At 46.1% G+C, this 103,943-nt stretch carries 69 protein-coding genes; 34 read left to right on the top strand and 35 right to left on the bottom strand.

From position 1 onward, the window contains the following. The first annotated feature begins 132 nt into the window (after window positions 1–132). On the top strand, window positions 133–837 hold the full coding sequence (locus QUA90_RS12750; protein ID WP_333445822.1) for a Uma2 family endonuclease: 705 nt from the start codon (window positions 133–135) through the stop codon (window positions 835–837). Between the two features lie 38 nt (window positions 838–875). Here QUA90_RS12750 and QUA90_RS12745 read toward each other — a convergent pair whose 3' ends face one another. From QUA90_RS12745 to QUA90_RS12730, 4 genes are all read right to left on the bottom strand, one after another. After that, a complete protein-coding gene (locus QUA90_RS12745) occupies window positions 876–2,531 on the bottom strand; it encodes a family 10 glycosylhydrolase (RefSeq protein ID WP_333445820.1) in 1,656 nt (551 codons plus the stop codon). A 358-nt stretch (window positions 2,532–2,889) separates the two neighbouring features. Then, window positions 2,890–3,288 (bottom strand): photosystem II protein Psb27, encoded by a 399-nt coding sequence (gene psb27 / locus QUA90_RS12740; RefSeq protein WP_333083587.1) that lies wholly within the window; start codon window positions 3,286–3,288, stop codon window positions 2,890–2,892. A gap of 146 nt (window positions 3,289–3,434) precedes the next feature. Further along, window positions 3,435–4,688: a DNA replication/repair protein RecF gene (locus QUA90_RS12735; RefSeq protein ID WP_333445818.1), complete on the bottom strand. Its 1,254-nt coding sequence runs from the start codon at window positions 4,686–4,688 to the stop codon at window positions 3,435–3,437. A gap of 242 nt (window positions 4,689–4,930) precedes the next feature. Beyond that, window positions 4,931–7,753, bottom strand: coding sequence for a cation-transporting P-type ATPase (locus QUA90_RS12730; protein ID WP_333445816.1), 2,823 nt, complete (start codon window positions 7,751–7,753; stop codon window positions 4,931–4,933). A gap of 1,246 nt (window positions 7,754–8,999) precedes the next feature. Here QUA90_RS12730 and QUA90_RS12725 point away from each other — a divergent pair. The 6 genes from QUA90_RS12725 to QUA90_RS12700 all read left to right on the top strand — a co-directional run bounded on the left by QUA90_RS12725 (window position 9,000) and on the right by QUA90_RS12700 (window position 13,739). Continuing rightward, window positions 9,000–9,518 (top strand): phycocyanin subunit beta, encoded by a 519-nt coding sequence (locus QUA90_RS12725; RefSeq protein WP_333037001.1) that lies wholly within the window; start codon window positions 9,000–9,002, stop codon window positions 9,516–9,518. A gap of 102 nt (window positions 9,519–9,620) precedes the next feature. After that, on the top strand, window positions 9,621–10,109 hold the full coding sequence (gene cpcA / locus QUA90_RS12720; protein WP_006631256.1) for a phycocyanin subunit alpha: 489 nt from the start codon (window positions 9,621–9,623) through the stop codon (window positions 10,107–10,109). A 148-nt stretch (window positions 10,110–10,257) separates the two neighbouring features. Beyond that, entirely contained in the window at window positions 10,258–11,073 is an 816-nt protein-coding gene (locus tag QUA90_RS12715; RefSeq protein WP_333445814.1) for a phycobilisome linker polypeptide, read from the top strand. 193 nt (window positions 11,074–11,266) lie between these two features. Beyond that, complete coding sequence (locus QUA90_RS12710; RefSeq protein ID WP_333445812.1) at window positions 11,267–12,136, top strand: phycobilisome linker polypeptide; 870 nt, start codon at window positions 11,267–11,269, stop codon at window positions 12,134–12,136. A gap of 147 nt (window positions 12,137–12,283) precedes the next feature. Then, window positions 12,284–12,568 carry a phycobilisome linker polypeptide gene (locus QUA90_RS12705; RefSeq protein WP_333036998.1) on the top strand — a complete coding sequence of 95 codons (285 nt, stop codon included), beginning with the start codon at window positions 12,284–12,286 and terminating at the stop codon, window positions 12,566–12,568. Between the two features lie 331 nt (window positions 12,569–12,899). After that, a complete protein-coding gene (locus QUA90_RS12700) occupies window positions 12,900–13,739 on the top strand; it encodes a HEAT repeat domain-containing protein (RefSeq protein WP_333445810.1) in 840 nt (279 codons plus the stop codon). A gap of 31 nt (window positions 13,740–13,770) precedes the next feature. On the opposite strand, the gene QUA90_RS12695 is transcribed toward QUA90_RS12700, so the two are convergent. Continuing rightward, the gene (locus tag QUA90_RS12695; RefSeq protein WP_333445807.1) at window positions 13,771–13,926 is read right to left on the bottom strand and encodes a hypothetical protein; all 156 of its coding nucleotides are present in this window, start codon (window positions 13,924–13,926) and stop codon (window positions 13,771–13,773) included. A gap of 18 nt (window positions 13,927–13,944) precedes the next feature. On the opposite strand from QUA90_RS12695, the gene QUA90_RS12690 reads away from it, so the two are divergent. After that, complete coding sequence (locus QUA90_RS12690) at window positions 13,945–14,571, top strand: HEAT repeat domain-containing protein (protein ID WP_333445805.1); 627 nt, start codon at window positions 13,945–13,947, stop codon at window positions 14,569–14,571. Here the strand turns inward: QUA90_RS12690 and QUA90_RS12685 are convergent. Next, window positions 14,560–14,853: a DUF2103 domain-containing protein gene (locus QUA90_RS12685; protein ID WP_242717336.1), complete on the bottom strand. Its 294-nt coding sequence runs from the start codon at window positions 14,851–14,853 to the stop codon at window positions 14,560–14,562. The two genes, QUA90_RS12690 and QUA90_RS12685, sit on opposite strands and share 12 nt — an antisense overlap. A gap of 100 nt (window positions 14,854–14,953) precedes the next feature. After that, complete coding sequence (locus tag QUA90_RS12680) at window positions 14,954–15,421, bottom strand: response regulator (protein WP_333445803.1); 468 nt, start codon at window positions 15,419–15,421, stop codon at window positions 14,954–14,956. A gap of 427 nt (window positions 15,422–15,848) precedes the next feature. Here QUA90_RS12680 and QUA90_RS12675 point away from each other — a divergent pair, with 427 nt between their 5' ends. After that, entirely contained in the window at window positions 15,849–16,175 is a 327-nt protein-coding gene (locus QUA90_RS12675) for an antibiotic biosynthesis monooxygenase (protein ID WP_333055299.1), read from the top strand. Here QUA90_RS12675 and cas6 read toward each other — a convergent pair whose 3' ends face one another. Further along, window positions 16,176–17,057, bottom strand: a complete 882-nt coding sequence (gene cas6 / locus QUA90_RS12670) for a CRISPR-associated endoribonuclease Cas6 (protein ID WP_333445801.1) — start codon at window positions 17,055–17,057, stop codon at window positions 16,176–16,178. A gap of 191 nt (window positions 17,058–17,248) precedes the next feature. Continuing rightward, the gene (locus QUA90_RS12665; RefSeq protein WP_333445799.1) at window positions 17,249–18,331 is read right to left on the bottom strand and encodes a class I fructose-bisphosphate aldolase; all 1,083 of its coding nucleotides are present in this window, start codon (window positions 18,329–18,331) and stop codon (window positions 17,249–17,251) included. Between the two features lie 224 nt (window positions 18,332–18,555). Here QUA90_RS12665 and QUA90_RS12660 point away from each other — a divergent pair, with 224 nt between their 5' ends. Both QUA90_RS12660 and QUA90_RS12655 read left to right on the top strand, forming a co-directional pair. Continuing rightward, a complete protein-coding gene (locus QUA90_RS12660) occupies window positions 18,556–21,198 on the top strand; it encodes a M1 family metallopeptidase (RefSeq protein WP_333445797.1) in 2,643 nt (880 codons plus the stop codon). A gap of 287 nt (window positions 21,199–21,485) precedes the next feature. Continuing rightward, on the top strand, window positions 21,486–21,902 hold the full coding sequence (locus QUA90_RS12655; protein WP_333445795.1) for an NUDIX hydrolase: 417 nt from the start codon (window positions 21,486–21,488) through the stop codon (window positions 21,900–21,902). Between the two features lie 198 nt (window positions 21,903–22,100). On the opposite strand, the gene QUA90_RS12650 is transcribed toward QUA90_RS12655, so the two are convergent. The 6 genes from QUA90_RS12650 to petC form a co-directional block, all read right to left on the bottom strand. After that, window positions 22,101–22,583, bottom strand: coding sequence for a hypothetical protein (locus tag QUA90_RS12650; protein ID WP_333445793.1), 483 nt, complete (start codon window positions 22,581–22,583; stop codon window positions 22,101–22,103). Window positions 22,584–22,634: 51 nt separating this feature from the next. Further along, entirely contained in the window at window positions 22,635–23,687 is a 1,053-nt protein-coding gene (locus QUA90_RS12645) for an FAD-dependent oxidoreductase (protein WP_333445791.1), read from the bottom strand. 334 nt (window positions 23,688–24,021) lie between these two features. Continuing rightward, on the bottom strand, window positions 24,022–24,465 hold the full coding sequence (psbQ, locus tag QUA90_RS12640; protein WP_333327352.1) for a photosystem II protein PsbQ: 444 nt from the start codon (window positions 24,463–24,465) through the stop codon (window positions 24,022–24,024). A gap of 111 nt (window positions 24,466–24,576) precedes the next feature. Further along, window positions 24,577–25,428 carry an alpha/beta fold hydrolase gene (locus QUA90_RS12635; protein ID WP_333445789.1) on the bottom strand — a complete coding sequence of 284 codons (852 nt, stop codon included), beginning with the start codon at window positions 25,426–25,428 and terminating at the stop codon, window positions 24,577–24,579. A gap of 105 nt (window positions 25,429–25,533) precedes the next feature. Beyond that, window positions 25,534–26,523 (bottom strand): cytochrome f, encoded by a 990-nt coding sequence (petA, locus tag QUA90_RS12630; RefSeq protein WP_333327347.1) that lies wholly within the window; start codon window positions 26,521–26,523, stop codon window positions 25,534–25,536. Between the two features lie 165 nt (window positions 26,524–26,688). Continuing rightward, a complete protein-coding gene (gene petC / locus QUA90_RS12625; RefSeq protein ID WP_333390801.1) occupies window positions 26,689–27,231 on the bottom strand; it encodes a cytochrome b6-f complex iron-sulfur subunit in 543 nt (180 codons plus the stop codon). 213 nt (window positions 27,232–27,444) lie between these two features. Here petC and QUA90_RS12620 point away from each other — a divergent pair, with 213 nt between their 5' ends. Together QUA90_RS12620 and QUA90_RS12615 are read left to right on the top strand one after the other, a co-directional pair. Continuing rightward, complete coding sequence (locus QUA90_RS12620; RefSeq protein ID WP_333327341.1) at window positions 27,445–27,762, top strand: DUF3067 family protein; 318 nt, start codon at window positions 27,445–27,447, stop codon at window positions 27,760–27,762. Between the two features lie 411 nt (window positions 27,763–28,173). Next, window positions 28,174–28,482: a carbon dioxide-concentrating mechanism protein CcmK gene (locus QUA90_RS12615; protein WP_333044070.1), complete on the top strand. Its 309-nt coding sequence runs from the start codon at window positions 28,174–28,176 to the stop codon at window positions 28,480–28,482. 283 nt (window positions 28,483–28,765) lie between these two features. Here QUA90_RS12615 and QUA90_RS12610 read toward each other — a convergent pair whose 3' ends face one another. The 4 genes from QUA90_RS12610 to QUA90_RS12595 form a co-directional block, all read right to left on the bottom strand. Then, entirely contained in the window at window positions 28,766–29,992 is a 1,227-nt protein-coding gene (locus tag QUA90_RS12610; RefSeq protein ID WP_333390804.1) for a calcium-binding protein, read from the bottom strand. Between the two features lie 667 nt (window positions 29,993–30,659). Continuing rightward, window positions 30,660–31,505, bottom strand: a complete 846-nt coding sequence (gene tatC, locus QUA90_RS12605; protein ID WP_333390807.1) for a twin-arginine translocase subunit TatC — start codon at window positions 31,503–31,505, stop codon at window positions 30,660–30,662. A 203-nt stretch (window positions 31,506–31,708) separates the two neighbouring features. After that, window positions 31,709–32,653, bottom strand: coding sequence for an NAD(P)-dependent alcohol dehydrogenase (locus tag QUA90_RS12600; protein WP_333445787.1), 945 nt, complete (start codon window positions 32,651–32,653; stop codon window positions 31,709–31,711). A gap of 179 nt (window positions 32,654–32,832) precedes the next feature. Then, window positions 32,833–35,004 carry an EAL domain-containing protein gene (locus QUA90_RS12595; RefSeq protein WP_333445785.1) on the bottom strand — a complete coding sequence of 724 codons (2,172 nt, stop codon included), beginning with the start codon at window positions 35,002–35,004 and terminating at the stop codon, window positions 32,833–32,835. A 248-nt stretch (window positions 35,005–35,252) separates the two neighbouring features. On the opposite strand from QUA90_RS12595, the gene QUA90_RS12590 reads away from it, so the two are divergent. From QUA90_RS12590 to QUA90_RS12575, 4 genes are all read left to right on the top strand, one after another. Then, on the top strand, window positions 35,253–39,944 hold the full coding sequence (locus QUA90_RS12590; protein ID WP_333445783.1) for a PAS domain S-box protein: 4,692 nt from the start codon (window positions 35,253–35,255) through the stop codon (window positions 39,942–39,944). A gap of 258 nt (window positions 39,945–40,202) precedes the next feature. After that, window positions 40,203–40,961 (top strand): SDR family oxidoreductase, encoded by a 759-nt coding sequence (locus tag QUA90_RS12585; RefSeq protein WP_333445781.1) that lies wholly within the window; start codon window positions 40,203–40,205, stop codon window positions 40,959–40,961. Between the two features lie 137 nt (window positions 40,962–41,098). Then, the gene (locus tag QUA90_RS12580; protein WP_333445779.1) at window positions 41,099–42,196 is read left to right on the top strand and encodes a DJ-1/PfpI/YhbO family deglycase/protease; all 1,098 of its coding nucleotides are present in this window, start codon (window positions 41,099–41,101) and stop codon (window positions 42,194–42,196) included. Window positions 42,197–42,559: 363 nt separating this feature from the next. Next, the gene (locus QUA90_RS12575) at window positions 42,560–43,264 is read left to right on the top strand and encodes a rhomboid family intramembrane serine protease (RefSeq protein WP_333445778.1); all 705 of its coding nucleotides are present in this window, start codon (window positions 42,560–42,562) and stop codon (window positions 43,262–43,264) included. 96 nt (window positions 43,265–43,360) lie between these two features. On the opposite strand, the gene QUA90_RS12570 is transcribed toward QUA90_RS12575, so the two are convergent. From QUA90_RS12570 to QUA90_RS12560, 3 genes are all read right to left on the bottom strand, one after another. Next, window positions 43,361–46,273: an Ig-like domain-containing protein gene (locus QUA90_RS12570; RefSeq protein WP_333445776.1), complete on the bottom strand. Its 2,913-nt coding sequence runs from the start codon at window positions 46,271–46,273 to the stop codon at window positions 43,361–43,363. 34 nt (window positions 46,274–46,307) lie between these two features. Beyond that, on the bottom strand, window positions 46,308–49,544 hold the full coding sequence (locus QUA90_RS12565; RefSeq protein WP_333445774.1) for an Ig-like domain-containing protein: 3,237 nt from the start codon (window positions 49,542–49,544) through the stop codon (window positions 46,308–46,310). Window positions 49,545–49,923: 379 nt separating this feature from the next. Beyond that, complete coding sequence (locus tag QUA90_RS12560) at window positions 49,924–52,134, bottom strand: recombinase family protein (protein WP_333445773.1); 2,211 nt, start codon at window positions 52,132–52,134, stop codon at window positions 49,924–49,926. Window positions 52,135–52,186: 52 nt separating this feature from the next. On the opposite strand from QUA90_RS12560, the gene QUA90_RS12555 reads away from it, so the two are divergent. Further along, window positions 52,187–53,551, top strand: coding sequence for a proton extrusion protein PcxA (locus QUA90_RS12555; protein ID WP_333445771.1), 1,365 nt, complete (start codon window positions 52,187–52,189; stop codon window positions 53,549–53,551). Window positions 53,552–54,005: 454 nt separating this feature from the next. Here the strand turns inward: QUA90_RS12555 and rodA are convergent, their stop codons facing one another. From rodA to QUA90_RS12540, 3 genes are all read right to left on the bottom strand, one after another. After that, window positions 54,006–55,265 carry a rod shape-determining protein RodA gene (rodA, locus tag QUA90_RS12550; RefSeq protein ID WP_333327306.1) on the bottom strand — a complete coding sequence of 420 codons (1,260 nt, stop codon included), beginning with the start codon at window positions 55,263–55,265 and terminating at the stop codon, window positions 54,006–54,008. A gap of 329 nt (window positions 55,266–55,594) precedes the next feature. Continuing rightward, window positions 55,595–55,942, bottom strand: a complete 348-nt coding sequence (locus tag QUA90_RS12545; RefSeq protein WP_333445768.1) for a VOC family protein — start codon at window positions 55,940–55,942, stop codon at window positions 55,595–55,597. Window positions 55,943–56,018: 76 nt separating this feature from the next. Then, entirely contained in the window at window positions 56,019–58,415 is a 2,397-nt protein-coding gene (locus tag QUA90_RS12540) for a tetratricopeptide repeat protein (RefSeq protein ID WP_333445767.1), read from the bottom strand. Window positions 58,416–58,629: 214 nt separating this feature from the next. Here QUA90_RS12540 and QUA90_RS12535 point away from each other — a divergent pair, with 214 nt between their 5' ends. Genes QUA90_RS12535 through QUA90_RS12525 form a run of 3 tightly spaced genes read left to right on the top strand, consistent with a single transcriptional unit; the run spans window position 58,630 to window position 59,294 of the window. Beyond that, the gene (locus tag QUA90_RS12535) at window positions 58,630–58,836 is read left to right on the top strand and encodes an NfeD family protein (RefSeq protein WP_333036967.1); all 207 of its coding nucleotides are present in this window, start codon (window positions 58,630–58,632) and stop codon (window positions 58,834–58,836) included. Window positions 58,837–58,865: 29 nt separating this feature from the next. Next, window positions 58,866–59,048, top strand: a complete 183-nt coding sequence (locus tag QUA90_RS12530) for an NfeD family protein (RefSeq protein ID WP_333332803.1) — start codon at window positions 58,866–58,868, stop codon at window positions 59,046–59,048. A gap of 51 nt (window positions 59,049–59,099) precedes the next feature. After that, window positions 59,100–59,294, top strand: a complete 195-nt coding sequence (locus QUA90_RS12525; protein ID WP_333383456.1) for a hypothetical protein — start codon at window positions 59,100–59,102, stop codon at window positions 59,292–59,294. 175 nt (window positions 59,295–59,469) lie between these two features. Here QUA90_RS12525 and QUA90_RS12520 read toward each other — a convergent pair whose 3' ends face one another. The 5 genes from QUA90_RS12520 to QUA90_RS12500 form a co-directional block, all read right to left on the bottom strand. Next, window positions 59,470–60,267, bottom strand: coding sequence for a class I SAM-dependent methyltransferase (locus QUA90_RS12520; protein ID WP_333445765.1), 798 nt, complete (start codon window positions 60,265–60,267; stop codon window positions 59,470–59,472). 107 nt (window positions 60,268–60,374) lie between these two features. Beyond that, entirely contained in the window at window positions 60,375–62,042 is a 1,668-nt protein-coding gene (locus tag QUA90_RS12515; RefSeq protein ID WP_333445763.1) for an ABC transporter ATP-binding protein, read from the bottom strand. A gap of 394 nt (window positions 62,043–62,436) precedes the next feature. Then, on the bottom strand, window positions 62,437–64,170 hold the full coding sequence (locus tag QUA90_RS12510) for a tetratricopeptide repeat protein (RefSeq protein WP_333445761.1): 1,734 nt from the start codon (window positions 64,168–64,170) through the stop codon (window positions 62,437–62,439). Then, complete coding sequence (locus QUA90_RS12505) at window positions 64,110–64,994, bottom strand: sigma-70 family RNA polymerase sigma factor (RefSeq protein WP_333445759.1); 885 nt, start codon at window positions 64,992–64,994, stop codon at window positions 64,110–64,112. Before QUA90_RS12505 ends, QUA90_RS12510 begins: the two co-directional genes overlap by 61 nt. Before the next feature lie 339 nt (window positions 64,995–65,333). Beyond that, window positions 65,334–65,552, bottom strand: a complete 219-nt coding sequence (locus tag QUA90_RS12500) for a hypothetical protein (RefSeq protein ID WP_333445757.1) — start codon at window positions 65,550–65,552, stop codon at window positions 65,334–65,336. Window positions 65,553–65,650: 98 nt separating this feature from the next. Between QUA90_RS12500 and QUA90_RS12495 the strand changes: the two genes are divergently transcribed. After that, a complete protein-coding gene (locus tag QUA90_RS12495) occupies window positions 65,651–66,844 on the top strand; it encodes a response regulator (protein WP_333445755.1) in 1,194 nt (397 codons plus the stop codon). 253 nt (window positions 66,845–67,097) lie between these two features. Here QUA90_RS12495 and QUA90_RS12490 read toward each other — a convergent pair whose 3' ends face one another. After that, window positions 67,098–73,973 (bottom strand): AAA family ATPase, encoded by a 6,876-nt coding sequence (locus QUA90_RS12490; RefSeq protein ID WP_333445753.1) that lies wholly within the window; start codon window positions 73,971–73,973, stop codon window positions 67,098–67,100. Window positions 73,974–74,315: 342 nt separating this feature from the next. Here QUA90_RS12490 and QUA90_RS12485 point away from each other — a divergent pair, with 342 nt between their 5' ends. After that, window positions 74,316–75,023 carry a polysaccharide deacetylase family protein gene (locus tag QUA90_RS12485; RefSeq protein ID WP_333324865.1) on the top strand — a complete coding sequence of 236 codons (708 nt, stop codon included), beginning with the start codon at window positions 74,316–74,318 and terminating at the stop codon, window positions 75,021–75,023. A 266-nt stretch (window positions 75,024–75,289) separates the two neighbouring features. Here the strand turns inward: QUA90_RS12485 and QUA90_RS12480 are convergent, their stop codons facing one another. Beyond that, complete coding sequence (locus QUA90_RS12480; RefSeq protein WP_333324863.1) at window positions 75,290–76,498, bottom strand: lipid-A-disaccharide synthase-related protein; 1,209 nt, start codon at window positions 76,496–76,498, stop codon at window positions 75,290–75,292. Window positions 76,499–76,620: 122 nt separating this feature from the next. Between QUA90_RS12480 and QUA90_RS12475 the strand changes: the two genes are divergently transcribed. From QUA90_RS12475 to QUA90_RS12435, 9 genes are all read left to right on the top strand, one after another. Then, window positions 76,621–77,784, top strand: coding sequence for a GuaB3 family IMP dehydrogenase-related protein (locus QUA90_RS12475; RefSeq protein WP_333445751.1), 1,164 nt, complete (start codon window positions 76,621–76,623; stop codon window positions 77,782–77,784). A 491-nt stretch (window positions 77,785–78,275) separates the two neighbouring features. Then, the gene (trxA, locus tag QUA90_RS12470) at window positions 78,276–78,599 is read left to right on the top strand and encodes a thioredoxin (protein WP_006631199.1); all 324 of its coding nucleotides are present in this window, start codon (window positions 78,276–78,278) and stop codon (window positions 78,597–78,599) included. 189 nt (window positions 78,600–78,788) lie between these two features. Next, window positions 78,789–79,856: an LOG family protein gene (locus tag QUA90_RS12465; protein WP_333324861.1), complete on the top strand. Its 1,068-nt coding sequence runs from the start codon at window positions 78,789–78,791 to the stop codon at window positions 79,854–79,856. Between the two features lie 225 nt (window positions 79,857–80,081). Then, window positions 80,082–81,287, top strand: a complete 1,206-nt coding sequence (locus QUA90_RS12460) for an urease accessory protein UreH domain-containing protein (protein ID WP_333445749.1) — start codon at window positions 80,082–80,084, stop codon at window positions 81,285–81,287. Continuing rightward, on the top strand, window positions 81,262–81,735 hold the full coding sequence (locus QUA90_RS12455) for a hypothetical protein (protein ID WP_333445747.1): 474 nt from the start codon (window positions 81,262–81,264) through the stop codon (window positions 81,733–81,735). Before QUA90_RS12460 ends, QUA90_RS12455 begins: the two co-directional genes overlap by 26 nt. Window positions 81,736–82,009: 274 nt before the next feature. After that, window positions 82,010–83,452 (top strand): cytochrome ubiquinol oxidase subunit I, encoded by a 1,443-nt coding sequence (locus tag QUA90_RS12450; RefSeq protein WP_333324856.1) that lies wholly within the window; start codon window positions 82,010–82,012, stop codon window positions 83,450–83,452. Between the two features lie 8 nt (window positions 83,453–83,460). Continuing rightward, entirely contained in the window at window positions 83,461–84,474 is a 1,014-nt protein-coding gene (gene cydB, locus QUA90_RS12445; protein WP_333383491.1) for a cytochrome d ubiquinol oxidase subunit II, read from the top strand. 416 nt (window positions 84,475–84,890) lie between these two features. Further along, window positions 84,891–90,272 carry an AAA family ATPase gene (locus QUA90_RS12440; protein WP_333445824.1) on the top strand — a complete coding sequence of 1,794 codons (5,382 nt, stop codon included), beginning with the start codon at window positions 84,891–84,893 and terminating at the stop codon, window positions 90,270–90,272. A 164-nt stretch (window positions 90,273–90,436) separates the two neighbouring features. Further along, window positions 90,437–95,812 carry an AAA family ATPase gene (locus tag QUA90_RS12435; RefSeq protein WP_333445745.1) on the top strand — a complete coding sequence of 1,792 codons (5,376 nt, stop codon included), beginning with the start codon at window positions 90,437–90,439 and terminating at the stop codon, window positions 95,810–95,812. An 86-nt stretch (window positions 95,813–95,898) separates the two neighbouring features. Here QUA90_RS12435 and QUA90_RS12430 read toward each other — a convergent pair whose 3' ends face one another. Then, complete coding sequence (locus QUA90_RS12430; protein ID WP_333324849.1) at window positions 95,899–98,121, bottom strand: PAS domain S-box protein; 2,223 nt, start codon at window positions 98,119–98,121, stop codon at window positions 95,899–95,901. Between the two features lie 421 nt (window positions 98,122–98,542). Next, window positions 98,543–100,021, bottom strand: a complete 1,479-nt coding sequence (locus QUA90_RS12425) for a leucyl aminopeptidase (RefSeq protein ID WP_333445743.1) — start codon at window positions 100,019–100,021, stop codon at window positions 98,543–98,545. Window positions 100,022–100,359: 338 nt separating this feature from the next. Here QUA90_RS12425 and QUA90_RS12420 point away from each other — a divergent pair, with 338 nt between their 5' ends. After that, window positions 100,360–102,561 (top strand): transglycosylase SLT domain-containing protein, encoded by a 2,202-nt coding sequence (locus QUA90_RS12420; RefSeq protein ID WP_333445741.1) that lies wholly within the window; start codon window positions 100,360–100,362, stop codon window positions 102,559–102,561. A gap of 324 nt (window positions 102,562–102,885) precedes the next feature. On the opposite strand, the gene QUA90_RS12415 is transcribed toward QUA90_RS12420, so the two are convergent. Next, window positions 102,886–103,383, bottom strand: a complete 498-nt coding sequence (locus QUA90_RS12415; protein WP_333445739.1) for a pentapeptide repeat-containing protein — start codon at window positions 103,381–103,383, stop codon at window positions 102,886–102,888. A 109-nt stretch (window positions 103,384–103,492) separates the two neighbouring features. On the opposite strand from QUA90_RS12415, the gene QUA90_RS12410 reads away from it, so the two are divergent. Continuing rightward, window positions 103,493–103,861 carry a phage holin family protein gene (locus tag QUA90_RS12410; RefSeq protein WP_333083388.1) on the top strand — a complete coding sequence of 123 codons (369 nt, stop codon included), beginning with the start codon at window positions 103,493–103,495 and terminating at the stop codon, window positions 103,859–103,861. The last annotated feature ends 82 nt before the right edge of the window (window positions 103,862–103,943 follow it).

Below are 103,943 nucleotides of genomic sequence, written 5' to 3'. Positions count from 1 at the left end.
ATTAATAATTAAATGGGGTCGCAAAATTAAAAATAAGGGTAATGCTTGTATCACAGTTTAAATGTGCAACAGCTTATGCCGAAAATTAGATAAAATCGCAAGATACCGACGCATAACAACAGGAGAAAAGCCATGATTGCTCCCGCAAATCTCAGCCGCATCAGCATCCCTCCTTTGGAAAATGGCGATTTGCTCACCCGTGGCGAATTCGAGCGACGCTATACAGCAATGCCGGGACTCAAAAAAGCAGAATTTATCGAAGGAATTGTTTATATTGCTTCACCCTTACCCTTTGAACCCCACGCCGAACCCCATGCTCGCCTGATGACTTGTCTTGGCTTCTATGCTGCTTTTACCAAACATACTTGGCTCGGCGATAACCCCACCGTGCGTCTCGACGTGGATAACGAATTCCAGCCCGATGCTGTACTGCTAATTGATTCCCGACGCGGCGGTGCAACTAGCCTCAGTGATGACGGCTACATTGTAGGCGCGCCGGAATTTGTTGCCGAAATTGCTGCTAGTACCGCTACGCTCGATCTGCGGGACAAAAAGCGAGTTTACCGCCGCAGCATGGTGAAAGAATATCTCGTTTGGCAAGTAATCGATCGCCGGATTGATTGGTTTTCCTTGCAGGAAGAAGAATATATTTCTCTGCTACCCGATGCAGAAGGAATTATCCGCAGCCGTGTTTTTCCGGGGTGGTGGCTGGCTGTTTCAGCACTCTTAGACGGGGATATGCCAAGTGCGATCGCAACTCTTCAAACGGGATTAAACAGTGCCACGCACCAAGAGTTTGTCCAACAGTTAGCTGCTTTCCCAAATCCCGTTTTGTAGAGACGCTACAAATCGCATCTCTACAACAACTAATCCCCCTACAACCGGCAAGTTTGCCGTGCCCTTTCATCCTCCGGTTCTTGCCACCCAAAAGCAAAATGACTCACCGCATTAATTTGCGGCGTCGCAGAGCGAATTGCCGCCATTTGAATCTCCAAAGACGGCCGATTTTTCAGAGGTTTTCCCCAATCTCCAGCAATGGCAGGAATAATTTTTGCTCCCGCAGGCGCTAAACTTAGTGTTCGCTGCACCTGTGGCACAATGCAGCTTACATCGCCGCAATTTCCGTAAGACATGGCGTGGAATTCTATAGCAGCCGGAAATGTGTCCCAAGGCTGCAATCTCGAATCATATCCCCCTTGATTTATCGCTTGATTTGCAGTGGGAAAAAACACCGCTCCTACAGGAATTCCCATCCTTTGAGCTGGTTGAATTGCTATCCCCAAAAAATCTAAAATCCCTTGAACGGCGTGAGCAACGCTTAGTTTCCACAAATCTTTTTGCAGAATGCCGGTATCGGGAAGCCGCGGTGTCGGTGTCGGTGTCGGTTTTGGTGTGGGAGTTGTAGGGTTTGGCTTGTTAGTGGCGGGAGTTGTTGAGGCTGTTCTTGATACGGCATTCTGCGTTCTTGAAGGTGAAGTTGCTACTGACATGGCCTGCGGAATTCGACCCTGCCAAAGAGGTTCTCGCTCAGTTGGATACTGTTTGACTAATGCTTGAACGTCAGTAGTATTTATAAATCCCTTAGTCAAATATCGCTGAATTAAATCTCGCCCTTGCTGATTGCTAGCCCGCTGCAAAAGAACTTGCTGCGATGCTGGGCCGTAAATCCACAAGTCTTGAACTTTGGTAGCAACTGAAGCGGGTCCGATGCCCCGTAGATAGCGAATGTAGTCGAACAACATTCCTTGGGGCTTGCGCTTGACTATTTGATTTACTAACAAAGTATAGTCTTGCCGTGCTTGCGGGTTGTACGGATCGATAAAGGCTTGATTGCCCGGAACTTCTCCGAAGTCCTCGTTAATTGCTGCGTATTCGCTTACTGTTAAACTTGTCTGATTTTTACCGTTGATAGCGAGGGTTTGCTGTCTGTCTGGACGCTGAGCATAGCTATAGCCAAAGTTCATGGTAAATAACCAGGCGTAGACTTTTAAACCTCGCTGTTTGCCTTTGGCGATCGCCTTTTCTAACAAGTCGTATTTCTCGTAACCGCGATTTCTCAAAACAGAAGGCCAAACCGTAGGGTTGTCTGCTGCTGGTAGCAGCACTTGACCATCGTAAAACACTTCGACATAGACTTGGTTGTAGCCTTTATTCACAACTTTGTCTAATACTCGATCGAGTTCTCCGGGTCTGACATCGCAGGGATATAAACGCAGCCAAACTGCTTGGGTTTCGGGCCAAGTTTTTTGGCGACATTCTGCTATTTCCCGCGCGTGTTTGTTCAAAATAGCAAAATATGCTTGCTGAGATTCCCGTTTTCCCGACAGCGCGGCGCGGCGCAAGTCTTCTTTTTGATTGACTTGTTCTGGGGATAATTGGCAATAGGCTGATGTTTGGGCAAAAGCTGGTTGATTTCCCATAAAGGGCCACACAAGCTGGCTGATGAAGCTACTGGTTAAAACAGCAGTTACCGCACTTAAAAAGCGTCGCTGGTGTTGAAAATTCGCGAGGCGAGTTGGTGCAATTTTCATGGGAGAATTGAATGGGGTTTTTGGGTTTAAATTGGGTGGCGATCGCATTTTGCCGATCGCGCTCAACAAGCAGCTACAAATTTTCTACTTTTTTCGGTTGACTTAGTTATGGCACAAGTCGATCGCACAATGCAAATTCTATCTGGCGGCTATTTAAATTCAATAAGGGCGATCGGGTAAGATAAGACTCGGCGATTAAACCGTTTTGCAGTATTTTTTCCCTAAATGCTGCATAAAAAAGCGCCTGGTACAGTGGGCGCTAAAAGCAGTTGATATTTCTACTAAAAATTGTTAACACTCAAATATCAAGGATGAAAGATGAATTATTAAAATTTATCCTCGATCCTAAATGTTGAGATTAAGCTCCTCTGTTAAGAGCAGCTTCAATCTGCTGAAATTCTGACTCAAGACGCTTTTTCAATTTTTCAGGAACCGGACGGTTTGGATAGGAACTGTAATGTCCTGCCAAAGAGTTTAATGCCGTCCGCATTGTCGTGAAAGAGGCCAGCTTGGTAAGAGCGGGATCGCGGCGGTAGGCAGCAAAAAAATCGTTGATACTTGTGCGAGCCTCGGCTTGAGCGGCTGCTTTTTCCGGCGTGCCCTCTGGCAAAGTGAGCGCTGTTCTCAAGCTCTTCACTAATGCTAATGTGTCTTGGCCATAATCTCCACTCAGAGTGGCCGGAACATTGGTACAGCCCGCTACGCCGATGACAACAACTAATATCAGGGCTAACAGACGGGAAATGTAATGCTTCATAAGGGTTAGAAAAATGGAAGCGAAAGCGGCAATCAAAATTAACCTTTATCCTATCTCGAATGGAGCTAATAATGCCAATTTTTCATTTTTTTGTACCCCTACCATGAAACAGAAAATTTGTCAATCCAAAATCTAAAATCTAAAATCTAAAATCGATTGATTTGTCCAGCAACGACGGAGAGAATTTGGGTTTGTCGCAGCCACTGAGCATCAAAAGCGCCTAGGTGAGTTGTAGTAATCAGAGTTTGAAATCGTTCTTGAATTGTTTCTAAAAGTTGATTTTGGCGGCTCAGATCGAGTTCTGCAAGTACGTCGTCGAGCAATAGTAAAGGCGCTTCGCCGACGACTTCTTCAATAAGCTGCAGTTCGGCTAATTTTAATGCTAATACCAGAGTTCGCTGCTGACCTTGGGATGCGTATTGACGAGCTGGGGTATTGTTAATTGTAAATGTAATGTCGTCGCGGTGGGGGCCGACTAAAGTGGTTCCTTGAAACTGTTCTGCGATCGCCCTTTTTTGAATTTTCTCTAAAAATGCTTGCCGCACTCCTTCGAGATTGTCTTTAGCGATAAATTCCGAACTTACTTCAATATTAGCATCGTATTTCACATCTAAAACTTCGGCCGAACCGCTAATTGAACCGTGCCAATTTCGAGCTAAAGGCATCAAACGCTCCAAAATTCGATCGCGCCTGCGGATCACGCGAGCGCCCGCTGTCGCCAACTGCGCGTCCCACAAAGCTAATTCTGAACTGGGAATGGGGGATTGGGCATTGGGCATTGGGCATTGGGCATTGGGCATTGGGAATTCTGCGATATTTGGGTCTTCGGGAGTTTCAGATCCGATAAATCGCATTTTATCAAAACCTTCAGAAAATTCCGCTTTCCTGATTTCTTTAGAACGTTTCAACAGAGCGTTTCTCTGGCGCAAAATTTGGTTATACTGCTGCAAAATGTGAGCGTAAATCGGTTCTAATTGGATGACTAGGCGATCGATCCAATTGCGTCTTCCTTCGGGCCCGCCGCGCACTAAGTCCAAATCCAAACAAGAAAATTGCACTACATTTAAGACACTCAAAAAGTCTAAATGGCGACGCAGCGGTTCACCGTTGAGCTTCAGTGTCCGACGCGCTGCAGAGCGAAGAGTTAAAGCTAAGTCGATCGCTCCGGTTTGACGTTCGAGTGTAGCATCAATTTGGCCGATCGGCTTTGAGTCGAGTATTAAATCGCGATCGCGCCCTACCCGGTGGCTTTTTAATGTAGAAAGCAACTCTACCGCTTCTAACAAGTTAGATTTTCCTTGAGCGTTATTTCCTACTAAAATGGTTTTGGGAGCGTCAAATGCTACCTTTTGATCGAAATAGTTCCGAAACTGCCGTAGGTGCAGCGTTTTTAAATACATAATATTGGGAATCGGGAATCGGGAATCGGGAATTGGGAATTGGAAATTCGGAATCAGGAATTGGCAGTAAAGTTATCGTAGGGTGCCCATTGCGTACCTTACCCATTCCATGGCGAATCTTTGGAATTGCAGTTTTTGCGGATCGTTGCGCTTGCCATGACTTTATAGTGTTGAGAATCTGGTCAAATGCGAGCAGTCTAACGAATAATGAAACATCGCTCATTATCCGTTAGCCATTAACACTATTTTCGAGATTTGTAAAAGCGCACAAACAGTTTTTCCATTTCAATCCAGACAAACATCAGAGCGCTGAAACCGAAGCAAACCAGCAACTCAAACCCCGTTAAATAATGAGTGCCGAAAAAGGCTCTCAGCGGCGGAACGTAAATCAGCATTAATTGCAAAGCAGTAGTAACAATAACAGCTCCCCAAACAAAAACATTAGTGAAGGGGTTTAACTCGATAGTTAGCTGAGTGTTAGACCGAATTGCGATCGCGTGACCCATTTGTGCCAAACAAAGAGTTGTAAACACCATTGTTTTCCAAGCCTCGGGATCTCCAACATGATTAGGGTTGGTGGTATATCCGTAAGCCCAGGACATCATCGCGATCGTCAAAATTGCAAAAATAATCCCGATCCGAATCATGTAAGAACCCAAACCCCGCGCAAAAATACTTTCTCGCGGACTGAAAGGAGGCTTTTTCATCACGTTCGGTTCCCCCGGTTCGACGGCCAAGGCCAAAGCGGGAACGCCGTCTGTTACTAAGTTCATCCACAAAATTTGCAGTGGCGTCAGCGGCACTCCTCCCAAACCCATTAAAGGTGCGGCCGCAATTGTCAAAACTTCGCCGATGTTGCTGCCCAAAATGTATTTAATAAAGCGGCGAATATTGCTATAAACCACTCGCCCTTCTTCAGCGGCGGCGACAATAGTTGCGAAGTTGTCGTCGAGGAGCACCATATCGCTAGCTTCTTTGCTGACATCGGTGCCGGTAATCCCCATAGCGATTCCGATATCGGCTTGTTTCAAAGCGGGGGCGTCATTAACGCCATCGCCGGTCATCGCCACAAATTTGCCCCAACTTTGCAAAGCTTGGACTATTCGCAATTTGTGTTCGGGGGAAACGCGGGCGTAAACACTAACCTGTTCGACTTGCTGTTTGAGTTCTTCTTGGCTAAGCTTTTCTAATTCTTGACCGGTGAGAACTCGATCGCCCTCTTTAGCAATACCTAAATCGTAGGCGATGGCTTTTGCTGTCAATTGGTGGTCTCCTGTAATCATCACCACCCGAATGCCTGCATCGCGGCACTTCACCACTGCTTCCCGGACTTCCGGGCGCGGGGCGTCGAGCATACTGACGAGTCCCAGCCAAATCATTTCTTGTTCGCTGGTTTCCTCGGAACCTTGGGGCGGCACGTTTTCCCAGAGTTTGTACGCAAACCCCAGGACTCGCAAACCGCCGCTTGCCATGTTGTTGTTTTCGGCGAGGATGCGATCGCGCATTTCCTGATTTAAAGGTTGTACTCGATCGCCGGCTATAATGCCTTTGCAGCGCTCCAAAGTCAACTCTGGAGAACCTTTTGTCAGCATCAAATAATTCGACTGCTGTCCTTCGGCTGCTGGAAATCCCGAATGTCCCGATCTGCCGGGCACTTCGCAAATCACGCTCATCCGTTTGCGTTCGGAAGAAAAAGGAAATTCCGCCGTCCGCTGCAGCAATTGAGACTGTTTTTCCTTATATATTCCTGCTTTTCCCGCTACACACAGCAGAGCTCCCTCCGTGGGGTCGCCCAAAATCTTCCATTCTTGCTGTTCTTGCTGCAATACTGCGTCGTTGCACACTGCACAGGCAATTAATAAAGATTCGACTTCTGGATATTCTTCTAAATTATTAATTTGGGTCGATGTATGCCGATCGGTAAAATCTCCGATCGGTGCATAGCCGTCGCCTGCCACGGCGACTGTGCAGTCGCCCGTAGACACTAGCTGAACAACCATTTTATTTTGAGTCAGAGTACCTGTTTTGTCAGAACAAATGGTTGTTACCGAGCCCAAAGTTTCTACCGCCGGCAGTTTGCGAATCAGGGCGTTTCGCTTCACCATCCGCCTAGTTCCGAGTGCTAGAGTGACTGTCACGACTGCTGCAAGTCCTTCGGGAACCACTGCCACAGCCATGCTTAGAGAAACTTCTAACAAATCTTCCCACCTGCTGGTATCGAACCCGATGCTGCCGTTTTGGAAGGTAATCATGCCGCCGATGACGACAATTGCGACTAAGGTTAGGGCACCGGAGACTAGAACCTTTCCCAACTGATCCATCCGCTGTTGCAGGGGAGTCGGTTCGGTTTCTACTGACTGAAGCATGGTGGCAATTTTGCCCAGTTCAGTTGTCATTCCGGTGTTGGTGACGATCGCCTTTGCTCGTCCCTGAACAACTTCTGTGCCCTGAAAAATCAGGTTGAGTCGATCGCCCAAGGAAGCATCTTCTGGAAGTTCTAGATCGGCTTGCTTGGTGACTGCTAGAGCTTCCCCCGTCAAAGCTGATTCTCTGACTTGCAAGTTGGAAGATTCGATCAAGCGTGCGTCTGCTGCTATTTTTACCCCAGCCTCCAACAGCATCACGTCTCCAGGTACGAGTTCCTTGGCTGCTATTTCTGAAGTTTTGCCGTCCCGCAGGACTCTGACTAGGGGAGAAGCGAGGTTTTTGAGGGCTGCGAGGGCTTTTTCAGCACTTTGCTCTTGGAAATAGCCGAGAATGCCGTTGAGTATGACGATCGCAAAAATGGCGATCGCATCTTTGGGAAAAGTATTCGACCGAAAGTCCAAAAAACCCGAAATCACGGCCACACCCATCAGCATCAACAACATGATGTTGGTGAACTGATCGACAAAAATCGACCACGGACTGCGGCCTCCTGTTTCTTCGAGTTCGTTGGGGCCGTATTGCTGCAAGCGTTCTGACACCTGTTTGCTGCTCAAGCCAGCGTCTTTGTTGCTGCTTAGCTGCTGGAGAGTTTGGTCAATTGCTACGGTGTGCCAAGAAGAGGGAGAATTTGAAGACATAAATTACGATCGATCGTGGGGCATAAAGGTGGTTGTGGCCGGACAGGTACAGCCGATCCATCTGGCTGATTACAGTGAGAGAGTTTTAAGTTTTGAGTTCCGAGTAAAAAACTGTTTAACTTGCGACTCGTTTTGGCCGGTTCGATGCCGGGGAAGCAAAAAGCTTTTAACTTCACTGCGTCTGGCGGCTCGATCGCGCCGTTTGTAGACCTACCGCTGATAGCACCTATCCACCTTACCAAAAATAATGGGTTTAAAGCCCCGTCATAAGCTTGACGGAAGCCCAAGCAGTGATTCTTGGAATCCCCGCGCATTCACGCCCGGGAGGATGTCAATACTAAAAATTAGCAATTCTTTCGGCGCTTACACAGAAAACAAGCTGAAAGCAAAAGTGACTTTAGTACGGGGATGTAAGCGTGCGCGGCAGGTTAAAACTACCTAAAAAAAACGTCATAAAACGCTCGTATCCGAACTCATCTATTCCCGCTGTTAAAATAAAAAGGGCGCTGCGATGGAATACCGGGCCCGGTCTTTGAACTTTCAACGGCTGAGTTTTGTCACTAAATGCTGATATTTCCGGCAAAAGCTGAGGCTGTGGTGAGCGGGTTCACAATCTTTGGGATTTTTTCCACACCGAATTCTGCTGACATCCTGACATTGGGCAGAATTTTTGGTTTTTTCCCTATTCCCCAGCCTTCTTTTACCAAAACTTTAATTTACTTAACACTTCTTAACAATTCCGCTTTTCAAGAGAAAGCTAACAAAGGCGATCAACCCACCGGACGGTTCCGGTCGGTTCTACCGCCACGGCAGGGCAAGAGAAGCAAACTCTTCCTTTATAAATACCCTCGCGCATCTACCCTAGGAAGGAGATTTGCCCGCAATTGCCCCGTAGATATTTACCTTCTTAGAGAGATAAGTTTCTGTAATAATTTGTAATAAACAAAGGCGAGCGAGCATTGTATAAAGATTATCAGAGGGTTGAAACGACAGGCCAAAGTTAACAAAAACCCTGATTGACAAGGTTTGTCGCATCTCATAAAAGGTGTAAAATTTTCTAAGGTTTCTTAAACCTCCGTTGCAATGTAACAATAGTGCAGGTAGCGGAAAGGGAGAGATCGATGGGACCAGCAGATTAGCTGGCATCAAATTTCAACCCTTGCAGGCACTCGTAGCCTGAACAAATTTAACTTAACGGTTTTATACCGCAACCAAACTCAATTAACTCAAATAGGAGAGTTCTTTCATGTTTGACGCATTTACAAAAGTGGTTTCCCAATCTGACGCTCGGGGCGAATTTCTAGCTCAGGGTCAACTAGATGCTCTCAGCAGCATGGTTTCCGACGCTAACAAGCGGATTGACGCAGTAAACCGCATCACCGGCAACGCATCCAGCATCGTAGCCAATGCAGCTCGCACCCTGTTCGCTGAACAGCCACAACTGATCGCTCCTGGTGGCAATGCGTACACCAACCGCCGCATGGCAGCTTGCTTGCGTGATATGGAAATCATTTTGCGCTACGTCACCTATGCCACATTTGCAGGCGACGCCAGCGTTTTGGACGACCGCTGCTTGAACGGTCTGCGTGAAACATACCAAGCTCTGGGAGTTCCCGGTGGCTCAGTTGCAGCCGGCGTGCAAAAAATGAAGGAAGCAGCAATCGCGATCGCTAACGACCCCAACGGCGTTACCCGTGGTGATTGCAGCTCGCTGATGTCTGAAATCGGCAGCTACTTCGACCGCGCTGCCAATGCAGTCGGCTAAAAATAGCCAAGCGAACCTTTCTTGTAAAGAAGCGAGCATCGCATTTTTGCAAACAATCATTTTTGTACAAAAACAACACAACATTAGGGAGAAACCAGAACAATGAAAACCCCTTTGACTGAAGCAGTAACCGCAGCCGATTCTCAAGGCCGTTTCCTGAGCAGCACTGAACTGCAAGTCGCCTTCGGCCGTTTCCGCCAAGCAGCAGCAGGTTTGGAAGCAGCCAAAGCTTTGACCGCAAACTCTCAGCGCTTGATCGACGGTGCAGCTCAAGCTGTGTACAACAAATTCCCGTACACACAACAAATGCAAGGCCCTAACTACGCTTCTACCCCAACAGGTAAAGCCAAGTGCTCTCGCGACATCGGCTACTACCTCCGCATGGTAACCTACTGCTTAGTTGCAGGCGGCACCGGTCCAATGGACGAGTACCTGATTGCAGGTGTTGACGAAATCAACCGGACATTTGAATTGTCTCCTAGCTGGTACGTTGAAGCTCTCAAGTACATCAAAGGCAACCACGGTCTGAGTGGCGACGCTGCAACTGAAGCGAATTCCTACATCGACTACGCAATCAACGCTCTGAGCTAGATTTGCGTGATGCCCGGAATTGTAAGCTGCTGTTAGCTTAAGTGTTAGCGGTTGTTTAGAATTCCGGGCATCTGCGATCTAAGCCTAGTTTTGCAAATACTTTTTTAAGCAGTTTTCAGTTTTTAAAGCAAAAAAGGGAGAAGCAAAGATGGCGGGATTAGGTGCAGCAGAACGGTTGGGAATAAAAGCATTTGAAGAAGCGGGACGAGTAGAACTTCGCCCCCACTGGACGCAAGACGATGCGAAAGCAGTAATTCGCGCGGCTTACAGCCAAGTTTTCGGCAACGAGTATTTAATGTCGAGCGAACGACTTACCAGTGCTGAATCTCTGCTGCTACAAGGGCAGATATCAGTGAAAGATTTTGTGCGGTCAATTGCACATTCCGAAACTTATCGGAAAAAGTTTTTTTACCCGAACTCGCAAACGCGGTTAATTGAGCTTAATTACAAGCATTTGTTGGGCCGCGCTCCTTACGACGAGTCGGAAATTGCTTTCCACGTTGATTTGTACAATGCAGAAGGCTACGAAGCTGAAATCAATTCTTACATTGACTCAGTTGAGTATGAAGAAAATTTTGGCGATAGTATAGTGCCTTACTATCGCGGTTTCGCGACTCAAAGAGGTCAAAAAACGGTCGGTTTTAACCGGATGTTTCAATTGTACCGGGGTTTTGCTTCTAGCGATCGCTCGCAAAACCAAACCCAAGCCCGGCTGACTTGGGAAGTAGCGAGAAATATGGCTTCGCCGATATACACGGCCTCCACCGGAAAAGCCCTTGGCGGGACTTCCGGGGGTTCTCGCGACCAACTCTACCGAGTCACCGCAATGCAAGGTTCGGCTAAGTTTTCGCCCCAAGTGCGGCGGACTACTACCGAATATCTCGTGCCTTACGAGCAACTTTCGAGCCGCTTGCAGCAAATCAACAAACGTGGCGGCAAAGTGGTAAGTATTACCACAGCTTAAAGTTTGTGTATTGACGTTTTTTTGAAACGTCTTTAGCAAATTAGGACTAAGGATAAAAAATTCTTCAATTTTATGTGTATAGGTAAGGTGTGCAGTGCACACCCTACTTTGAGGCATATTATCCTTAGTCCTAAAAATTTCAAGTGCAACCAAGCATTAAACTTTTGTCATTAATAATTTAGGAGAAAATCTGGTGGCGATTACGACAGCAGCGTCCAGACTGGGAACATCCGCATTGAGCGATGCGCCGAAGGTAGAACTGCGCCCGAACTACAGCAAAGACGACGTTGAAACTGTGATTCGTGCGGTTTACCGTCAGGTGCTGGGCAACGACTATTTAATGAAATCCGATCGACTTACAAGTTCCGAGTCTTTGCTGCGGGACGGCAGTTTGACTGTACGAGAATTTGTACGGGCTGTAGCTAAGTCAGAACTGTACAAAACCAAGTTTTTCTACAACAGCTTCCAAACTCGGACGATCGAACTAAACTACAAACACTTGCTGGGTCGCGCTCCCTACGACGAATCTGAAGTAGTTGAACACTTAGATTTGTACCAAACACAAGGCTACGACGCTGATATTGATTCTTACATCGATTCAGTAGAGTATCAAGAAAACTTCGGCGAAAGTATCGTACCTTACTACCGCGGCTTTAACACCCAGCGTGGTCAAAAAACCGTTGGTTTTACCCGGATGTTCCGCCTGTATCGCGGCTATGCAAACAGCGATACATCTCAACTAGAAGGCAATAACTCTCGCTTAGCTGTCGAACTCGGCACTAACAGCGCTACGGCTGTAGTTGGGCCTTCTGGCGGTAACGAAGGTTGGGCATATCGGCCTTCTGCTAGAAACGTAACTCCCAGCAGCACTTTCGGTGGCGCTGCAGCTTACGGCAAAGAAGGGCGGCTGGTGCGCGTGGAAGTTTCGGGTATTCGCACGGGCGGCTATCCCAGCGTGCGCCGCAGCAGCAAGGCTTTCATCGTACCTGTTGAGGAGTTGTCCTCGCAAATGCAGAAATTTCAACGCATGGGCGGGAAAATCGCCAGCATTACTGCAATTTAGTCAGTTGGCAGTTGGCAGTTGGCAGTTGGCAGTTACTAGCTTTTAGTCAACAGTCAACAGTCAACAGTCAACAGTCAACAGCGATGCCCTGAGCGAAGTCGAAGGGTCAAAAGTCAACAGTCAGAATCACCAATTACCAAGAAGCTTATGTTGGGTCAAATTGTAGCTGGAAAAAGTGGCAATACAGCTTCGGCTGGTCGCTGCTTTCGGTATGAAGTTGTCGGCTTGCGCCAAAGCGATGAAACAGATAATGTGGATTATTCGATTCGATCGAGCGCGAGTACATTTATCACCGTGCCTTACAATCGGATGAATCAAGAAATGCAGCGGATTACTCGCATGGGCGGGAAAATTGTCAGCATTCATCCTTTAAACGCGGGTGCAGAATCATCCCATGAGTCATCCCATGAATCATCTGGTGATCACCAATAGTTGGGTGGGAAGGGCGATGAAAATCGCTCCTAGACAAGCTAGAAGGGGCGATGAAAATCGCTCCTAGACAAACAAAGTCCACTCCAAGCGGACTAAGAGTTAATGTAACCCGCCCAGGCGGGTTTTGTCTGTTTAGTAGCGATTTTAATCGCCAAGTTTCCTTGCAGGTTTTGTCTGGGTAGCAGCGATTTCAATAGCCGAATAACTAACAACTATAGCAATCCTCGCATCATTTGTGAATTTCTTACTTCCTCCCCTTGATAAGGGGAGGGTTGGGGTGGGGTAAAAAGTTTACGAATCCTGCAAGGATGGCTATAATAACTAATAACTAATGACTATGAATTATTACGAATCCGACTCACCGCCGGCGGGTGTAGCTGAGGGCGAGTCTTTAACTGTTGAACAGGCGATCGCAAATTTGCACTCCCAAGATTACAGTCTTCGGTATTATGCTGCTTGGTGGGTGGGCAGATTTCGAGTCAAGGAACCGGCAGCTATTGCAGCTTTAATTGCCGCTTTGGAAGAAGAGTCAGAACAAACAAAAATTGGGGACTATTCCCTATTACGAAATGCGGCGCGGGCTCTGGGTAAATTGGGCGACAAACAAGCCTTACCTGCTTTGATTCGCTGTTTGGAATGCGCGGATTATTACGTGCGGGAAGCGGCGGCTCAAGCTCTAGAAATGCTGGGAGATCGCGATTCTATTGTGTCGCTAATGAAGCTATTGGATGGGGGCGTAGCTGTGGCTGTGCGAGTGCCAGGAAAATCGCACCTAGTGCAACCTTACGACTCGGTAATTGAAGCTTTGGGCACGCTGAAAGCGACAGAAGCAATACCGCTAATTTCACCTTTTTTGGAACATTCTGTGGAGCGGGTGCAGTACGCGGCGGCGCGGGCGATGTATCAGTTAACTGGTGAGCGGGTTTACGGAGAGCGGTTGGTAAGTGCTTTGAATGGGGATAATTTGCAGTTGAGGCGATCGGCTTTGATGGACTTGGGGGCGATCGGCTATTTGCCGGGAGCGCAAGCTATTTCTGAAACTTTAGCAGAAAATAGCCTGAAATTGATTGCGCTCAAAGGAGTTTTGGAGCATCACCTCAATCAACAAGAATCATTATCTTTGTCAGATGAAGCTATCCAAGTTATGGATTTAATGGATAGTTTACTTTAAAAAATTAGTTCACAACTAAAATAGGATAGCTCTAGCGATTCTCAATTTTCTCGCGTAAATTCAGGAAACAGCACTTTTCAGGACACAGCAGTGCTGTTTCCCTACCTATTTTGATGAGAATGTTGGTGGGTGAGGTGGCAAAAAGTTCGATCGCGCGATCGACCCAACCTACAATTAAAATGGTCACGGTAAAGCTTACAAATAAATGGCATTAGAACTAATTCAGGCTGTCGAAAAAGCAGATTCTTCCGAAGGCTTGTTAAACGCAGTCAAAGCACTGGCGGCGACTCCCTCAAAACAAGCAATTCCTACCTTAATTACAGTGCTCGGTTACAACAACCCAGGCGCCGCTGTTGCCGCCGTTGATGGGCTAATTCAGCTCGGAGAAGCTGCGGTGCTGCCGCTTCTAGAACAGCTTGACGGCTACAATTACGGGGCGAGAGCTTGGGCTGTTCGGGCTTTGGCGGGAATTGGCGACCCCAGGGGTTTGGAGATTTTGCTCGATGCGGCGGCGAATGACTTTGCTTTGAGCGTGCGGCGGGCAGCGGTTAGGGGTTTGGGGACGATTTGTTGGGAACTGATGCCGGCAGAACAAATTGCAGATGCTCAACTTCGCGCTGTGAAAACGCTGCTGCAAGCGTCCCGCGATCCAGAATGGGTGGTTCGCTACGCAGCAGCGGGGGGTTTGCAAGCTTTGGCGGCTGCTGCGACTGTTAAACCGGATTGGTTAGCGGAAGTTTCGGCCCGACTTGAGGAAATCACCCAAACCGATGAAACTACTTCGGTGAAAGCCCGGGCTTTGCTTGCTAAGAAAATATTGTCACTTGGGTAGGGTTTGGGCGATCGTCTCTTCCAAGTCCCCTTGACTGAGAGTGGTTAATATAAAGACTTCTTGTACGGTTTTGCCCTGTCTGGCGATGATTTTAAATCCCCCGCGGATGGGTACTGACACTCTTAATGTCATGCGGGGGATGTGTCCTTTAACTTTGTTGATGACTCCCGGAGTGACTGTTTGAATGCCGATTTTTAGGGTGAGGCGCTCTAAAATTGGTATCAAACCGGGAAGGTGGGTAGAGTGGTTCCAAACTAGGCGGCCTTTGGGTTGTGCGTTCATAAATATTTAACCAAATTCAACATACCCAGTCTAAGCCACCCCTGGGGGGAACCAATTTGAAATTCCCTCAACTTATGTATCAATAACGTTACTGTGAGTGTCATTGCCAGCAAACGGAGACAATCTCAAACCGAGATTTTTGATTCCGGGCGCGCAAGCTAAGATTTGATGGCGCAGAATTGTCCTGTACTTTTTGATGTTGTGGGTTGGTAACTGTCGGTTTTTCTAGTTGAGTGGCGATCGCCCCGAGCATTGCTGCGACGCTGCAAGGTTTTTTGAGATAGCCGTCTGCTTTAAGTTCCAGGGCTTTTTCCATTTCCGAGGCTGTCATAAAAATAAACGGAATGCTGGCGGTTGCAGGGTGCGATCGCACGGCTGCGAATACTTCAAAACCGTCGAGTTCCGGCATCATGACATCAGACAAAATTAAATCGGGAATTTGGGCCGCTAACTGGATACCAACTTGTCCGTTTTCGGCGCCGACAGCTTCAAAACCGCGCGATTCCAGCAGTTCTAATACGGTTTCTCGGATTAAGTTATCGTCTTCAATTACTAATATTTTTTTCATTTGTTTGAGCGGGCTCTTTACTTTGTTTTTATTGCTCTGTTATAATTGTTACAGGTGAGTTTTAAATAATTCAATAGGGTTATTGCAAAAAACCGCTTTTGACTGGCTAATTTTTACGGCTTTGTGTATGCTCGCAGTTACCAAAATAATTGGGTTATCAGCAGCTTTACCTTGTGTACTAGCGCTAGAACTCGCTCCGGGGTATCTAGGATTGTGAACGTCTAAAATCAGCGATTCAACAGTTTATTTAATAAAGATTCCAGCCGTCTTACTCAAAAAGTTTATATTTGAGTGCCGAGCGCAGTTACGTGTAATTAATAAATCCGCCGATGAGCTAAGCGCGAAACTTCCACCTGTGCAGTTCACAAATTTCGGGCGATCGGGTAAAATCTAACTTAGTGTATCGCTATTAAGTGAGGAAAAGGATATGTCAGAATTTCTAGACTTTCTCAGACATCAGTTTGCCTACGTTGCCATTGGCGAATTTAAACCAGGAAAATTTGAAGCTGCAGAACAACTTTTTGAAAAAGCCGTGGCAACTTATGCCACAGGTTTTAAGGGAGCATACCTGCTGCAATTGCCCAATACAGACAAAGGTATTGCCATCATTTTTTGGGAAAGCGTAGAAGATATGGCAGCCAATCAAAGCGAAGCTTATCAGGAAATATTGAAGCAGATGGCGCCTTTGTTTGCGAAAATACCAGACACTGATGTTTATGAAATTGTTAGTGAAATTCAGCCAAAAAGTGAATAATTAAAAAACCTGCAATCGGCGCGTCATTCCCATTCCCATCGGAGTCTTTCGCCCGACTCCGCTATAAAGCGCAAAATCTGCTAAAGTGTTAATTTGCTTGATAGTAGCAGGAGCTATATCTCCCATAATTCGGTAACTAATATGGCCGACGCAGCCAATAAATTTACTGCGAGAATCTGTACTAACTTCTGTTCGGATATCGAAGAAACTGGGAAAAATAGCTTCTGTGAAAGTAGGTTCGATCGCAATCCTGCTGTACTTGTTCCAGCGATTCGCTAAACTGCCGAAAATACTTTCTCTCGTTGGCATAGCACTATCGTAGACACCTTGGCGAAAATTAGTAGGAGTGCAAAAACTAAAAGCAATTTGGCGCTCAGTTTCCGAAGCTCTATCGAACAATTCGGCGTAACTACAAAAGTTGACCCAAGGCTGGTTTGATTGCGGTTCGCTCAAAATATTAGTAATGTATATATTTGTCGGGCCGAGATGACAAGGGATCTCGAAATTGAGTTGCTGCCAAAGTTGAGTTAGCCGATCGAACAAACCGTCATCCAGCAGAGAAATGCGCCACCAAATCGGCGTATTTTCGTCAATTGCTTGCTTGTGTTCCCACTGTACAGCCGGAGATATTGTGCGGGAAGCCGGAGGCAAAACTCTCTTTTGTTGTGGGGGCGTGCTGCTTTTGTAAGCCTCTTTTCTGCTTACTTGAAACGGGCTTAAAGTGAAAGCTTTTTCATGAGATTGGTCGTGCAGGTACGCGCTCAAATCGCTGTCTACAGCACTCACAAGGTTCAAAAACAAAGCGTGGAGATGCCGCCCCGTTAAAAACTGGGATGGAATTGGTGCAACTGGCAGCAGGTTTAAAACAAGACTGTGGGGCATTTTTAAATTCTATACTGTGTCTCTATATATGTTCAGCTAGTATTAATATTACAGCTAAGTTGCAACTTATATTAAGGAATTTTAATCCCGTAAGGTGCACAGTGTACACCCTACGTTTAGGGGGATTTGTGCGCCTAGTGCACGCTAGGTTTAGGTTGTGACATTGAGGCCAATCTCTGTGCGGTAAATTGTTAGGCGATCGAGATTTCTGGCGACAAATAAACATCTTGAATGGCGTGGAACAATTTTACGCCTTCTTCAAAGGGACGCTGAAAAGTTTTGCGACCGGAAATTAAGCCACAGCCGCCAGCGCGCTTGTTGATTACCGCCGTGCGAATTGCTTCTGCAAAATCGCTTTTCCCGGAAGCACCGCCGGAGTTAATTAAACCCATCCTTCCCGCATAACAGTTGAGCACTTGATAGCGAGTTAGATCGATCGGGTGATCCGTTGTCAAATCCGAATAAACGCGCTTGTCGGTTTTGCCGTAACTCTTGTCGGTTGCTTTAGCAACTGCTGCATAGCCGTTATTGCACTCTGGCAATTTCTGCTTAATAATGTCAGCTTGAATTGTCACTCCCAAGTGATTTGCTTGCCCAGTTAAGTCGGCTGCAACGTGATAATCTTTGTCTTGTTTAAAGATATCGTTGCGGAGATAGCACCACAGAATTGTCGCCATTCCGTATTCGTGAGCGTGGGCAAAAGCTTGACTGACTTCTTGGATTTGTCGCGTCGATTCCGGGGAACCAAAATAAATGGTTGCTCCGACTGCAACTGCTCCCAAATTCCAAGCTTGCTCAACGGAAGCAAACATTATTTGGTCGAATTGATTGGGATAAGTTAGCAACTCGTTGTGATTGAGCTTGACAATAAAAGGGATTTTATGCGCGTATTTGCGAGATACGCTTCCCAAAACTCCCAGGGTGGTCGCGACAGCGTTGCAGCCAGCAGAGATTGCTAGCTTGATGATGTTTTCGCTGTCAAAATAGATGGGATTTGGTGCAAAAGAAGCGGCCGCTGAGTGTTCGATTCCTTGGTCTACTGGCAGGATGGATAAATAGCCAGTATTCGCCAAGCGTCCGCTAGAATAGAGTTGCTGAAGCGATCGCAAAACTTGGGGAGATCGATCGGTTTGAGCAAAAATGCGATCGACCCAATCCGGGCCCGGCAGGTGCAACAAATCTTTAGAAACTTTTGCTTGATGGGTGAGCAAGTCTTTGGCTTCGTCGCCAAGCCAAGATTCGATCGAACTGGGAACTGATAGTGTAGCTGTCATACAGATTTCCCTCTCAATTTCAATTGCAGGCTGATGATTGCAGACATTAACCTTGCTGATATTGTAGCGAAAAAATCATTTTTTCCATTCCCTCAACGATAGACCCAGTTTTTAACAAGTTAGCGACAACAGCAGCTAGGACGCGCTACTCTATAATAAGCTGGCAGTTCAGCCGGATCGGCGCTGCCAGCGATCGCCGATCGACTCACAACTTTGCCATCACAATGTCACACACTTACTTTGATTCTGAAAACGGTAACAAATCCTTCGAGATGCCCGGTGCTCGGCCGCATTACAATCCCGATCGCCCTGGTCAAGTAGAGCACATTTTCCTCGACTTAGTGCTGAATATTCCCAAACAAAGCTTTCGTGGCACTTGTAGCATCCGCATCAATCCAGTCCGCAGCGGTATTGACAAATTAACCTTAGATGCTGTCAACCTGAATATTAAATCAGTCAAAGTCGGCGAAATTGAGCAAAATTTCGACAGCGATGGCGAAGTGCTGCAAATTCAACTACACGAACCAACAGAAGCTTACCAACCCATTACAATTGCGATCGAATACTCGGTAGAAAAACCCCAGCGCGGCCTCTATTTCGTCGGCCCGGACAAACACTATCCAGACAAACCAACACAAGTTTGGACTCAAGGCGAAGACGAAGATTCCCGTTTCTGGTTTCCCTGTTTCGACTATCCTGGACAACTTGCTACTTCGGAAATTCGAGTGCAAGTTCCGAGACAATTATTTGCTATTTCCAACGGCGAATTAATTAGTACAAAAAACGAAGGCGACGATAAAATTTATCACTGGTCACAAACCCAGGTACACCCGACGTATTTAATGACCTTAGCAGTCGGAGATTTTGCCGAAATCAAAGACGAATGGAACGGCAAACCCGTTAATTATTACGTGGAAAGAAGCCGCGAAGCAGACGCTAAGCGCAGCATGGGCAAAACGCCTCAAATGATTGAATTCTTTTCTAAAGCATTTGGCTATCCTTACCCTTTTCCCAAATACGCTCAAGTCTGCGTCGATGATTTCATCTTCGGCGGTATGGAAAATACTTCCACAACTTTGCTGACAGATAGGTGCTTGTTAGACGAACGCGCCAGCCTCGACAATCGTGGCACTGAAAGCTTAGTTGCCCACGAATTGGCTCACCAGTGGTTCGGGGATTTAGTAGTAATTAAACATTGGTCTCATGCTTGGCTAAAAGAAGGCATGGCTTCTTATTCCGAGGTGCTGTGGACTGACCAAGAATATGGCAAAGAAGACGCGGCTTACTATATGTTAAATGAAGCCCGCAATTATTTAGCTGAAGATAGTTCTCGCTACCGTCGCCCGATCGTTACTCACGTTTACCGCGAAGCCATTGAATTGTACGATCGCCATTTGTACGAAAAAGGTGCTTGTGTCTATCACATGATTCGCGCCGAGTTGGGCGACGAATTATTTTACAAAGCAATTCACACTTTTGTGCGGGATAACGCTCACAAAACTGTAGAAACGATCGATTTGCTCAGGGCGATAGAAAAAGCTACTGGTCGCAATCTCATGTTTTTGTTTGACCAGTACGTTTATCGTGGCGGTCATCCAGATTATAAGGTTGCTTATTCTTGGGACGGAGATAACAAACTAGCCAAAGTTACTGTAACGCAAACTCAGGTAAAAGACAGCAAAAATGGCAACGGCAACGGCAACGGCAACAGCAAAGATGTATTCGATCTGAAAATTCCGATTGGCTTCGGTTACAAGCCGGAAAAAGAAGCAGATGATGACAGTTCGATACCTTCAACCCCGAACCTAAAAACTTTCATAGTCCGAGTGCATGAGCGCGAGCAAAGCTTCTATTTTCCCCTAGAACAGAAGCCTGCCTTTATCAGTTTTGATGTCGGCAATAAATACTTAAAAACTGTTGTTTTAGAGTATGGAATGGCGGAACTAAAAGCTCAGTTGCAATTCGATCCCGACCCGGTTTCCCGGATTTACGCTGCCCAAGCTTTGGCGAAAAAGGGAGGACTGGAAGCTGTGAAAACGCTGTCAGAAGTTCTCAAGAAAGAGCCGTTCTGGGCAGTACGGGCTGAAGTTGCCGGTCAGTTAGTTGAAATTAAACTCGACCAAGTTTTTGAAGGTTTAGTAAGTGGTTTAAAAGATAAAGATGCTCGTGTGCGTCGCGCTGTGGTGAATGCGCTGGGTAAAATCCAAACTCACGAAACTTATAAAGCGCTGAGATCGATCGTCGAAAAAGGCGACGACAGCTATTATGTAGAAGCAGCCGCAGCGACTGCTATTGGCGGAATCTCAGCAGCTAACCCCGACGAAAAACCAACCGACGAACAGGTACTCAAAGAGTTAAAATTGGTGCTGAAAGAGCGTCAGGGGTGGAATGAGGTAGTGCGATCGGGTGCGATCGCAGGTTTGGCGCAGATGAAAACTTCTGAAGATGCGCTGAATTTAATATTGAAATACACTGCTGCGGGTACTCCGCAAGCTTTGCGCTTGGCTGCAATTCGAGCTTTGGGCACAATTTCAACTGGTCAAACGAAGGTCAATTTAGAACGGATTTTGCAGCGATTGGCAGAATTATCTAAAGAGACGTTTTTCTTGACTCAAGTCTCTGTAGTAGCGGGATTAGGACAAATGCAAACTCGCAAAGCAATTCGCATTTTGCGTTGTTTAGCTGACCAAACTCCCGATGGCCGCGTCCGCCGCATGGCTGATGAAGCTGTGCAAAGAGTGCAGAAAAATGCTGGTTCTGATGCAGCGGTCAAGCAGTTGCGGGAGGAATTAGACCAGGTGAAAAAGGAGAATCAAGATTTGAGGAGTCGGATGGAAAATTTGGAGGCTAAGGCGAAGAAAGATTAGGTGTAAAACCCCATACCGGCCCAGGTAAAGGCAGATATTGGCGATCGGCTTTTATCTGCTTGTCGGTAGAGGATTGCACCTGGTTATTATAATAATATTATTGTTCAGTGGGAGTGCATGGGAATTTCCTCTTTTCGACAAGCAGGAAAAGCCAAATATGTTTATTATCCACTTTATTGCTATCTCAACTTTGCAATTGTCGAGAATCAGGATGCTGTTTTTATTTTTTAGTTGTAAACCCTTCATGAGGTTACAGCAGCTTTTGCAGCCAGAAATATGCAGAAATTATGAGTATAAAAATCGCTTTACTGGTTGATCAATCGGGGGTAATTCCCTATCGCATTCAAAACGGACAAATTGAAGTAATGCTGATTACTTCTTCGGCTAGCAAGCGCTGGGTGATTCCCAAAGGATTAATTGAAACTGATATGACTCCCCAAGATTCCGCTGCCAAGGAAGCTTGGGAAGAAGCAGGTTTGTTGGGTAAAGTGTTCCCGGATTTGCTGGGAACTTACGAGTATCAAAAATCCGGCTATACTTGTCAGGTAGAAGTATTTTTAATGCAAGTCCAAGCAGTTCTAGAAATTTGGCCGGAAGCTAGCAAGAGAAAGCGGCAGTGGGTAAGTATTCCTAAAGCAATTAAGCGGGTTAATGAACCGGAACTCAAACTCATTTTGGCGGATTTGCCGAATCGGTTCTGGTAATTTACTCATGGATGCAGAACCTAATTATCTAAGGTGCGCCTCGGCGCATCTTAGCGCCATAATTCTTCGCGCGTCCAACCACTTTTTGGTCTTAGTATAAACTTGTAGGGTGCGTCCGTCAGCTAAATGATTGGAAAATAGAGCTATGATTACTGACGCACCCTACAAACTTATGATATCAGTGCGAAAAGTTTCCCCTTAAGCGTTAGCTGACAGAAAAGGAATACTTTCGGCTAAGTTATCCGTAACTTCAATTCCCTGTTTTCTCGCCCAAAACTGGCTCAAAAAGTGAATTTGTCGCAAGCCGACAACTAAATTTAAACCTGGTACAAAAAGCCACCAAACTGTTAGGGGTTCTTTGATTCCTTCTTGGCGGTACAATTCGTTAACTGTCTTGTAAAGTTTGAACTGCACGATGTAAATCCAAGCAATACCCAGCAAGGAAAACCAACCAAACCATCCGGGAACGTCAGGGTCGAATATCCGCAAAGCTTGAGGGACGGCTACTCCTAAAACAAAGGGAAGCAAGCAAAGGGTTCCCGACCAACCGATGCCGTTATAGCGACGCAATTCTTCTTGAATAATCCATTTGTACCATCCATAATATAGCAGCAAGCTGACTCCAGACAGCAAAATTACTCGCCACAAAGAGCGCGGTTTACCTAAAGGTTTGTCGGACATATTTAGCTGTAAGATATGAATTGCTATCTTGATTGTATTAATATTTGTTAATTATTGCAAAATCATTTCTCGAATCGATCGCGCTGTTGCAGGGGCTAGCAGAACACCGTTGCGATAGTGGCCGCTGGCGATGAGAACGCGATCGTTACCGGGAAGCATCTCGATAATTGGGGCCGATCGCCCTTCCGGCCGCGGGCGCAATCCTGACCATTTCCTGATGATTTCCGCTTCTGCTAAGGCGGGACAAAGTGCGATCGCCCTCGCCATCACTTGCGCCAACATATCAGCATTCGCCTGAATTTCCCCGCCATTTTCGGAAAACTCCACTGTCGCCCCCACCCAAAATTCCTGATTTCCCAAAGGCACAATGTGAACGTCATCGCAAGTAATTACTGGCCTAAAATCTGGGTTTCCTAAAGGCTTGGCCGATCGCAAATGCAGGGCTTGTCCCAACACCGGGCGAATGTCAACCAACTGATTTAAGGATGCAGTCACAGCAGCAGAACCCAAACCAGCGCACACAATTAGTCGATCGAACTCCAAACTAGCAGCAATCTCCGCTGCTTCAACGGGCACCCCAAACTCAAACATTACTCCATTTCGTTCAGCAGCATAAACCAAAGCCAAAGTTAGCGCCGTCGGATCGACTTGCCGATCTTGAGGCGAATAAATCGCAGCAATAATCTTATCATTTAAATAGAGATGAGGGCAGCGATCGCGCACTCGTTCCACATCCCAAAGTTCCAATTGCCAACCTTGAGAGTCGCGAGTGGCTATCAACTTTTCCCACTTACTTAAATCCTCTCCCTCCGAACAAAGCATTAAAATTCCCTGTTTGTTAAAAGGAATTTTTCGCCCCGTAACTGCTTCCAATTCAGGAATCAAAGTTTCGTAGCGCTGAAGGCTGGTTTCCCTCAAATGCCAATTTCTACCCTTAGTTTTGTGGCTGATAACTCCCATCAAAACACCGAGTGCGGCGCCAGTAGAACCTTGTGCCGGCGGCTGTTTGTCGAACACAGTAACTTTCAGTTCGGGAAATTGACTTAGTTCAAAGGCGATCGAAGCCCCAATAATACCGCAACCAATAATTGCAACGCGAACCATTCAATTTTAGATTTTAGATTTTAGATTTTAGATTTTATAGAAGTTTTTCGTAGGCTTCTGAGCGTAAAACGTGTCAAATTAACAGTAAAACCCTCTGTTGTTATTTATCGTTTGTGTCAAAGTCTCGATCCCCCTAAATCCCCCTTAATCAGGGGAGTAGGGGTTGACTTTGAATGCTCTGCCCCCCTTTTTAAGGTGGAGTTTGAATACTCTTGTCCCCCCCTTACTAAGGGGGTTAGGGGGGATCTAGACTCGACTACAAGCGATATTTATTATGGGTTTCAGTCTTAATTTGACACCCATCAATTGCCAAGCCTACAAAGCCCTAAAGCTATTAAGCTTTAGGAATTAGCTGCAAGAAGGTATCAAAATCATTGACAGCTTTCTGATAGCTGGCCGTGACTTTTGCATAGTCAAGCTCTTTAGCAGCAAGATCAATGTTAACCAAATCGGTAAACAAACTCTTAGTTAAATCAACAGCTTGTTGTTGAGCACTAGGCAACAAACTCGCAGAGACGGTTTTCATGGTGTTCCGCAAGTCGCCTAGAGGCCCGTGAATGTAAGTTCTGGTATCAATCCAATTCCGTTGTTGAATTAGAGTGCCCAATTTATCCATGCGCGATCGGAACTCGGTCAGGGTAGGAACATAGCGCTGAATTTGCTGGGTCTGGGCTGCTGTGTAAGTCGTTGGAACTTTTGCTTCGACACTGCTGCAACTAACCAGAAATGCCATCAAAAACGCCATCATCAAGGCAAAAATTGAACGGGGACGAGTCATATCGATTTTAGATTTTAGATTTTAGATTTCTCGTTCTCAGGCTCTGCCTGGAAATGCAGCTCGGCGAGGAGCTGGTTCACTGACCTAGCACCGAGAGTTATGTACAAAATATTATTTTACCTCCTGGCGGCGCAGAAAAGTTATCACAGCATCGCCAACTTTTTCTGACCAATGTTCTTGAGGATAATGCCCCGCTTGTTCCAGTGTGACTAACTCTGCATTTTGCAGGGAAGCGACTAGCTTTTTAGCAGGTTCAACACTCAGCCAAGGATCTGTCAAACCCCACACAAATAAAGTTGGTCGAGTCCATGCTTTCAAGCCGGATTCAATTTCGGCCATAGACTGCGGCAATTGAATATTGCGGACTGTATTCATCAGCGATCGACCTGCATCCGAACTCTTCAAAAACGGGCGACGGTAAACATCTAAATCCTTGTCTGATATTGTCTGGCGGCTGCCACCTTCTAGAGTTCTGTCAACCAAAAGCGGGTCTTGAGTCATCATGTCGCCAATAAAAGGCAGCCCCAACTGCTGCATTTTCCAAGGCAATTTTATATCTGCTGAAACTGGTGTATTTATGATGGCTAAACGCTCAATTTTATCGGGATTGCGTAAAGCGTATTGAAGGCCGGCTGAAGCTAAAAATCCTTGGACAACGAGGTAAAATCGGTCTAATTCTATAGCTTGAATAAAGCCAGCGAGGGCGTCAACAAAAGCATCGGGAGTGTAGGCAAAGTCGCGCTTGTCTGGTTTGGTCGATCGCCCGTAACCCACCCAATCTGGGGCGATCGATCTAAATCCCTGTGCAGCCAAATCCGGCATCATTACAGTCCAGGTAAAACTCTGGGACGGCAAACCGTGCAGCAGCAGTACGGGCGGTTTACCAGTTTCGTTAACCGGATTTGTTTCCCGATAAAACCATTTCAGCGGGCCTACTTCAACTATCTTCTCATCAATTAACATTATTTTACTGGTTATTTATCAAAGAATAAGGCGGGGAATACCCGCCCTACTTACCTAATAGTTGGGTGTGCATAGAACACCTTACCCAACTAATTACAGCCGCGTTTAGAAATTCATTTCAGCAGCTTGAACTTTTTCGACCTGTTTCTTCTTGAGAACCAGCATGATTTGAGCCAGCATGGTTATAGCCACGAAAGCCATCAATCCTTTAACTCGATCGGCACTTTGCAGCACAATCTCCACGTCTTTTTGACCGAAGCCGCCCACATTAGGATTGTTCGTCAAAAGTTCGCCTGCTGCAACTGTTTGTCCTTCAGTAACAATCAGTTCTGGGCCTGCGGGAATCGTATCAACAACGGCTGCACCTTCAGCAGGTTGAATTGTCACTTCATAACCGCCAGCTTCCGGTTGAGCAATCTTAGAAATGCTGCCAGCTACCGAAGCATTGTAAACAGTATTATTGCTCTTTTCGCCAGTAGGATAAACCTGACCGCGACCGCGGTTGCCACCAACATAAATTTGGTATTTGCCGTAGTGAACAGACTTGTCAGTTGCCGGATTCGGGGACAAAACTGGGAATACCAATTCTTTATACTGTTCTCCCGGTACTGGGCCCACTAAAACAATATTTTCTTGGGTTTCGCTGTAAGGTTGGAAGTAAAGATCACCGACTTTTTCCTTCATTTCTTCGGGAATTCTGTCAGCGGGAGCAATCTTGAAACCTTCGGGCAACATCACAACTGCACCCACATTCAAGCCACCTTTGCTGCCGTCGCCGACAACTTGCTGCACGCTAGTATCGTAGGGAATCTTGACAATAGCTTCAAACACTGTGTCAGGCAAAACAGATTGCGGTACTTCAACTTCAGTCGGTTTTGCACCGAGGTGACAGTTAGCGCAAACAATGCGACCTGTGGCTTCGCGGGGAGTAGCGGGTGCTGTTTGCTGAGCCCAGAAAGGGTAAGCAAAAGCTGCTTGGGGAAGTGCGATGTCGCTGGTGAGGAAAAATCCTGCGGCTACGATCGCAATTAAGGCTGTTTTCGCGATCGTCCTGGCACTGCGGCGAAATATCGCAGATAAATTAGTTTGTGGCATTAGAGTATTCAATCTCAAAGGTCAGACAATTTTGGATTTTGGATTTTGGATTTTGGATTTTGGATTTTGGACTTTGGATTATTAGACTGCTTTAGGGATGCAATTATCTGTGGTTTTCACCATTCACCCCCTATCTAAAATCTCAAATCTAAAATCCAAAATAGTTTAAGACCACCAAGGTGCTTCGCCGGTGCGGAAATCTGTTTCTGTCCAAGTTGTAAAAGCGATCTTGTCATCTGCGACAGTGGCGTGGGCCAGGGCCAGAGACAAAGGCGCGGGGCCGCGCACCACTTTGCCCTCATTATTGTATTGAGAACCGTGGCAAGGACAGATAAATTTGTTTTCGCTAACATTCCAAGGCACGACGCAACCCAAGTGAGTGCAGACTGCATTGATGCCGTAGTCGGCGATAGATTGGTCTTCTTTCACCACAACATAGGTGGGGTCGCCTTTGAGACCTTGGGCTAAGCTGCGATCGCCCGCCGGGTGCGAAGTCAAATATTCGCTAACGATGATGTCGTTACCCAAAGCATCTTTAGCTGTCACTCCGCCGCCAACTGCCCCACTCGCCGGAGGAACAAAATATTGGACAACGGGATAGAGTGCGCCCAGTGCCACACCTGTGACTGTACCGAACGTCAGCAAATTCATAAATTGGCGACGCCCCATATCGGGAACATCGGGATTTCCAGCAGAAGATTGAGCCATGACCTGCCTTTACGGTTTTAAGTTACGTTTGTTTGTTAGCTGTTAGCGAACCTGTACGTGCAGACAACTGGGATAATTGCCGTTAATCTGCTCGCACAAATTTTAGGCCGCGAAAATTCCTTTTAAGAATGCGCCTTCCAGCCTTTATTAGAGTATTATTACATTTTTTGAACTTTGTCTTTTATTGTTTAATGGATTAACTCAGGAGCAACCATGACGGGTAAGGATTTACACCAGCTACTGCTAGAAAAATGGGGAAAGTCTTACGATATCAGATTGCGGCGAACACGGGGCAAGATTTTTGTGCAAGTTATGTGGAAATATTTAGAACAGGCATCTTTTCCGATGACGGAGGCTGATTATTTCGAGCATTTGGATGCGGTGGCCAATTACCTCAACGGCTGGGGGAGCACAGAACAGGTGAGAGAATATATCGTGACTACTCGCGATCGCCCCCGCTTGGGTAAAGCTGTCAGCATTCCTCTAGATTTGGGTGAAAGAGCCTCGGAATGGTTGCTAGACGAGTTTTGAATCAGTCAGTCGATTTTAGATTTTAGATTTTAGATTTTAGATGGACTCCACAGCCGGGATCTGGGGGAGTTCCCTAAAGTTTTGTGTCGCGCCGCGGCTGGATTAGTTGAGCCCAAAGTCCCGAAAATCGATCGGCGAGCTTGTCATACGACTTGCTGCTGGTGAGAAACTAAGCTGTGGCGCATCTAATTTGCACAGTTGTTTTGATTCAAAGTCTTGTGTGGCGGGCTTTGCTGCGCGCCCCCAACTGTGGGATTTAAATGCCACAACAGTTTCTGGGGCTTTTTAGGGGCTTTTTAAATTTTGGGCGATCGGACTTCTAGCTTACCAAAATCATCCGAAGCAATTTCTGTCAACAATTTCACATACAATGAGTGTCAGATATCTTGTGAAATTTAGGAGAATGTTGTAATGGGTGTTGCACTGGGAATGGTTGAAGTCTTAGGATTTCCCGCTGCAGTAGAAGTTGCGGACTCAATGGTGAAAGCAGCCCGTGTTACTTTAGTTCGCTATGAGAAAATAACCCGCGCCTACTGGACAATTATAGTGCGAGGAGATGTCTCTGAAGTGCAAGCAGCCGTTGCTGCTGGAATTGAATCAGTTAAAAAGGTCGATGGCGGAAAGTTGCTATCGTATCACATAATTGCTCGTCCCCACGAGAATCTGGATTACATTTTGCCGATCGGCTACACTCCCGAAGTAGAACAGTTCCGAATGTAGTCAAAGTTTTGACAAAACTTTGGTGTGGAATTTTAACTTTTAGTAATTATAGAGGCGCGGGCGATCGCGTCTCTATATTTTTTGCGGCTAATTCATATCAAATCCGGTAGCATCGGATCGGCCCAGATCCCCCCTAGCCCCCCTTCTTAAGGGGGGGACAATAATCTTCTCAAAGTGGGTCTTCTTAAGGGGGATTTAGGGGGCTCTGGACTCAAACAAAAGCGATATTCCTCATCGGTTTTAGGCGATTGTTCTCACCTATCGCTCGACGCAGACCATACAATCAACCAGTCATGAAATCACGGGCAGGAATGATAGAAGCACTCGAAACTCCCTTCAGAATCCCTATAGGGTTAATGGCTCCAACCTGACGAATCTCGGTATCTAAACCATTATTAATCGACCCAAAAGTGATGTCTGCAAACGGATCGCGAGAACGTACCAACAGTTTATCTTCACCTGGTTTGAAGTCAGCAATAGTATCTATTCCCGAACTCCTCCAAAGCCTAAACTTGTCAGCGCCCCCCCCGCCAATCAACGTTTCGCTGCCGTATCCACCAAGGAGAGTATCGTTATACCTAGAACCTATCGCTACTTCGATGCCGGAGAGCGAGTCTATGCCGCCCTGCCCGTCGGAAGCCCGACCTAACCCAGACCCGTCGCCGACATTCCCCAAGTCGAGATAGACACCCGTTCCTGCATTGCTGTACGATAATGTGTCGATGCCATCCCCGCCATTGAGCAAGTCATTGCCAGCCCCGCCATTGAGCAAGTCATTGCCAACCTCGCCATTGAGCAAGTCATTGCCAACCTCGTCATTGAGAGTGTCATTGCCATCGCCGCCATTGAGAGTGTCATTGCCATACCCGCCATAGAACCCGTCATTGCCAACCTTGCCATCGAGATAGTCATCGCCAAACCGGCTAAAGAACGTTTCGCTGATGTCTCCGCCAATGAGAGTATCGTTATAGTCAGTACTGAGTACACTTTCAATGCCGGAGAGCGAGTCTATGCCACCCTGCCCGTCGGAAGCCCGACCTAACCCCAAATCGAGATTGACGCCAGTTGTTGCAAAAATAAAAGATACTACGTCGATGCCATCGCCGCCATTGAGCAAGTCATTGCCAGCGTCGCTAATGAGAGTGTCATAGCCCGCGCCGCCATTGAGAGTGTCATTGCCCGCGCCGCCATAGAGTTCGTCATTGCCAACCTCGCCATTGAGAGTGTCATTGCCATCGCCGCTATAGAGATCGTCATTGCCCGCGCCGCCATTGAGCAAGTCATTGCCAACCTCGCCATAGCCACCGTCGCCATAGAGATAGTCATCGCCAAACCCGCCATAGAGAATATCATCGCCACCCCCGGCCGTGAGATCGTCATTGCCATCCTCGCCAAAGAGCCAGTCGTTCCCAGCCAGGCCCTTGAGAGCGTCATCCCCAGCCAGGCCATAAATGGTGTCATTGCCAGTAGTGCCATTGATGGTGTCATTGCCAGTAGTGCCAGGTGCCATATATTTAATTTCCGATTGAGATTAAGAAACTGAAACCGTCAAAAAGGTAAAACTCTACAGTGTGGATTTTTAAAGTGAACTTACTAAAAAATCCACCCACAAAACCAACAAGTCTCCTATCTTAGGCAGCCAGGAAACTCAAAAGATATAGCTAGACTTCAGTGAGCCAGCTTGACTCTCTTGCTGAGGTTTTACATTATTCAGTAATTTCACTGTATTTCTATGTTATCTGTCGCTCGAATACTCAGGATTGGCTCGTTTCAAATCTTCATGTAAACCTTAAAAACTCAATCATTAAAATAACTTATGATTGCCAGCCCGATCGCCTAAAGAATAGTGTGAATTAAGGCTCAAAACCTTGACCCCAGACACCTAACACTAAAGTTTGCTAATGTGAATTTTATATTTTATTTTAAATACTTATCAAACAGACACTAAATCAGCAAAGGTTATCAGATAAAACAATCAACTTACTCAAATAGCTGAGAAGCTTAGCTTTACACAATGTTTATAAGCTTACTTAAGTAAATAGGGAATTCGCCCTCAAAATAGCTGAAGCAATGTTTTTAAGAAAAGTTGACAACAATCTCAATCTCGGCTAAAAATAGCAGACAATTTTAAAATTCAGATGTTCGGTAACTTTTACATTGTCTGCTATTCTTAATTCTCATCGCCCTAAAAGCTTCACCAAACCAACCCCGCCAAAATACAAGCTCAGCACCGCACCTCCTAAAAGACTTTGCGTTAAAGGGTCAGTAGAAGGCGTTAAAACCGCTCCCAAAACTGCCGCTCCCAAGACTACATAGCGCCAGCCGGAGAGCATTTGGTTAGAAGAAACTATGCCCAAAACTCCGAGCAATACTTGGACAATCGGGATTTGAAAAGCTAAGCCAGTGCTGAACATTAACAGGAGCACAAATTTAAAGTATTTGTCGATCGACCACAACTGCTCTACAACATCGGCTCCATAGGTAACAAAGAAGTTGAGCGCCGCCGGAATCAGAGCGATGTAAGCAAATACTAACCCGCCCAAAAATAGGAAACTCGAACCGAAAAACACAGGCCCCAGCAACCTGCGTTCTTTCCGAGTCAAGCCGGGGAGAACAAACAGCGCTATCTGGTAAAAAATAAACGGAGTGGCGATGAGCAAACCGCTGTATCCGGCTACTTCGATAGAAACAAAGAAATACTCGCCGGGAGCTAGTTGCAGAAACTTGACGGGCCCTGCCGGTACTTCTAGCAGTTGCACGATGGGTTTAACTGTGAAAAAGCAACCGATTACAGCGATTACTACTGCAATTAGCGAGTAGAAAAGTCGCTGCCGCAATTCTTCTAAATGATCGAATAAAGACATTTCAACTTCGTCGGGAAGTTCGTCGAGAAATTCGTTTTCTAAGTTGCGAGAACCCATCGCACCGCCTGCGATTGGTGCAATGCTGTTTTCCGGGCTAATTGCTTCGAGATTGTTGTCGGAACCTTGTTCGGGTGTCTCCAAGTTTGAGGGAGCAGTCATAGGGAATGGGTAATTGGTAAGGGGTATTGGGAAGAGGAAAGGGGTAATTGGAAAGTGGTAATTAATTGGAAATTGGAAATTGAGAATAGTTATTTCATAATTGCTCCGACTTCCTTCTTCATTCTTTATTCTGACATCAGCAGTAGAAGGAACGATCGATAATTAATCCGTGTAGCGGTGTCAAAACCCGTGTCGTGCCTTCATTATTCAATGACGATCGCAATTTTGCCGATCGCGCGGCCCGTTTCGCTGTAAGCGTGGGCTGCTGCTACTTCTGCTAAGCTGTAAGTGCGATCGACAATCGGCTCAACTTTATCGGATTCTATTAACTCCCGCAAAGCCCCTAAATCGCTGGGGTTGGCATTGGCTAGAATGAATTTAGCTTTTTTACCCGATATAAACCAGCTCGTTAACATCGGTGCGAGGTTCTCGAAACTTGGCAAAGTCGATATATAAATTCCCTCTGGTTGCAGCACTTTTTCGCATTCAGCAAATGTTCTTGTTCCCACAGCATCTAAAATTATATCATATTTATCTGTCTGTTGAGTAAAGTCAATTTCTGCGTAATCCAGGACAAGATCGGCTCCTAAACTCTTCACCAATTCTCTATTTTTAGCACTGCAAACTCCCGTTACTTCCGCATTCATTGCTTTCGCAACTTGCACGGCAAAAGTGCCGACTCCGCCGGAAGCGCCGTTAATCAATACTTTATTTCCTGCTTGAATTTGACCCAAATCCCTGAGCGCTTGCAAAGCAGTTAAACCTGCGATCGGTACTGCTGCTGCTTCTGCATGAGTGATGTTTTTCGGTTTAAAGGCGGCATCCGATTCTGCCACGACCGCGTATTCGGCGCAAGCACCCCCACTCATGGGATTTAAGAAAGTATAAACTTCATCTCCGGGTTGAAATTTGGTGACTTCCCGGCCGACTTCCACGACAACTCCCGAAATGTCAGAACCGACGATTCGAGGAAAGTTAAATCCTGTTAATAGTTGCAGGTGTCCTTGCCGGATTTTCCAGTCTACGGGATTGACGCTGCTAGCCCGAACTCGCACTAACAATTCGTTGGATTTGGCGATCGGCTTTTCCAACTCTCGGTACTGCAATTCCTCGGCTGAACCGTAGCGATCGAACGCAACTGCTTTCATGGCAAATTTTCCGGTTTATTTCCAATGGAACATTCAATCCTTTACAATTACAGCACATTCGATCTCAATGTGACACAGTAAATTGAGTCACCCTTGTAGCAGCGGGCGATCGACTCTTGGAGGCTTCCAGACAGGACGCAGGCGTGAGGCAATGGGTTCGCTGGCAAGCGTGCGATCGACTAGAGATTAAAATTAATAGGAACAGGGCGGGCGATCCCATAACCCTGAGCATAATCTACTCCAATCTCCCGCAATTTTTCTAAGATAGTCTCGTCTTCGACAAACTCAGCTATAGTTTCAAGATTCATCGCATGGGCAATACGATTAAAGCCTTCAACTAGCGCTTGAGAAATCAAATTATGACTAATATTCTTGACAAAAGCACCATCAATCTTTAAATAATCAACTGGTAAATTCATCAGATAAGCAAAAGAACTCAACCCACTGCCAAAATCATCTAAAGCAAAGCAACAGCCAATCTTTTTGAGTTCGCCCATGAAATATCTGGCTTGCTCAAAGTTTGCGATCGCTGCGGTTTCCGTGATTTCAAAACCAATGGTTTGTGGGGGGACTTTGTATCGAGAAAATTGTTCGATTAAAAACTTCAAAAACTGATTGTTACTAATGCTAGCCCCAGAAAGATTGATCGTATACAAGCCTTGGTTAACATCTTTTTCCGGTAATTTGTGATAATTAGAGAAAAAAGTTTCGATTACCCAACAATCGATCTCAGTTATCAAGCCATAACGCTCGGCGGCGGGAATAAACTCATTTGGAGATACTACTTCTCCATTTTCGTCCAGCATTCTGAGCAAAATCTCATAATGCTCTACTAATGGGTTAGAGCTAATAGAGACAATCTTTTGGCAGTAGAGACGAAAATGATTGGTTCCCAACGCTCGGCTGATTTGGGAAATCACCAGTCTCTCACCACGTTGTTTAATTACTTCCTCATCATCTAGGCTATAAACATGAACACAGTTGCGGCCTCTCGCTTTGGCGGCATAACAAGCTGCATCAGCCTCTCCCAGAACCTGCATCAAATCTTTGCTGGTTTGGTTAATGGCAACAACTCCAATGCTGACCCCGATGATAAAGGTTTTGCTATTCCAAATAAACCGAAACTTATGCACTAAGTCTTTGAGTTTTTCTGCAATCTGAGCTGCTTGAGAGAGCGAACACTGAGAGAGTAAAATACCAAATTCATCACCTCCCAAGCGAGCCAGCATATCACTAGCACGGACTCCCTGTTGAATAAGTGCGGTGATTTGGCGCAGTAGCTCATCGCCAGCAATATGCCCTACGGTATCGTTAACGACTTTGAACTGATCTAAATCTAAATAACAGAGAGCGTGCTGCTGATTGCTATCTTGACAAGAGGCGATCGCCTCAACTAGCTGCTGCTCAAATCTTCGACGGTTGATTAACCCCGTTAGGGCATCGTGACTGGATTCCCAAGAAAGTTGACGGGTGAGATAGCGCGATTCAGTAACATCATGAAAGACCATGACTGCCCCGATAATTTTACCTTGGCGGTCTCGAATCGGTGCTGCCGAGTCAGCAATGGGATACTCCGTTCCATCATGGGAAATCAGAATAGTATTGTTAGCTAAGGTCACAATTCGCTCCTCTAATAGAGCCTTGTTTATAGGATTCTCTACTAGCTCTCGCGTTACTTGATCGACAATTAGGAAAACTGTAGAAAAAGGAACTCCTTGAACCTCATGAGTTTTCCAGCCTGTCAGCCGCTCAGCTATAGGGTTGAAATATGTTACATTACCTTGGGCATCAGTAGTAATGACCGCATCGCCAATGGATTGCACAGTCACTTGAGCCAATTCCTTTTCGGCAAAGAGAGACTCTTCGAGACGTTGCCGTTCTTCAATTTCTCTCAAGAGACGTAAATTTTGCTTTTGGAGGCTTTGTTGCAGCCTTCGGATGGTTAGGTGGGTTTCGACACGAGCTAATACTTCTTCGACTTGGAATGGCTTAGCAATATAATCTACCCCTCCCGCAGCCAGCCCTTGCACCTTATTAAAAGTTTCATTTAGCGCACTTAAAAAAATTATTGGAATGTCTACGGTGCGCTCATCAGATTTTAATTGTCGGCAAACTTCATACCCATCCTGATCGGGCAACTTAATATCTAGTAAAATTAACTCCGTCGATGGAGATTGGGCGGCTCTGAGCGCCATTGCACCTGTCGTGGCACTGCGAACTTTATAACCCTGTGCGCTCAAAGTATCCCTGAGAAGACGCAGGTTATCAGGCAGATCGTCAACAATTAAAATATTACCTCGGTAGTTTGTAGCTGGATCGCTAACCCGATCGCTAGTTCTATCGATAATCATACTGATTTCCATAGTTTCTTGCTAGACGACTATAAACATATGCACAAATAGTATAGTTGAATTATTAGGTTAAAAAAGTTACTTTACCCACAAAGAAGTCCTGCGCTCCCGGAGATATGGGGCTGGCAAGGGGGCGCAATCATACAAAATCTCCATTGTTCGGCTAGGGGCAGTCCCCCCGTGGTTGCCCTTCTTCGCTTCGCCTAACATGATCAGAAGAACATTGTTTCAACCCAAGCAGCCGACTTATGAACAAGCGCATTTCTCACATGGCAAGTCTACTCGTCATTGCGATCGGATGTCTCGTGCTGCTGGGTTGGCAATTTGACATCTCCCTACTCAAAAGTGGTTTTCCTGGTATGACTTCGACCATGAAAGCAAACACGGCACTTTGCTTTTTGTTGGCTGGAGTGTCTTTGAGATTGTTACAGCACCAAAGACTAACCCGAATGCACTATAGAATCGCTCAAGGGACAGCAGGATTCATCATCATCATCGGTGTGCTGACGCTGAGCGAGTATCTCTTTGGTTGGCATCTGGGCATTGATGAGTGGCTTTTCCGGGATGTCGTGTCTTCAGCGACTCCTTATCCGGGAAGAATGGGAGTAAATACCGCCCTAAATTTTGTGCTGATGGGAGTAGCACTATTACTGCTAGGGAAAAATTCCCAACGGGACACTTGGTTGGCTCAGATTTGCAGTAGTATTGCAGCTTTAATTTCTCTGCTAGCTTTATTTGGATACATCTTTGAGGTCAAAATTTTCGCCCAACTAATCGTAGTTACAACAGCTCAAGTACCATCCACGATCCTAAGCTTTTTCATCCTCTATGGGGGAATTTTATGGCTCCGACCCAAGGAAGGATTAATGCAAGTAGTAACCAGCCCGCTAGTCGGCGGACTGATGTTGCGGTGCTTGCTGCCTTGGGCAGTAATCTTTCCAGTGGTAATGAACTGGTTCACTCTTCATGGGGAAAAACTAGGCTGGTATAACGCTGAATATGGCTATGCCTTGCGGTCAGCCATCATGGTTTTCACGTTCTCAATTCTCATTTGGGGGACGGCTCGTTTTTTGAACCTGATAGATTACAAGCGCCAACAAGCCGAAAAAGACCTTAAAAAACTTAACGAAACTTTAGAAATTATTGTGGCTGAACGAACAGATGCTTTACAAAAATCGCAGGCTCGTTTTGCAGGAATTCTGGAAATCGCCAGTGATGCAATTATTTCCGTCGATCGCACTCAACAGATTACCATGTTTAATCAGGGGGCGGAAAAGATTTTTGGCTATAAAACAGAGGAAGTTTTAGGGCAACCCCTGAGCTTACTGCTGCCAGAGCAGTTTAGGAATGCTCACCAGCAGCATATCCAACAATTTGCTCAATCTTCTGGTAAAGCGCGAAGGATGGGAGAACGAGGTGAGATTTTGGGTCGTCGCCAAGATGGCACCGATTTTCCTGCTGAAGCCACTATTTCTAAGCTGGAAATGGGAGACGAAACGGTATGTACTGTTATTCTGCGCGATATTAGCGATCGCAAAAAAGCCGAGGAAGAATTACTTCAAACAACAACGCTGCAAAAAGCCATTTTAGATAGTACCAACTACACCATCCTTTCCACAGCCGCAGATGGTACGATTCTTACCTTTAATAAAGCCGCCGAGAGATTGCTGGGATATAGTGCCGAAGAAGTTGTGGGGAAAGCCACACCTGCGATCCTTCACGACAAGGAGGAAGTCGTGCGGCGCGCCCAAGATTTATCTGCTGAGATGGGAATCTCTATTGAACCAGGATTTGAGACTTTTGTTGCTAAGGCACGCCTTGGAATGCCAGACGAGTATGAATGGTCCTACATCCGCAAAGATGGTAGTCGCTTTCCATTACTCCTCTCGGTGACGGCTTTATATGACCCAGAAGGCAAGATCACAGGGTTTCTCTGCATTGGAAACGATATTACCCTCCGCAAGCAAGCAGAAGCATCACTGGCAAGCATGGCAGCGATTGTGGAACATTCTGGTGAGGCAATGATTAGCAAGTCCTTAGACGGCATCATTTTAAGCTGGAACAATGCAGCAGAAGAAATCTTTGGCTACAAGGCTGAAGAAATCATAGGACAATCGATTACTATTCTAATTCCACCTCATCTTATGTACGAAGAACAGCAAATTCTCGCCACGCTTCGACAAGGAGAAATAATTAAAAACTATGAAACTGTGCGCGTCCGCAAAGATGGACAGCTTATCGACATCTGTTGTACCATATCACCTCTGAAGGACACAGCAGGCAGAATTGTTGCGGGTTCTGTAATTAAACGCGACATCAGTGCTCGCAAGCGTGCTGATCTCGAACGCCAACAAATGGAGACAGCTTTACAAAAGAGTGAAGAGCAGTTTCGCCATGCGTTTGAAGATGCCTCGATCGGGATGGCGATCCTTTCCCTCGATGGGCATTTTATTAAGACCAATTCAGCTTTCTCTCAGATGATTGGTTATTCCCCAGAAGAACTTTTAGGGTTAACTTTTCAAAGCATAACCCATCCTGAAGATTTAGAAGAGGATATAAAAAATGTCAATCTGCTAGTAACAGGCAAGATGTCACTTTATTCCCAACGAGAAAAGCGCTATATCCATAAACACGGACATATTATTTGGGGTTTACTTAACGCCTCGGTAATCAGAGACAAGAAAGAAAATCCGCTAAGTCTTATTGCTCACATTCAAGATATTACGGAACGAAAAGAATCTCAAAACAAGCTAGAACTGCAAAGTATTATTATGAATAATATGGCAGGTGGTGTATGTTTAGTCAATGCCTCAGACTTGACGATCATTTACGCTAATCCTAAATTTGATGCGATTTTTGGCTATACAGAGGGCGAACTCGCAGGTCAACCCGTTGGTGTAATAAATTATGTCGAGACACAGGTGACACCCGACGAAACCGTTGAAGATATTGCGACTCAACTCGATCGGGACGGGGAAGCGCAATATGAAGTCTACAACAAAAAAAAAGATGGCACACTCTTTTGGTGCAGAGTTCATACCTCTAGGTTTGAGCATCCTGAATACGGAACTGTATTTGTTGCGGTTCAGGAGGATGTATCGCAGCTAAAACTTGCTGAACAAGCCTTACAATCCACCACAAATCGCCTTAACTTTCTCCTGAACTACAGCCCCGTCGTTATTTTTAGCAGTAAAGCTGATGGCGACTATGGCGCAACCTTCGTAAGCGAAAACATCAAAGATGTAATGGGCTACGAAACCAAAGCATTTTTAGAAGAGTCTGGATTTTGGATGAATCATCTGCATCCCGATGAAATAGACCAGGTGCTTAATGGAATAACTAACCTGTTCACAGATGATTTTTATTTTCAGGAATTCCGTCTTCTGCACGCAGATGGGAATTATCGCTGGGTACTCGAACAACTCAAGCTAATTCGCGATCGTGCAGGTAGACCAGTGGAAATCTTGGGATATTTAATTGATATTAGCGATCGCAAACAATCTGAGGTGGAACTTCGGCAGGCGAAGGAAGCAGCAGAAGCAGCCAACCAAGCCAAGAGTGTCTTCCTCGCCAATATGAGCCACGAACTCCGCACCCCCCTCAACTCGATTTTAGGATTCACGCAATTGATGAGCGATGAAAGCGCTCTGACTCCTTCTTTACAAGAACGCTTACAGATTGTCAACCGTAGCGGTAAATATTTGTTGGACTTGATTAACGATATTTTAGATTTATCCAAAATTGAGAGCGGAGGGATGACGCTCAATCCTTCTGACGTTGACTTGACAAGTTTACTGACTTGTATTGAAGAAATGTTGCTAATTAAAGTCCAACCCAAAGAATTAGCGCTAATTGTCGAGCGAGATCCCGATCTTCCCCAATTTGTAAATACCGATGAGAAAAAACTATATCAAGTCTTGGTCAATCTGCTCGGGAATGCGATTAAATTTACCAAGCAAGGAAGCATCACCCTACGGGTAAAAGCAGGACAAAGAGATCAAACCTCCTGTCACCTATGTTTTGAAGTCGAGGATACAGGTGTGGGAATTTCGCCAACAGAAATTGATAAATTGTTTAAGGTTTTCGTGCAAGCCGAAGCTGGGAGTAATTTGAGTCAAGGCACTGGGCTTGGTTTAGCGATCAGTCAAAAACTCGTCCAACTCATGGGCGGTCAAATTCGGGTTAAAAGCACTTTGAACCGAGGTAGCACTTTTTCCTTTGAGATTGGTGTACAGTTACCTCAAGCAGAATCCTTACCCCCAGAATCAATTAATCAAAGAGTAATTGGTTTAGCTTCTGGACAACCAACCTACCGTATCCTTGTTGTTGAAGATTTAGCAGACAATCGCCGCTTGTTAGTCGAGATCCTTACCTCCGTTGGCTTTGAGGTGAGAGAAGCAACACAGGGAGTTGAGGCAATCTCACTGTGGGAGAGTTGGCGGCCACACCTGATTTTCATGGATCTGCGAATGCCAATCATGGACGGCTACACAGCTACTAAATATATTAGAGAACGCCCTAACAACCAAGAAACTGTCATTATTGCTTTAACTGCCAGTGCTTTTGAAGAAGAGCGAGAGAGCGTTCTCATGGCTGGCTGTAACGACTTTATAAGCAAGCCATTTCAGAAGAAAAAACTTTTTGACAAACTCGCTACATATTTGGGAGTACAATATATCTACGAAGCCCTAGGACAAACTCCACAAAAACTATTAGTTGAAAGTGTGTCTGTAGAAGATATATCTGTTATGCCCCCTGAGTGGTTAGAACAAATGTATCAAGCCGCTTACTATCTCGATACCGAAGTTATGAATGAATTAATTGTAGAAATTCCCGAATCTAAAGCAGGTTTGTCCCAGGCACTAACTGACTATATCCACAATTTTAATTCTGACCGAATTATGGATTTAATTCGACCTCTACTCCCCAATCCCCTTTAGCTATCGAGTTTAAGGACAAAGAAGCTATAGTGCTGTAAGCAGTGGCTATATTTCCAATAGAAACCAACAGGGGAAAGGATTTGGAAGTTATTGGAGATGTGTGTTGCAGATATCTATCAGCATGAGGCAATTCCATATACATTAGATGGAATGTGCTGTATCATATAGCAATTATATTTTTGGTGTAAAGGGGATTTATTTTTTTTATTAACCGCAGAGGGCGCAGAGGCCACCGAGAAAGAGAAAAGAGATAGAGAAATGATTGATTTAACAGGAAAGGTAATTTTAGTAACTGGCGGCTCGAAAGGGATTGGTGCAGTGACGGTGCAGACTCTGGTTAATGCTGGGGCTGAGGTGATTTTGCATTACTTTCGCAGTCAGAAAGAAGCTGAAGCGGTAGCCGCAAGTGTTGGGCGCGATCGCTGTTATTTATTGGCAGCAGATTTGAGGGTGGAAAACGCGGCCTCGACTTTGTGGCGAGATGCTTTAAAATGGCGCGGTCATATTGATATTTTAGTTAATAATGCGGGGATTATGCAGTCAGCGGGTATCGAGGACAAATTCGATATTTGGTCGTCAGCTTGGCAGCAAACTCTACAAGTAAATTTAGTTGCCGTTGCCGATTTGTGCCGGGAATCTATTCTGCATTTTCAAACTCGCCGAGTCGGTACAATTATTAATATAGCAAGTCGCGCTGCTTTTCGGGGAGATGACCCGAATTATCTGCATTACGCCGCTTCTAAAGGTGCTATTGTTGCTTTAACTCGCAGCATTGCTAGAGGGTTTGCGGCTGATAATATTTTGGCTTTTACAGTTGCACCGGGATTTGTCAGTACAGAAATGTCTAATCAGTTTATTCAGGAGTTCGGTGAAGCTGATATTATTCGCGATATCCCGATCGGCAAAATCGCTCCTCCTCAAGATGTTGCCAATGTGATCGCGTTTTTAGCGTCGGGTTTAGCTGCACACGCTACCGGGACTACGATCGATATTAACGGAGCCTCTTATGTGCATTGAGACAATAACTGTAAAATACCTCTCAAGGCTCACGCTGATATCTTTTAAAACTCACTAATTTATCACTTTAGCAAGACGCTAAAAACATCATAAATGAATTAGTGTTAGATGAAAAGATAGTCTGAGGAAAGTTGATTATGACAACAGATAACGGCACCTACACCAAACGAGTTGCCATACTCATCGAAAATGGAGTAGAAGATTCGGAATTTCTAGTTCCTTACAACGCCTTAAAACAAGCAAATTTTGAAGTAGTTGTCCTCGGTTCGCGGACAAACGAAAAGTATGCAGGGAAACAAGGAAAAGTTGCCCAGCAAGCTGACGGAACTACCACAGAAGCAGTGCCCGCCGAATTCGATGCAGTAGTCATTCCCGGCGGTATGGCTCCCGATATGATGCGGACTAATCCCAATACAGTACGTTTTGTACGAGAAGCATTTGAGCAAGGCAAAATAGTCGCTGCTGTTTGCCACGGCCCGCAACTTTTGATTGAAGCCGACTTGCTGAAAGGTAAAAATGCGACTGGTTTCTTGGCAATTAAAACAGACATGATTAATGCCGGAGCTAACTACATTAACGAAGCTTTAGTAGTTGACGGCAACTTGATCACTTCCCGCCAACCTGGAGATTTAGCAATATTTACCACCGCAATTCTGGCTCGCCTCGGTTACGGCGGACAAGCAGTCGGTTTGCCAGAAGAAACTGACACAAATGCAGAGTGGTGGAAATTAGCTAATGGTTGGGGAGGTTCTACACAAGGCGACATTGTTAAAGGTTTGAATACCGCCCTCGCAGGGGAACGCTATGCTTGCGAAGCATTTCAAAATTATGCGGAAAAAACCCAAGACAGCGATTTGCGATCGCTCTTGAGAGAAATGATTCAAAACAAACAGAACCACATCCTCGCTCTCGAAAAACGCCTCAACGATTTTGGTGAAAAACCCTCAATTCCTGCCCAAATTGCTGACAAATACGCTAAATTAAAAACCTCAATGCAAGGAACCGATGAAACGTTCTTGCTGCGGAGCACTCTAGGTGAGTTGCAAACCGGTGTTGTCGATGTCAACAACCTGCGGGTGAAGTTCACAGATCCGGTATCAACGGCTATTTTGACAGAGATAGAATCGGATTTGTCTAAGTGTGAACAAGTCGTTGCTAAACTCTTCCGCGCCCGTGCAGTTTCCCAGGAAATTAAGTCGCCTAAACCTTCGACTAGCCCCGCTGTAAAAATGTAATCAGCAAGGGGATAAATAAGTTTGTAGTTTTGTTGAGAGGTGAAAACCCGCACCAATATCGCAACTACCAACTTGCTCTGAAATCCTACAATATACGCCTTGGCGGTAAAATAAAACCCAACACTAAAAAGCAGATATTCAACTAACTGCAAGGTGGAGGGTTTTATTAAATGGGTTTTATTTTTGTTTCAGCCCCCCGGATACATTCGTAAAGTCGCTTTCTTCAATTTTTCAATTCAATTATTTAATCTAAAATCTAAAATCTAAAATCGATTGACTTGTTCCCTCTTCCTTTAGACAGGAGACACCTGGGCTATAAATGCGCTACTGTGTTGCCAATATTTTGATGAGGAAAAAAAGGCTGTGGTTCCCTTACGCGATGAAAATCCCATTACTATCACTCCCTATGTCACCTATGGGCTGGTTGCGGCAAACATATTAGTATTTTTGTACGAACTCAGTTTGGGCGATCGACAATTAACCCAATTCTTCTACTCTTGGGCCGTAATTCCTTGCCAGTTAAGCAATATGTGTCGGGTTGCTCTGCCAGTTTCGCCATTTCCCGAATGGACGACACTAATTAGCTCCCAATTCCTGCACGCAGGCTTTCTCCACATTGCCGGAAATATGTTATTTTTGTGGATTTTTGGCAATAACGTAGAAGACCGTTTAGGACACGTCAAATTTATAATATTTTACCTTACTTGCGGCGTTTTAGCATCACTAACTCAGTGGTATTTTTCCTCAGCATCTGCCATTCCGTCCCTAGGTGCTAGCGGCGCGATCGCAGGCGTGATGGGAGCTTACATTCTCAGATATCCCCAAGCCAAAGTTCTGACACTGCTTCCCTTGGGAATTTTTATTACCACTGTCAGAGTCCCCGCTTTCTTCTTTCTAGGATTTTGGTTTGCACAGCAAGCATTGAGCGGCCTGGCTTCCTTGAATGCCCCGGCAAGTGTCGGCATGGAATCCGGGGGAGTTGCCTACTGGGCCCACGCTGGCGGCTTTGTTTTCGGCGCTATTCTAGGCCCTTTGTTGGGACTTTTTTCTGAAGATAATCGGATTTAATTTTTCACCGCAGATGAACAAAAATTAACGCAGATAAACTGCCAAAGAAATCGGCGTTAATCTGCGTTAATTTGTGGTTTCAAACCTCTTATCTTCCTAGATAAACGTCAAGTCAAATTCCGAAAGAGCAGAAACTCCAGTTACACCATTTAACTTCGCCAAAATGCGAGAATCACTGCCGGTGACGTTATTGCCATTGCCGTCATAAATGATGTAAGTATTGCCCCCGGAATCGTAGGCAAACAAGAAAGCACTTCCTCCCAGAATATTTGCAGAAACCGTTGTCTGCACGTTCAGCAGAACTTGGGTGTTACCGCTGAGATTGGCAAATCCGGGGGCAAAATTAAACTGATCGGCGATCGGCACACCGAGACCGCTAAAATCAGTAATCACATCATATCCGCCCGCCGCGATCGCAGCCTCGATCGCCGCCGAAGAAGACGCATCAAAAGCCGGCCCACCTTGTGCAGGGCTGGTATAGCGGAATTGATTGTTGCCGCCACCCCCTGTCATGGTATCTGCGCCGAGGCCCCCTACGAGTACGTCGTTATCCACACCGCCGTTAATCGTATCGTTGCCGCCTTGACCGTCAATAGTATCGCTGCCCGCCAAACCGTCCAAATTGTCCGGCAAAGAACCCCCAACTAAATTGTTAGGCCCGCTATCAGCAGGCAAGATTTGAACGGTGACAGTACCTACGCCCGGAACTGTCCCGAATCCGTCGCTGACGCTGTAGGTGAAAGCAGTTGTACCCGCTACGTTGCCGGGGATGAATTGCACTTGAGAGACAAGATTTACAGCTACCCCCAGTTGTGGTGTGCTGACATTGATAATGCTGAGTGTCCCTTTTTGCGGACTGGAATCGTTCGCCAGTACGTCGATGAAAGTGGGCAGCAAATTATTCGTATTGGTAAATACGATGCCGTCATCGACAGCAATCGGCGACAGGATAGTGGGAACAGTTACGGAGGTATCGAAAGAATTGATGTTAATCGCCACTGACGCTGCTGCCGTGCCGCCTTGGTCGTCAGCTACGCTGTAGCTGAAAGAACCGGCTTGCCCGATCACGTTTGTTCCCGGTTGGAATTTCAGCCCAAGTAAATCCTGAACGGTTAACTTTTGGTTCACGGTGAGGGGGCTCGTACCCGTAATTACCTGACCAAAAGTAGGATTTGGAAGTCCGACTACCGCGATCGACAGCGGCTGGCCCTCGGGGTCGCTGGGCGCCGAAATGCTCAGAGACAGAGGCAAATTCTGCAAACCAGTCACCGTCTTGCCAGCTTCCACGATCGGCGGCTGGTTAGGAGTCGGAGATGTAAAACTCGGCGGAGTCGGCCCCCCGCCCAAAGGCGGAGGAGTTGGGGGCGCCGCAGTGGGAGTCGGGACGATGGAAGGACTCGGACTCGGAGTTGTCCCGCCCGCAGTCGGACTCGGACTCGGACTCGGACTCGTACCCGGAACCTGTACCGGCAATGGATCCGTTGTGGGGTTAGTTGTTGTGCCTGTTATGGGGTTAGTTGTTGTCCCCGTTGTGGGGTTAGTTGTTGTACCCGTTGTGGGGTTCGTTGTTGTGCCTGCTGGTGTTGGAGTTGTGGTCGCTGGTGTTGGAGTTGTGGTCGCTGGTGTTGGAGTTGTGGGGTTAGTTGTTGTCCCCGTTGTGGGGTTAGTTGTTGTCCCCGTTGTGGGGTTAGTTGTTGTCCCCGTTGTGGGGTTAGTTGTTGTCCCCGTTGTGGGATTCGTTGTTGTCCCCGTTGTGGGGCTAGTTGTTGTCCCCTCAATGGTGAAGGGATTGTCGTTTACGCGCGGTATTTGAGCTGTAGTGAATCGAGATTCATCTAGCGAGGTCGATCGAACATCAATCAACACCGCCAAAAATTCCCCAGTTCGCCTGTCCCTAATAATCGTGTTGCTAGAATTCGAGCCTTGGCCCTGGAAAATTTCTAACTCTGTAAAGTTCAGACCTCCAGCCAGACCGATCGAATCTCCCGCATTAAAATCTCTAATTACATCAGCATCGCCGATTTCGCGGCCGCCAGTAGTGAGAAACCCGTTGCTACCAGGCGACGTACCCACCCTACCGAGAACAAAGATATCCGATCCGTCGCCTCCTGTCAGAGTATCCGATCCGCGATCGCCCGAAAGAATATCATCCCCAGGCCCCCCAGACAAAGAATCATTGCCGTCGCCCCCGAAGATCAGGTCATCACCCTCGCCGCCGTCACCAGTATCATTACCAACACCGCCGGTGATGACATCCCCGCCCTCCTGGCCCAACAAAATATCATTGCCAGCGCCGCCGATCAGGCAGTCGTTACCCGTGTCGCCAAAAACAGTGTCACTGCCCTTGTCGCCAAAAATCAGGTCGTCCTCCCCACCACCGCGCAGACAGTCATTGCCTTTACCGCCGTACAGCGAGTCGTTGCCTTCAGCACCCAAGACAATATCGTTGCCCTGGTCGCCAAAAGCTACGTCACCGCCCTCGTCGCCAGAAACCAAGTCATCGCCTTTGCCGCCCCGCGCCGTGTCATTACCGCGCCCGCCCTCAACGATATCTTTACCAGCGCCACCGTTGAGAGAATCGTTACCGTCTTCGCCCCTGAGTAGATCGTCCCCGTCTCGACTCAAAAGTGTGTCGTCGCCGGCACCCCCGGCAATCGTGTCATTGAACAAACTGCCGATTAAATAATTACTGCCCTCATTTGCGACAACTAAGCCATCGACAAAAAGTGGCTCTGGGGGAGGCGTGGGAACTGTCAGAGGTGGCCGCGGCACCGGGGTGATTGAAATGTCCGGGCCCGTCCCCATCATCATCGGCTCCGTCCCCGTCATCATCGGCTCCGTCCCCGTCATCATCGGCTCCGTCCCCGTCATCATCGGCTCCGTCCCCGTCATCATCGGCTCCGTCCCCGACGACGGCGTAGGCTGCGGCACCGTGCCACTATCCAAACTATCCGCGTTCTCATCGGGTAGCCGCCCTTCGAGAAAAATTAGTGGTACTGCACTTGGCATTGTTCCGACTCCTTGCGACGCTACTCAAAAACTACTAAATAAACTTAAAGTCAGATGCAGTAATGACGGTGCTGAGCGCTCCCGGCACTGTAGGAATAGAATTCAACACTGCCAAATCGAAAGCTGGGAGACTGTCATCTGCCACATTCGGGTCGAAGCCGAGAACGTACTTGTTAAAAGTATTGTTCAGGTACACGAAGAAAGCTCCCGTTTTGCTCGAACCCTTTTGATTCTTCAACACTGCATTTATGGCTTGAGCGTTATCAAATTTAGATTCAAACAAAATGACTGATTGCTTGCTGATGTCGTCGCCGCTAGACCCGATATTCCTGACGATAAAACTGGTGAAATCGAGAGTAGTTCCTGAATTGGTTAAACCTGCGAAATTTGACGACCTGAACAAAAATCTGTCGGTCTCGCTGCCGTTAGCGTTAAAGTCAGCAATCACGTCCACGCCTTCGCTGGGAGTTTCATAGTAGAAGAAGTCATTGCCAGCATCGCCCGTGAGCAAGTCAGAACCGTTGCCACCGCCCAAAATGTCATTGCCTGCACCACCGGAAAGCGAGTCGTTGTCATCGCCGCCCAATACCAAGTCATTGCCGAAGGCGCCGCTGAGACAGTCACTGCCGGCACCGCCGTCGAGAGTGTCGTCGCCCGCTTGGCCGTCGAGGGAGTCGCTGCCGGCCTCGCCCAACACGTAGTCATTGCCGGAACCTCCTAGTCCCGTGTCGTTGCCTTCTCCACCCAACATCGTGTCATCGTTGTCGCCGCCCAAGATGGAATCGTTATTGATACCGCCGTCGAGCAAGTTTCTGCCCAATCCACCGTCTAGGATGTCGTCGCCGGCACCGCCGTCGAGGGAGTCGTCGCCAATGCCACCAAGTAAGGTGTCAATCCCGGCGCCACCAAGTATCGAGTCCTCGCCGGATTCTCCCAATATCGAGTCATTGCCTGTTCCGCCGTCAATGGTGTCGTTGTTGTCACCGCCGCCTAGGATGTCATTGTCATTGCCACCGAACATCAGGTCGTTGCCCAGTCCGCCGATCAGCGAGTCTATGCCGTCTTGGCCGTCAACAGTATCGTTGCCCAGTCCGCCGTCAAGGGTGTCGTTGCCGATCGCACCCACCACCGAGTCGTTGCCTGCTTCACCGAATTCGAGGTCGTTGCCGCCACTGCCATCGATGATGTCGTTGCCGTCGCCCCCAGAGAGGGTATCGTCGCCGGCCCCGCCGAGGATGAAGTCGCTGAGGTTGCTGCCTGTAAAGCTGCTGGCCGGGAGTGCGCTGCGATCGACAATATTATCTACCACCGTAATGCTGAAGGATGCCGGCCCGATAGTTGCAGACCCGTCGGAGGCTGTAAACGTGAAAGTGTCGCTGCCACCTGCTGCCAGCAAGTTGTATTTGACGATGTTGTTGTTGATATCGTCTTGCGTGAATTTGCCGCCCACGTTGAGAAAGGTGCTACCCCTTTGGACAAAACCTCTGGTAGCATCGGGGGCTTTAGTAATCGTGTAAACGATTTCCAAGGGGCTGTTGTCGGGATCTGTGATTAACAAATCGGCGGCAGTAATTGTCTGGGTAGGATTACTTTTGGCAACCACCACACCGTCGTTAATTATTAGCTGCGGGGGGCTACTGACGTTGATGGTTACTACCGCCTTACTTGTGCCGCCGCTGCCGTCTGAGATCGAGTAGCTGAAGCTGTCAGTACCCGAGAAGCCCGGATTCGGGGTGTATTTGAATACGCCGCCGCCCACGGGAACCAGGCTTCCTTTGCTTGCTGGAGCAAAAGTCGTGACAGTCAGAGCGCTTTGTTCCTGGTCAGTGTCGTTCAACAGAACGTTGAAACTGAGTTCTTGACCCGCAACCGTGGTGAAGTTGTCGTTAACTGCTCTTGGAGGTTGGTTAAAGATGGGCGTCGGGAACGTCGGCGTCGGACTTCCTGTCGGCGTCGGACTTCCTGTCGGCGTCGGCAAATTCGGCGTCGGGAACGTCGGCACCGGCTCGTCTGGTGTCGGACTGGTTGTCGGTGTCGGACTGGTTGTCGGTGTCGGACTGGTTGTCGGTGTCGGACTGGTTGTCGGTGTCGGTAGGGGAAGCGGAGTTGCGCTGCCGGGAACTGTGGGGGCAATTACAAATGAGCTTCGCCCTAGGGTTCTGCTGTCTACTCCGGGCAATACTGCTAAAAAGTCGCCGCTGACACCGTTGCGAATAATCGTACTGCCGGCTTTGGTCTCGGTGCTTTGGAAGATTACCAAATCTTCAAACTTGAGGTCGCCACTTAACCCGATTAAATCTTCGCCTTGGCGAAAGTCTGTGAAAATGTCGGCATCAGCGAGATCGGGGCCGCCTGTGGTGATAAATGCCGCGTTAGTGCCGTCGCTGCTGCCGCTGGGGGAACTGAATGCACCGATGACGAAGACATCTCTGCCTTCGCCTCCTGCCACTACGTCTTTGCCTGCTTCGCCCCAAATAACGTCGTTGCCAGCACCGGCGTCCACGATGTCGTCGCCGTCACCGCCGAATACTATGTCATCGCCGTCGCCGGCAAAAATTGTGTCCCCGCCGGCGTTTCCGTAGAGCCAGTCGCCTCCTTCGTTGCCAAATAGCAAGTCTTCGCCGTCACCACCGAAGAGCGAGTCGTTGCCTTGGTCGCCCCACAGAATGTCGTCGCCTCGATCGCCCAAAAAGCTATCGTCGCCAGAACCGCCACGCAAGCTGTCGCTGCCTTTGCCGCCGTAAGCCGTGTCTCTGCCTTCGCCTCCGATTACCGTGTCGTTGCCGTCATTGCCATACAGCAGGTCGGGGTTATTTCCCCCGTCGAGGGAGTCGTTGTCTTTGCCTCCGTACAGGGTATCCAGTCCTGAACCGCCATCAAGAACGTCGTTGCCCTCATTGCCGAACAGCACGTCGTCATCGTCGTTGCCAAATAGTAAATCGTCGCCTCCGACTCCTTGCAAGGTGTCGTTGCCTTGCAGCCCGGAAATCACGTCGGGGCCGGGACTGCCAGCTAAGGAGTCGTTGCTTTCTGTGCCGCGGACTACGCCGCCGATGATTGCGGGCGACGTACCTTGGCCTCCGCCCAATGTGTCGTCTATGCCGCCAAAGGTGTCGTCCCCGGAGGGAGGTGGTGTTGGTGTTGGAGTCGGAGTTGGCGTCTCTGGTGTCGGCGTCTCTGGTGTCGGCGTCTCTGGTGTTGGCGTCTCTGGTTCTGGTTCTGGTGTTGGTGTAGGTTCTGGTATAATTACTAATGGCACTGCACTTGGCATTATTTTGGCTCCTTTAAACGACGATCCCGATTAACTTTAAGAACTGATTAGTATCAGTTTGTTGCCACAAATCCGGCTTAAAATTGATTAATAACCCCATCATTTCTAACATACTAAATCAAAACTGCAACTGCTATAGATATTTTTTAAGCTGGGCATCTTTTGATCCCAAAATATTAATGATTGCACGTTTTGATGCCTAGGTTGGGTATACTTTAATATCGCGCCATTTCGATAGAACCTAGAAGTCGCGCTTGGAGTCAGCCCAGTGTATTTATCCAGAATCCGAAAAAATAAAAATCTTCGCCGTCATAATTTTTTCTTCCCGAATGTCGAATGCTGAATACAGATGTGCCTCTTGCCTGCAGAAGCGAATGCCTTATGCTGACTGCTGACAAGAAACAGAGCTGTTAATTAGGGGCAGAAGCGGCCCGGTTTGTTCTTGTCCACTGACGGATAGTTCGCTGTGGCACAGGTAAAGCAGGGAACAGCGACTTAACAAATCTAGCAGAATTCGCCGCAGTCGCTGTTGGTCGGCCGCTGTTTCCTCTTCGGTTTCCCAGGGACGCCCCAGTTGCGATCGCAAAAATAAGGGAGCACCAAACAATGTCGCCGCACCGCCACTCAGCCACAGGGGCGAGCCGGCATCCAGCCAAAAGTGCCATTTGTGGGCGCGGCGGCTGCTGCGGTACTGGAAGATGTTGGCGAGGGTGACGGCTCTGGCTGCTGGGCCTTCTGGACGCACTGGAAAGGGGTTGGCGGTGACGGTTCCTTGGCGCAACAATTGGATGAACCGGGCGATCGTTTCTGAGTCGCCACCGTTTGTTGGTTCAACGCGCTGCATTCGCCCGTTGATTTCCCAGTAGTGGGTGGCGGTTTCCATTAACTCGCGCAGGGCTGCTAGCCGATCGTAGGGCAGGTATCTGTCGTTCATGAGAAATTTCTGGATTGCTCGATCGAGTAGGGCAATTGGACTCGGCAACAGCCGCTCCTGCTGTTGCGATCGCTGTTGTTCGATCCACTCGACAATGTGCTCGTAGGCCCTGGCTGCTCGGTGTCCCAGTCTGTCCCACCGGGGAAAGGCTGTAATTGGCAGCAATTGAGGTTGATCGATATCTGGACAAAAACAGTGATCTGCGATTAAACCTGCTCTCACTTGGTCGATCGATTTTTGATTGTGAATTTGAGATTTTAGATTGAATGTCGAGTTGGAATCTTCTGTTTCCAATGAAGGGTGTTTCTGGCTACCTAAAATTACCAGCATTTCGGCTGCGCCGTCTTGATCGACTAAACGGCCGAGTCCCGGATAAACTAACGCTAACAAAGTGAGTAAAGCTCGAATCTCTGGGGTAGTCGAGAGCGGCCGCTGATCGTTGAGAGATACGGCGGCAATATTATCTCGCGCCAGAATTTCCGTTAAACTGTAACGGGCGATCGCATCCATCCCAGGGGCAATTACGGCGATTTCCTGCGGTTCCACGGCTTGTGATTTCACCGCATCGACGATGATTTCGGCGGTTTCTCGCAGCAGTTGAGCCCGGGAAGTGGTTTGGAGCGATCGAACTTTACCGGGCAAACTCAAGCCTAAAGGATAAAAACCCTCAGAATTAACTGCTAAACTTACCGCTAAATCTCCAATCTCTGCAGCTAAACCCGCTTTTGCGTCCAAATTTTCCACGCTTTGACAGCGGTCTTCGAGTTGGGCTAGGTATTCCGTGTCAGCCCCCAAGCCCAAACGCACTCCTCCATCTGAATTGTAGGAGAACGCCCCCGCTGCACCTTGGTCGAGCATTCGATCGAACAAATGGCGACTTATCGCCGGATAATCGTCAACATCGTCTGCGATCACAGCTTGGTATCTAGAGGCTAAATGCTGCTGATAACTGACATCCGGCAACAAATAGCGCCAGTAGAGTTCGCAAACAATCCCGTAAGTCAGGAGCCCCCGCGTCAAGCACCATTCCCGCCACCTTTCCAGCAACTCTCCCATGCTAGTCCACAGGTTGGTCGAGCCGCCCTCCCCAGCAAATCCCTGTTCTAGAATGCTGGGAATCTCTTCTCTCGGTGTACCGCTGACAGCAGCAAGTTGTAATAAGTCTAGTGTTCGACGCACCATTCGGTTTGGACTTACCCCTGTTTTTTGCAAAATGCCTTCGTCTAGTTCGCGACGCCAGAGTCTCGCGGCAAGTTCCAGTTCTGTTTCAGGTTGCAGTCGCAAGGGAAATTGAGCCCTCAAATCCAGCGACTGAACTAGCAGGGGCCAAAATAACAATACCTCCTGCTCAAAAAAACCGAAGGGTGTGGTGGAGTGAAAGGTATATTTTCCTTGGGTAGCGACGGCGATGCGATCGGCTAATTCTAGCCGGTTGTCTCCGTTAGCTGCTAAGACTAAAATTGCTGGGGCAGTTTGTCCAGCCCGCCGCCGCCCGGAGCTCGATCGCCCTGAAACTGTTGCAGGCAGAGGCTTGACAGTTTTGCTCCAAATGCAGAACTGCTCGACTAAGCGAGTGGTTTTGCCGCTGCGGGCAGATCCGACAATCCAAATTGAATCCTCGCTGGCTGTTCTCAGTTCATGTAAATTTGTTACCATACCGTGAATACTTTAATCACTAATGTCTACAGCAAACTAACCAGCTTTAGCTATGAATACTTCTCCGTGGAACAGGATTGTAAAATATCTCTACAGCCTTCACCAATGGTATCGAGAAACCCCTGAGAGGGCTCTAGAACAGGCCTACGATGCTGCGTTAGCAATTAAGGCGATCGAAGACGAGCATTTTGGCGGCCAAGGAATCTCTGAGCGATCGGGAGATTACGGACAAAGCACCCTGTCTTACTTTAAATCCGAACTGGAAAAATACCTCAAGGTTATTCAAACCCGAATGGTTGAGTTTAATGCTAGCCGTTCTTTTTTGGAACTGCCGGAGCGAGTGGGAGCTAAACCCAAAACGGGGCACAGCGCTGATTATCACCAGCACGGATTACATCTCAACAATAAAGATAGAGAATCCCTTATATTTGAGAAGCTAGAGTTTATTGATGGAGTCATCGACAAGTATATTAATAATAGTAGATCAACGGCAATTGTTCCGGTTGTCAGTTCAGTAAATGTGCAGACAAAATCTACAAATAGCAGTTCTCCACCTGACTCCAAAAATAAAGGTTCAGCTAATTCTGTTCACATTCACGATGGTGAGGTTGACACTAACTATGAAGAAGTCAATTTATTACCGCGATCGCTTTTGGGGACTTTGAATCGAATCACTAAAGATTTAGACCCTGGAGCTGAAAAAGAAGTAGTCAAAAATTTTCGCAATTCCAAAGTCAAAACAATTATTTCTCTCAGATTTATTTTGCTTTTGATTTTGGTTCCGCTGTTGACAAATCAAATTTCCAAAAACTTTCTAGTCGGCCCGATCGTTGACCATTTTAGAGGTCAAGAAAATGCTCCACTTTTCATAAATGTTAACCTGGAAGAAGAAGCATTCCAAGAACTGGAGAGATTTGAGCAGCGCCTCAAATTTGAAAGGTTAATAGGCACGGCTCCCTCGCTTTCTTTAGAGGAAACGGAAAATAAGATTGCCGAAAAAGCAGTTGAACTAGCGGAGGAATACCGCGCTGAAAGTGGGGGAGCTATTAAAAATATTTTTGCAGATTTGATTTCCTTGATTGCCTTTGCTGCAATTATCGTCACTAACAAGAAAGAGATTGAGATTTTAAAGTCTTTCATGGACGATGTGATTTACGGTCTCAGCGACAGTGCGAAAGCTTTCGTAATTATTTTGTTTACAGATGTGTTTGTCGGATTTCACTCGCCTCACGGTTGGGAAGTAATTCTCGAAGGTTTATCGAGGCATTTGGGACTGCCAGAAAATAGGCAGTTCATATTTTTGTTCATTGCAACGTTTCCAGTGATCTTGGATACGGTATTTAAGTATTGGATCTTCCGTTATTTAAACCGGAGTTCGCCTTCAGCAGTTGCTACGTACAAGAATATGAACGAGTAATCAGAGGCGAAGGAAGTTCGGCAACGGATTCTGTAGCGGATGTAACTGATGTAACGGATGGAAGAAGAAGGAAGCAGGAGGAAGGAATAAGGAAGAAGAAAAAAGATGTAATAATAGCAATGGTTTCAGGCATTAAAAACGTCATTCGTAGGGGGTCAACTGCACAATGAGTGGTTTACCCATAGCGCATGAAATCATTTATTGTTTGCCTCAACAGTGGTTTAATTAAGTTGATATACTTAAGCTGTTGAATCTATAAATTTTATTTTTGGGCGGGTTTTCGCGCGCAGCCCACAAGAATTTTATCAAACTTGACAGTCATGAAGGATCGGGTCAGGAAGCGTAAAATTTAGATGCGCCTAGGTCGACAAAAAATGCGATCGCCCGCAGAATTTCTCGAAAGAAATCAAAAGGGCGATCGCATTCCCAAAACTCATTAGCCATTACCAATGACCTAATTCCAACGCTTCTTGCGCTGTCGCTGGCTGGCCACCGCCTCCACCAGCCCCAGGGCGAGAAAATTACTCAGCAGCGACGCATTCCCGTAACTTAGGAAAGGCAGCGGAATGCCCGTAACCGGAGCCAAGCCAATGTTCATCCCAATATTGACGAATACCTGAAAAATCAACATTGACAGTACGCCGATTGCCAGCAAAGAACCAAAATTATCGTTAGCAGTTTGAGCGATCGTCACCAACCGGAAACAAATTATCCAGAATACCAACAACACGCTAATACAGCCAATAAAACCCAATTCTTCGCCAATAGCTGAAAAGATAAAGTCCGTATGCTGTTCGGGAATAAAGTTAAGCTGAGTTTGCGTTCCCTGAAACAAACCCCGGCCCTTCAGTTCCCCAGCGCCAATAGCAATCCGAGATTGAATCAAGTGATATCCGCTGCCTAAAGGGTCTTTCTCGGGGTTTAAAAACCCTGTCAGACGCATTTTTTGATAATCCTTGAGCACATTCCAAAAAATATGTCCGAGGTGTCCAGAAACAACGTTCACCAACACAGCACCGAAAGTGCCTAACCAGGGCCAAGGCAGGGTTCGCCAAGCAATAATACCGGCAACAACTACCCAGGCTATCCAAATCGGTGTAGACAGGTTATTGAAGAGAACTGAGATGAGAGGAGAGAATAGCAATATTAGCCAGCCGGGATTGACATTACCCCAGTAAAACATCCCCATTGTGATTGCGCCGAAGACTAAGGAAGTACCTAAATTTGGTTCGGCAAAGATCAATCCCCAGGGTACAGCCATAATCGCCAGCATCCTCAACATATTACCCACCGTGGGGACAGTCTTGTCGTGCAGGAGAGCTGCTAAAGTGACAATCATGCCTACTTTGGCAAATTCTGAGGGTTGCAGGTAGAAGCCGCCGATGTTGATCCACCGCTGGGCACCGAGCCCTGTAGTACCGATAAACCGCACTGCGATCAGGGACAAATTGATTAATATGTAAATCAGCCATTTCCACTCAAGCAGTATTTGGTAGCGACAGCGGGAAATGATGATGGCGAGGAACAAACCGACTGCCCCAGTTACCCAGTGCCGCCACCAGTCGATCAGCCCCTGGTTGATTTCGACGCTGCGGATCATGACTCCCCCAAAGATGGTGAGGGCGATGCAAGCGCCAAACAGCCAAGGGTCTGCTTCTTCCCAGGGTTTGAAAATTGATTTCCAGCGGTTTCTGACTTGTATTCTCTGCAACATGAGGATTTTAGATTTTAGATTTTAGATTTTAGATTATCGAGCCGATTTTCGGAAGTTGTGGATATATTTCGGATTCACAGCCTGCACCTTACTTGAGAAGCCTCGGTGTTAGTACCTCAGATTATTCGGGGAGTTGTAGGGATGTTCCGGGAACGGAAGAAGGAACGCCCAACCGGGTATCTGGATATTCTATTTTTTTCTGGGCGCTTACTTAATTTAGTTCGCCCACGTGGTCAGAAACCGGGTTTTTGTCGATAAGACGCACTGCAAATCGCAGAAACCGCTAAAAACCCGGTTTCTTGGGTTTTGATCCGCAAGTCCGAGAATCGTCAGGCCGGTTCGTAAAGATATTCAAAACCGTTCCCATCCGGATCTCTGCCGTAAAAAGATGCAGTACCGTCGCGGTGTTCGTGAATGTGGGTGACGGAAACACCATCGGCTTTGAGTTGTTCGTAGGCGGATTCCATTTCGGTACGATCGTCAAAGATAAACCCAAAATGCGGCCCTGCTTGGTCGTAACTCGGACTCAACAGCGCCAATCCGTCCTCTCCTGCTTTCAAATAAGCCCAGTCTGCATCTTTCCAGACTAACTCCATACCCAAGTTGCGGTAGAATTCAGCAGACTTCTCTATGTCTTGCACGCAGACGGCTACGTGTCCCAATCGTTTTAGTTTCATAGCTACAAAGTTTATGGTTGTTCTTTCGTTTATTGTATCTACTTTCTGATTTTTTGCTCGATTAATTAGGTATTTTTTATGTTTTTTTTGTTGCGGCTAACTGTACTTTTTCTACTTGTTTACTGGCGTCCATTTCGCTGAACAGTTGAATGGCGCGCTCAAAATTTTCTTGGGTTTTCTCGGTGTTACCAAGTTTTTGTTCTGTCAGTGCTAGTTGATAGCAAGCTTCGGCTCGGTCTAATTTAGCGCTGGCTCGATCAAGTATTTCTATTGCCTCTGCATGGTGCTGCAGGGCTTGGTCAAATTCTCCCCGTTCTCGGTACAGCGCTGCTATACCGCTGAGAGCTTTGGCTTTGATGGTGCTGTACTGGTTTTGGTCGGCCTGGGCGATCGCTTGGCGGTACAAGCTCAAAGCTTTCTCTGTCTCTCCGAGGTTTTGATAGGTGGCGGCGAGAAAAACTAACTTGTATCCCGTACCCACCAACTGACTGTTTTCCCGATCGGCATAAAGTTTCTCGGCGAGCTCTTCCGCCTCTTTTTTGGCTCCGACACAGGAGTTGAGGAAAGCTAACCCGACATCGATCGAATAGCTATTAATCCCGATTTCGTCCCGCGAAGTTTTCAGCTTGACAAATATCTCCATAGCTGATTCTAATTCGCCCATTTCTATTTGACAAAAACCTATATTAATTGCAGCGTTAACTTTCCAGAATTCCAGATTAGCTTGTTTGCCGTTTTCAGGTTCGCTGCTTTTCGCTATAATTTGCAAAGATTTAGTGGCTTTTATTTCTGATATTTGATGGCATTCTATGGCTTGATTTATATCGCCTAAAATTCGATAACAAATGCCTAAAATACTGTATAAACCGCTCAAATAATAATCAGAAGTCACATGGTTGACGATGCGAGTAGTGGCTGAAATTATTGGCTGCAAGAAACCTAATTTGTAGAGCGCTCGACCGAGCTTGTAATCTTTGGCAAACTGGATATTGATTTTTTTGAGGATGACGCTAGCGGCCTGCTCGAAACAGCTAATTGCCACATAATGATAGTAAGCTTCAAAAGCTTTCAGCGCATCTTCTACCGTTTCAATATTTTCAACACTCTCTGTCCAGAACTCGGCGGCTTTGCGGTTTGCAGTCTCCCAGTCTCCGGGGGAGAGCCGATCGATCGCTTCTTCGCGAATTGCTGGATGCAGCCAGTATTCGCCCTTCTGAGACTCGACTAGCGATCGGTGCAACAGCGATTTAATGATTTGTCGCCGTCCGGCTTCGGGCGCGTCCCACAGCAAACACAAAAGTCCGTCAGTAGGGACTGTCGGCACATCTTGATAGCGGTAACAGCCCAAGCGACACAGGAGTTGATAGGCTTCGGCATCGAGTTCTTGCAGGCGGTTAAACTGACTGGTAACTAAATTTTTTAAGTCTGTTTCAAGGAGCGGATCTTCACTGTTTTCTAGCCAGTAAGCTGCCATATCTCCGTCAAAATCTTCTCGGATCGTGCCACAAATAATGCCCATTGCTTTGGCATTACCGCCGTAAACTTTGTGCATTTCCTTGAGGGCGACATCATCTATATTGATGTTGCGACAGCTAAAAAACTGCCGCCAAACTTCAACTTCCAATCCCGGAAGCAAGTAGTGTTCGACGGTTACATCTGAATCGCACAGTCGATCGCGACTGGTAATCAGCGTTACCGACTGCACCGCTGCGTCAGCCAAAACTCGCAACAGTTCCACGTAAAGCCGGTGCGGTTCAATAAACTTACCTTGTCCGTCGAGTGCGGCTTCCAAATTGTCAATTAATACGCCGACTTTGTGAGTCTGAAGCTGCCGTTTCAACCGCCCCAAGGTGACGCCAAAGTCGGGCCCTGGTTCTTCCTGAAAGTCTTGCTTGAGCCATTCTTCGATCGCACTTTCCAATGCTGTGATATTCTCTGTCTCTTTTGCCATCAACAGTTCAATTACTCGATCGAACCCTTGAGATTTGAGATACTGTCTGGCCAAAGTTGTTTTGCCGATACCGCCGGCACTTTGGATGACAATCACTTTTGCACCTTGGGCGACAAGAGTATTGAGATCTTCGATCGCCCCTAAGCGGCCCAAAAAATTCGGGTTTTCGATTTCCAAATCCGCATCAAGTCCGAGAGATACTTGGGCCGGAACAGTTTGTCCCGACTGCGGTTCAAGTTTCGAGTAGCTGCGCCAATACCGCTCTACAACCGCTTGAAGGTTGTCTCTTTTGACTTTTTCTCCTTCTCCAAACAGCGCTGAAAGCCGCTTCCACAAATTAGAGGCAGCATCCTTAACAGTCCCTACTCCATACCCTTCACTATCTGCAACCTGTTGGTACGTCCTGCCTTGCACGCCTTGCCAAGCTTCGCGAAAGATCGCGCTGTCAAGGTTGTCGAGAGTTTTCAGGTTTCGAGCCACAAGTAACGAGTTGGTAAAATCCAGTGCACGATCGGCTTCCATTTAGTCACCAGGTTTAGCGTTACCCATCTGAGACAACTTTAACAGACTTTTTCCGACTCGCTTACACCCTCAAACAGTGGACTTGTATAGACTTTTACCGACTGACACGGCCGAGGTTGGCCGGGGATACTGTTGAGTGTGGAGGGGAAGTTGACAGACAAGCTTCTGACATCCGCACAGATCGAGTCGAGTTTATATTTGGGAGCAAGCAGCTATGTCTATTAACGATGTTGAAACAGCGATCGTAGATGAACAAATCCGCCCTCAAGAATGCGGCCGGGTTCGTTTCCAAAACAGTTGGTGGCCGGCGAAGTGCGATCGAGACATGACTTTTGAACCCGGTGAGGTGGTGCGCGTCGTGGGAATTGAAAATATTACTTTGATCGTTGCAGCGTCGTTTGCGATCAATTCTGAAAGTTAAGGAAAATATATAATCAGGAGAAAGTAATCATGACTGTCAGCCATTTAGAAAGAGCGATCGTTGAAGAAGAAATTAAACCGAATCAGTGCGGCAGCGTGCGATTTCAAAGCAGTTGGTGGCCAGCCAAGTGCGTTCGAGAAATAACTTTGCAACCCGGTGAAGTTGTTCGCGTCGTGAGACTTGATAACATTACTCTGATAGTTGAAGCGTAGTTGGGAAACAATCTGGAGGGGGGGAGTTATCGGAGGCTAGAAAAAATAAATTTGCGATCGCGTTTCTATTTCGATACATTTCTCTTCAAGCGGGCGATCGCACTTCTCGCCTCTGTTAATTTCCCGATTCTAGAATTTGACCTCAACCACAACTCGCCGCTGACAGTCGCCAGTCCGCCAGACCGCCAGGGAATGAATTCCCTGTCTACCTCGCTCAGAGGACTAATGAGTTTTTCAGTCCTCTGAGCGAGGACTTTAGCTTTGAGGCAGGGGTTTCAACCCTTGCCGGACTGCGGGTTTAACCTAGTTGTTGATACGAAGAAGGACACGGCAATGCCGTGTCCCTACTTACGAAAAGCCTATGTGTCATACTGAGTGAAACGAAGCATCGAGCGAGATGCTTCGCCCAAATGCCTAAGTCCTATTTTTCATAACGAACTAGAAGATGCCAGAGAAAAATATCCGGGTCGTCATGAGCTATCATCTCTTTAAACATGGAAACAAAAGGCTCATAGTCCAAAAACTGCATCTCCAAACTGAGTTGTTGCAATCCTGCTTCTTTAAAGATGCGATTTAACCGCAAGGGAGTGTAATAAATCTGGGGATCTTGCCACTCAGCATCCCAAACTTTATTGCCGTAGACATCGATAAATCCCTCTGTAACACAGTGAGCGTGTTTGCGACTGAAATAGGCAATTTCTAAGAAGCATAAGGTGGTTGGAAAATATCCGTATATCTTGCCACCTGGCTTGAGAACCTTTCCAAATTCCCGAATCATCTCGCGATTGGTTTTATCCTCACTGGAAACCACGGAATTTGCGAGTAGGACGTAATCAAATTTCTCGTTCCACTCCGGTTTTTGTTCGGTGATTCGCGTGGAGTCTACTTGCTCAAACACGATTTGCTGATTGTTGAGTCGGGAATCTCCATCTGCTGTTTTCCAGTGTGCTTGTGCTTTTTCAATGGCTGTTTTGGAAAAATCGGTACAGTAGACTTGTCCAATTTGGGGGCAAAATTCTAGTAAGGTTTTCTGAAGATAAATTTCCGAGCCGCAACCGGGAACTAGGACTTTGATGTCAGGCGAGTTGGGAATATCATAGCCGGGAGAACGCTCTGGACGGATTAGGGTTTTGCAGATTTTGGGGTCTTGGGTGATGCTGAAAGCGGTGTTGGTATAATCTTCGTGGCTTTTATCTCCAGAGAGCTTTCTCTTCTTCAAGAGATTTCGAGCCTAGGTTAGGAGAAGAGGGGATTAGCCATTTGTAATCATTTGTGCTGGTCATAATTTTTAACTCCAAAATGTTCAGTATAGGTCAAATCTGCGTGTCAATCACTCACCACCAAGCTGCCGTTTTCCATCACGTAAGTGACATCCGCGAGCAGCGCATTAGCTATGCGGTGGGTGATGAAAATCACGGTGCGTTCTTTGCTAATGTGCTCGATGGTGGTGAGGATTTTGGCTTCTGTGGCGGGGTCGAGGGCGGATGTGGCTTCATCGAGAATTAGAATTGCTGGATTTCTCACCAAGGCTCTAGCTAAAGCGATTCTTTGCCGTTGTCCCCCTGATAACTGTCCCCCCCTGTCACCAACAAGTGTATCGTAGCCTTGGGGTAAGGACAAAATAAATTGGTGAATCTCGGCGTCTTTGGCTGCGGCTTCGACTTGTTCGTCAGTAGCTTGTAAATAGCCCATGCGGATGTTTTCTCGCACCGAGCAATTAAACAGAATTACATCCTGAGAAACCAGCCCAATTTGAGAACGAAGGGAGCGTACTGTTGCATCACGCAAATCAATTCCATCAAACAGAATGCGTCCTTTATCTGGGTCATAAAATCGGGTCAGCAAGTTGACAATTGTACTTTTGCCTGCGCCACTTTGACCGACAAATACCGCGAAGTCTCCTTGGCGAATTTTTAGGGATAGATTTTTAACTCCTCCTCTATCTTGGGAGTAGCTAAAGCTAACATCGTCAAAGTAAATATCACTATGAAAATGGGGCAAGTCAATCGCATCTGGGGCATCCTGAACATCAGGGACTTCTGACAAGATATCGTTAATGCGCCGCAGGGCTGCTACTCCATCGATAAAATAAGGTACCGATGAAGTTAAGGCGAGAATATTTAGATTCAACCCGACCAGTAAAAGCTGATAAGAAACCAGGGTTCCTACCGAAATCACATTTGAGAAAGTCATTGACGCACCGACGCTTAACGTCACAATCTGCGTCATGACAAAACCAATCATGGGAATTTTCTGCACTAAGTAGGACAGAAATGTAGCTCGGATATAAACCCGTTTCAAGTCGTTTAGATCGGTATTAAAATTCTTGACCATTTGGGTTTCCATCCCAAATATCTTGACAACCGATTGCGAGAGAATATTCTCTTCGACTCCGCTAGCAATTTGTCCTTCTTTTTCCATTAATTGATAACTTTCTTCAGTCGCCCGTTGGGCGATTTTTGCCGGGGCAATGGTGCAGAATGTTAAACCAATGCAACTGATAACAGCTAGCTGCCAGTTGAGGAGAAAGAGGAAGATACCTGAAAACAGGATGCTACCGATTTCGAGAATAACGACAGATAGCCCGGTGGTAATTAAACCATATTCCACATGCTGTGTGTCGGACATGACACACTTGACAATATCTGCGGCTGAACGTCGCCCAAAAAACTCCATTGACAGGTTCTGGAGATACTCGAATACGGAACGGCGGATGTTGTTGACGATTAAAACACCCAAACGCGCTCCTAAGAAGTTGGCAAACAAGCCGATAGCAGCATATAAAATGGCTCCCGCGGCTAGGAGGGATAGGATGAGAATCAGCAGATTATAATTTTTGGGAACGATGGCGGCATCGATAATGTATTTTAAGCTGGCTCTCAGGACTGTATCGAAGGCGGCGTCGAAAATTAGGCAGCTATAGACTAAAACTAATTGCCATTTATAGTCGGCAATATATTTGTTGATAGTTTTAAAAAACCAAATAATTTCCATAGGTTATGGGAGTTTGTCTACAGGCACGATTTATACTTTTACTTGGGCAGTTATTATCTGGATATTTCCTTACTAAGTAGGGTGGGCATTGCCCACCCTACTCCTGACTTAACTGAGTGGTAATTTTCCACTCGGCTTAGATTTGTGGTCTTATCTTATCAGCTTTTTTCACTAAAAATTTTCTGATAAGATAATGTTTTTTATAAGCGGCAGTACCGTCTTTTTGCTACTATTATACACATGGTAATCTTCTCCTTTATTGTATTTTTGTCTCTACACCTATAAGACGAATCCAGAGGTCTATTTCTGAATTTTTCGAGTTAGAGGCTGTTTTTTCCTAACTCAATGCACTCTGAGAGGTTCAGATCCCCGACTTCCCTAAGAAGTCAAGGATCTACGCTTTAGCCCGATCGCCCTTTCGCGTCTTACCTTTCAACCGTTTCACAGCCTCCTCAACCTCCCCGCGAAAAGGGTATAGCAACCGCCGACTCAGCGCACTTCGATAAGCCTCCACAGCCTCCGTCACATCCCCCAACCCCAACAACGCTCTTCCTTGCCAGTAACCAGCCATAGCCGGGTCAAACTCCATCAATTCCTGAGACTGACAAGCCTTTTCCAACCATTTCCGACTCGCCACCTCATCCCCCAACATTCCATAACTCTCCCCCAGCCACACCGCAGCAGACACCGATTGCAGATAACCCCCATCTTCTGGTAACAACTGCCATCCTTGCGCCAAAGCCTCCACCGCTTCCCGGTGTTTCCCCGCCAGTGCCAACACCCGCCCATGACTAAACCAAGCATCAGGTAACTGCGGTTCAAGTTGCGTCCCCCGCACAGAAACACTACACCCTCGCTCAATCTCCTGAAAACTTTCCACCAACACCCGCCCCGCCGTCGTCCAAACACTCCAGCGATCGGGAAAACGATCGAGCATCTCTTCTACTATTGATGTCAGGGTTACTTGACGGTTCGATCGCCCTAAATCCCCCTTAACAAGGGGGACTTCCAGAGGAGTTCCCCCCTTGGAATTAGAAGACTTTGCCTGCTCTAGCTCCCCCCTTTTTAAGGGGGGCTGGGGGGGATCGAGAGGAACTGGGGGAGAGGTTAAAGGCAAAATCTCGCACAACGCCCGATAAATTTCACAATCCTGCGGATACAGACGATAAGCCTTCAGCATCGCCTCAGCCGCTTTCTGATATTCCCCCGTATGGAACAAGCACCGCCCATAGGAATACCAACCCCTAGGATGATTCGGGTGTTCCTCAGTAAACCGTTCCAACACCCCAATCCCGTTAGCGCACTCTTCCCGGAAAAGGTGATAATATGCCAGCAACTCGCGGGCATCCGCCGCATCAGGAGCCTGTTGCAGCACAGAACTAATTATCTGTTTAGTCTGTTTGCCTTCCTCACCCGATACCAATCTCATCCGGCAACGAGTATCCGCCAGTCGTTTGAGCGCTCGGAAATCACCCGGAGCCACCTCTAGCGCTTTGCTCAACCGCCGCTGCGCTTGGCGCACGTTCCCCACCGCCTGACTCGCGTCGTAGCTGTCAATCAGCGCTACAACATCATCCGGGTTCAGTGACAAAACCGTATCGAACGATCGCAAAGCTGCAACCGCATCCCCTCTCCCCATTTGCACCTGCCCCAAGGCCAGCCAGTGAGCCGCATTATCTGCTTCTAGGGAAGCCGCCGACTCAAAAGCCAGTATCGCTGCCTGAGTGTCATTTCTACAGAGTGCGATCGATCCGCTGATATGCTGTCGAGTCGCCTCATTGCGTGCATTGGCCAAGGCACTTTCATAAACCCCTACTGCCTCAACCTTTCGTCCCATAAGCTGCAAGAGTTTCCCCAATTGCAACCGCACGCCAATCAATGGTTGCTGCCGATCGATTACTTGGCGATACTCTTCAACCGCCTGCTCGATATGACCCATTTCATACAGCAGATTCGCCAATTCCAACCGTTTCTTCCACCCAGATGGATACTGCTGCACGTACTCACTTAATGTTTTCAGCTTCTGCTCTTGTCGGGTTGGCTTGGAGTCTGCAACCAGGTAAGCATTCAACTCCACCCCAGAGGACTGAGCGATCGATACGACCCTGAGTGTAGTGTTTCTAGACATATTGCTGTTACCTGATAATTAATTGTCTCGCCAATGTTCTGTGTCATCGGGGCGATCGAGTCGGATGCGATCGTTTCATCGGATTGTAGGGGCAATCCACCTGCGATCGGCCCTCCCGTGGCTGCCCTACAATCTTGACGCGGTAGGCACGGGGGCACTACCCCTACAGCAAAATCATCCCCGATCGAGGCAACGTCCCCCTTTTGAGACGACTCGGAGGAATCTAACAAACCATCATCCAACCCTGACAAATACCTGCTCAAACGCTTTTGCAGAATTTCTCGTGCCTGTTGGATGCGCTTGTAAACGTTATTGAGCGAGAGAGCAAGTTGTTGGGCAATATCTTGATAGGCAATCTGGTGGCAGTAACGCAGGATAAACGGATTGCGTAATCGAGAAGGAAGAGTATCAATAGCGCGGCGAATGTACTGTCCCAACTCATGATGTAGAAGTGCCTCTTCAGGAGAGTTCAAACAAGAAATAAATGCTGAGCTTCCTCTAGCAGCTACTTCTTCAATATCCTCCATCTGTATTGCTTTCCGGCCACGTTCTCGGTGTATATCTATACATAGATTATGGGTTAAGCGGGTGATCCAAGCTCGGAGGTTGGTGATTTTTTCGGCATAGTCTGGCAATTTATCCCAAGCTTTGAGCATGGCGCGACTGAGCACCTCTTCAGCATCAGTAGGATTCCCCCCCATCCACCTGAGACAGCAACGGTAAAGATCATCTCGGTTCTGCTGCCATAGCTGCCAAAATGCTTTCTCTATATCTTCAGGACAACACCGAATGTCTGTTGCAATAACGGATTGAGAATTTGACATGATTTTAAAAGTGGTGAAAGATCGATGTGAAGGAACATTCCTCTGTTGCTTTTTTCGTTGCACCCCAATCCCGCAAACATCTAGCTCAGTGTGGTCTCAGTATTTATGCGGATAAAGATTGGATTCAGTTGCTCTTTTTTTGAGGCTGCATCCTTTCCATGTCTGTATCCTGGCTCCCCTCCCCCGCCCCCGTCAGTCGGGAAAGTCGGCTCATAAAGTCGGAAAAGTCGGACGCCCTGGTTTTGCTATCTATCTTTAGATAGAGCCGATCGACAGCATGACTCGTACTGTTCTATGTCTTTTGGTAGATGCTATTAATAGTATGTTTGGCATATCGGCCTAAAGCAAGTCGGAAAAGTCGGATCGTAAAGTCGGAAAAGTCGGATCATTTGGAGCTGACGGGGTGACAAGCAACTTAAAAGCCTTGCAATTTAAGGGTTTAAGCCGATCGCCCTCACAAAAAATTAAGCGGGCGCGATCCCCTTTTTCGGGTTTCGACAAGGTGGAATCACGATCGGGGGCGATCGTCCGGATCGTAATTGTCAATAAGTCTGTCATAATATCTATTAGAAATTTCTCCACCGACTTACTACGGTGCATAACTCAAAGCTAGGGTGCAAAACTTAAAAACCTTACCCGATGAGATTGATTAGTACATGACTTTTGAAGAAGCCCTAGAATTTATCGAAGCAGCCTTAGAGTCCAAGACCAGTAAAACGTTAAGTTTGCTGGAAAAAGAAATCTTAAAAGCTGCTTGGGAAAACGCAACTTATAGTGTACTTGCTGACAGCTTGTACCTGAGCATAGGACATATCAAAGATTTAGCGGCCATCCTGTGGCAGCGGCTTTCAGACGTAATGGGAGAAAAAGTTACTAAAAATAACTTCCGCTCTCTGCTAGAGAAGCAAAGCACCACAAGTGCGATCGTCCATACAAAAGGCAAACTTATCAAGATCCCTGCGGCCGGAGGAAGTGACAGCGATGAATTAGAAACTTGTAAAGGTAACATTTTAATTGTTGATGACCTCCCAGAAAATCTGCATTTTCTCACAGAACTTCTGACTAAGCATGGGTATAAAGTTCGCTGCGTCACCAATGGTACGATGGCCTTGAGGACAGTTCGCAATCATTCTCCCGATGCTATATTGCTGGATATTAAAATGCCAGACATGGACGGCTATCAAGTTTGCGAAGCCCTCAAATCCGATGAAAACACCTCAGAAATTCCGCTTATTTTCTTAAGCGCGCTTGACCAAGTATTTGATAAAGTTAAAGCTTTTAAGGTAGGGGGAGTTGACTACATTTCTAAACCTTTTCAGTTGGAAGAAGTGCTAGTTCGCCTCGAAACTCAGGTCACTATTCAGCACCAAAAACGCCAGCTTAAAGAAGCACTCGCTCGACACCAGCAAACCGCTGAAATTGCCTACCAATCTCGCGCCCTGTTGGCAAATTTGCTAAACTCATCTCTGGATGGAATAGCCGCAGTGGAGGCGGTGAGGGCGGATATTGCTGGAGAAATTGAAGATTTTCGCTGCTTGGTAGTTAACCCTGTTTTTGCCAGACTCTTAGGGAAAAAACGAACAGAACTGGCGGGCGAACCCGTTCTGAAAAAACTGCTTAATCAGTTGAGTCCCGGATTGTTTGATTTATTAGTAGAAGTTGTTGAGACTGGAGAATCGCTTGAAGGAGAGGTTCATCTAGAAAGTGACTACCTTGGTAAATGCTATTATTTCACTGCTGTGAGATTGGGAGACGGTTGCTCAATTACCATCCGCGATCTTACAGACTTAAAACAGTCGGCATTAAAGTCAATGATTGAACAGAACCAACCGCGTGCTAGCATCAAATAGCATAAACCTGAAATATTGCACCATTCTCAATAACCCTTCTATGGGCGGGCAGGATGCCCACCCCACAAGAAAATGCACTTTTTGTGGAACAGGCATCTTGCCTGTTCTGGAGAATGGTGCAACATATGAGATAAACGGGACTTACGCACTCCCACGGCTAGAAACCGGGTTTTTTAGCGTATCTACGGGCTGTAAGGCGTCTTCTCGTAAAAAAACCCGGTTTCTGACCACCCCTGTGTAATTCCTAAAAATATCAAGATTCACCCACCAAGGGTTCAGTTAAATCGAGAATCTTCTCAAACTGAAACTTCGTCACCCAACCCCTGAGAGTCTGAAGCTCGAAAGGGTGAAATTCAGGAACCTCCTTAAGGAGTTGAGACACTAATTCCGAATCCGCGTCAATAGCTGCTTCATGCAATTTTACAATCCATTCTTTTGACCTCGCTGCTAATAAATTAGTGAAATTTAACGGTTCTCCAGTCACATTAGAAGGGGAAGACGCTAGCTCTTTATCCTGATAAATATAACCGACTCCCAAATGTTTAGCCATGATGTCAAAGATGGCTTCTGTGTGGAACGGTTTTCGCACAAAATCATCACAACCAGCGGATAAAATAACTGCCTTTTCTTCTTCCCACACGCTAGCAGTAATAGCAATAACAGCAGTAGCTTGACCTTTAAGGGTGCCTTTAATGCGTTTCGTGGCTTCATACCCATCCATAACTGGCATTCTCATGTCCATCCAGATCAGATGGGGTGAGTATGAATCCCAAATTTCAAGGGCTTCAATACCGTTACTCGCTTCTTGCACCTCAAAACCAACAGGTTGGAGGAGTTTAACTAACAGTTGCCGATTGTAATCTCGATCGTCCACTACTAAGATGCGATATTGGGGTTGGTTAGGCGCTAGGCCAACGACGCGACGACTGTGGGGTTGATTTTGAATGGCGCTGGCATCAGCGATGCCCACAGGAATGTCAAATTTAAATGTTGTGCCCGTTGTGTGTTCTAAAAATTCCTTGAGAGGCATTCCAGGGGTGAAAGCTTTACCGTGACTAATGACTGTTATTTCACCTCCCATCAAGCGGACAAATTGACGGCTAATGGTCAGTCCTAATCCGGTTCCTTGCTGTACTTTTTGACCGGATGCTGTTTGCACGAAGGGTTTGAATAGATTCTCGAGTTCCTCGGCCGCAATACCAACTCCCGTATCTTTTACTTCAAAGGTAATGGTTGTTTTTTGTTGGTTGGTTGTTTGTGTTTCGGTTTCAGTTTGGGCTTTTACCTGTTTATTTTTTACTTCTAAAGACACGCTTCCCGAAGAGGTAAACTTAACGGCATTACTGAGAAAATTAATCAGCACTTGCCGCAACTTAACTTCATCAGCACAGATATATTTAGGAACATCGGTCGCACATTCAAATCGTAAGTGTAAGCTTTGAGCGTTTGCTTTCAACGCAAACATCTCCTCGATTTCAGCTAAAAACTGATGAATGTTCACATTATTTTCAGATAACGTCATGCCTCCAGCTTCAACTTTGGAAAGGTCAAGCACCTGATTAATTAGAGATAATAAATGCTCTCCACTGCGCTGAATGATGTTAAGGTTCTCTTTTTGTTCATTTAACAGATTTGTATCCTCATTCATCAGTTGAGAAAAACCTAGAATGGCGTTCAGGGGAGTTCGCAATTCGTGGCTCATGTTGGCAAGGAAAGTGCTTTTGGCGAGGTTGGCGGCAATGGCGGCTTCTTTTGCCCGTTCGAGTTCTGCTTCGGCTTTTTTGCGATCGCTGATATCTCGTCCTACGGCCTGTAATTCAACAAGGCAACCGGAATCATCAAATATCCCTCGGTTAACCCACTGCGTCCAACGCACTTCGGAGCTAACAATCACCCGATTTTCAATTGTGACAACGGGATTGTCTTTGCTAATGGAATTAACGAGTCTGGTTATATATTCGCGGTCTTCTTCAAACACGACAGGTGCGTAGTGATGCCCGATGAGTTGTTCCCTTGTCAGTCCAAAAAATCGACAGAAGCCTTCATTGACAAAGGTAACGGTACCATCTGGCAGATACCTGGCAATCAGTTCTGTCTGGTCTTCGAGAATACCAAGGTAGCGTGCCTCGCTCTGCTGCAGAGCTTCTTCTGTTTTTTTGCGCTCGCGAATTTCCTGTTCTAAACGGACATTTTCAATGAGCGTAATCTGTGCTTGCTGGCGATCGCTAATATCTTGAAAAGCTGCGATCGCATATTCTACATTACCCGTCTCATCAAAAATTGGCGTGCTAGTTACTTCTAAGGGAACGATTCGCTCACTGTAGTGCAGTTCCAAATCATCCGCCCATGTTTTTTCACCGCGAAGCGATCGCACCAAGGGTAGCTGTTCCACTGGATACATTTGGTCTGTGCCTGCCCGATAAACGTGATAGGTTTTTGAGAGTTGCTCGATTTCGGCTTTGGGTAAATCTTGAATATTCAGTAACTGCTGTGAAACTGGATTGGCGAAAACCAGTTGTCCTTTCGCGTCGTGAACGGATATGCCAAAAGGAATGGCATTAAGGAATTTATTCTGGCGATTTTGCGTCGATTGTAGCTGAGTGTAGAGTCTGGCGTTGGTAAGGGCGATCGCCGCCTGAGTCGAAAGCAATTGAATCACTTCCAGGCGATCGGGTGTAAAAACCCCATTTGCTAAATTATTTTCCAAGTAAACAATGCCAATTAATTGCCCTTGATTGAGTAGAGGGGCGCAAAGGATAGACTTGGGCTGGTGTGTTTTGATATAAGCATCTTGGGTAAATCTGCCTTCACGGGCAACATTGGTTTCAATCAGTCCTTTTTTAGTCCTCTCAACATAGTGAATAATCGACACCGGCAGACAAGTTTCTATAGGAGTAGATTGCAACACCATCACTTGATCTGAGTTAGCCTCACCTGACGCTTCGACTTTCAGTTGTCCTTGAGACTCTAAAATTAGATAGCCAGTTTGTGCGCCGCAGCTTTCCAGCAAGATTCTCATCAAAGTCGTGAGGAGTTTATCCAACTCAATTTCACTGGCAATTGCCCCAGATGCTTTCATCAAGGCTGCCAAATCCAGGAGTTCACCTGAAGTATTGCCAGAAGTAGTAGGTAGGCTGTTGCGCGAATTTATGGACATATTGGCTGTCGAAAAACGCTTTAAAAGTTGAGGATACTGTCGTTCCAAATCAGTCATTTTAGCTTTTGCGCCCCAACGTAAATAGCAGTAGTAAGAATTTGTCATATAGGCTTGGGCAACTTGCTCTTTTCCCCAAGCGATGTAGAATTTGGCAGCCAGTTCATTAGCCAAAGCCTCTTCGTTGATGTACTCATGTTCTTTGGCTAAGGCAATGGCGCGATCGTAGTAGTCGATCGCCCTAGCCTTTTCACCCAAAACTCGATATCGCTCTGCCTCCACTAGATAGAATTTATGGAGGTGAGTCATTGGAGCAAAATGAGCCCATTTCTTGATCTTTTTCTGGTTGGCTTTAACCTTCTGGAGGATGAGTTTTTGCTCTGATTTTGGTGCGTCAGAATAGATAGCCAGATAAAGTAAAGAATTGTAGAAATGGTAGAGAGGAATAGTACCTACAGCGCTATCGCTATATTTTTCGGCGGATTTAGCATTTTCTATAGCTTGCTGATAGTCTTGAAAAATATAGCAGAGAAGTAACTTAAAAAAATAGAGGGAACGACATAGATTTTGAGCATTCGCCTCTATATGCAGAGGCAACATTTTTGTTTCGTCATAGCTTTCACCGATTAAACGGCATTTATCTTCAGCCCGGCCCATCAAGTTCAATACAACCTGTCGAGTGAGTTGGTTGTAGTAATAGGATGTTTCTTGCTTCAGTTGGCTGAGGGTATTACTGTACATTGCCATCTCTGCCTCGACTGTTGCCAATTCCTTCCCCAATACATAGGAATGGTAGGAGTATACACAAACTGCATAAGCTGCATATTCTAAGTCTCCAGTTTCCAGAGCGATGGAGTAAGCATTCTGCAAAGGGTTTAAAGTTTCCCTAAGATGTTCTTTCCAATGTTTGACAAAGTAATTAACAATAAATATGGTTCTGGGTGTGAGTTCTTTAGTATTAAATTTATCTAGTAACAAAATAGCAAGTTGCCCAAATTTATAACCAGTCTCAATGTCTCCTACGGTTTCCCCAGACAGAATTAGTCCGTAAGTAGCATAGGCACAAGAAGACACAGAAGTATTCCCATATTTGATTGATAACTTTACCTGTTTAAACGCCATTAACGGTAGCAATTCAGGTGAAGCAAAATGGGCAGCAGAAACTACACTTGAGAGGATACGCATCGCTGCTAGCTTATAAGGATTAGTCATCAATGGTAGGTCGATCAAGTCCTCAACTCGCTTTCCTGCTAAACTTAACTTAGTCTTCACCAGTTCAAAAAAAATATTTAATTTTGTTGTTGTTTTTGGAAAGCGAATTCCCAACAACTTTAATACTGAAAGCGCCGTATCTATCGCTTCTAACGGTTGGTTTTGTGCTGTATAGGCTTGAATCTTGACTTCATAGACTTTCACTTTGTCGAGCAATGAAGTAGCTTGTTGAAGCACAATGTCAGCCAATTTTTCCATTTCCTCCACGTGGCCACTCAAGATAGCAGCTTCTACTGTTTCCACATAAAGTGCCAGAGTTAGGTCATACTGACGAAGCCAACTATCTGCACTCAGGCAATTTATACCAATTTTTAAGTAATTCCAGGCGGGTTTCCAAGCTGCTGATGCCTTCGCTTTTTTGCCAGCAATCAGATTTAGTTGAGCAAGTTTATCTCTGTCTAACAGAAAGTCAATTGCTTGAATAGCGAAGTTGAGTTGATTGACAATATCAAAAATCTTTTGTTGGAGTATGTGTGGCGGTGTATTTTGTAACAACAGTTGCCCGATTTTCCAGTGAACCGCTTGCTTGTCGTCTGGGGGAATTAGGGAATAGGCGGCTTGCTGGATGCGGTCATGAGCAAATTTATAAGTAATTTTGAAGTCATTCGAGTCTAGGTCTGCTTGAATAAATTTGTACTCATCCCCGACCGGTAATATCAATCCCGCTTGAATGGCATCCCATAATTCATTGGCCGTTTCTTTTTGAGAAGTTTCATTGATGGTTGAAAGCGTTGTCAAATCAAATTTGTTGCCAATACAAGCGGCTAACCGTAAAACTTTTTGTGTGGGTTCTGATAAAAGTTTAATTTTTCCGGACATGAATTCAACAACATTATCAGTAATGTTCCTAGTTATAATGTGTTCTAAATCCCAAGACCAAGCCCCAGCATTAGTATCAAATTTCAGGAATTGCTCTGTATAAAGTGACTTCAGAAACTCCTTGACAAAAAAGGGATTTCCCTGTGTTTTGTCCCAAACCAACTCGGCTAATCTTTGGGTATGGATGCACTCAGTCTTCAGCGTATCTGCAATGAATTCATTAACCTGGTTGAAATTTAGGGTTGAAAGGGAGAGATGGTTAACCACTATCCCCTGCTTGCTTATCTCAGATAAAGTCACCATGGCAGGATGACTTGCACTCACTTCGTTATCTCGATAAGCTCCAATCAAAAACAGATATTGAGTATTAGCATGAGTCATTATCAACTGGATTAATTGCAGGGTAGCACTGTCTGTCCATTGCAAATCGTCTAGAAATAGTACGAGGGGATGCTCTTTTTGACAAAAGACTTGGAGCAAGTTTTGAAAAACTAAATTAAAACGATTTTGAGCTTCAGTGGCAGGTAATTCGGGGACGGGATTCTGTTTGCCAATAATCAGTTCAACTTCAGGAATGACATCAATTATAATTTGTCCGTTGATTCCTAATGCCCGTCGAATCTTCTCTCGCCACTGTTGTAATTGCGATTGAGTTTCTGTGAGTAATTGTCGCACCAATTCTTGGAAGGCAGCGACTAAAGCTTGATAGGGGATATCGCGTTGCAACTGGTCAAACTTACCTGAAATAAAGTAGCCGCTTTTTTGAGTTATGAGCTTATACAATTCCTGAACTAAAGCTGATTTTCCAATACCAGAGTATCCAGAAATTAGCATAAGTTCAGTGGCTCTTTGTACGGGCAGATTTTGTGAATGAGTGGTCGTTGGGTTACTCAGGTTATTTGTTAAACGTGTTTCTACTTGTTTCTCTTGTCCAGACGCTACACGAACAAATGCAGCCAATAAGGACTCTATCTGTGATTCTCTCCCGTACAGTTTTTGAGGGAGTTGCAATTGAGTAGAAATATCTTGGCATCCCAGGGAAAAATATTGAATTTTACCAGTTCTAGATTGAGCGAGACAAGTGTCTAAATCAGCCTTGATTCCCCAAGCACTTTGATATCTATTTTCTGCCATTTTTGCCATTAATTTCATGACAATTCCTGAGACAGGTAAGGGAATTTCTGGATGAATTTCATGAGGTGGAGTCGGTTGTTTGGCAATATGACAATGGACGGACTCAAGGGCATCGACGGATTCAAAAGGCAACTGGTTGGTTAGCAGTTCATAGAAAGTAACCCCAAGAGAATAAAAGTCGGTGCGGTAGTCGATTACTCGATTCATCCGTCCTGTTTGTTCTGGAGAAATATAAGCCCATGTCCCTTCTAGAAGATTAGGACTTTTGAGGCTGGGATTTTCTTGGGATAGGATGGTAGATAAGCCAAAGTCAATGATTTTTAATTGTCCGGTGTGAGGATTCAAGACAATGTTAGATGGATTGATATCTTTGTGAATGACATTTTTTTGATGAACTTTGCCTACAGCATCTGTGATTTGGATGGCAAGGTGGAGAAACTCTGGTAAAGCAAAGGTACGACGTTCCAGCAGAATTTTTAAGGACTCTCCGCCAAAATCCTCCAACAACATGACTTGTGTGTTTTCATATTTTCGCAGTTCGTAGGCTTTAATTGTTTCCTCTAGGTTGAGACGGCGAGTGATTTCGTATTCCTGCTGATAGCGGTAGAGTTCGGCTGGTGTGGGGTAATCCTCTTTGAGGAGTTTCAAAATCAAAGGTTGCTGATTAGATTTGAGGATGCCTCGGTATACGAGGGAATTAGCACTTTCGTAAATCTGGCTGACAATTGTGATATCTGGCAGTGAAATCATGTTGGGAATTATTGCTGCCTAAAAAAGTTAAGTATACAAATAAATATAACATGGGAGGAGCGGGTGAGAGGAGCAGTAAAGCCGCTCCAAATATAAATCCTTGTCTGACCCCCCCTACAACTCCCGATCTTTTATTATTGCTTTTTTGCTCTGGACTTACTTACGCTATATGTAGGGTACAAGTGTACTGGCACTTGAAGCGTCTAGCTATTGTGCGATCGCCCAAACTGAAAAAATTCGGAACGGACAATAATTAATGATAAAATATCTTAAGGATTCAGCTCCCCAATTGTGGTAATCTGACAACAATCCAATTTCATTCTCGATCGAGTGCGTGCAGCTATGCGAATCGGTAAAAATTTACAAAAGTTTCTGCTTTTCACAATAGCATTATTTTTCGCAGTATCGCTGTTGATTAAAGTTACTAAATTTCACAATTATTTCGGCATCAACCGCGCCGATACCGACGTGAAAGTTGTTGCCCTCACCTACGATGACGGGCCATATCCTCCATATACAAATCAGCTTTTAGATATCTTAGATCGCTATCAAGTTAAAGCAACTTTTTTTGAAATCGGTCGCAATATTGAGAAACATCCAGAAATCGTGAAAATGATTTTCGCGAGGGGAGATGAGTTGGCAAACCATTCCTACTCTCACAAAGATATGATGTTTAAACCCCAGGAAGTTTTGCTGTCTGAGATTGAAAAAACCGACAAACTTTTGCAGGAAGTTGGGGTTAAGCAAGACAGTATTAGTTTTCGGCCACCTTGGGGTAGGCGATTTGTAGTTTTGTCTTACTTGCTATCCCAAATGCACAAAAAACTGATTATGTGGGATGTGGATTCGCACGATTATGAAAAAACACTCACGGCGGAAGATATCGCAAATCGGGTGATTGACAATGTGCGCTCTGGTTCGATTGTGGTGATGCACGACGGCGGGGGCGATCGCTCGAAAACCGTAGCAGCAACTGAGATGATTGTCAAGGATTTGCAGTCGAAAGGTTACGAATTTAAGACTGTTTCTGAGTTGTTGAAAGAGCAGTAGGGTGCGTCAGCCACAATTATTTTCGCGACAAATCAACAATCTCATACTGACGCACCAGGAAATAAATGGTGCGTCAGAATTAGACTTTCCGTAACGCTTGAAAATTTCAAACCTGACAAGCGAATTTCAAAGGTGGTACGCGCCACGTGATTTATCCGTGGAATCAATCCCAAATCGAAAATCCTCAAGCCCCCGCATTTATCCGTGGGGTCGCCTCTAAAATCTCAAATCTCAAATCTCAAATCGATTGACGCACCCTACCACAATCAATAACCAAGATAGTTTGCCACATAATTAGCAATTTTTATGCTGCCACCAGCTTGCCCCATTCTCTCTAAACCATTTTGAATGCAACTGGCTAAATATTTATCATCTTGCAAAGTGCGATCGACTGCCAAAGCAGCTTCCTTGAGAATATCAGAATTTGCTGGTTGTGTGCCAATAACCTGCACGGAATCACCTAAAAGCCGATTTTGAGCCTCCGCAAATCTATAGGTAAAGGCAGGGCCGTTTCCCGGTACTGCAATTACAGGTTTTCCCAAGCCCACAGCTTGTTCGACAGCAGTTCCCGTCATCCCAATTACTAAACTCGACTGCTGCAAAATATCGGCGAAAGCATCGGCTGAACACATCACTTCGACTAATTCTTGTTCAGCAAAAGACCGTTTGATTGTTGGAAACATGAGCTTGCCCGATCGCATTTGCCATGCGGATCGCGCCGCAATATCATCTAATTCAGGCATCAAAGCTGGAACTAAAGCAGCCCGAAACTGCACCGGTAAAGTAGAGTTACTAGCAATTTCTTTAACCAGTTCCAGCAGCAAAACGAGGTTGTCGGTGGCTTCCGGGAGGCGAGAACCGGGGAGAAGGGCGATCGTCCGAACTCCGGGTATTAACTGCAAATCTTTGCCCGTAGAATTGAGGTTGTCCATGACAGGATTGCCAACAAACTGAGCTTTCTTTAAACCCTGTTGGTTTAAGTCAGCAGCAGTCAAAGCATCTCTAGTAAAAACCGCCAGACATTTCTCTGAGCAAAGCAACTGCCACAAGATTAAACCCAAATTGACTCGCCCCTCGTAATAACTAGAATGGGCCGAGAGAAAAATTATATAGGGGCGGTTGCTGGCATGGGCGATCGCCCCGGCGACAATATCCCCAGTCGCCACCACCAAATCGCAGTGGCGCGAATGCGTCCAAACAGCTTGCAATTGCTGCCAAGTCAAAGCAATCAGCCCGGCCCCAATATCTTTGAGGAAAAACAGGGGATTCATGTAAAAAACTCCCCCAGACGGCATTTGACTGGTGGGCCCAATAATTGGCACGGTTGATCGGCGGTAAGCAGCCCCGTCACCGACAACCGGCATCGCCGAAACATCAACATCCACGCCAGATACTCTCAAAGCTTTGAGAATTTGACAGTTAATCGCGTCTTCCCCGTGCCCGTTGCTGAGGAAAAGTATCCCCTTCGATTTCATATAATCAGAATACAATCAGAATCAGTGCCGAGCTTTTTTTAAAGACAGCCGTGCGATAGCTAAACTCGGGCGGGCTAACTTTTTGTTAGTCTAATTTAAATACATTGTGGAAGTGAAACAGCGTGAATATTGAAATTGGGCGGGGCAAAAGCGCTCGCCGAGCTTACGGCATAGATGAAATTGCGCTTGTACCCGGACAGCGCACCCTCGATCCGAGTTTGGCAGATACCAAGTGGCAGATTGGCGGGATCGATCGAGAAATCCCGATCATCGCCAGCGCCATGGATGGAGTAGTTGATGTCCGCATGGCGATTTTGCTGTCGGAATTGGGAGCAATGGGCGTGCTCAACCTAGAAGGAATTCAAACCCGCTATGCCGACCCCCAGCCAATATTAGAGCGCATCGCCAGTGTGGGGAACCACGAATTTGTTTCCCTGATGCAGCAACTCTATGCCGAACCCATCAAGCCAGAATTAATCGACCTGAGAATTAAAGAAATTAAAGCAGGAGGAGGGATTGCCGCCGTCAGCGGTACACCAGCCGGCGCGAGCAAATACGGCCGGACGGTTGCTGAATCTGGAGCCGATATATTTTTTGTGCAAGCAACAGTAGTCTCGACAGCTTTCCTTTCCCCTGAAGCGATCACGCCTCTAGACTTAACTCAATTCTGTCAAGAGATGCCGATCCCAGTAATTTTGGGTAACTGCGTGACCTACGAAGTCGCCCTGAATTTAATGAAAACTGGCGCTGCGGGCATTCTCGTGGGCATTGGGCCGGGGGCTGCTTGCACATCTAGGGGCGTATTGGGTGTCGGCGTGCCCCAAGCCACAGCGGTAGCAGACTGCGCCGCCGCGCGGGACGACTACTATCGCGAAACTGGCAAATATGTGTCGGTGATTGCTGACGGCGGTTTAATTACCGGCGGCGATATCTGCAAGTGCATTGCCTGCGGTGCCGATGCAGTGATGATTGGTTCGCCCTTTGCCAGGGCCGCCGAAGCTCCTGGCCGCGGCTTTCACTGGGGGATGGCGACTCCCAGCCCGGTTTTACCGCGCGGCACTCGCATTCGAGTGGGGACTACGGGTACTGTGGAGCAAATTTTGCGGGGGCCTGCGGTGCTAGATGACGGTACGCACAACTTGCTCGGAGCTCTGAAAACTAGCATGGGTACCTTGGGTGCTAAGGATATTAAGGAGATGCAGCAAGTGGAAGTGGTAATTGCTCCTTCTCTGCTGACTGAGGGTAAAGTCTATCAAAAAGCTCAGCATTTGGGCATGGGTAAGTAGATTTACCGATCGAATACCAGCATACCTTGACAAAATTTGTTCAATAGTCTCGAAATTTACAGAATGTTGTGGAATTATCGAGAAGGAGATGTCACAATAGAAGAAGCGGAGACACAAGTTTCCGTTCACTCCTCACACCACACTCCGCCCGGACTACTGTTCGGGCGGTTCCTTTTTTGCCGGAAATCTTGCCTCTTGCTTACTAGATACAGGACTGAGGCTTTTCGCTCCGGAGAGGGGGAGAGGGGGAGAGAGGGAGAGTCTGGGAGTGGGAGAATTTTTCTTCTATATAAGTGCATTCTGCCTTGGGAAACATAAGTGCCTTGTTCCTTCAGAAACCTTGTGCTTTCTTACCTTCTACCGTCTTCCCTCTTCCTTCTACCGTCTTCCTTTTTCCTTCAGAAGCCTTCTCTTAAAATCGTTGACGCAAGTGGTTACATTTTTTGCTAGACTTGTTATCCGAGAAATAGTATTTACAAGGATGGCTAGGGATGTCAGCAGCCGCGCAAGTAACCGACTCTACCTTTAAGCAGGAAGTGCTCGATAGCGAAGTTCCAGTTCTAGTGGATTTTTGGGCTCCCTGGTGCGGGCCCTGTCGGATGGTGGCACCCGTCGTAGACGAAATTGCCCAGCAATATGAAGGGCAGGTCAAGGTAGTAAAAGTTAATACCGACGAGAATCCTAACGTGGCCAGCCAATACGGTATCCGCAGCATTCCGACGCTGATGATATTTAAGGGGGGTCAACGTGTGGATATGGTGGTAGGGGCAGTTCCGAAAACTACTCTAGCCAACACTCTGGAAAAGTACATTTAACTGAATTGCGAGCGGTTTCGCGCTGTTCTTTGTGGGCCGCGAAAGCTAACTCGCTTCAGAACCGGGGCAAAGCTACGGGAAAAGTTATTAGTGGTCAGCAGGGCAATTTGCTGGTGGCTATTGGCTTCTAACTTTGGCTTGCCCCTTAATTTTTGGTAGCGACAATTTGTTATCGTTTCGGAAAAATTCATGATTCGTTCTGGGTCTGGTCAAGGTTTTGAGTCCCTCCAAGCTGAATTGATCGATTTGCTCGATCGCTTCCCAATGTTAAAGCACTCTGAGTGGATCGAACGATCGCTCTCTACTATAGTGCAAATGGCCGGAGAGGAGCTCGATCGCCTAGACTGGAAAATTATTGCGGCGTCGCTCCGAGATATGGAGAGCGCTTTTGAGATGTTTTATCCTTACCGACACGTTCGCAAAATTGTGATTTTTGGTTCGGCGAGGGTGTCACCGCAATCGGCAGAATATTTGATGGCCAGAGACTTTGCGCGGGCGATCGCCCAGCAGGGGTTTATGGTGATTACTGGCGGCGGCGGAGGAATTATGCAGGCGGGGAACGAGGGGGCGACTGCTGAACGTTCTTTTGGGCTGAACATTCAGTTGCCTTTCGAGCAGAGTTCTAATCCTTTCATTGCCGGCGATCCCAAATTGCTCAATTTTAAATATTTTTTCACTCGCAAGTTATTTTTTCTCCGGGAGAGCGATGCTTTAGCTCTGTTTCCGGGTGGTTTTGGCACTCTGGACGAGGCTTTTGAGTGTCTGACTTTGACTCAAACTGGCAAGTTCGGGCCGGCTCCTTTGGTATTGATCGATCGACCGGGAGGAGATTATTGGCACGATTGGAATTATTTTGTGCAAAAACAATTGCGGGGCCGGGGTTTGATTTCACCCGAGGATCGCAGCCTGTATACGATTACTGACGATATAAATGTCGCTTGCGAGGCGATCGGTAGTTTTTATCTGGTTTATCACTCCTGCCGTTATGTACGCGAAAAATTGGTAATTCGCTTGAAAACAGAGCTTTCTGAGGAGAAGGTCGATCGGCTAAATACTGATTTTAGCGATATTGTTGTCACCGGAAAAATTGAAAAAAGTCAAGCTTTGGAACCGGAAATAGGAGATGAAACTTTCGATCTGCCGCGCCTGACTTTGCATTTCAACCAGCGGGATTTTGGGCGGCTTTATCAGCTAATTGCTGCTATTAATCAAATGGGTGCAGCTTCGCCGGCGGCTGCCCATCCAGAACAAAAGTAGTTATTAGTCATTAGTTATTAGTCATTAGTCTGTAGAGGCGGGTTTCACGAGAAATAGTTGTAACTAACTCAGAGGATAAATAAACCTGCCCCTCTGATGGAGATAAATTTGACAGACTGTCTTTTGACAAAATCGATAGGCTACATTTATGATATTCAACACTCATCAATAATCAATCAGCAGTAAAAAAACTAATAACTAATGACTGCTGACTACTAACTCAAAATGCTAGACCTGCTGCTAATTGCAATTTTGGGATTTCTCGGCAGTTTCGGTCACTGCGCTGGGATGTGCGGCCCGCTGACAATGGCGTTTTCTCTTTCTAATTCCCGCAACGATAAATTAGCTGCTTTCCGCTTTCATTTGCTGCTAAATTTGGGGAGAATTACTGCTTACGCTTTGGTTGGTGCTGCAATTGGCGGACTGGGTTCGGTGTTAATTGCTGGCGGACTTTTGGCAGGTACGGGTAGCGAATTGCGGCGGGCGATCGCACTTCTCACGGGCACGATGCTGATTTGGTTCGGAGTAGGGCAAATTAAACCGAACTTGCTGCCGGGATTGCCCCGATTGCACCCGCTGTCGCACGATCGAGTCGGACAAGCAATGAGCAAGCTTTCGGCACAAAAAAAATGGTGGGTGCCGATTGCTTTGGGTTTGCTTTGGGGTTTGATTCCCTGCGGTTTCCTCTACGCGGCGCAGATTAAGGCGGCGGAAACGGGAAATTCGGTTTTGGGTGCGGCCACGATGCTGGCTTTTGGACTCGGCACGCTGCCAACGATGCTGGGAGTGAGTTTTTTTGCTGGCAGATTGAGCGCCGACAAGCGCAGTCAACTTTTTCGTGCGGGTGGTTGGGTGACGATATCGATCGGGATTCTTACCTTGCTGCGAACCGATGAAATGGTAGATTTTACAGGCCACGCAGCGCTGCTGTGCTTGATGCTAGCACTGTTGGCGCGTCCGGTGAGCAAGTTTTTGCCGCAACTGCTGCGCTACCGCCGGGCTTTGGGTGTGGGCGCGTTTGTCTTAGCACTCGCCCACACGTTTCATATGCTGGATCATACGCTGAAATGGAATTTTGACGCGCTATCTTTTATGTTGCCGCAGCATCAGTTGGGAATGGCGGCTGGGATGCTGTCGCTGCTGTTGATATTGCCGGCGGCGGTTACAAGTTGCGATCGTATTCAAAATTTTTTAGGCAAGCTGTGGCGAATCCTTCACCTGTTAAGCGTTCCAGCTTTCTTGCTGTGCGCTGTACACGCGGCACTCATCGGTTCCCACTATCTCGGCGGTTTTGAATGGAAGTTGCACAATCAACTACTGACAGCGGTGTTAGCGGTGGTTGTGGTGTTAGTTATGTTTGTGCGATCGCGCTTATTTTGGTCAGTTTTATCACTAGAAAATTTCTATGTTTCGCCTGTCAAACAAAAGTAAAAGTTTAGGATTGTTAGTTTTTTTGGGATTGCTAGTAGAAGCAGCAATATTTCCTATACCGCAGTTAAACTCTTTTTCAGTTTTGGCACACGAAGTCGAAGTTTCGGGAGATGTAGCAGCTACCTTTCACCTCGAGCCCAACCACAATCCCCGCGCCGGACAGCCTGCAAGAGTGTGGTTTGCGCTGACTCGCAGGGGCGGTCAAATTATCCCGCTAGAGCAGTGTAATTGCAAATTGGCTGTTTATCCTAAAAATCGTAAAGAGGGGGATAAGCCGCTGATGCAGCCGCATTTAACCCCCATATCTGCCGAGAAATATCAAGGGATTCCGGGAGCTGATATCGTGTTTCCCAAGGCAGGAATTTACGAACTAGAATTGAGCGGAACAGCCAAAAATAAAGCTAATTTTAAACCATTTAAACTGACTTATACAGTCACGGTTCGCTAAGATAATCTTTCCCTCACCGAACATAAATCTTGTAGGGGCGGGTTCACCAACAATAAATGCCTCAAACCAACAATCTCATAAACCCGCCCCCACCCGACGGCAAATCATAATCTACCTATTTTAACATACAAAAAAATACAACCGAAATCTGTATAAAACCTTAAAAGTTGCCCAATCTACAAAATGTCACAAATTTTTACATTACATTATAACCAGTGTCAATTCTAGAACTCGTGCAAGCTAACCTCTCTTGAACTGACTAAAGGACATAACGATGGATATCTTATCTAACACCGTGGCCCTATCGCGGATGCAATTTGCGCTAACCGCCATATTCCATATGCTGTGGCCAGTTCTGACTACGGGAATGGGAATTTATCTGGTAATTGTTGAAGGAATGTGGCTGAAAACTCGCAATCCAGACTACTACCATCACGCTCGTTTTTGGTCTAAACTCTACGTCCTCAACTTCGGTATTGGAGTAGCTTCAGGAATTCCGATGGAATTTCAGTTTGGCACGAATTGGGCACCATTTTCTGAAGCGGTTGGTGACTTTTTTGGCAGCATTTTAGGATTTGAAGCTTCAATGGCATTTATGCTAGAAGCCGGCTTTTTAGGCATTATGCTATTTGGTTGGGAGCGCGTTCACCCGATCGTCCATTATTTCGCTACAATCATGGTAGCCTTCGGCGCTAACCTATCCACAGTCTGGATTTTAGTCGCTAACTCTTGGCTGCAAACTCCTGCGGGGGGAGAAATGGTCAATGGCAAGTTTATTGTCAGCGATTACTTTCAAGCAATTCTGAACCCGTTCGCATTAAACAGCATTCTCCATATGTTTTTTGCGACGTTAGAAACTTCGCTGTTTGTCATTGGGGGAATTAGCGCTTGGTACATTCTCAATAAGCGCAACCAAGCGTTTTTTTCCAAGTCTTTAAAAATTGCCATAGCGACAGCAATCGCCGTTGCACCTTTGCAGATATACATCGGACATTTGAGCGCCGAACAAGTCTATCACTATCAACCCACTAAATTAGCAGCAATCGAAGCTAAGTGGGAAACCTCACCAGCGGGAGAGTCCGCAGATTGGACTTTGCTAGCTTTGCCTAATGAAAAAGCCCAAAAAAATGACTGGGAAATTAGCGTACCCAATGGCTTAGGCTACGTTCTGGAATTCAAACAAAAACTCTCCGAACCCGTACTTGGATTGAAGGAATGGAAGCCAGAAGATAGACCCCGGATGGTGGGTTTAATCTATTATTGTTTCCGCATCATGTCCGGCATTGGATTCTTCTTTTTAGGACTGATGCTGTTCAGTATAATTCAGTGGATGCGAGGCAAACTTTCTGCTGAAAATATTAGCAGTCAACCTTGGCTGATGCGCGCTTGGGTATTAGCTGCTCCCCTGGGATATATTGCTGTAGAATCGGGTTGGATTGTGCGCTGTGTGGGCCGACAACCTTGGGCTTTATACGGGCAAATTCGCACTGCTGACGCGGTGTCAAACATCCCCGCCAGCAATGTTTTAACTTCTCTCAGTTTCTTTGCAGTTATTTACAGCTTTTTGTTTGTTTGTGCCTTGTATTTTGGCAGCAGAATTATCCGCCAAGGGCCTAATTTAAGTCTGCCTGTGCCTGGTTTAGACAATGAACCTGCCATCGAAAGTCAACCCGCAGAACACATTCCCGATCAACGTCCCTTGGAAGCACAACAATAGGAGATTTTATGCAAGCTTTGGAGCATTTTCTCCCGCAAGTTTGGTTTGTAGTTTTGGCTTTGTTTCTCCTGCTATATGTCATGCTAGATGGTTTTGACTTAGGAGTAGGAATCCTGTCTCTGACTGCTTCCGACGAGGAACGCCGGGGCATTTTAATGACGAGTTTGGGCAACGTTTGGGACGCGAACGAAACTTGGCTGGTGTTGATGGGAGGCGCTCTGTTTGGCGCATTTCCCCTCGCTTACGGCACGATTTTGACAGCGTTGTACATACCGATTTGCATGATGCTTTTTGGTTTGATCTTTCGCGCTGTAGCCTTTGAATTTCGCGAGCATTCTAATCGCAAGTTATTCTGGAATTATGCCTTTGGTGCTGGCAGTTTTTTAGCAGCTTTAGCTCAAGGATTTGCCCTCGGTGCTGTGCTCGAAGGCATTGCGGTTGATGAAGCTGGTCATTTTGTAGGTTCTACTTGGGATTGGCTGGATTGGCGATCGATCTTGGTTGCTTTGACGCTGATTCAAGGCTATGTTTTGATCGGTTCAACCTATCTAATTATGAAAACGGAGGGCGAACTGCAAACAAATCACTATCGCACGGCTAAAATTGCGGCGGTGACAACTTTAATCGGAGCAGTTTTAATTACGATCGCCACTCCGATTTTTTACGAAAGTGCTAGAGCCAGGTTGTTCGATAAACCGCTAGTTTATGTCTTTGCCACGATTCCTTTGTTGGGAGTGCTATTGGTGGGACTGCTGCTGAAAAGTCTCGCAAATAAAGAAGAACGAACGCCGTTTGTCTGGACGATTCTGATTTTCTTGCTTACTTTCATCGGCTTGGGATTAATTGTTTTTCCCTACATTATTCCCTCGCAAATCACCATTTACCAAGCCGCAGCTTCGCCCAGCGCCCTGGTATTTATGATTGTGTTTATGGGCGTTCTGCTCCCGATTATGATTTTTTACAACATCTACAATTATGTTGTGTTTCGGGGTAAGGTTGTCGGCGGCCACTACGGCGAATAAAGCATAATACAACCGCAGATGCAGGCAAATATACGCAGATACTATCAAGTTTCTATACTGGTTAATCTGCGTATATTTGCGGTTAAAAATTACAAATTATTGTTTTATGATACCATCACAACTTACGAAACCATACTATACATACCATAGCCAATAGGGCAGAATAGGGAAAGGAACTGGTTGAGAATTAGCGATCACACCTCATACGATTTAAGATTTGAGATTGCTCGCACGGATGAGTCCGGGGGCTTGTCACCAAAATGCTTGATTGTCAAATAATAGTTGATAAACATAGGGAAAAAATTACAGTTAATTCTGTACCTAGCGAGGGTGCAGAGTTGGCGATCGCTATCTTTGTCACATAATAAAATAAAATAGAAGGGAATGTTTTAATTTAACTGTTGTATAAACGAGTTATGGATGCGATCGCAAATTTGTCAGGTTATGAAATTACAGAGAAACTTTATGTAGGTACACGTACCTTAGTCTATCGAGGCATCCGTACCCGTGACCAATACCCAGTCGTCGTCAAACTGCTGCGAAACAAATACCCCACCTTCAACGAGCTCGTCCAGTTTCGCAACCAATATACCATTGCCAAAAATCTCGACTTCCCTCACCTCGTCAAACCCCTGACGCTGGAAGTATACCAGAATAGCTATGTCCTAGTAATGGAAGACTTTGGCGGAGTCTCCCTATCTACTTATCTCAAAACCGCAACAAATGAAACCGAATCATCTCAAGTTTTACCTTTAGCAGAATTTCTCCCACTCGCCATACAACTAACAGACATTATCCACTATCTCTACCAAAAGCGAGTCATTCACAAAGATATTAAACCCGCTAATATTCTTATTAATCCAGACACTAAACAAATTCAACTAATTGACTTTAGTATTGCATCCCTCCTACCACGAGAAACCCAAGAAATACAGAATCCCAATATCTTAGAAGGAACATTAGCCTATCTCTCTCCCGAACAAACAGGACGGATGAATCGAGGCATTGACTATCGTAGTGACTTTTATTCCCTGGGTGTGACTTTTTATGAATTGTTGACAGGAAAGTTGCCCTTTATCTCGGATGATCCGATGAAATTGGTGCATTGTCATCTCGCCAAACAGTCGAAACCGAGCCATCACATTAATCCTGAAATTCCCCCGATTTTATCGCAAATTATCAGTAAGCTAATGGCGAAAAATGCCGAAAATCGCTATCAGAGTGCATTAGGACTCAAGCACGATTTAGAGATTTGTTTAGTTCAGTTACAAAAAACAGCACAAATAGAATCTTTTGAACTCGGAAAGCGAGATATTAACGATCGCTTTACTATCCCCGAAAAGCTCTACGGTAGAGAAAAAGAAGTTAATCACCTATTAGCTGCCTTTGAGCGAGTCAGCACAGGTAGCACCGAAATGATGCTAGTAGCAGGTTTTTCGGGAATTGGGAAAACCGCCGTTGTCAATGAAGTTCATAAACCCATTGTCCGTCAGCGCGGTTATTTTATCAAAGGCAAATATGATCAATTTCAACGCAACATTCCCTTCAGTGCCTTTGTGCAAGCCTTCCGCGACTTAATGGGTCAATTGCTATCAGAATCGGATACCCAACTGCAAACATGGAAAACCCAGATTTTAGCAGCCGTGGGAGACAATGGACAAGTATTGATTGACGTAATTCCTGAGTTAGAACGGATAATTGGCGCTCAACCTCCTGCAACAGAATTGTCAGGAAGTGCCGCCCAAACTCGCTTTAATCTGCTAATGCAGAAATTTGTGCAAGTTTTCACGAGCAAAGAACATCCTTTAGTGATGTTTTTGGATGACTTGCAATGGGCGGATTCAGCCTCCCTGAATTTGCTACAATTATTGATGAGGGAGACAGGATATTTATTAGTATTGGGGGCCTATCGAGATAATGAAGTTTCACCTGTGCATCCATTTATCTTAACAGTAGATGAGATAATTAAAAGTGGGGCAATAGTGAAGACGATTACTTTGCAACCATTAAGCCAACCAGATATGAATTTGTTGGTGGCGGATACGCTGAATTGCGACTTATCCCTGACCCAACCTTTGACCAAATTAGTGTATCAAAAAACTCAGGGTAATCCTTTCTTTGCCACTCAGTTTCTCAAGGCATTACATGACGATAAGCTAATTAGCTTTAACTGGGATATTCGGCATTGGCAGTGTGATATTGCCCAAGTCAAAGCCTTAGCGATCACTGATGATGTCGTTGAATTCATGGCTTTGCAATTGCAGAAGTTGCCGCCAGAAACTCAGGATGTTCTCAAATTAGCTGCTTGTATTGGAGCGCAGTTTGATTTGAATACGTTAGTAATTGTCAGTGAGAAATCTGCTGCGATGACGGCTAAAGCTTTATGGAAAGTAATGCAGGAAAGTTTGGTGATTCCCACGACCAAAATCTATAAATTCTTTACGGAATCAGAGAGTGATGAAGTTTTCAAGGCTTCAGCTAATCCCACTTATCGATTTTTACATGATCGCGTCCAGCAAGCCGCATATTCGCTAATTCCAGATTCGCAGAAAAAAGCAACGCATCTCAAAATCGGACAATTACTTCAGCAAAATTGCGCCGAGATAGAGCAAGAAGAAAAACTGTTTGATGTTATCGGGCATTTGAATCGAGGAATTGAGTTAATTACCCAACCTAGCGAACGAGAAGCCTTAGCTAAACTGAACTTGGCAGCCGGTTGTAAAGCCAGAAATTCTACCGCCTACATGGCAGCCAGAGTTTATCTGCAGACAGCCATTGATCTACTAACAGCCAACTGCTGGCAAAGCCAGTATGAATTAACCCTGAACCTCTATGTTGCTGCTGCTGAAGCCGCCTATTTGAATGCTGACTTTGACGGCATGGAAGAGATAGCAGTACAAGTGTTGCAAGCAGCCCAGACAATCTTAGACAAAATCAAAATTTACGAAATTCAAATCGCCGCCCAGACAGCACAGAGCAAGTCACTAGAAGCCATTGCAGTAGCAAGAGATGCACTCTGGCAATTGGGGGTTGAACTACCCATCGCACCTGACGAAGCTTTGATTGGTAAAGCGCTAGAAGCCGTTGCCAGCCAACTCCAAGGTAGACGGATTGAAGAGCTAGTTAATCTCCCGGTGATAACTGATGCCAAGGCTCAGGCTGCCATGCCACTATTAGCAACATTATATTCTCCTATCTTTCTGGGAATGCCCGGTTTGCTGCCCCTACTTAGCTGCAAGATGGTGAGTTTATCTCTTTGCTTTGGGAATGCGCCAGCATCGACGGTGGGGTATGGCATTCACGGACTCGTGTTGTGTGCCTTTTTGGGAGAGGTGGAAACGGGGTATGCCTTTGGTAAATTGGCACTCTTATTGCTTGATAGGTTCAATGTCCGGGAATTCAAGTCGATGATTCTGAATCTATTTGGAGCCTTTATTCAGCATCGCAAAGAAGCAATGAGGGCAGTGATGCTGACGACGAAAGATAGCTATAGGTTGGGCATGGAAACTGGCGATTTTCTAAGTGCTGGCTACAGCATGGTCACTTACAGCTATATGAACTTTTTCAGTGGAGTAGAACTGAGCAATTTGGAATCAGAAATAGCAAGTTACAGCGCCGCCTTGGCTCAAGTAAAGCAATATTCGGCTCAGATTTATGTAGATATGGTAAGGCAGACGGTGAATAACTTAAAGGAAGTCGAGATTCTGTCGGATTGCTTAATCGGCCTGGCCTACGATGAAACAGTGATGATGCCTAAGCATAATCAGGATTATGAATTCACTGCTATCGCCGAGGTTTATATCTACAAACTGTTGCTTGCTTACTGCTTTGGTAACTACAAAGAGGCGAGCAATTACATTAGCCAAGCCCAGCCCTATTTGATAGCAGTACCAGGATGTATTTTTATTCCCATTTTCCATTTCTATGCAGCCCTGACGCATCTGGCGCTCTTCCCCACACACCCTGAAATTGAGCAAGCTGACATTCTCACCTCTGTGGAAATCCATCAAACGACTCTGCACCAGTGGGCGCAAAATGCTCCCATGAATCATTTGCATAAATGGTATTTGGTTGAAGCAGAACGGCAGCGGGTTTTGGGCAATAAAGCAGATGCACTTGAAATGTACGATCGCGCGATCTCCCTCGCTAAAGAAAATCTATTCCTCAACGAAGAAGCCCTCGCCAACGAACTAGCAGCTAAATTCTACTTGGAATGGGGCAAAGAAAAAGTAGCTCAAGCCTACATGATTGAAGCGTATTATTGTTATGCCCGCTGGGGAGCTAAAGCCAAAATAGACGATTTGGAAAAACGTTATCCTCGCCTACTCGGTATTATCCTTCAGCAACCTCAATCCTTTAGTTCCTTTAAGGAAACGATCGCCCGGGGAACAATTACTTATAATACCAACTCTTCTAGCAGCAACTCGAATTTTCTAGATTTGCCTACTCTGATCAAAGCCTCTCAAGCCATTTCTGGGGAGATCGAACTAGATAAACTCCTGACTACTCTTTTAAAAATAGCGATCGCGAATGCTGGCGCCACTAAGTGCGTCTTATTGCTCAAACAAAAACAGTATTTACAGGTAGCGGCTCTTGTAGCAGAGGGACAGGAACCTAAGCTATTACCATCAATACCTCTAGAATCTAGTCAGGATGTAGCAATTAGTTTGGTTAATACGGTCAAGCGTAGTTTGAAACCTTTGGTAATAGTTGATGCTAGGGTAAGTTCCCAGGTTGCGAGCGATCGCTATATTGAACAGCACCAGCCGATCAGTGTTCTTTGTATGCCCATTCTTAATCAAGGGCAGTTGATAGGAGTTTTATACCTGGAAAATAACCTGACGGTTGGGGCATTTACGAGCGATCGCATTGAAGTGCTAAATTTGCTGGCTTCTCAAGCTGCTATTTCCTTAGAAAATGCCCGTTTGTATCAAGAATCTCAACAAGCATTTACCGATCTCAAACAAGCACAAATAAAAATAGTTCAAAGCGAAAAGATGTCAGCATTGGGAAACTTAGTGGCTGGGGTAGCTCACGAAATTAATAATCCAGTTGGTTTTCTGGTTGGTAATATTCAACCCGCCTTAGATTATATCAAAGATTTGTTTGGATTGCTCGATTTGTATGAACAAAAATATCCGCAACTCGATCCAGAAATTCAAGAAGAAATCGAGAACATCGATCTTGACTACATCCGGGAAGATTTACCGAAATTAATAGGTTCGATGCGGGAAGGCGTGAAGCGGATTCGGGATATTAGTACCAGTCTACGGACATTCTCCCGTGCCGATACTAACTATCCCGTACCTTGCAATATCCACGATGGCATCGATAGCACCATTATGATTCTGAAACATCGCCTCAAGGCTAACGATACTCGTCCAGAAATCAAAGTGATTAGGGAATATGGGAATTTGCCACCCGTGGAGTGTTATGCCGGACAGTTGAATCAAGTATTTATGAATTTGTTAGGTAATGCGATCGATGCTTTGGAGGAATCAAATCAAGGACGACCTTATGCAGAAATTGCTAATGAAATTACCATTAAAACCGACATTTTTCGGGACAACAAACAAGCGAGAATTTGGATCAAAGATAACGGTGTGGGCATGAGTGAAGCTGTGCAAGAGAAGATTTTTGATGAGTTATTTACTACCAAGGAAGTAGGGAAAGGCACGGGATTGGGTTTGGCGATCGCACGGCAGATTGTGGTTGAGAAACACGGCGGTACAATCGAGGTAAATTCTGTATTGAGAGCAGGGACGGAGTTTACAATTTTATTGCCGATGAAAGGATAAGACTATTATCTTGATAGAGCGCCATCTTTCTCTTTAAAAGTGAAAAAGAATAAAAGCGGTAGAGTCTGTCGCTTGGGGATTTCGCAGTTTTATTTTCCTCAGACTAGACCAATAAAAGTGTATAATTAGTTACAATAGTCAATGTCTGAGATGGGGTAATCCAGATGAGTGCAGCAGTGGATTTGACGAAGCGAGTTTCAGGATATCATCTGGTTGAGCAATTATACTGTGGTTCCAGAACCCTAGTTTATCGAGCCATTCGAGAAACAGATCAGCTTCCGGTTGTCATTAAACTATTAAATCGAGACTATCCCAGCTTCAGCGAACTGCTGCAATTCCGCAACCAGTACACCATCGCCAAAAACCTACGTCTGCCGGGAGTCGTTGAACCCTACAATTTGGACTCCTATCGCCACAGCTATGCCCTAGTAATGGAGGATTTTGGGGGCATTTCTCTGCGAGACTACGCCCAAGAGGCATCGCTGACTCTAGCAGAAATATTGGAAATTGCCATTCAAATAACTGACATCCTTGACGGACTGTACCGAAACCGAGTCATCCACAAAGATATTAAGCCAGCTAACGTCCTCATACATCCGAAAACTAAACAAATTAAACTAATTGACTTTAGCATCGCCTCCCTACTGCCGAGAGAAACTCAAGAAATTCAAAATCCCAACGTTTTAGAAGGAACCCTCGCCTATATTTCTCCCGAACAAACTGGACGAATGAACCGAGGCATCGACTACCGCACCGACTTTTATTCTCTGGGAGCCACCTTTTACGAACTCCTGACAGGAAAACTGCCATTTGAATGTGACGACCCCATGGAGTTGGTTCACTGCCATATTGCCAAACAACCTCCTTCAATAAACAGCAAAGAAATCCCGCAGGTGGTTTCGGATATTGTCATGAAGCTAATGGCAAAAAATGCCGAAAAACGCTATCAAAGTGCCTTGGGATTGAAGCATGACTTAGAACGGTGTTTGCAGCAGTGCCAAGAAACTGGAAAGATTGAAACTTTTGAGTTAGGAACGCGGGATGTATGCGATCGCTTCCTGATTCCCGAAAAACTCTATGGTCGAGAACGAGAAATACAGCAACTTTTAGCAGCCTTTGAACGAGTAGCACAAGGGAACAGCGAAATGATGCTCGTTGCAGGCTTTTCCGGCATCGGAAAAACCGTTGTGGTCAATGAAGTTCACAAACCTATTGTCCGAAAGCATGGCTATTTCAGTAAAGGTAAATTTGACCAGTTCAATCGCAATATTCCCTTTTCGGCATTTGTGCAAGCCTTTCGCGATTTAATGACACAATTGCTCAGTGAAAGCGATCTTCAAATCCAAGCATGGAAAACCAAAATTTTAGCAGCCCTTGGTGACAACGGACAAGTCATTATTGAAGTCATTCCTGAACTAGAACGGATTATCGGACAACAACCCCCAGCCCCAGAATTATCAGGGATAGCTGCTCAAAATCTGTTCAATTTACTATTCCAAAAATTTATCTCTGTCTTTACCACAAAAGAGCATCCCTTAGTGATGTTTCTGGATGACTTACAATGGGCTGATTCGGCATCTTTAAAGTTGATGCAGTTGCTCATAGGTGAATCCCAATCCAGTCACCTGCTATTAATTGGAGCCTATCGAGACAATGAAGTTTCCCCTGCCCATCCCTTGATGTTGACTTTAGATGAAGTCACTAAAACAGGGGCAACTGTCAATACCATCACACTGGCACCTCTGGCTCGAACCAGTTTGAATCAATTAGTAGCAGATACGCTGACTTGTTCTCTTAACTTAGCAGAACCGCTGACGGAATTGGTGTATCAGAAGACAAAAGGAAACCCATTTTTTGCGACGCAGTTTCTCAAGGCATTGCATCAAGATGAAGTGATTATTTTTGATATTAAAGCAGGATATTGGCAGTGCGATATTAGCAAAATTACCGAAGCTGCACTGACGGATGATGTAGTTGAATTCATGGCGCAGCAGTTACAGAAATTGCCCGTTGAAACTCAGTCAGTTTTAAAATTAGCCGCTTGCATTGGCAATCAGTTCGATCTGACAACATTAGCAATTGTTTCGCAAATATCTGAGACTGAAACGGCAACGGCTTTATGGAAAACTTTACAGGAAGGTTTTGTTTTACCTCAGAGTGAGATTTATAAATTTTATGTAGGGGAAGAAGACAATATCGATCGAGCTACTTCTCAAACAGTTTCCTATCGCTTCTTGCACGATCGCGTCCAGCAAGCTGCTTATTCTTTGATTCCGGAAGAAGAACGCGCGATCGCCCATTATCAAATCGGGCAATTACTCCTGCAACAAATTTCAGCCGAAGCCAGAGAAGAACGCATTTTTGAATTAGTCAATCAGTTGAACTACGGAACCATAATGGTTGTAGAACAGCAGGAAAGGGAGGAACTCGCCCAACTCAACCTCACTGCTTGCCGCAAAGCCAGAGCAGCCACCGCATATCAAGCCGCCCGCGAATATGCCACAGTGGGCCTGAAACTGCTGGGAACAGACGCTTGGCAACGGCAGTACGAAATGACCCTATCTTTGTACGACTTGGCTGCCGAGGTGGCTTTTTTGGCAGGCGATTTTGAGCAGATGCACCAGTGGATTGAGGCGGTGATTCATCATGCGAAAACACCTTTAGAACAGGTGCAAGTTTACCAAGTCAAAATCCAGGCATTGGTAGCCCACAATAAATTTGTCGAGGCGATCGCGATCGGTCAATCAGTCTTCCAAATGTTAGGCGTCAACCTACCAAATGAACCAACCCTAGACGATATTCGGCAGTTGAAGCAGGAAATTGATGCCCTAATTGAGGGTCGCTCAATTGAGACATTCATTCATCTGCCGAACATGACTGATGCCCAGCAGTTAGCAATTATGCAAAATGCGGCTCGTCTTACACCCGTCTGTTACATGACAGGCTCAAAGCTCTATTTCCTAATAGTTGCTCTACAGGTCAAATTATCAATTCAATTTGGAAATAGTCCTGTTTCGCCCTATTGCTACGCTGGTTACGCCTTCCAACTGAGAATTCTGTGGGGAGACATGACAAAGGTGCCTCAGTTTGGGCAATTAGGATACCAACTCGCCTCAGAGCCAGATGCCAAAAATATTCGAGCCGCAACAGCCCTGTTAATGGGGGGATATGTTGGTCATTGGACGACCCATCTACAAGAATCGCTGCCCATTCTTCTCGATGGCTATCAAGCTGGATTGGAAACCGGCAATCTAGAATTTATGGGCTACGACGCCCAGTTGTACTGCTTTAATGCTTATTGGTGCGGTCAACCGCTAAGTGAACTCGAACCCCAAATTCGCGCCTATTACCAACAGTTGTGCGACCTCCACCAAGTCACAGCAGCAAACTGTGTTTTGGCTTACTGGCAAGCTGCTCTCATTCTGCTGGGTGAGTCAGAGAACGAGATTCCCTTACGCCAAGATTCATACGAAGAAAAAATCCTGGATGAGGCCAAAGTCGATTTTTACCGACTATCCTTCTTTTATCTGTATCGATTCACATTAAATTACTGGCTCCAAGACTTTGCCCAAGCGGAACACGATGGGGCTCAAACCCGACAGTATTTGGCCGGAGGGATGGGAAGTGTCGTTGAACCGATCTTATATTTCTATGATTCTCTGACCGTGCTGGCTACTCCTGGTGAATCGAAAACTGAGTCGGAGCCTCGATGGCAGCGAATGCAAGAAAATCAAGAAAAGTTAAAAGAATGGGCGCATTATGCTCCCATGAATTACTTGCACAAGTACCATTTAGTTGAAGCCCAAAAGCATCAACTCCTCAATTGCAAAACAGAAGCTCTAGAATTTTACGATCTAGCAATTCAAGGAGCCAAAGAAAACGGTTATATCCAAGAGGAAGGATTAGCCAACGAACTCGCAGCAAAATTCTACTGGGAATGGGGCAAAGAAAAAGTCGCCGCCAGCTATATGCAGGAAGCATATTACTGTTATGCCCGTTGGGGTGCACTAGCCAAAGTTGAAGACTTAGAACAACGCTATCCCCAATTACTTCATCCCATCCTGAATCAGCCCAAACTTCGCTTTAATCCCCTAGAGACGCTAGCAACGATGAGCCCGTCTTCGCACACTTCCACCAGCAGCAGCACGAGTATTTCCGATGCCCTTGATTTCGCATCTATTGTGCAAGCTGCTCAAGCTTTATCCAGTAAAATTCAGCTTGATGAATTACTCGACACCCTCAATCAAATTATTTTGAAAACTTCTGGAGCAGAAACGTGTGCTTTGCTACTCCCCCATCAGGATGAATGGCAAATCCGAGCAATAACTCACATCAATCCAGATAACGAGTTACCCACAACCTTACTGCAAACCCAACCTATAGATGGCTCGGCGGTGATTCCGCTCAAGCTGGTTTATTATGTCAAACACACCCTGGAAACTGTGGTTATTGAAGGTGGCAAGACCGATATTCCGGGTTTAATGAATGACTGTACGCTCCAGTATCACTCTCAGAGTATGCTATGTACTCCAATTGTCGATCGCGGGAACTTAGTTGCGATACTTTATCTCGAACATCGATCGACAAAAGGAGTGTTTACTCGCGATCGGCTCCTCGTCCTCAACTTCCTCTGCACCCAGGCTGCCATTTCCTTAGAAAATGCGCGACTGTATCAGCAAGCGCAGGACTATGCCCACCAGGTTGAACAATCTCAACTGCAATTAGTACAGAGCGAAAAAATGTCGGCTTTGGGTAATTTAGTAGCCGGGGTAGCCCATGAAATTAATAATCCAGTCGGTTTTATTTCTGGGAATATCCATGAAGCGATCGCCGCTGTCAAAGATCTGACCAAATACCTGCAAGTCTACCAAGAAAAATTTCCCCATCCTGGGGATGAAATCGAGCAAATAGCAGAAGAACTTGATATTGAATATCTCGTAGAAGATTTACCCAAAATGTTGAATTCGATGCAAATCGGGTGCGATCGCATCCAAGGTATCAGCACCAGTCTTCGTACCTTCTCCAGAGCAGACAAAGACTACAAAGTTCCTTTCAATATTCATGACGGAATTAACAGTACAATTTTGATCCTCAAACACAGATTGAAAGCGAACGAACAGCGTCCAGCGATTGAAGTTGTGAAAGAGTACGGCAACTTGCCATCAGTTGATTGCTTCCCCGGACAATTAAATCAGGTGTTTATGAATATATTGGCGAATGCGATTGATGCAGTGGAAGAATCAAATCGCGAAGCTGGTTTAGAGAAGATTAAAGCCCCAGCTAATTGCATCACGATTCGGACAGAAATGAAGTCTTCTGAGTGGGTGACGATTCGCATTTATGACAACGGGCCAGGGATATCCGATGAGATAAAAGGTCATATTTTTGACCACTTATTTACAACCAAAGGTGTGGGGAAAGGTACCGGGTTGGGTTTGGCGATCGCACGGCAAATTGTAGTTGAGAAACACTCTGGTATGCTAGAAGTCAACTCAACTTTAGGTCGAGGTACAGAATTTACGATTTCACTGCCATGTTGATTATTAGCTTGGTAATTTATAGCCAATTTTTGGATTTTTTTTGAAAATGGATTTTTCTTTACAGCCCACTTGACAATCGTACTAATTTATAAAGGAATTTCGATCGCAAATTCCGTACCTTCTCCTACGGTGGAACGGCAGCTCAAGGCTCCGGCGTGTTTTTCCGCCACAATTCGGTAACTGATGGCTAACCCTAAACCCGTGCCTTTTCCCATCGGTTTTGTCGTGAAAAACGGGTCAAATAATCGGCTCCGCACGTCTTCTGTCATGCCGATCGCATTATCGGCAATGCGGATACAAATACTATTTTCGTTCAGGGCTTCTGTGCGAATGCTAATAGTTGGTTTCCAATCGTCCCCGACCGCCGCAGCTCGCCTTTTTTGGTTGCAAGCATCTTCCAAGGCGTCAATACTGTTGCTAAGCAGATTCATAAATACCTGATTGAGCTGACCTGCATAACATTCTATTAAAGGGAGTTGACCGTAATCTTTGATTATTTTTATTTCGGGATAGTCGCCTCTGGCTCGGAGTTTATTGTGCAATATTAAGAGGGTATTATCTATGCCTTCGTGAAGGTTAGTAGGTTTTTTTACCGAGTCGTCTAAACGCGAGAAGTTTCGCAAACTCAGAACTATTTCGCGAATGCGATCGGCTCCCATTTTCATCGAAGATAATATTTTTAGCAAATCTTCTGTCAAAAACTCTAAATCGATATTGTCAATACATTGTTGAATTTCTACCGCTGGCTGAGGATAGTGTTTTTTGTAAAGTTCCACAAGCTGCAACAAGTCTCTGATATATTGGCTAGCATAGGAAATATTGCCGTAGATAAAACTGACCGGGTTATTAATTTCGTGAGCTACTCCAGCTACCATTTGACCGAGACTTGACATTTTTTCGGTATGAATTAGGTGAGCTTGAGTTTCTCGGAGTTCTTTGAGAGCGATTTCTAGCTGCTGGGCTCTGTTGTTGGCGATCGCCTCGGAGAGTCGCAAAGCATCCTCCGCTGCTTTGCGCTCTGTCATATCAAAAATCGCACCGTTGAGGGATAAAACTTCACCGTCTGCGTTGAAAAGGGCTTGACCTTTCTCTGCAACCCACCGCACATTTCCGTCGCAGTGCATCAGGCGATATTCGATGATATAAGGTTGTTTTGTTTTAATAGCCCGATCGATAATTGTCTCGATATGCTGCACGTCATCGGGATGAACTATACTCGGAAAAGCCTGCACCGGTTTTTGCATAAAGTTAGCTGCGGGATAGCCGGAAATAGCTTCTATGCCACTGCTGATAAAAGTTAGGCTCGATCGCCCAGCAGCACTGCAACGGTAAACTGCACCAGGAATGCTAGAAACTAATGACCTAAATTCTTCTTCCCTTTCTCGCAAAGCTGCCTCAATCCGCTTACGCTCGCTAATGTCACGAGCAAACGCACACTGATATTCTTTGCCGTTAAATTCCAAATGATCGATCGTAATTTCTACCGGAAAAATGCGACCGTACTTAGTGACGTGGTGAACTTCAATATTAACCGAACCGCAGCGTTTTAAGACTTTCCAGTGCAAACTCCAAGCAGTTTGGGGAAAATCTGGATTGATGTCGTGTACGGTCATCGAAAGCAATTCTGCTGCAGAATATCCCAATGAAGTGCAAGCAGAGTCGTTGACGTACAAAAATTTACCGTCCGACCCGATCCAGAATACCGCATCTGCCGATCGGTCGATCGCAAACTGAGTCAGTTGCAACTTTTCCTCAACTCGGTGGCGATCGGCAATTTCTTTTTCTAACTGTTCGTTAAGCGAATTGATATCTAAAGCGCGATCGACAATAGTATCGGAAGGGGAAAAATTGAGGGATGGTTTTGCCAATTCTCCTTTGTGGATATCATGCTGGTGATGGTTTTTTTCTACCTGTTTTAACGGCAGTTGTTGAAGATTTTCTTTGTGATTTAAACCAGAATCTGCAAGTGCTTTCGGCATGAGGGCGAGAGCGACTGCGGCTAAAAGCAAAGAAATCAAAGCACTTGTAGCTTTGAGAGTTACCGACAGCCAATATATGGAATGCCAAAGCGTCCAAACTTCCGTCAATTTGGCAGCGCCCCAGGCAAAAAAAACAACGGCAAACAGCCGGAAAATCTTGCGGTGAGAACCTTGGCGGGAAAAATAAACTAAAGAGAGGGCGATCGAGCAATAAGCCAGTGCCGTCAGGGAGTCAAAAACAGCGTACAGTCGCAACTCCGGTACCGCGTTGCAGCCGAGTGTGGAAGATACAGCAAGTGTTGAAAAAAAAATTGTTAATTGTTCTTGCATAAAGTTCAAGAAAAAAATTATCTGTACCAATGCAAATCAGATCAAATCTAATTATTTGATTTTGGCTAGTGAAATATTTACATAATTATATACTTTTTTCATTTTTTATGAAACAGCTATTTTGTAAAGGAATGTCAAAACTGTCTCGGTTAGGCTTTGGGAGCGAAGGTTTCCCGAAGTATGAGCCATGCCGAGCGTCACGGCTCGCAACGCTTACAACGCTTACGTTGCTCCCTGTGACGGAATAGATAGGTTCGCCTACTGATTGCTTCAGAAACATTTAAATTGTTAATGATCCCTATTAAATTTTCTTTTAGATTACTTAAGCAGTGAGCCAGAGGTTTTTAACCCCTGGCTCACAGATGGACTAGCAGACTTTTAAGGCAGAGAAAATCTCAATTTTTGCGCTGGGAATCCACAATTAAGCGCCGCCGAGCGCCCAATGCACCAAAGTCCGAACTCCAAAACCGGTAGCGCCAGGGCCATTGTAGCCATTTTCTTTGTCAGTCCAAACCGGGCCGGCAATATCTAAATGCGCCCATGCAGTATCCTTGACAAACTGCTTCAAAAATAGCGCCGCCGTAATCGAACCGCCGGGACGTGGGCCTGTGTTTTTCATGTCAGCGTGCAATGCTTTCAAGCCCTCAAAATATTTTTCTTCCATCGGCATTCGCCAAAATTTTTCGCCTGCCAATTCTGAGGCCGCGACTATTTCGGCGGCGACGCTATCTTGAGGACTCCACAAACCCGCGATATCGTCGCCTAAAGCAATTACGCAGGCCCCGGTTAGAGTTGCTAAATCGACAATCGCGTCAACTCCCAATTTATCAGCAAATACCAAAGCATCAGCCAGGGTTAAACGACCTTCAGCGTCGGTATTGTTGACTTCAATTGTTTTGCCGTTGGAAGCTGTAAGGATGTCTCCTGGGCGCATGGCGCGGCCGCTGATCATGTTTTCAGTGACGGCGCTGATAAAGTGAACTTCCACATCGGGTTTGATGTGTCCGATCGCCTTTGCCGCTCCCAAAGTAGCCGCAGCGCCGCCCATATCTACTTTCATCATTTCAATGCCGCTGCCCGCACCTTTGATGTTCAAACCGCCAGAATCAAAGGTCAATCCTTTGCCGACAATAGCTATTTTGCGGCGCGGTGTACCTTCGGGTTTGTAAGTTAAATGGATGAATTTTGGTGGTAAATCAGATGCTAGGGCTACGCCGAGAAAGGCTCCCATGCCGAGTTTTTCACAGTCTTCCCGCTCCAGTATTTCTAATTCTAAACCGCATTCGGCAGCCAGACTTTGAGCAGTTTCTGCCATGGTAATCGGGGTGACAAAATTTGCAGGCGCTGCGACTAATTCGCGTGCTAAAATGACTCCGGCAGTGATTTGACGGGCGCGGGCGATCGCACTTTCGGTACCGGCAAAACCGAGCAAATGAATTTGTTCGATTTGCGGGCTTTTGTCTTCCTGTTCCGATTTGAAACGGTTGTCTTGATTTAGGGAAAGTTCTACACCTTCGGCGATCGCGCTTGCTGTAACATCCGGCGCGTTTTTCCACACCGGAAAGCTAATTCCGAGGGTTTTGCATTTCTCTTTTTTGGCTAACTTGGCGCAAACGCCTGCTGCTTGCCGCACGGTGTCTAATTTTAAGTCCTCTGTTTTGCCCAAACCGACGATCGCAATTTTGCGAATGGGATTATTGCCGCCCACGCGGGTGATGGCGCTCGTGCCCACTTTGCCCTTAAAATCTACTTCCAGTAGCAGCTCTTTCAAAGTGCCTGCAAGCTTTTCATCTAATTGTGCCAGCTCGCCCGTGAGTTCCAGGGCGTCCTCAAATAGACCAATTGCCAGGGCGTCTCCCGTCCAAACAGAGCGGGGCGTATCGGTGACTAGAAATTCCATGTTTTGATTTACACTTTAGATTTTAGATTTTTGATTGTACTTTGTAGTGGGTGGTTTGGGGTTTTTCATTGGTGCGGGGAAATAGATCGATCGCACAAATTCTTCGCTCCACATCGAAATAAATTCTGCTACTATATCAGCCAAGTCCGCCTGCGATCGGATCTTCCACCAATCTCAATCATCTGTTTGGGGGTCGGCTGTCCGTTTTTGCCCCACTCTTAACATTTATTTCTCGTTGAACAGGCATCCTGCCTGTGATGGCGTGGAACACCCATCCTGCCTGTGATAGCTCTTGACAAACGATCGGTTCTTTATATCTTATTCTCTTAAATTTTCCCATGCTAAAACGACGCCGGGCCCGATTTTCTGTTTTAATCAGCGTTTCAGTTTGCGTTATTGCGATCGGCTCTTTGGTTGCTGCGATGAAATGGATGGGTTTTGGCTCGGTCCAGAAGGCCGAGCAGCCGCTGAATGCAGCGAATTCCGAATCGCAAGTCAAGATGCTGGTATCGCTATCACCTAGCGAGCGATCGGCGCAATTAGTTGAACTCGCAACCAGTCAGTCTGCAAGTACGAACCCGCAGCAGGAAATCTCCCCTCAAAGCCGCGCCCGCTATCTGCTTGCCAGCGATTTAATCCAGCAAGGAAATGCGGCCAAAGCATTAAAGTTATTGGACAAATTAGAGCAAGAATATCCGGTTTTAGCTGCTCACATTGCCTTAAAAAGAGCGCAAGCTTACCAATTGACCGGCGACAAGGGCAAAACTCAAAAAGCTTGGGAGGAACTGCTCAAAAACTATCCGAGCGACCCGGTAGCAGCGGAAGCTTTATATGTTTTAGGCAAGTCAAAACCGGAATATTGGCAACAGGCAATTACTGAATTTCCGGGTCATCCCCGCAGCGTAGAAATTGCCCTCCGCAAGTTAAAAGAAAATCCCAATCAGCCGAAGTTGATGCTGCTCGTAGCAAAACACGGTCATTATGTCAAAGATTACGGGACAATTTTGGAACAACTGGTGCAGCGAAACAGCGCCGGTTTGAAACCGGAAGATTGGGAAGAAATTGCCTTTGGCTATTGGGAAAAACAAGATTATGGCAAAGGAGCTATTGCTTACGGGAAAGCCCCCCGCAACGCCAAAAATCTTTACCGCAAAGCTCGCGGTTTGTGGCTCGACGGAAAAATCCCGGAATCCAGAATTGCCTATCAAGAATTAGTGCGCGAGTTTCCCGATGCCGAAGATACTGGTTTGGGTTTAATTCGGCTATCGCGGCTGAGCGAACCGAAAGAAGCGATCGTTTTGCTCGATCGAGTTATTAGCAAATTCCCCAATTATGCCCCCGAAGCTTTGTTAGATAAATCCCAACTTCTCGACAAAGCACGCAGCGGTCAATCCGCCTCAGATACCCGGAAGTTGCTATTGACAAAATACAATAATTCTGATAAAGCAGGGGAATTGCGGTGGACGATCGCCCAACAGTTTGCCAAAGGCGGAGATTTAAAATCAGCTTGGCAGTGGGCGAGAGAATTAACCACCCACAATCCCGACAGCGAACAAGCTCCAGAAGCAGCATTTTGGGTCGGGAAATGGGCACAGCAACTCGGTCGGCAACAAGACGCCAAGACTGCATTTGACTATACTATTTTACGCTATCCAGAATCATATTTTGCGTGGCGATCGGCTGTACTTCTCGGCTGGCCCGTCGGCGACTTTACCACAGTCCGAGATTTGTCTCCCAATGTAGTGCGGCCCCCTCAGCGCCCCGAACCAACTGCGGGTTCTCCTGCGTTGAAAGAACTCTATCAATTAGGTCAAGATAGAGATGCTTGGACGCTGTGGCAAATAGAATTTATCGACCGCGTAGAACCAAGTATTGCCGAACAGTTTACCGACGGTTTAATGCGAGTTGCAGTTGGAGACAATTTAGACGGTTTGTGGATGGTTGGGAGTTTGAGGCAGCGCGATAAACCAGATGATAGAACCCAATACCTCGAACTCAGACAGCAACCGATTTATTGGCAAGCACTTTATCCTTTTCCTTACTTAGAAACCATTGTCAAATGGTCGCAAGAACGCCAACTAAATTCAGTATTAGTAACAGCATTAATCCGCCAAGAATCGCGCTTTATGCCCGCCATAAAATCATCAGTTGGCGCCACTGGTTTAATGCAAGTAATGCCGGAAACAGCAGCTTGGGTTGCTGGACAAATCAGCCTCAAAAAGTATTCATTGGAGAATGTGGACGATAACGTTAAACTCGGTACGTGGTATTTGGATCACACTCACGACGAGTACAAGAATAACTCGATGTTAGCTGTGGCGAGTTACAATGCCGGGCCAACTGCAGTAGCAGATTGGTTGAAGAGGTTTAATTTTAGTGACCCGGATGCTTTTGCGGAAAAGATTCCGTTTCCTGAAACGAAAGGATACGTGAAATCGGTGTTTGAGAATTACTGGAATTATCTGCGGATTTACAACCCAGAAGTTAATCAGTTAATGAGTGAGCATTATGCGGCTGCCCAGAAAAAAGCAAAGCCTTAGTAAATTGGGTTTAAGCTAAGCTTTCAGAAACGAGATCTCCGGCCCGTTCCACAAATACATTTATTTTGTGTATGGATTTTGTGGGGTGGGCTTCTAGCCCGCCCTAAAAAAATGAGAATGGCATCAGGAACAGGCAAGATGCCTGTTCCACCATGAAATTTATTGTGTGTATTTATTGATTGGGGAGTGGGCTTCTAGTCCGGAACAGGCAAGATGCCTGTTCCACAAACAAATTTATTTTGTGTATTTATTGATTGTGGGGTGGGCTTCTAGCCCGCCGCTATCAATGTTCCACAAATTGAAATTATGGGATGATAAAATAAATCAGCGACATCCTAAAGAATCGCGAGTAGAAATCCCAGTTTGAGAATTAATACCGCTAGCTTTTGTGCACAATTCTTTAACTTGTGAGCCGTCCATAATTGCGTCGGTAAAGTCAGCCCCAGTGATATCAACTCCGTCAAAAGTAGAACGCAGCAAAATTGTTTCCGCTAAAATTGCATCAGTTAAATCGGCATTAGTAAATTTCACTTGATCAATCATTGCATTAGTTAAATTGGCTCCGTGCAAATTCGCCTGAGTCATCACTGAAGCGCTCATAATTGCTCCCCGCAAATCGGCATTAGAAAAATTAGTCAAGTCCATATTAGCGTTAGAAAATTCAGCGGCCCGCAGCATTTGACCGGAAAAATCGCGTCTTGTCAGTTCGGCGTTGCTAAAGGACAACGGCGGAGCGTAATATTTAGATTGAGCCTGGGCTGGCTGTGGCAGGATGAAGATAGTTAGCGCCAAGAGCAATGCTGCTAGTTGCCGGAGTTTCATAAATCTGATATTCTCGCAAGGTAGGTATTTCGGAGTGTATCCCGAACTTTGGTCGATCGACTAAACAGGTACAATCTTAATTAATAGTGATGGAGATGGAAAAAAAGATATGCTAAGTTTTTTCTTAACTTGGATAGTAGCAGCGGTGTCGCTGATCATTACCGCTAACATTGTACCAGGTATTTCGGTGGTTAGCTTTCCGGCTGCGATGGTGGCTGCTGTTGTTATCGGATTGGTGAACGCGGTTGTCAGACCGATTCTTACATTGCTGACGCTGCCTTTGACCATTATTACTTTAGGTTTGTTTTTATTCGTTGTGAATGCAATTTCGCTTTCCCTGGCTTCGTGGTTGGCAGGTGCGTTCAATATCGGCTTTGCGGTTAACGGTTTTTGGCCGGCTTTGTTTGGTTCGATTGTTTTGTCATTCGTTTCTGGGTTGATTGGTCGATTTGTGAATGCCAATACTTTATCTCAGTAATACATTAGATCTCTTGCAAAATAATTTTATGATATAATGAAAAGTTTTGCTGAGATTTAATTGAATCCCAACTCCTAACTTA

The organism is Microcoleus sp. D3_18_C4 (assembly GCF_036702355.1).
Taxonomy (GTDB): domain Bacteria; phylum Cyanobacteriota; class Cyanobacteriia; order Cyanobacteriales; family Microcoleaceae; genus Microcoleus.
Note: the sequence above shows the minus strand (reverse complement) of the source record. Positions and strands in the feature narration are given on the sequence as shown.

Excerpts from the sequence above, each read along its gene's own strand:
- QUA90_RS12620 (WP_333327341.1), top strand. The coding sequence starts at position 27,445 with ATGACGGGTAAGGATTTACACCAGCTACTGCTAGAAAAATGGGGAAAG.
- QUA90_RS12715 (WP_333445814.1), top strand. The coding sequence starts at position 10,258 with ATGGCGGGATTAGGTGCAGCAGAACGGTTGGGAATAAAAGCATTTGAA.
- QUA90_RS12505 (WP_333445759.1), bottom strand. The coding sequence starts at position 64,994 with ATGTCAAATTCTCAATCCGTTATTGCAACAGACATTCGGTGTTGTCCT.
- cydB (WP_333383491.1), top strand. The coding sequence starts at position 83,461 with ATGCAAGCTTTGGAGCATTTTCTCCCGCAAGTTTGGTTTGTAGTTTTG.
- QUA90_RS12545 (WP_333445768.1), bottom strand. The coding sequence starts at position 55,942 with ATGAAACTAAAACGATTGGGACACGTAGCCGTCTGCGTGCAAGACATA.
- QUA90_RS12415 (WP_333445739.1), bottom strand. The coding sequence starts at position 103,383 with ATGAAACTCCGGCAACTAGCAGCATTGCTCTTGGCGCTAACTATCTTC.
- QUA90_RS12660 (WP_333445797.1), top strand. The coding sequence starts at position 18,556 with ATGTCACACACTTACTTTGATTCTGAAAACGGTAACAAATCCTTCGAG.
- QUA90_RS12435 (WP_333445745.1), top strand. The coding sequence starts at position 90,437 with ATGAGTGCAGCAGTGGATTTGACGAAGCGAGTTTCAGGATATCATCTG.
- QUA90_RS12615 (WP_333044070.1), top strand. The coding sequence starts at position 28,174 with ATGGGTGTTGCACTGGGAATGGTTGAAGTCTTAGGATTTCCCGCTGCA.
- QUA90_RS12690 (WP_333445805.1), top strand. The coding sequence starts at position 13,945 with ATGGCATTAGAACTAATTCAGGCTGTCGAAAAAGCAGATTCTTCCGAA.
- QUA90_RS12635 (WP_333445789.1), bottom strand. The coding sequence starts at position 25,428 with ATGTTAATTGATGAGAAGATAGTTGAAGTAGGCCCGCTGAAATGGTTT.
- cpcA (WP_006631256.1), top strand. The coding sequence starts at position 9,621 with ATGAAAACCCCTTTGACTGAAGCAGTAACCGCAGCCGATTCTCAAGGC.
- petC (WP_333390801.1), bottom strand. The coding sequence starts at position 27,231 with ATGGCTCAATCTTCTGCTGGAAATCCCGATGTTCCCGATATGGGGCGT.
- QUA90_RS12725 (WP_333037001.1), top strand. The coding sequence starts at position 9,000 with ATGTTTGACGCATTTACAAAAGTGGTTTCCCAATCTGACGCTCGGGGC.
- QUA90_RS12685 (WP_242717336.1), bottom strand. The coding sequence starts at position 14,853 with ATGAACGCACAACCCAAAGGCCGCCTAGTTTGGAACCACTCTACCCAC.
- QUA90_RS12420 (WP_333445741.1), top strand. The coding sequence starts at position 100,360 with ATGCTAAAACGACGCCGGGCCCGATTTTCTGTTTTAATCAGCGTTTCA.
- trxA (WP_006631199.1), top strand. The coding sequence starts at position 78,276 with ATGTCAGCAGCCGCGCAAGTAACCGACTCTACCTTTAAGCAGGAAGTG.
- QUA90_RS12440 (WP_333445824.1), top strand. The coding sequence starts at position 84,891 with ATGGATGCGATCGCAAATTTGTCAGGTTATGAAATTACAGAGAAACTT.
- QUA90_RS12730 (WP_333445816.1), bottom strand. The coding sequence starts at position 7,753 with ATGTCTTCAAATTCTCCCTCTTCTTGGCACACCGTAGCAATTGACCAA.
- QUA90_RS12680 (WP_333445803.1), bottom strand. The coding sequence starts at position 15,421 with ATGAAAAAAATATTAGTAATTGAAGACGATAACTTAATCCGAGAAACC.
- QUA90_RS12590 (WP_333445783.1), top strand. The coding sequence starts at position 35,253 with ATGAACAAGCGCATTTCTCACATGGCAAGTCTACTCGTCATTGCGATC.
- QUA90_RS12555 (WP_333445771.1), top strand. The coding sequence starts at position 52,187 with ATGAATACTTCTCCGTGGAACAGGATTGTAAAATATCTCTACAGCCTT.
- QUA90_RS12655 (WP_333445795.1), top strand. The coding sequence starts at position 21,486 with ATGAGTATAAAAATCGCTTTACTGGTTGATCAATCGGGGGTAATTCCC.
- QUA90_RS12455 (WP_333445747.1), top strand. The coding sequence starts at position 81,262 with ATGTTTCGCCTGTCAAACAAAAGTAAAAGTTTAGGATTGTTAGTTTTT.
- QUA90_RS12585 (WP_333445781.1), top strand. The coding sequence starts at position 40,203 with ATGATTGATTTAACAGGAAAGGTAATTTTAGTAACTGGCGGCTCGAAA.
- QUA90_RS12510 (WP_333445761.1), bottom strand. The coding sequence starts at position 64,170 with ATGTCTAGAAACACTACACTCAGGGTCGTATCGATCGCTCAGTCCTCT.
- QUA90_RS12480 (WP_333324863.1), bottom strand. The coding sequence starts at position 76,498 with ATGAAATCGAAGGGGATACTTTTCCTCAGCAACGGGCACGGGGAAGAC.
- QUA90_RS12700 (WP_333445810.1), top strand. The coding sequence starts at position 12,900 with ATGACTATGAATTATTACGAATCCGACTCACCGCCGGCGGGTGTAGCT.
- QUA90_RS12650 (WP_333445793.1), bottom strand. The coding sequence starts at position 22,583 with ATGTCCGACAAACCTTTAGGTAAACCGCGCTCTTTGTGGCGAGTAATT.
- QUA90_RS12600 (WP_333445787.1), bottom strand. The coding sequence starts at position 32,653 with ATGAAAGCAGTTGCGTTCGATCGCTACGGTTCAGCCGAGGAATTGCAG.
- QUA90_RS12425 (WP_333445743.1), bottom strand. The coding sequence starts at position 100,021 with ATGGAATTTCTAGTCACCGATACGCCCCGCTCTGTTTGGACGGGAGAC.
- petA (WP_333327347.1), bottom strand. The coding sequence starts at position 26,523 with ATGCCACAAACTAATTTATCTGCGATATTTCGCCGCAGTGCCAGGACG.
- QUA90_RS12705 (WP_333036998.1), top strand. The coding sequence starts at position 12,284 with ATGTTGGGTCAAATTGTAGCTGGAAAAAGTGGCAATACAGCTTCGGCT.
- psb27 (WP_333083587.1), bottom strand. The coding sequence starts at position 3,288 with ATGAAGCATTACATTTCCCGTCTGTTAGCCCTGATATTAGTTGTTGTC.
- QUA90_RS12595 (WP_333445785.1), bottom strand. The coding sequence starts at position 35,004 with ATGATTATCGATAGAACTAGCGATCGGGTTAGCGATCCAGCTACAAAC.
- psbQ (WP_333327352.1), bottom strand. The coding sequence starts at position 24,465 with ATGACTCGTCCCCGTTCAATTTTTGCCTTGATGATGGCGTTTTTGATG.
- tatC (WP_333390807.1), bottom strand. The coding sequence starts at position 31,505 with ATGACTGCTCCCTCAAACTTGGAGACACCCGAACAAGGTTCCGACAAC.
- QUA90_RS12465 (WP_333324861.1), top strand. The coding sequence starts at position 78,789 with ATGATTCGTTCTGGGTCTGGTCAAGGTTTTGAGTCCCTCCAAGCTGAA.
- QUA90_RS12565 (WP_333445774.1), bottom strand. The coding sequence starts at position 49,544 with ATGCCAAGTGCAGTGCCATTAGTAATTATACCAGAACCTACACCAACA.
- QUA90_RS12450 (WP_333324856.1), top strand. The coding sequence starts at position 82,010 with ATGGATATCTTATCTAACACCGTGGCCCTATCGCGGATGCAATTTGCG.
- QUA90_RS12515 (WP_333445763.1), bottom strand. The coding sequence starts at position 62,042 with ATGGAAATTATTTGGTTTTTTAAAACTATCAACAAATATATTGCCGAC.
- QUA90_RS12675 (WP_333055299.1), top strand. The coding sequence starts at position 15,849 with ATGTCAGAATTTCTAGACTTTCTCAGACATCAGTTTGCCTACGTTGCC.
- QUA90_RS12645 (WP_333445791.1), bottom strand. The coding sequence starts at position 23,687 with ATGGTTCGCGTTGCAATTATTGGTTGCGGTATTATTGGGGCTTCGATC.
- QUA90_RS12485 (WP_333324865.1), top strand. The coding sequence starts at position 74,316 with ATGCGAATCGGTAAAAATTTACAAAAGTTTCTGCTTTTCACAATAGCA.
- QUA90_RS12500 (WP_333445757.1), bottom strand. The coding sequence starts at position 65,552 with ATGACAGACTTATTGACAATTACGATCCGGACGATCGCCCCCGATCGT.
- rodA (WP_333327306.1), bottom strand. The coding sequence starts at position 55,265 with ATGTTGCAGAGAATACAAGTCAGAAACCGCTGGAAATCAATTTTCAAA.
- QUA90_RS12745 (WP_333445820.1), bottom strand. The coding sequence starts at position 2,531 with ATGAAAATTGCACCAACTCGCCTCGCGAATTTTCAACACCAGCGACGC.
- QUA90_RS12735 (WP_333445818.1), bottom strand. The coding sequence starts at position 4,688 with ATGTATTTAAAAACGCTGCACCTACGGCAGTTTCGGAACTATTTCGAT.
- QUA90_RS12750 (WP_333445822.1), top strand. The coding sequence starts at position 133 with ATGATTGCTCCCGCAAATCTCAGCCGCATCAGCATCCCTCCTTTGGAA.
- QUA90_RS12570 (WP_333445776.1), bottom strand. The coding sequence starts at position 46,273 with ATGCCAAGTGCAGTACCACTAATTTTTCTCGAAGGGCGGCTACCCGAT.
- cas6 (WP_333445801.1), bottom strand. The coding sequence starts at position 17,057 with ATGCCCCACAGTCTTGTTTTAAACCTGCTGCCAGTTGCACCAATTCCA.
- QUA90_RS12460 (WP_333445749.1), top strand. The coding sequence starts at position 80,082 with ATGCTAGACCTGCTGCTAATTGCAATTTTGGGATTTCTCGGCAGTTTC.
- QUA90_RS12540 (WP_333445767.1), bottom strand. The coding sequence starts at position 58,415 with ATGGAAGCCGATCGTGCACTGGATTTTACCAACTCGTTACTTGTGGCT.
- QUA90_RS12610 (WP_333390804.1), bottom strand. The coding sequence starts at position 29,992 with ATGGCACCTGGCACTACTGGCAATGACACCATCAATGGCACTACTGGC.
- QUA90_RS12580 (WP_333445779.1), top strand. The coding sequence starts at position 41,099 with ATGACAACAGATAACGGCACCTACACCAAACGAGTTGCCATACTCATC.
- QUA90_RS12665 (WP_333445799.1), bottom strand. The coding sequence starts at position 18,331 with ATGACAGCTACACTATCAGTTCCCAGTTCGATCGAATCTTGGCTTGGC.
- QUA90_RS12535 (WP_333036967.1), top strand. The coding sequence starts at position 58,630 with ATGTCTATTAACGATGTTGAAACAGCGATCGTAGATGAACAAATCCGC.
- QUA90_RS12490 (WP_333445753.1), bottom strand. The coding sequence starts at position 73,973 with ATGATTTCACTGCCAGATATCACAATTGTCAGCCAGATTTACGAAAGT.
- QUA90_RS12410 (WP_333083388.1), top strand. The coding sequence starts at position 103,493 with ATGCTAAGTTTTTTCTTAACTTGGATAGTAGCAGCGGTGTCGCTGATC.
- QUA90_RS12560 (WP_333445773.1), bottom strand. The coding sequence starts at position 52,134 with ATGGTAACAAATTTACATGAACTGAGAACAGCCAGCGAGGATTCAATT.
- QUA90_RS12530 (WP_333332803.1), top strand. The coding sequence starts at position 58,866 with ATGACTGTCAGCCATTTAGAAAGAGCGATCGTTGAAGAAGAAATTAAA.
- QUA90_RS12430 (WP_333324849.1), bottom strand. The coding sequence starts at position 98,121 with ATGCAAGAACAATTAACAATTTTTTTTTCAACACTTGCTGTATCTTCC.
- QUA90_RS12495 (WP_333445755.1), top strand. The coding sequence starts at position 65,651 with ATGACTTTTGAAGAAGCCCTAGAATTTATCGAAGCAGCCTTAGAGTCC.